General features: G+C 69.2%; 105 protein-coding genes and 3 tRNA genes (2 of these 108 only partly in view). 53 read left to right on the top strand and 55 right to left on the bottom strand.

Annotation, left to right across the window (positions count from 1 at the left end; translation table 11 throughout):
* The 3 genes in view from ACWFRJ_RS35580 to ACWFRJ_RS35570 are tightly spaced (at most 11 nt apart) and all read right to left on the bottom strand, a layout consistent with a single transcriptional unit that may run on beyond the window.
* Window positions 1–494 carry the 5' portion of a DUF7224 domain-containing protein gene (locus ACWFRJ_RS35580; RefSeq protein WP_453540618.1) on the bottom strand. Its footprint begins 817 nt before the window's first position, so only the first 494 of its 1,311 coding nucleotides appear in the window; its start codon is at window positions 492–494; its stop codon lies off the left edge, out of view.
* Window positions 494–1,330, bottom strand: a complete 837-nt coding sequence (locus ACWFRJ_RS35575; RefSeq protein ID WP_453540615.1) for an ATP-binding cassette domain-containing protein — start codon at window positions 1,328–1,330, stop codon at window positions 494–496. The genes ACWFRJ_RS35580 and ACWFRJ_RS35575 overlap by 1 nt, the downstream gene beginning before the upstream one ends.
* A gap of 11 nt (window positions 1,331–1,341) precedes the next feature.
* Window positions 1,342–1,764 (bottom strand): hypothetical protein, encoded by a 423-nt coding sequence (locus ACWFRJ_RS35570; RefSeq protein WP_453540612.1) that lies wholly within the window; start codon window positions 1,762–1,764, stop codon window positions 1,342–1,344.
* Window positions 1,765–1,972: 208 nt separating this feature from the next.
* Between ACWFRJ_RS35570 and sigJ the strand changes: the two genes are divergently transcribed.
* From sigJ to ACWFRJ_RS35555, 3 genes are all read left to right on the top strand, one after another.
* Window positions 1,973–2,920, top strand: coding sequence for an RNA polymerase sigma factor SigJ (gene sigJ, locus ACWFRJ_RS35565; RefSeq protein WP_453540610.1), 948 nt, complete (start codon window positions 1,973–1,975; stop codon window positions 2,918–2,920).
* A 123-nt stretch (window positions 2,921–3,043) separates the two neighbouring features.
* A complete protein-coding gene (locus ACWFRJ_RS35560; RefSeq protein ID WP_453540607.1) occupies window positions 3,044–4,273 on the top strand; it encodes an NAD(P)/FAD-dependent oxidoreductase in 1,230 nt (409 codons plus the stop codon).
* A gap of 136 nt (window positions 4,274–4,409) precedes the next feature.
* The gene (locus tag ACWFRJ_RS35555; protein ID WP_453540604.1) at window positions 4,410–4,820 is read left to right on the top strand and encodes a hypothetical protein; all 411 of its coding nucleotides are present in this window, start codon (window positions 4,410–4,412) and stop codon (window positions 4,818–4,820) included.
* On the opposite strand, the gene ACWFRJ_RS35550 is transcribed toward ACWFRJ_RS35555, so the two are convergent.
* The 3 genes from ACWFRJ_RS35550 to ACWFRJ_RS35540 form a co-directional block, all read right to left on the bottom strand.
* Window positions 4,817–5,401: a hypothetical protein gene (locus ACWFRJ_RS35550; protein WP_453540601.1), complete on the bottom strand. Its 585-nt coding sequence runs from the start codon at window positions 5,399–5,401 to the stop codon at window positions 4,817–4,819. The genes ACWFRJ_RS35555 and ACWFRJ_RS35550 overlap by 4 nt on opposite strands.
* Window positions 5,402–5,594: 193 nt before the next feature.
* Entirely contained in the window at window positions 5,595–5,915 is a 321-nt protein-coding gene (locus ACWFRJ_RS35545) for a hypothetical protein (RefSeq protein WP_453540598.1), read from the bottom strand.
* 374 nt (window positions 5,916–6,289) lie between these two features.
* Window positions 6,290–6,880, bottom strand: coding sequence for a TetR/AcrR family transcriptional regulator (locus tag ACWFRJ_RS35540; RefSeq protein WP_453540595.1), 591 nt, complete (start codon window positions 6,878–6,880; stop codon window positions 6,290–6,292).
* A gap of 88 nt (window positions 6,881–6,968) precedes the next feature.
* On the opposite strand from ACWFRJ_RS35540, the gene ACWFRJ_RS35535 reads away from it, so the two are divergent.
* Both ACWFRJ_RS35535 and ACWFRJ_RS35530 read left to right on the top strand, forming a co-directional pair.
* A complete protein-coding gene (locus ACWFRJ_RS35535) occupies window positions 6,969–7,388 on the top strand; it encodes a nuclear transport factor 2 family protein (protein ID WP_453540592.1) in 420 nt (139 codons plus the stop codon).
* Window positions 7,385–7,603, top strand: coding sequence for a heavy-metal-associated domain-containing protein (locus ACWFRJ_RS35530; RefSeq protein WP_453540589.1), 219 nt, complete (start codon window positions 7,385–7,387; stop codon window positions 7,601–7,603). The genes ACWFRJ_RS35535 and ACWFRJ_RS35530 overlap by 4 nt, the downstream gene beginning before the upstream one ends.
* A 111-nt stretch (window positions 7,604–7,714) precedes the next feature.
* On the opposite strand, the gene ACWFRJ_RS35525 is transcribed toward ACWFRJ_RS35530, so the two are convergent.
* Together ACWFRJ_RS35525 and ACWFRJ_RS35520 are read right to left on the bottom strand one after the other, a co-directional pair.
* Window positions 7,715–7,787, bottom strand: a tRNA-Arg gene (locus ACWFRJ_RS35525).
* A gap of 232 nt (window positions 7,788–8,019) precedes the next feature.
* Window positions 8,020–8,110: transfer RNA gene (locus ACWFRJ_RS35520), tRNA-Ser, on the bottom strand.
* Window positions 8,111–8,324: 214 nt separating this feature from the next.
* Here ACWFRJ_RS35520 and ACWFRJ_RS35515 point away from each other — a divergent pair.
* The gene (locus ACWFRJ_RS35515) at window positions 8,325–8,768 is read left to right on the top strand and encodes an SSI family serine proteinase inhibitor (RefSeq protein WP_453540586.1); all 444 of its coding nucleotides are present in this window, start codon (window positions 8,325–8,327) and stop codon (window positions 8,766–8,768) included.
* A 325-nt stretch (window positions 8,769–9,093) separates the two neighbouring features.
* Window positions 9,094–13,425, top strand: coding sequence for a PAS domain-containing protein (locus tag ACWFRJ_RS35510; protein ID WP_453540583.1), 4,332 nt, complete (start codon window positions 9,094–9,096; stop codon window positions 13,423–13,425).
* A gap of 54 nt (window positions 13,426–13,479) precedes the next feature.
* On the opposite strand, the gene ACWFRJ_RS35505 is transcribed toward ACWFRJ_RS35510, so the two are convergent.
* On the bottom strand, window positions 13,480–14,055 hold the full coding sequence (locus tag ACWFRJ_RS35505) for a TetR family transcriptional regulator (RefSeq protein ID WP_453540580.1): 576 nt from the start codon (window positions 14,053–14,055) through the stop codon (window positions 13,480–13,482).
* Between the two features lie 183 nt (window positions 14,056–14,238).
* On the opposite strand from ACWFRJ_RS35505, the gene ACWFRJ_RS35500 reads away from it, so the two are divergent.
* Window positions 14,239–15,507, top strand: a complete 1,269-nt coding sequence (locus ACWFRJ_RS35500) for an MFS transporter (protein WP_453540577.1) — start codon at window positions 14,239–14,241, stop codon at window positions 15,505–15,507.
* Window positions 15,508–15,570: 63 nt separating this feature from the next.
* On the opposite strand, the gene ACWFRJ_RS35495 is transcribed toward ACWFRJ_RS35500, so the two are convergent.
* The 9 genes from ACWFRJ_RS35495 to ACWFRJ_RS35455 form a co-directional block, all read right to left on the bottom strand.
* On the bottom strand, window positions 15,571–17,220 hold the full coding sequence (locus ACWFRJ_RS35495; RefSeq protein ID WP_453540575.1) for a long-chain fatty acid--CoA ligase: 1,650 nt from the start codon (window positions 17,218–17,220) through the stop codon (window positions 15,571–15,573).
* Window positions 17,221–17,455: 235 nt separating this feature from the next.
* A complete protein-coding gene (locus tag ACWFRJ_RS35490) occupies window positions 17,456–18,019 on the bottom strand; it encodes a SigE family RNA polymerase sigma factor (RefSeq protein ID WP_453540572.1) in 564 nt (187 codons plus the stop codon).
* Window positions 18,020–18,245: 226 nt separating this feature from the next.
* On the bottom strand, window positions 18,246–19,145 hold the full coding sequence (locus tag ACWFRJ_RS35485) for a glycoside hydrolase domain-containing protein (RefSeq protein WP_453540569.1): 900 nt from the start codon (window positions 19,143–19,145) through the stop codon (window positions 18,246–18,248).
* A 52-nt stretch (window positions 19,146–19,197) separates the two neighbouring features.
* On the bottom strand, window positions 19,198–20,364 hold the full coding sequence (locus ACWFRJ_RS35480) for a lipid-transfer protein (RefSeq protein ID WP_453540566.1): 1,167 nt from the start codon (window positions 20,362–20,364) through the stop codon (window positions 19,198–19,200).
* Entirely contained in the window at window positions 20,361–20,771 is a 411-nt protein-coding gene (locus tag ACWFRJ_RS35475; protein WP_453540563.1) for a MaoC family dehydratase, read from the bottom strand. Before ACWFRJ_RS35475 ends, ACWFRJ_RS35480 begins: the two co-directional genes overlap by 4 nt.
* A complete protein-coding gene (locus ACWFRJ_RS35470; RefSeq protein ID WP_453540560.1) occupies window positions 20,768–21,889 on the bottom strand; it encodes an acyl-CoA dehydrogenase family protein in 1,122 nt (373 codons plus the stop codon). The genes ACWFRJ_RS35475 and ACWFRJ_RS35470 overlap by 4 nt, the downstream gene beginning before the upstream one ends.
* Before the next feature lies 1 nt (window position 21,890).
* Window positions 21,891–22,778, bottom strand: coding sequence for a bifunctional MaoC family dehydratase N-terminal/OB-fold nucleic acid binding domain-containing protein (locus tag ACWFRJ_RS35465; protein WP_453540910.1), 888 nt, complete (start codon window positions 22,776–22,778; stop codon window positions 21,891–21,893).
* Between the two features lie 83 nt (window positions 22,779–22,861).
* The gene (locus tag ACWFRJ_RS35460; RefSeq protein ID WP_453540557.1) at window positions 22,862–24,061 is read right to left on the bottom strand and encodes an acyl-CoA dehydrogenase family protein; all 1,200 of its coding nucleotides are present in this window, start codon (window positions 24,059–24,061) and stop codon (window positions 22,862–22,864) included.
* Window positions 24,062–24,335: 274 nt separating this feature from the next.
* Window positions 24,336–24,647: a hypothetical protein gene (locus ACWFRJ_RS35455; protein ID WP_453540554.1), complete on the bottom strand. Its 312-nt coding sequence runs from the start codon at window positions 24,645–24,647 to the stop codon at window positions 24,336–24,338.
* 373 nt (window positions 24,648–25,020) lie between these two features.
* Between ACWFRJ_RS35455 and ACWFRJ_RS35450 the strand changes: the two genes are divergently transcribed.
* Window positions 25,021–25,893 carry a bifunctional DNA primase/polymerase gene (locus ACWFRJ_RS35450; protein ID WP_453540551.1) on the top strand — a complete coding sequence of 291 codons (873 nt, stop codon included), beginning with the start codon at window positions 25,021–25,023 and terminating at the stop codon, window positions 25,891–25,893.
* 14 nt (window positions 25,894–25,907) lie between these two features.
* Here ACWFRJ_RS35450 and ACWFRJ_RS35445 read toward each other — a convergent pair whose 3' ends face one another.
* The 3 genes from ACWFRJ_RS35445 to ACWFRJ_RS35435 form a co-directional block, all read right to left on the bottom strand.
* Entirely contained in the window at window positions 25,908–26,606 is a 699-nt protein-coding gene (locus ACWFRJ_RS35445) for a sensor domain-containing protein (protein WP_453540549.1), read from the bottom strand.
* A 212-nt stretch (window positions 26,607–26,818) separates the two neighbouring features.
* Window positions 26,819–27,064, bottom strand: a complete 246-nt coding sequence (locus tag ACWFRJ_RS35440; protein ID WP_453540546.1) for a hypothetical protein — start codon at window positions 27,062–27,064, stop codon at window positions 26,819–26,821.
* 234 nt (window positions 27,065–27,298) lie between these two features.
* Window positions 27,299–27,383 (bottom strand) — tRNA-Ser (locus ACWFRJ_RS35435).
* 228 nt (window positions 27,384–27,611) lie between these two features.
* Between ACWFRJ_RS35435 and ACWFRJ_RS35430 the strand changes: the two genes are divergently transcribed.
* Both ACWFRJ_RS35430 and ACWFRJ_RS35425 read left to right on the top strand, forming a co-directional pair.
* Complete coding sequence (locus tag ACWFRJ_RS35430) at window positions 27,612–28,364, top strand: ANTAR domain-containing protein (RefSeq protein WP_453540543.1); 753 nt, start codon at window positions 27,612–27,614, stop codon at window positions 28,362–28,364.
* A gap of 23 nt (window positions 28,365–28,387) precedes the next feature.
* A complete protein-coding gene (locus ACWFRJ_RS35425) occupies window positions 28,388–28,975 on the top strand; it encodes a hypothetical protein (RefSeq protein ID WP_453540540.1) in 588 nt (195 codons plus the stop codon).
* Between the two features lie 46 nt (window positions 28,976–29,021).
* Here ACWFRJ_RS35425 and ACWFRJ_RS35420 read toward each other — a convergent pair whose 3' ends face one another.
* The gene (locus ACWFRJ_RS35420; protein WP_453540537.1) at window positions 29,022–29,363 is read right to left on the bottom strand and encodes an STAS domain-containing protein; all 342 of its coding nucleotides are present in this window, start codon (window positions 29,361–29,363) and stop codon (window positions 29,022–29,024) included.
* A 132-nt stretch (window positions 29,364–29,495) separates the two neighbouring features.
* Window positions 29,496–30,959 carry a S1C family serine protease gene (locus tag ACWFRJ_RS35415; protein ID WP_453540534.1) on the bottom strand — a complete coding sequence of 488 codons (1,464 nt, stop codon included), beginning with the start codon at window positions 30,957–30,959 and terminating at the stop codon, window positions 29,496–29,498.
* Window positions 30,960–31,143: 184 nt separating this feature from the next.
* On the opposite strand from ACWFRJ_RS35415, the gene ACWFRJ_RS35410 reads away from it, so the two are divergent.
* The 3 genes from ACWFRJ_RS35410 (at window position 31,144) to ACWFRJ_RS35400 (ending at window position 33,802) form a co-directional block, all read left to right on the top strand.
* A complete protein-coding gene (locus tag ACWFRJ_RS35410; protein ID WP_453540531.1) occupies window positions 31,144–31,956 on the top strand; it encodes a glycerophosphodiester phosphodiesterase in 813 nt (270 codons plus the stop codon).
* Window positions 31,957–32,018: 62 nt separating this feature from the next.
* Window positions 32,019–32,654: an ATP-binding protein gene (locus ACWFRJ_RS35405; RefSeq protein WP_453540528.1), complete on the top strand. Its 636-nt coding sequence runs from the start codon at window positions 32,019–32,021 to the stop codon at window positions 32,652–32,654.
* A 182-nt stretch (window positions 32,655–32,836) separates the two neighbouring features.
* Window positions 32,837–33,802, top strand: a complete 966-nt coding sequence (locus tag ACWFRJ_RS35400; RefSeq protein ID WP_453540525.1) for a DUF5926 family protein — start codon at window positions 32,837–32,839, stop codon at window positions 33,800–33,802.
* Window positions 33,803–34,006: 204 nt separating this feature from the next.
* On the opposite strand, the gene ACWFRJ_RS35395 is transcribed toward ACWFRJ_RS35400, so the two are convergent.
* Window positions 34,007–34,636, bottom strand: coding sequence for a hypothetical protein (locus ACWFRJ_RS35395; RefSeq protein ID WP_453540522.1), 630 nt, complete (start codon window positions 34,634–34,636; stop codon window positions 34,007–34,009).
* A gap of 57 nt (window positions 34,637–34,693) precedes the next feature.
* Window positions 34,694–35,371 carry a bifunctional DNA primase/polymerase gene (locus tag ACWFRJ_RS35390; RefSeq protein ID WP_453540519.1) on the bottom strand — a complete coding sequence of 226 codons (678 nt, stop codon included), beginning with the start codon at window positions 35,369–35,371 and terminating at the stop codon, window positions 34,694–34,696.
* Window positions 35,372–35,911: 540 nt separating this feature from the next.
* On the opposite strand from ACWFRJ_RS35390, the gene ACWFRJ_RS35385 reads away from it, so the two are divergent.
* Both ACWFRJ_RS35385 and ACWFRJ_RS35380 read left to right on the top strand, forming a co-directional pair.
* Window positions 35,912–37,351, top strand: coding sequence for a PP2C family protein-serine/threonine phosphatase (locus tag ACWFRJ_RS35385; protein WP_453540516.1), 1,440 nt, complete (start codon window positions 35,912–35,914; stop codon window positions 37,349–37,351).
* A gap of 99 nt (window positions 37,352–37,450) precedes the next feature.
* Window positions 37,451–38,947, top strand: a complete 1,497-nt coding sequence (locus ACWFRJ_RS35380) for an aminopeptidase P family protein (protein ID WP_453540513.1) — start codon at window positions 37,451–37,453, stop codon at window positions 38,945–38,947.
* An 83-nt stretch (window positions 38,948–39,030) separates the two neighbouring features.
* On the opposite strand, the gene ACWFRJ_RS35375 is transcribed toward ACWFRJ_RS35380, so the two are convergent.
* Window positions 39,031–39,558 carry a carboxymuconolactone decarboxylase family protein gene (locus ACWFRJ_RS35375; RefSeq protein ID WP_453540510.1) on the bottom strand — a complete coding sequence of 176 codons (528 nt, stop codon included), beginning with the start codon at window positions 39,556–39,558 and terminating at the stop codon, window positions 39,031–39,033.
* Between the two features lie 41 nt (window positions 39,559–39,599).
* Between ACWFRJ_RS35375 and pdxR the strand changes: the two genes are divergently transcribed.
* Window positions 39,600–41,036, top strand: coding sequence for a MocR-like pyridoxine biosynthesis transcription factor PdxR (pdxR, locus tag ACWFRJ_RS35370; protein ID WP_453540507.1), 1,437 nt, complete (start codon window positions 39,600–39,602; stop codon window positions 41,034–41,036).
* A gap of 20 nt (window positions 41,037–41,056) precedes the next feature.
* On the opposite strand, the gene ACWFRJ_RS35365 is transcribed toward pdxR, so the two are convergent.
* On the bottom strand, window positions 41,057–41,500 hold the full coding sequence (locus tag ACWFRJ_RS35365) for an ATP-binding protein (protein WP_389902870.1): 444 nt from the start codon (window positions 41,498–41,500) through the stop codon (window positions 41,057–41,059).
* 308 nt (window positions 41,501–41,808) lie between these two features.
* Between ACWFRJ_RS35365 and ACWFRJ_RS35360 the strand changes: the two genes are divergently transcribed.
* From ACWFRJ_RS35360 to ACWFRJ_RS35320, 9 genes are all read left to right on the top strand, one after another.
* Window positions 41,809–42,639, top strand: coding sequence for a hypothetical protein (locus ACWFRJ_RS35360; RefSeq protein WP_453540504.1), 831 nt, complete (start codon window positions 41,809–41,811; stop codon window positions 42,637–42,639).
* A 199-nt stretch (window positions 42,640–42,838) separates the two neighbouring features.
* Window positions 42,839–43,570 carry a YcnI family copper-binding membrane protein gene (locus tag ACWFRJ_RS35355; RefSeq protein ID WP_453540907.1) on the top strand — a complete coding sequence of 244 codons (732 nt, stop codon included), beginning with the start codon at window positions 42,839–42,841 and terminating at the stop codon, window positions 43,568–43,570.
* 80 nt (window positions 43,571–43,650) lie between these two features.
* A complete protein-coding gene (locus ACWFRJ_RS35350; protein WP_453540502.1) occupies window positions 43,651–44,301 on the top strand; it encodes an SCO family protein in 651 nt (216 codons plus the stop codon).
* Entirely contained in the window at window positions 44,298–44,789 is a 492-nt protein-coding gene (locus ACWFRJ_RS35345) for a copper chaperone PCu(A)C (RefSeq protein WP_453540499.1), read from the top strand. Before ACWFRJ_RS35350 ends, ACWFRJ_RS35345 begins: the two co-directional genes overlap by 4 nt.
* A 14-nt stretch (window positions 44,790–44,803) precedes the next feature.
* On the top strand, window positions 44,804–46,861 hold the full coding sequence (locus tag ACWFRJ_RS35340) for a copper resistance CopC/CopD family protein (RefSeq protein WP_453540496.1): 2,058 nt from the start codon (window positions 44,804–44,806) through the stop codon (window positions 46,859–46,861).
* 11 nt (window positions 46,862–46,872) lie between these two features.
* On the top strand, window positions 46,873–48,132 hold the full coding sequence (gene efeB / locus ACWFRJ_RS35335) for an iron uptake transporter deferrochelatase/peroxidase subunit (protein ID WP_453540493.1): 1,260 nt from the start codon (window positions 46,873–46,875) through the stop codon (window positions 48,130–48,132).
* Window positions 48,133–48,277: 145 nt separating this feature from the next.
* Entirely contained in the window at window positions 48,278–49,213 is a 936-nt protein-coding gene (pheA, locus tag ACWFRJ_RS35330; RefSeq protein WP_453540490.1) for a prephenate dehydratase, read from the top strand.
* A gap of 628 nt (window positions 49,214–49,841) precedes the next feature.
* Window positions 49,842–51,125: a serine--tRNA ligase gene (serS, locus tag ACWFRJ_RS35325; RefSeq protein ID WP_453540487.1), complete on the top strand. Its 1,284-nt coding sequence runs from the start codon at window positions 49,842–49,844 to the stop codon at window positions 51,123–51,125.
* A 24-nt stretch (window positions 51,126–51,149) separates the two neighbouring features.
* Window positions 51,150–51,989: an HAD family hydrolase gene (locus ACWFRJ_RS35320; protein ID WP_453540484.1), complete on the top strand. Its 840-nt coding sequence runs from the start codon at window positions 51,150–51,152 to the stop codon at window positions 51,987–51,989.
* A 336-nt stretch (window positions 51,990–52,325) separates the two neighbouring features.
* Here ACWFRJ_RS35320 and ACWFRJ_RS35315 read toward each other — a convergent pair whose 3' ends face one another.
* From ACWFRJ_RS35315 to ACWFRJ_RS35300, 4 genes are read right to left on the bottom strand one after another with little or no spacing between them, the layout of a single operon-like run.
* On the bottom strand, window positions 52,326–53,045 hold the full coding sequence (locus tag ACWFRJ_RS35315) for an ABC transporter permease (RefSeq protein ID WP_453540481.1): 720 nt from the start codon (window positions 53,043–53,045) through the stop codon (window positions 52,326–52,328).
* A gap of 11 nt (window positions 53,046–53,056) precedes the next feature.
* The gene (locus tag ACWFRJ_RS35310) at window positions 53,057–53,968 is read right to left on the bottom strand and encodes an ABC transporter ATP-binding protein (protein ID WP_453540478.1); all 912 of its coding nucleotides are present in this window, start codon (window positions 53,966–53,968) and stop codon (window positions 53,057–53,059) included.
* Window positions 53,965–54,870: an ABC transporter permease gene (locus ACWFRJ_RS35305; RefSeq protein WP_453540475.1), complete on the bottom strand. Its 906-nt coding sequence runs from the start codon at window positions 54,868–54,870 to the stop codon at window positions 53,965–53,967. The genes ACWFRJ_RS35310 and ACWFRJ_RS35305 overlap by 4 nt, the downstream gene beginning before the upstream one ends.
* Entirely contained in the window at window positions 54,860–55,870 is a 1,011-nt protein-coding gene (locus tag ACWFRJ_RS35300; RefSeq protein ID WP_453540904.1) for an ABC transporter ATP-binding protein, read from the bottom strand. The genes ACWFRJ_RS35305 and ACWFRJ_RS35300 overlap by 11 nt, the downstream gene beginning before the upstream one ends.
* A 253-nt stretch (window positions 55,871–56,123) precedes the next feature.
* Between ACWFRJ_RS35300 and ACWFRJ_RS35295 the strand changes: the two genes are divergently transcribed.
* From ACWFRJ_RS35295 to ACWFRJ_RS35265, 7 genes are all read left to right on the top strand, one after another.
* Entirely contained in the window at window positions 56,124–56,975 is an 852-nt protein-coding gene (locus tag ACWFRJ_RS35295; RefSeq protein WP_453540472.1) for a M24 family metallopeptidase, read from the top strand.
* Window positions 56,972–58,753, top strand: a complete 1,782-nt coding sequence (locus tag ACWFRJ_RS35290; protein WP_453540469.1) for an SDR family oxidoreductase — start codon at window positions 56,972–56,974, stop codon at window positions 58,751–58,753. Before ACWFRJ_RS35295 ends, ACWFRJ_RS35290 begins: the two co-directional genes overlap by 4 nt.
* Window positions 58,750–59,682, top strand: a complete 933-nt coding sequence (locus ACWFRJ_RS35285) for a metal-dependent hydrolase (RefSeq protein WP_453540466.1) — start codon at window positions 58,750–58,752, stop codon at window positions 59,680–59,682. Before ACWFRJ_RS35290 ends, ACWFRJ_RS35285 begins: the two co-directional genes overlap by 4 nt.
* A gap of 58 nt (window positions 59,683–59,740) precedes the next feature.
* The gene (locus ACWFRJ_RS35280) at window positions 59,741–60,694 is read left to right on the top strand and encodes a MerR family transcriptional regulator (RefSeq protein WP_453540901.1); all 954 of its coding nucleotides are present in this window, start codon (window positions 59,741–59,743) and stop codon (window positions 60,692–60,694) included.
* Window positions 60,695–60,844: 150 nt separating this feature from the next.
* Window positions 60,845–61,435, top strand: coding sequence for an RNA 2'-phosphotransferase (locus ACWFRJ_RS35275; protein ID WP_453540463.1), 591 nt, complete (start codon window positions 60,845–60,847; stop codon window positions 61,433–61,435).
* Between the two features lie 77 nt (window positions 61,436–61,512).
* The gene (locus ACWFRJ_RS35270) at window positions 61,513–62,436 is read left to right on the top strand and encodes an LLM class flavin-dependent oxidoreductase (protein WP_453540460.1); all 924 of its coding nucleotides are present in this window, start codon (window positions 61,513–61,515) and stop codon (window positions 62,434–62,436) included.
* 61 nt (window positions 62,437–62,497) lie between these two features.
* Window positions 62,498–63,403 (top strand): Cof-type HAD-IIB family hydrolase, encoded by a 906-nt coding sequence (locus ACWFRJ_RS35265; protein ID WP_453540457.1) that lies wholly within the window; start codon window positions 62,498–62,500, stop codon window positions 63,401–63,403.
* Here the strand turns inward: ACWFRJ_RS35265 and ACWFRJ_RS35260 are convergent.
* The 6 genes from ACWFRJ_RS35260 to hisC all read right to left on the bottom strand — a co-directional run bounded on the left by ACWFRJ_RS35260 (window position 63,400) and on the right by hisC (window position 74,052).
* Window positions 63,400–64,440, bottom strand: a complete 1,041-nt coding sequence (locus ACWFRJ_RS35260; protein WP_453540454.1) for a peptidoglycan DD-metalloendopeptidase family protein — start codon at window positions 64,438–64,440, stop codon at window positions 63,400–63,402. The genes ACWFRJ_RS35265 and ACWFRJ_RS35260 overlap by 4 nt on opposite strands.
* Before the next feature lie 182 nt (window positions 64,441–64,622).
* Window positions 64,623–66,377 (bottom strand): GAF domain-containing sensor histidine kinase, encoded by a 1,755-nt coding sequence (locus tag ACWFRJ_RS35255; protein WP_453540451.1) that lies wholly within the window; start codon window positions 66,375–66,377, stop codon window positions 64,623–64,625.
* An 83-nt stretch (window positions 66,378–66,460) separates the two neighbouring features.
* Window positions 66,461–70,009, bottom strand: coding sequence for a thiol reductant ABC exporter subunit CydD (gene cydD, locus ACWFRJ_RS35250; RefSeq protein WP_453540448.1), 3,549 nt, complete (start codon window positions 70,007–70,009; stop codon window positions 66,461–66,463).
* Window positions 70,010–70,128: 119 nt separating this feature from the next.
* Window positions 70,129–71,133, bottom strand: a complete 1,005-nt coding sequence (cydB, locus tag ACWFRJ_RS35245; protein ID WP_453540445.1) for a cytochrome d ubiquinol oxidase subunit II — start codon at window positions 71,131–71,133, stop codon at window positions 70,129–70,131.
* Between the two features lie 14 nt (window positions 71,134–71,147).
* The gene (locus ACWFRJ_RS35240; protein WP_453540442.1) at window positions 71,148–72,686 is read right to left on the bottom strand and encodes a cytochrome ubiquinol oxidase subunit I; all 1,539 of its coding nucleotides are present in this window, start codon (window positions 72,684–72,686) and stop codon (window positions 71,148–71,150) included.
* Window positions 72,687–72,972: 286 nt separating this feature from the next.
* Window positions 72,973–74,052 carry a histidinol-phosphate transaminase gene (gene hisC / locus ACWFRJ_RS35235; protein ID WP_453540439.1) on the bottom strand — a complete coding sequence of 360 codons (1,080 nt, stop codon included), beginning with the start codon at window positions 74,050–74,052 and terminating at the stop codon, window positions 72,973–72,975.
* A 418-nt stretch (window positions 74,053–74,470) separates the two neighbouring features.
* Between hisC and ACWFRJ_RS35230 the strand changes: the two genes are divergently transcribed.
* The 3 genes from ACWFRJ_RS35230 (at window position 74,471) to ACWFRJ_RS35220 (ending at window position 78,065) form a co-directional block, all read left to right on the top strand.
* Window positions 74,471–75,592 carry a LacI family DNA-binding transcriptional regulator gene (locus tag ACWFRJ_RS35230; RefSeq protein ID WP_453540436.1) on the top strand — a complete coding sequence of 374 codons (1,122 nt, stop codon included), beginning with the start codon at window positions 74,471–74,473 and terminating at the stop codon, window positions 75,590–75,592.
* Between the two features lie 237 nt (window positions 75,593–75,829).
* Window positions 75,830–77,008 (top strand): metallophosphoesterase, encoded by a 1,179-nt coding sequence (locus ACWFRJ_RS35225; protein ID WP_453540898.1) that lies wholly within the window; start codon window positions 75,830–75,832, stop codon window positions 77,006–77,008.
* Window positions 77,009–77,189: 181 nt separating this feature from the next.
* A complete protein-coding gene (locus ACWFRJ_RS35220) occupies window positions 77,190–78,065 on the top strand; it encodes a hypothetical protein (protein WP_453540434.1) in 876 nt (291 codons plus the stop codon).
* 100 nt (window positions 78,066–78,165) lie between these two features.
* Here ACWFRJ_RS35220 and thiC read toward each other — a convergent pair whose 3' ends face one another.
* Window positions 78,166–79,947: a phosphomethylpyrimidine synthase ThiC gene (gene thiC / locus ACWFRJ_RS35215; protein ID WP_453540431.1), complete on the bottom strand. Its 1,782-nt coding sequence runs from the start codon at window positions 79,945–79,947 to the stop codon at window positions 78,166–78,168.
* Between the two features lie 219 nt (window positions 79,948–80,166).
* Here thiC and ACWFRJ_RS35210 point away from each other — a divergent pair, with 219 nt between their 5' ends.
* Window positions 80,167–81,570, top strand: coding sequence for a YibE/F family protein (locus ACWFRJ_RS35210; RefSeq protein ID WP_453540428.1), 1,404 nt, complete (start codon window positions 80,167–80,169; stop codon window positions 81,568–81,570).
* Between the two features lie 125 nt (window positions 81,571–81,695).
* Here ACWFRJ_RS35210 and ACWFRJ_RS35205 read toward each other — a convergent pair whose 3' ends face one another.
* From ACWFRJ_RS35205 to ACWFRJ_RS35190, 4 genes are all read right to left on the bottom strand, one after another.
* Entirely contained in the window at window positions 81,696–82,133 is a 438-nt protein-coding gene (locus ACWFRJ_RS35205; protein WP_453540425.1) for an SsgA family sporulation/cell division regulator, read from the bottom strand.
* Between the two features lie 103 nt (window positions 82,134–82,236).
* Window positions 82,237–82,962: an IclR family transcriptional regulator gene (locus ACWFRJ_RS35200; protein WP_453540895.1), complete on the bottom strand. Its 726-nt coding sequence runs from the start codon at window positions 82,960–82,962 to the stop codon at window positions 82,237–82,239.
* Window positions 82,963–83,249: 287 nt separating this feature from the next.
* Window positions 83,250–83,465, bottom strand: a complete 216-nt coding sequence (locus ACWFRJ_RS35195) for a DUF5326 family protein (RefSeq protein WP_453540422.1) — start codon at window positions 83,463–83,465, stop codon at window positions 83,250–83,252.
* Window positions 83,466–83,631: 166 nt separating this feature from the next.
* Window positions 83,632–83,949 (bottom strand): cupin domain-containing protein, encoded by a 318-nt coding sequence (locus ACWFRJ_RS35190; RefSeq protein ID WP_160506069.1) that lies wholly within the window; start codon window positions 83,947–83,949, stop codon window positions 83,632–83,634.
* 70 nt (window positions 83,950–84,019) lie between these two features.
* On the opposite strand from ACWFRJ_RS35190, the gene ACWFRJ_RS35185 reads away from it, so the two are divergent.
* The 5 genes from ACWFRJ_RS35185 to ACWFRJ_RS35165 all read left to right on the top strand — a co-directional run bounded on the left by ACWFRJ_RS35185 (window position 84,020) and on the right by ACWFRJ_RS35165 (window position 87,833).
* Window positions 84,020–84,400 carry a phage holin family protein gene (locus ACWFRJ_RS35185; RefSeq protein ID WP_383272488.1) on the top strand — a complete coding sequence of 127 codons (381 nt, stop codon included), beginning with the start codon at window positions 84,020–84,022 and terminating at the stop codon, window positions 84,398–84,400.
* Between the two features lie 9 nt (window positions 84,401–84,409).
* Window positions 84,410–84,907 (top strand): low molecular weight protein-tyrosine-phosphatase, encoded by a 498-nt coding sequence (locus tag ACWFRJ_RS35180; protein WP_453540418.1) that lies wholly within the window; start codon window positions 84,410–84,412, stop codon window positions 84,905–84,907.
* On the top strand, window positions 84,904–86,142 hold the full coding sequence (locus tag ACWFRJ_RS35175) for a cystathionine gamma-lyase (protein WP_453540415.1): 1,239 nt from the start codon (window positions 84,904–84,906) through the stop codon (window positions 86,140–86,142). Before ACWFRJ_RS35180 ends, ACWFRJ_RS35175 begins: the two co-directional genes overlap by 4 nt.
* A 243-nt stretch (window positions 86,143–86,385) precedes the next feature.
* Complete coding sequence (locus tag ACWFRJ_RS35170) at window positions 86,386–87,291, top strand: LysR family transcriptional regulator (protein WP_453540412.1); 906 nt, start codon at window positions 86,386–86,388, stop codon at window positions 87,289–87,291.
* A 59-nt stretch (window positions 87,292–87,350) separates the two neighbouring features.
* Window positions 87,351–87,833: an NUDIX domain-containing protein gene (locus tag ACWFRJ_RS35165; protein ID WP_453540409.1), complete on the top strand. Its 483-nt coding sequence runs from the start codon at window positions 87,351–87,353 to the stop codon at window positions 87,831–87,833.
* Window positions 87,834–87,890: 57 nt separating this feature from the next.
* Here the strand turns inward: ACWFRJ_RS35165 and ACWFRJ_RS35160 are convergent, their stop codons facing one another.
* Both ACWFRJ_RS35160 and ACWFRJ_RS35155 read right to left on the bottom strand, forming a co-directional pair.
* The gene (locus ACWFRJ_RS35160) at window positions 87,891–89,558 is read right to left on the bottom strand and encodes a globin domain-containing protein (protein WP_453540406.1); all 1,668 of its coding nucleotides are present in this window, start codon (window positions 89,556–89,558) and stop codon (window positions 87,891–87,893) included.
* A gap of 393 nt (window positions 89,559–89,951) precedes the next feature.
* Window positions 89,952–90,584, bottom strand: coding sequence for an HAD family hydrolase (locus ACWFRJ_RS35155; protein ID WP_453540403.1), 633 nt, complete (start codon window positions 90,582–90,584; stop codon window positions 89,952–89,954).
* 76 nt (window positions 90,585–90,660) lie between these two features.
* Here ACWFRJ_RS35155 and ACWFRJ_RS35150 point away from each other — a divergent pair, with 76 nt between their 5' ends.
* Both ACWFRJ_RS35150 and ACWFRJ_RS35145 read left to right on the top strand, forming a co-directional pair.
* Window positions 90,661–91,212, top strand: a complete 552-nt coding sequence (locus ACWFRJ_RS35150) for a DUF2269 domain-containing protein (RefSeq protein WP_453540400.1) — start codon at window positions 90,661–90,663, stop codon at window positions 91,210–91,212.
* A 5-nt stretch (window positions 91,213–91,217) separates the two neighbouring features.
* Window positions 91,218–92,087: a GNAT family N-acetyltransferase gene (locus ACWFRJ_RS35145; RefSeq protein WP_453540397.1), complete on the top strand. Its 870-nt coding sequence runs from the start codon at window positions 91,218–91,220 to the stop codon at window positions 92,085–92,087.
* 107 nt (window positions 92,088–92,194) lie between these two features.
* Here ACWFRJ_RS35145 and ACWFRJ_RS35140 read toward each other — a convergent pair whose 3' ends face one another.
* A complete protein-coding gene (locus ACWFRJ_RS35140) occupies window positions 92,195–92,620 on the bottom strand; it encodes a GlcG/HbpS family heme-binding protein (protein ID WP_453540394.1) in 426 nt (141 codons plus the stop codon).
* A 53-nt stretch (window positions 92,621–92,673) separates the two neighbouring features.
* On the bottom strand, window positions 92,674–93,882 hold the full coding sequence (locus ACWFRJ_RS35135; RefSeq protein ID WP_453540391.1) for an MFS transporter: 1,209 nt from the start codon (window positions 93,880–93,882) through the stop codon (window positions 92,674–92,676).
* Window positions 93,883–94,022: 140 nt separating this feature from the next.
* Here ACWFRJ_RS35135 and ACWFRJ_RS35130 point away from each other — a divergent pair, with 140 nt between their 5' ends.
* Both ACWFRJ_RS35130 and ACWFRJ_RS35125 read left to right on the top strand, forming a co-directional pair.
* Entirely contained in the window at window positions 94,023–94,481 is a 459-nt protein-coding gene (locus ACWFRJ_RS35130) for a MarR family winged helix-turn-helix transcriptional regulator (protein ID WP_453540388.1), read from the top strand.
* Window positions 94,482–94,538: 57 nt separating this feature from the next.
* Window positions 94,539–94,991: an N-acetyltransferase family protein gene (locus tag ACWFRJ_RS35125; RefSeq protein ID WP_453540385.1), complete on the top strand. Its 453-nt coding sequence runs from the start codon at window positions 94,539–94,541 to the stop codon at window positions 94,989–94,991.
* Window positions 94,992–95,113: 122 nt separating this feature from the next.
* On the opposite strand, the gene ACWFRJ_RS35120 is transcribed toward ACWFRJ_RS35125, so the two are convergent.
* Both ACWFRJ_RS35120 and ACWFRJ_RS35115 read right to left on the bottom strand, forming a co-directional pair.
* Window positions 95,114–96,496 carry a serine hydrolase domain-containing protein gene (locus ACWFRJ_RS35120; protein ID WP_453540382.1) on the bottom strand — a complete coding sequence of 461 codons (1,383 nt, stop codon included), beginning with the start codon at window positions 96,494–96,496 and terminating at the stop codon, window positions 95,114–95,116.
* An 80-nt stretch (window positions 96,497–96,576) separates the two neighbouring features.
* Window positions 96,577–97,293, bottom strand: coding sequence for a haloacid dehalogenase type II (locus tag ACWFRJ_RS35115; RefSeq protein WP_453540379.1), 717 nt, complete (start codon window positions 97,291–97,293; stop codon window positions 96,577–96,579).
* Window positions 97,294–97,418: 125 nt separating this feature from the next.
* Here ACWFRJ_RS35115 and ACWFRJ_RS35110 point away from each other — a divergent pair, with 125 nt between their 5' ends.
* Window positions 97,419–98,018 (top strand): CGNR zinc finger domain-containing protein, encoded by a 600-nt coding sequence (locus ACWFRJ_RS35110; protein ID WP_453540376.1) that lies wholly within the window; start codon window positions 97,419–97,421, stop codon window positions 98,016–98,018.
* Between the two features lie 50 nt (window positions 98,019–98,068).
* Here the strand turns inward: ACWFRJ_RS35110 and dnaB are convergent, their stop codons facing one another.
* The gene (gene dnaB / locus ACWFRJ_RS35105) at window positions 98,069–99,547 is read right to left on the bottom strand and encodes a replicative DNA helicase (RefSeq protein ID WP_344525039.1); all 1,479 of its coding nucleotides are present in this window, start codon (window positions 99,545–99,547) and stop codon (window positions 98,069–98,071) included.
* Window positions 99,548–100,007: 460 nt separating this feature from the next.
* On the opposite strand from dnaB, the gene ACWFRJ_RS35100 reads away from it, so the two are divergent.
* Window positions 100,008–101,345, top strand: coding sequence for an MATE family efflux transporter (locus tag ACWFRJ_RS35100; RefSeq protein WP_453540373.1), 1,338 nt, complete (start codon window positions 100,008–100,010; stop codon window positions 101,343–101,345).
* A gap of 138 nt (window positions 101,346–101,483) precedes the next feature.
* Here the strand turns inward: ACWFRJ_RS35100 and rplI are convergent, their stop codons facing one another.
* The 4 genes from rplI to rpsF form a co-directional block, all read right to left on the bottom strand.
* The gene (gene rplI, locus ACWFRJ_RS35095; RefSeq protein WP_453540370.1) at window positions 101,484–101,930 is read right to left on the bottom strand and encodes a 50S ribosomal protein L9; all 447 of its coding nucleotides are present in this window, start codon (window positions 101,928–101,930) and stop codon (window positions 101,484–101,486) included.
* An 18-nt stretch (window positions 101,931–101,948) separates the two neighbouring features.
* Window positions 101,949–102,185, bottom strand: coding sequence for a 30S ribosomal protein S18 (gene rpsR / locus ACWFRJ_RS35090; protein WP_003949403.1), 237 nt, complete (start codon window positions 102,183–102,185; stop codon window positions 101,949–101,951).
* A gap of 57 nt (window positions 102,186–102,242) precedes the next feature.
* Entirely contained in the window at window positions 102,243–102,866 is a 624-nt protein-coding gene (locus ACWFRJ_RS35085; RefSeq protein ID WP_453540367.1) for a single-stranded DNA-binding protein, read from the bottom strand.
* Window positions 102,867–102,947: 81 nt separating this feature from the next.
* A complete protein-coding gene (gene rpsF, locus ACWFRJ_RS35080; RefSeq protein ID WP_006604399.1) occupies window positions 102,948–103,238 on the bottom strand; it encodes a 30S ribosomal protein S6 in 291 nt (96 codons plus the stop codon).
* 276 nt (window positions 103,239–103,514) lie between these two features.
* Here rpsF and ACWFRJ_RS35075 point away from each other — a divergent pair, with 276 nt between their 5' ends.
* From ACWFRJ_RS35075 to ACWFRJ_RS35065, 3 genes are all read left to right on the top strand, one after another.
* Window positions 103,515–103,826: a hypothetical protein gene (locus ACWFRJ_RS35075; RefSeq protein ID WP_389902772.1), complete on the top strand. Its 312-nt coding sequence runs from the start codon at window positions 103,515–103,517 to the stop codon at window positions 103,824–103,826.
* Between the two features lie 146 nt (window positions 103,827–103,972).
* Window positions 103,973–105,094: a lipid II:glycine glycyltransferase FemX gene (locus tag ACWFRJ_RS35070; protein WP_361828908.1), complete on the top strand. Its 1,122-nt coding sequence runs from the start codon at window positions 103,973–103,975 to the stop codon at window positions 105,092–105,094.
* 90 nt (window positions 105,095–105,184) lie between these two features.
* A complete protein-coding gene (locus tag ACWFRJ_RS35065; RefSeq protein WP_351169220.1) occupies window positions 105,185–106,216 on the top strand; it encodes an alanine racemase in 1,032 nt (343 codons plus the stop codon).
* A gap of 95 nt (window positions 106,217–106,311) precedes the next feature.
* On the opposite strand, the gene ACWFRJ_RS35060 is transcribed toward ACWFRJ_RS35065, so the two are convergent.
* Window positions 106,312–107,868, bottom strand: coding sequence for a glycosyltransferase family 87 protein (locus tag ACWFRJ_RS35060; protein WP_453540893.1), 1,557 nt, complete (start codon window positions 107,866–107,868; stop codon window positions 106,312–106,314).
* 134 nt (window positions 107,869–108,002) lie between these two features.
* The gene (locus tag ACWFRJ_RS35055; RefSeq protein WP_453540362.1) at window positions 108,003–110,732 is read right to left on the bottom strand and encodes a transglycosylase domain-containing protein; all 2,730 of its coding nucleotides are present in this window, start codon (window positions 110,730–110,732) and stop codon (window positions 108,003–108,005) included.
* A 373-nt stretch (window positions 110,733–111,105) separates the two neighbouring features.
* On the opposite strand from ACWFRJ_RS35055, the gene ACWFRJ_RS35050 reads away from it, so the two are divergent.
* Entirely contained in the window at window positions 111,106–111,792 is a 687-nt protein-coding gene (locus ACWFRJ_RS35050) for a PadR family transcriptional regulator (RefSeq protein WP_453540359.1), read from the top strand.
* Window positions 111,793–111,850: 58 nt separating this feature from the next.
* Window positions 111,851–112,534 carry the 5' portion of an inositol-3-phosphate synthase gene (locus ACWFRJ_RS35045; RefSeq protein ID WP_453540356.1) on the top strand. Its footprint extends 399 nt past the window's final position, so the window shows 684 of its 1,083 coding nt (coding positions 1–684); it begins with the start codon at window positions 111,851–111,853; its stop codon lies beyond the right edge, outside the window.

Here is a 112,534-nt window from a genome sequence, read left to right as displayed (position 1 = left end):
AAGATCCCGGCGAAGGGAGCGACCACGCGGGACGGCAGCGCCGAACCGATCGCCACCCCCACGGCGATCTCCAGGCCCATCATCCCGGCCCCGAGCAGCAGCGGCGTCCAGGCGGGCTCGCTGACGTCGCTGACGCCCGCGGTCCGCGAGAACGCGACGGCCACGAGTACGGCGTAGGCGAGCAGGGACCACAGCCACACCGCGAGCCACAGCAGCAGCGCCTGCGCCCAGCCGCCACGGGCCGCGGTGTCGGCCCAGACCCTGGTCCGGTGCCGGAAGGCGCGGCCCGCTCCCCAGGCGGCCGCGGCGCTCATCACCGAGCCCATCACGATCACCGAGTAGAGCTGGACCTGGAGGCTGGTCTGGGTCCACCAGCCGATCCAGTCGCTCTCGGCCGGGCTGTCGGCGGTGAAGTAGTACACGCCGATCGCGCCCATGAGCGCGGCGGCCCACTTGGCCTCGCCGCGCCGCATCTCGGTCAGCAGCACACGCATCAGGTCGCCACCGCTTCCGTACCGGCCAGATGCAGATACCCGGCTTCCACGGCGCTTCCGTCGACTTCCTTGCCTGCCGTGGCTGCCGTGTCTCCTGTGTCTCCCGTGCCTGCCGCGCCCCCGCCCGGGAGCGCGCAGAGTTCGGCGACCGTTCCCGTGAAGCGGACCGACCCGTCGAGGAGGACGGCGACCCGGTCGCACACATGGGCGACGTCCTCGGCGAGGTGGGTGCTCATCACCACGGCGGACCGTTCGCCCAACTCCTGGATGAGACCGCGGAATCCGACCCGCTGGGCCGGGTCGAGGCCGACGGTCGGTTCGTCGAGGAGCACCAGGGACGGTTCGTTGACCATGGCCTGGGCGATCCCGACCCGGCGCAGCATTCCGCCGGACAGGGCGCCCATCCTGCGGTCGGCGTGCTTCTCCATCTGCACGAGGCGCAGCGCGTCACGGGCCCGTTCGCGCCGCCGGGCGGCGGGCACCTTGCGCAGCCAGGCCGCGTACTCGGTGAACTCCAGGACGGTGAAACGGGGATAGAAGCCGAAGGACTGCGGAAGAACCCCGATCCGCTGCCGGATCCGCTGTACCCGAGCCCGCCCCGGCGCCTCGTCGCCGAGGAGGGTGACCGCCCCGGACTTGGGTCTGCGCGCCGTGCTCAGGAGGGACAACAGGGTGCTCTTCCCCGCCCCGTTGGGGCCGAGCAGCCCGGTGACCCCGGAGGGGAATTCGAGGGATACGTCGTCGAGGGCGATCGTGGAGCCGTACTGGACGGTCACCGCCGCGACCGCCGCGACCGGCTGGGAGCCGGACGCGGCGGCGCTCTTGCTAGTGGTCACGTGATTCCTGATCAGTTCTGGGCGTTCACGTAACCGTAGGCCCGGCTGCCGGAGATCCCGGCCCAAGTGGCCTTGGTGTAGTACTTGCCACCCGTGCTGGTGCCCTTGTACGAACCGCAGCCGTACGCCTGCTTGTAGCTGCGGGACGTGCTGGTGATCTTCGGGTCGGGGCGGAAGCTCTTGTCCTGGTATATGTACGCGCTGAACGTCCTGGTGTCGTTCACCGGCACATCGCCACAGACCTTGGCGTGACCGCTGCTCTTGCCCTTCCAGCGGTCACCGTCCTCCTTGCTGCCCGCGGTGGCTATGGAAAACGGAAGCCTGCTCCCGCTGATCTCCGCCGCGACCGCCCCTACCGCCGGCACGCCGATGGCAATCGCCGTCAGCGTCCCCACGACCGCGAGCTTGCGCTTCCCCGTATACAACTTGCGCATTGATCCTCCGTTAAGCAGGACTTACTTGGTCGTTGATCACGCTATGTGCGGAATAAGTGACTCCGCTGGCCAATGCTTCAGCTGTGCCGACGATCACAACGGGGGCGCGTCCGGGAGCGCGTCCGGGGTCGCATCCGGGGTCACGTCCGGGTCGCATCCGGGTCGCATCCGGGGGGGGATCCCAAGACCCGGAGTTAGGATCCGGACCATGGCTCTGACCGTGAACGACGTGGACCGGTTCGAGGCGGCCAGGCCCCGCCTGGAGGCCATCGCCTACCGCCTCCTCGGCTCCGCGAGCGACGCCGAGGACGCCGTACAGGACACGTTCCTGCGCTGGCAGGCCGCCGACGTCGACCGCGTCAAGGTCCCCGAGGCCTGGCTGACGAAGGTCCTCACCAACCTCTGCCTCAACCAGCTCACCTCGGCGCGCGCCCGGCGCGAGACCTATGTGGGCCAGTGGCTGCCCGAGCCGCTGCTCGCCGGGGACCCGATGCTCGGCCCCGCCGACACCGCCGAGCAGCGCGAATCCCTCTCGTACGCGGTCCTCACCCTCATGGAGCGCCTCTCACCGGACGAACGGGTGGTGTACGTGCTGCGGGAGGCCTTCGGCTACCCGCACCGGGAGATCGCGGAGATCCTCGACATCACCGAGTCCGCGGGCCAGCAGCTCTTCCACCGGGCCAAGAAGCACGTCGCGGACGGCAAGACGCGCACCGAGATCGACGGAGCTGCCGCCCGGCGGATCGTCGAGGAGTTCCTCGCGGCCGCCACCAGCGGCCGGACCGAGCCGCTCGTACGGCTGCTCACCGAGGACGCCGTCGCGATCGGTGACGGCGGCGGGAAGATCCCGGCCCGCGCCAAGGCGTTCGAGGGCGCAGTCGCGGTCGCGAAGTTCATGCGGGGCCTGTTCAAGCCGAGCGGGGCCAAGCGCGCCCACGTCGGCGGCTCGCCCGAGGTCCACCTCACGGCCGCCAACGGCGCCCCCGCCCTCGTGGCGGTCTTCGACGGCCGGGTCGTCGGCGTGATGTGCCTGGAGATCACCGCCGAGGGCATCACCGCGTTCCGCAACCAGGTGAACCCCGACAAGCTGGCCCGCGCGAGCCGGCAGTGGGCGGCGACGGACCACGGGGAGCCCCTGCTGGACGCCGCGTTCTGACCCCGATGTCTCCGATCTCTCTGATGTGAGGTGCTTCACATCAGGTTCCTGTCAGGAAACGGCGGGCTGCCCGGTTCAAGGGGCGAACCCGCTGAAGAGCTGATGTACGACAGGAGCCAGAAAATGCAGCACGGCACGCACCGCACGCATCGCATCGTCGTCATCGGAGCCGGATACACCGGAGCCATCGCCGCAGGGCGCCTTGCCAAGCGGCTGCACCGCGAAGACGTGGCCATCACCCTCGTCAACGCCGAGCCCGACTTCGTCGAGCGGGTTCGGATGCACCAGCTGACCGTCGGCCAGAACCTCAAGCCCCGGCCCTTCGACGAGATGTTCGCGGGCACCGGCGTCGAGCTGAGGCTCGCGAAGGTCACCGGCGTGGACGTGGACAGCAAGACGGTCACCGTCGTCGGCCTGGGCGACACGGACGACGGCACCGAGAAGCTGGAGTACGACACCCTCTTCTACGCCCTCGGCAGCGGCTGGAACGCCCAGGGCGTGCCCGGCACCACCGAGCACGCCCACGAGATCGCGAGCCGCCCCGGAGCGCTCCGTCTGCGCGAGCGCCTGGCCGGCCTGGGCGCCGGAGAGACCGTGACCGTCGTCGGCGGCGGCCTCACCGGCCTGGAGGCCGCGACCGAGATCGCCGAAGCCCGCCCTGACCTCGACGTCGCCCTCGCCGCCCGCGGCGGATTCGGCGACTGGCTCTCGCCCAAGGGCCGCGGACACGCGCGGAAGGTCTTCGCCAAGCTCGGCATCACCGTGCACGAGCAGGCATCCGTCGCCGCGGTGCGGGCCGACCACGTGACCACCACGGACGGCAGGTCCATCCCGGCCGCGGTCACCGTGTGGACCACCGGCTTCGCGGTCCACCCGATCGCACGGGCCACCGCCCTGGACGTCACCGACACCGGTCAGATCGTGGTCGACCGGACCATGCGCTCGGTGTCGCACCCTGACGTGTACGCCATCGGCGACGCGGCCATGGCCATGGGCCCCGGCGACAAGCCGCTGCGCATGTCGTGCGCCACGGGCACCCCCATGGCATGGCAGGCCGCCGAAGCCATCACGGCGCGCCTGACCGGCGGAAAGACCCCGAACACGCCGATGCGCTACTTCAACCAGTGCATCTCGCTCGGCCGCAAGGAGGGCCTGATCCAGTACGTCACCGCCGACGACCGTGCCGTACGGGCAGCCCTGACGGGACGACTCGCCGCCGTCTACAAGGAGTTGATCTGCAAGGGCGCGGCCTGGGCCGTCGCCAACCCGACGTTCGGGATGCCGACCCGGCCGCGCCGCGTCGTACGGGAGCAGTCCCGGGCGGCGGCATCGCCGGTCAAGACGTCGGCCTGACGGGGCGACAGGGCCCGGCCCGAACTGGCAGGGCCGGGCCCTGCCGACGTGCCGACGTGCCGACGTGCCGCGGAGAAGAACAGCCCTGAATCGACTGCGCCCGAATGAACTGTGTCCGACACGCTACCCTCTGTGCATGGTCGAGGCTTTCGTCTCCGGTGACGGCCACCGCGCGTGCGGCATCTGTCCTTCACGCCGCTTCCCGCTCGGCGAGTTCGATGTGGCCGAACGCCCCTCGCACGACTTCCCGTTCGATCCGCAGGACGGCCACCGGTACACACAGCGAGGCGTGCCCGTCTGCGTGCACCCGGAGAAGGTGGGGATACCGCCCGCGCCGTACAAGACGGACGGTGTGGCCCTGCTGACAGACGTCGCGCTGCCCGACGACGTAGCCGAACTCGACGTGTACCTGCGTGAATTGGTGCACGGCGCAGCTCCTGGTGCGCTGGAGCGGTTGATCGACCTGGCGGACCGCGAGATCCGGCGGACCTTTCCGGAGGTCGACGCGACCTTGGCACTGCGCCGTGCCTTCAACTGGCGCTCCTAGCTCGCTGTGGCGAACCCGGGAGCGAAACGGCGGCCACCGTCGAAGATGCCGATCGGGCTGTACTTCGCGGTGACGACCGCCTTGCGCCTGGCGGTCTCGTCCTTGCCGAACCAGTAGCGCTCGTTCAACCGTCCCCACGCCGCCCGGTAGACCTGGTGGGTGTAGTCGCCGTGATCCCACGCCCCGATGGCCTCACGGTCGGTGGCGTGCACGAACGTGACACCCGTGCGGCGCTGGATGCGGCTGAGCACGGTGAACTGAGCGGCGAGCGCGTGGATCATCTCGTCCACGGGGACCGCCACGGGGATCTCGGCGGCTTCTTCGTTCTGGTCGGTCATCTCGTAGATGGCCGACTTGATCGCCATGGCGCGTATGGCCTCGGGGAACAGGGGCTCGGTGTCCTTCGCGACGTCGAACCCGTCCACCAGGGCGTACCCCATGAAGCACTGCCAGTCCTCGTCGTACTTCGCGCACGCCGTGCGCAGGCGATCGAACTCGCGATCAGCCTCGACGACCGCGAGGATCTCGCGGGCTCGCCGCGCCACGACCTCCGGGACGGGCCGTACCAGCGTTGCGGACACTGCCGCACACTCCTTCATTGTCGGTCGGTGCATCGGTGGTGCCATCCATCCGCCGACCGCCGTCACACAAGGGCAGTCGGGCAGGGGCTACCGGCGTGCGCTCGACGTGCGCCATCGATCCAGAGCCGCGATGATCGGGCACGGCTCGGCTCGGGCAGCACGGCGCAGCTCGCCACGCGGGCAGCTGACCGGGTTACGGCCGCTCGCCCGTACCGCGTTCACCGACCTCACGGCCCCGGGCGCTGAGCACGCCGTCGATGTCCTCCCGGACCTGGGCCGCTCTGTGCTGTGGGCACTGGCACGGCGGGTAGGTCATGGACCCGGGCGGCAACTCGTACCCGTCCAGAGCGCCGACCCTGAGCACGCCTTCGCCCAGTACGTCATCCGTCAGTACGTCATCGTTCAGTACGTCATCGGTCAGTACGTCATCCGTGAGTACGCCGTCGGTCAGTACGCCATCTGTGCTCTGTTCCTCGGTCGTCCGGACAAGAACTGCCCGTGCTTCGCTAGTCATCTCAGTCCCTCGGGGATGCGTGTGGCGAGCGGTTCGCCAACCCTTCGTGTGCTCTACGCAACCGCGCGACCACGCAGAGCGGTACCGTTGCGGCACTTTCGGGACGCGAAAGGCCTAAAAGCGCGCAAGAGCGCGAAGGCACCAAGAGCCACCACCAACCACAAACCGGACGCGGCCCTCGTTCGCCTTCTCCCCGAGATCCGTGGGACATACGACCAGTTCGCACGGCCCGTACCCCCGTTCGCCCGCCCCGCCCCACACACGGGAGCGGATCCACCCGCCGCCCTCGCCCACTCCCCTGAACTCACGGGTACCGCGAAAAGTCTGATCGCTCCGGGACGGCAAAATATGACCCTGCCCCGGCGCCGAGTGCATCAGGGCGCAGCCGCACCCAGTACGCGCAGCAGGCTGATGCGGAGTGTCTCCGCTGCCTCCACCTCGGACATCCGGCCGGCATCGACCTCGCTCCCCGCGGCGTGACCGAGCTTGATGGTGACCGCGACCAGCCAGTCCGGTGAAAGGCGACTGTCGAACTCACCCTCCTCCTGGCCGCGTTGGATCACTCGCTTGAGCCGCTCGGCGACCGGCGCGTGGCGTTCGTGATCGTCCGCTGGGCTCACGGGCAGCGGGTCGATCCTCTGGAGCAGTCCGGGGTAGCGCCCGACGGTGCGGGCGGTGGCGTCGAGCAGGCGCAGCAGCGCGCCCGCGGCAGACCCGGCATCAAGGTCGACGGCGTCCATCGCGGCGACGGCTTCCTCCGTCACTCGATCCAGAACTGCCGTGAGCAGCCGCCCCCGTGAGGGGAAGTGGGCGTAGACGGTCTGGCGCGTCACACCAGCGGCCCTGGCGATGCCTTCCATGCTGGCGTCGGGCTCGGCGTTCAGCAGCCGGATCGCGGCATCCAGGACGGAGGCCCTGCTGCGGCGGGCGTCGACGCGACGGGGAGGGATCTGAGGTGACGTCATCTTTTACACCTTGTCAAAATTTACGGACTCTGCAAATCTTACGCGTTGTAAGAGTTCGCCTGTGAGGCCACAGCATGACGGGAGCGCCATGAGCCCCTTCGGCACCGACCCCAAGCAGTTCATCTCCGACTTCATCACGTCGTTCCACAATGAACTCGTGCGCGACGACGAGGACCCGGCGTCGATCTTCGATCGCTATCACACGCCGGACGTCGTCCAGTTCGCAGACGGGCACCGGATGGACCGGGACAAGCTCATCGCGCACACACGCCCGGTGCGCAAGAACAAACCCGGCAACCGCACAGAGGTGCACGAAGCCCAAGCGAGCGGAGACCGGATCGCCGCCCGCTACACCCTCCACGTCCAGAACCGCGGGAAGAGCCTCGCCATCGAGGTCTACTACTTCGGGCAGTTCGCGCAGGACGGGCGATTGCGCCAGGCGCACATGCTCACCCGCACCCTCCCCGCGGGCGACGTGCCGCCATCGCGGCTGGAGGCACCGGCATGACCGAGAGCACCTTCACAGTGAACGGAATGGCCTGCGGGCACTGCGCGGGCTTCATCACCGAGGAACTTCGACGCGTCGCCGGCGTCACCGCCGTGGCGGTGGACGTCGACAACGGAACCATCGCCGTGACCAGCGACAGGGCTCTCCACGTCGCTGACGTGCGCGCCGCGGTCGAGGAAGCCGGCTACGAACTGGCCCCCGCAGAACATGAGTAGAAAGAACTGACCGCCAAAGTCGCCGACGGAAGCGCCTGAGCCTGAGCCGCTGAGTGTGCCCACTGACGCCAAAGGCCCCGCCGGGCGAACCGGCGGGGCCTTTGATCTGTGTGCACTCGGCAGGATTCGAACCTGCAACCTTCTGATCCGTAGTCAGATGCTCTATCCGTTAAGCTACGAGTGCTTGTTTCTTCTGTTGTGTTGCTCTTCCTCCCGGGGTTTTTCTCCCCGGTCGGCGTTGCGAGAACAACATTACATGACCTGCGCCGTGAGGCGAAATCCGTTTCCCCCGCCCCGTCTGAGCTGGGGAAACAGCCGCAAACAGGCCTCAAGCGAGCCACTGACGACCTGTACTCACGACCCGCACTCACGACCGAAGCCCCGGTCCAGTGGACCGGGGCTTCGGGATCTTGCAGCGGAGGCGGAGGGATTTGAACCCTCGATGGGATTTGAGTCCCAAACCGCATTAGCAGTGCGGCGCCATAGACCGGACTAGGCGACGCCTCCAGCTTGCACACCTGCGCGAACGCGAGGGGTGCGTGCAGATGATGACACAGCCAGGCGGCGTGTCACCAATCGCGGATTCCAAGGTACTAGTCGGGCGGCCCGCAGAGCAAAGCGTCTTCCGCGGCCCGCAACGTCGCGGCGTCAACGGCGTTAGACGCGGTAGACCCCGTACGTGTTCGCGTACCCGGTATCCCGCACCCCGTGGAGCCCCGTCATGCTGCGCCGTCTCGTCCTCACCGCCGCCGCGGCCGCCGCCGCGCTGTCCGCCGCGCCCGCCGTCGCCCACGCCGACATGGGCCCCCTCCACCTGTCGACGCCGTTCACCAAGTCGACCCCTGACCGCCTCACGGTGGAGGTCACCAAGGCCGGGGACGGGCGGGACGGAACGTACGAGCTGGAATGTCACCCGACGGGCGGCACGCACCCGCAGGCGGAGGACGCGTGCGGAAAGCTGGACCAGGGCCGGTGGGGCAGCGACACCTTCGCGCCCACGCCCGCCGACGCGATCTGCACCATGCAGTACGGCGGCCCCGCCACCGCGCACATCACCGGGACCTGGCACGGCCGACCCGTCGACGCGACGTACAACCGCAGTAATGGGTGCGAGATCTCCCGGTGGGACAGGCTCGTCCCGGTGCTGCCCGAGGCCACTGCCTAGCTCCGAACCAAGTCCGGGGCTGGTACGAGAATGCTCCGAGGCCGGTCCGAGACTGGTTCAAGGGTGGTCCGGACCAGCCTTGGACCATCCGTTTTTGGCCACCGCCGGGGCCTCTTCCCGGCCCCGTCCGAATCAGCCCTCTCACCACCTCGTCGTGACCAGGGGGTACGGAAGCCTCACATCTTCTGCGTGCGACCTCCCTCTCATCCGGCGTCGCTCGCACAACCGCTCCCCGTAGACTCCCTCCCGTGACACGCCGCGGGCCGCGGGGCAAGATGGCCTGGACGAGTCGGCAAGCAGCAGTAACCAGGGAGGAAGCGTCGTCGTGAGCAGCAGGCCATCCCGAGGCGCTGCTCGCCTCGCAGCCATACTCGACGCGCTCCCGGACGCGCTGGTCCTCGTGAACGCCAACGGGACCGTCGTGAACGCGAACGCGATCGCGCTCGAGGCGTTCGAGACGCCGGGCACCGCCCTCGTGGGACGTGGGCTCCTCGATCTGTTGCCGGAGTTCGACTCCCGGCTCATTCCCGGATCGATGCGCAGGCCCGAATCCATCGACGAGCGCGGGCGGACCAAGCCGACGCGGATGATGGCGCGGCGCACGGACGGCAGCGAGTTCCCCGTCGAGGTCACCAGCTCGAACCTCGAGGACATCCGGGACGCGTACGACAATTACGGCTACACCGGCGACGAGTTGCTCATGCTCGTCGTACGCGACCTTTCGGGCGCCGTGGACACCGAGGCCGAACTCGCGCGCTCCCAGCGGCAGACCGAGATGATCCTGCGCGCCGCGGCCGAAGGCGTCGTCGGAACGGACACCGAAGGACGGGTCGTCCTCGTCAACCCGGCCGCCGCGCAGATACTGGGCTTCCGGGCCAGCGACCTGGGCGGGCAGGAACTCCACCACCTGGTGCTCCACTCGCGCGCCGACGGCGAGCCCTTCCCCTACGAGGAGTCCCCTCTCGCGGACACGCTCCGCTCCGGACGCAAGCACCGGGTACGCGGTCAGGTCCTGTGGTCCAAGAGCGGTGACCGGGTCGCTGTCGACCTGACGACGGCGCCGGTGCGGGACGGGGATCAGCTCGTCGGCGCGGTCATGACGTTCACCGACCGGCGTCCCTACGACGCGCTGGCCGAGGAGCACGAGGCCGCGATCGCGCAGCACGCCGAGGAGATGCAGGCCGCGACCGACCGGCGCGCGGAGGAACTGCGGGCCGCCACCGAGCGGCACACCGCGGAACTGGCCGCCGCCGCCGAGGAGCGTGCGGAGGAGATCGCCGCCGAACAGGAGCGGTACGCGGCGCTCGCCGAGCGCGAGAAGGACCGGTTCGAGGAGCTGGCCGAGAGCGAGAAGGCGCGGTACGACGCTCTGGCCGCGCGGCACGAGCAGCTGCTCGCCGTGCTCGGTTCCTCCCTGCGGGGTCCGCTCGACGAGCTGCGGCGCGAGCTGTCGGCTCTGGCCGCCGATGACGCCGGGCAGTTGTGGCCCGAGGCGAATCAGGTACTTCATCATCTTTCGGCCGGGTACGCGCGCATCACGACCCTGGTCGACAACGTCCTGGGCTTCCAGTTGCTCGACTCGGGCACGGAACAGCTCTCCCGCGTGAAGGTCATGCTCGACGCCGTCGTCGCCAGTGGTGTGGAGGGCGCGGTCGAGCTGATCGGGCCCGGACGCGCACAGTTCGCGGTGCACGCGCCGCCGATAGAGGTCGAGGTCGACCCGGGGCGCCTTGCCACGGCTCTCGCCCACCTGGTCGCCGACGTGGCCGGCATCGACGCCACGGGCAACGCCCGCGCCGGTGTGAACCCCTCGGCCGTGCAGGCCGGTGGCTACGTGGACTCGACCGTGGTCGTCGCCGCCGCTCAGCGCGGTGAGGTCGTCCGTATCGAGGTGCGGGGGCCGTACGCCGGGGGAGACCCGGTGCACGAGCCGATCGTCCGGGGCATCGTGCGGGCGCACGGCGGCGTGCTGCAGACGCATGAGGTGCCGGGGATGAGCGGCAACGCGTACGTTCTTGAAGTACCGATCGGTACAGGGAGCGGGGCGGTTGTCGGTGCCCCTGAGGGTGCCCCAGAAGTAGGTTCTTCTGTCGTCGTGCCTGAGCAGGCTTCGCCTGCCACGGGTGGCGGGCGGCGGCGGGCCCGGCGGGCTGCTGGGCCTTCGGTGGACTCCTTCCTTGAGAGTTCGGGTCCGGAATCGGGTTCGGGTTCGGGTTCGGGTTCGGATTCCGGGGGCGGGTCTTCAGGGGGTGCTGCTGCCGGGAGCGAGAACGGTGTTTCCGGTGGGGTTTCCGGTGGGGTTTCGCCCAGTGGGACCGGGCGGCGTCGTGGGCGCCGTGCGGCGGAGGCCACCGCTGAGGCGCAGGCTGCCGCTGAGGCCACGGGATCGATCGATGTGCCTGTTGTTCCGGAGGCGCCCACGCAGGGCGCACAGGCCGCACGGGGCGAGGGTTCGCAGGCTTCCAGTGGTACGGGGCGGCGTCGTGGGCGGCCCAGCGCCGCGGAGGGCTCTACGGGCGCTACGGGCTCCGTAGGTTCCTCTGTGGCGTCCGTGGGTTCCGTGGGCTCTGTGGGCTCCGTGGTGACCGCTGCCGAACACGCCGCTGCCGGGTCGGCGACTCTGGGGCAGACGGTGCCGCCGCAGGGCGTGCCGGTTCGCGCGGGGGCCGTGGCACCTGCCCCTTCCGGGCAGCGGGCCCGTCGGAACGATGAGCAGCTGGCGTTGCCGCCCGCGCTGCCTTCTGCCGCCGGTGGTTCCGGGGCCGGTGGTTCCGGGGCAGGGACTGCTGTGGCTGTCGCCGGTGACGCGGGCGAGGCCTCGGCCCGGCCGACCGGACGGCGCCGCCGTGCGCTGGCCGCCGCCAAGGAGCGGGCCGCCGCCGAGGAGGCTCCCAGTGGGCGCGTCTTCGCTCTGCCGCCCGCATCCGCGGACCAGGACGCATCCGCGGACCAGGACGACGCGGGTCAGCAGCAGCACGAAGCCGCTCTGCGCCACCCCGACGACGACCACACCCCGCCGCAGCCTCACCCGGCCCAGGCGCCGACGGGCCACCGGCGGTCTCACTCAGCGCCGGGAGCGCCAGGGGCTCCTGAGGCGCCTGCTGCTCCTGGTACTCCTGGAACTCCCGCAGCTTCCGACGCGGCGGAGGACGCACAAGGGACGCCCCCCGCCGGTGTTCCCTCGCAGGCCACCACGTACGCCGAAGGCACTCCTGCGCGAGGCGTCCACACGCCCAGCAGGGGCGTCGCACTCCCGCCGGAGCGCGGGGCCGAGGCCCGGGCCTCGCAGCCGCTGCCCGCCGAGGCCGCGCCAGGCGACCCGAACTCGACGCAGGGGCGCGCGATCAGCGTGCGCACGCTCGGGCAGGGTGTGCCGTTCGGCCAGCAGATCGCCGAGCAGCAGCAGCGTCGGCTCGGGCTGCCGCAGGGCGGCCAGGCCTCGACGGGGGCGACACAGTCGCCGCAGATCCCGCAGGCACCGCAGCCCCCGCAGGCATCTCCGGCCCAGCAGGCCCCTCAGACGCAGCAGCCCCAGCCCCAGCAGCCCGCCGCAGGCCCGCTGCCTGAGCAGGCACCGGAGCAGGCATCGACGCAGCCCGCGGCCGCAGCCACGGGGCAGTCGCAGTCCCACACCCTCGGCGGCTCCGTCAGCGGCTCCGGGCGCCGGCGCAGGCTGTCGACTCCCCCGGATCCCGCGGGCGATGACCGCCCCGAGGCCGCGGCCCGCCCGCACCCTCAGACCCAAGCCCAGGCCCAGGCTCCGGCTCAGGCCCAGCCGCAGTCCCGGATCGGGTCCTCCACCGAGGGCACGGGCCGCGCGTACGCGATCGGCGCACCGGACGAGGACGCCGACGAGGGTCCGGAGCCGCTGGACGGTCCCGGCGGCGCGGTCGAGGTCTCCAACCGGCCCCAGCCGCAGCCCATGGACGACGAACTGCCGCCCGAGCCGCTGGACAACCCGCGCCGCCTCCTCGTCTGGCCCGCACCCGACGTCACTACGCAGCAGGCGCTCAGCGACCGCGGCTACCGTCCCGTGATCGTGCACTCCCGCGAGGAGGTCGACGCCCAGATCGCGGCGTTCCCGGCGGCGCTCTTCGTTGACCCGCTGACCGGCCCGATCACGCGTACGGCTCTGCAGTCGCTGCGCACGGCCGCCGTCGCCGCCGAGGTCCCCGTGCTCGTCACGGCGGGACTCGGGCAGGCGACGCGCGAAGCGGCGTACGGCGCCGACCCCGCCGTACTCCTGAAGGCCCTCGCGCCCCGCGACAGCGAGCAGCACCCGCCCCGCGTCCTGCTCATCGAGGAGCACGAGGAGATCGCCCTCGCCCTGACCGCGACGCTCGAACGGCGTGGCATGCAGGTCGCGCGGGCCGAGAGCGACGCGGACGCGGTGACGCTCGCGGCACAGATGCGGCCGAACCTGGTGGTGATGGACCTGATGCAGGTACGTCGCCGCAGGGCCGGAATCATCGACTGGCTGCGCGCGAACGGCCAGTTGAACCGCACCCCGCTCGTCGTCTACACCGCCGCCTTCGACCAGACGGAACTGCCGCGGCTCGCGGCGGGGGAGACGGTGCTGTTCCTCGCGGAGCGCTCGACGAGCGACGAGGTGCAGGGCCGCATCGTGGATCTGCTGGCGAAGATCGGCACGAACTGACCGACACGGGCCAGGTCCGGTCCGTGCAGACCTCCACGAAGCGGGCCCGATTCCTCAGGCGGTGATGCGGCGCACCGCGGCCTTGATCGAGGTGCGCAACCGCTCCCGGTCGTCGTCCCCCTCGCCGACGAGGATCCGCCGCATCTGCGGAACCGCCGTCGACCAGCCGGCCAGCGCGACCAGCATGAACATCAGGTGGGGCGCGGGGATCTCGTCGCTGATGACGCCTCGGGCCTGGGCGTCGGTGAGCACGGCGACCTTGTGGTCGTAGTGGCTCTGCCGCTCCGGCTCGTCGGGGAGCTCGTCCGTGCCGTACTCGATGCCCTCCCAGAAGAGCAGGCGCAGGAGCTCGGGGTGAGCGGCGTGGTAGTCCATCAGCCGGTCCATCCAGCCGTCCATGTCGTCGGCGTCGACGGGATGGCTCTTCGCCATCTCGAGCATCCGTTCCCCGAGGACCTGGGTGAACAGCTCCGCCTTGTTGCCGAAATAGGCGTAGATGAGCTGCTTGTTCGCCTTCGCCTCGCTCGCGATGCGGTCGATACGGGCGCCCGCGATGCCGTACCGCGCGAACTCGGCCACCGCCGCCTCATAGATCCGGGCCTTGGTGGCTTCGGGGTCTCTCACTGCCATGGGGACAGGGTAGCCAATCCCTTCGGGTAACCAACTGGTTGGTTGCTTGACATCGCGCCGATCGGGGGCGCAGACTTCTTCCAACCAACTGGTTAGTTGCCCCGGTTGCCTCGTCGGACCGGGCGTTGTCTTACGTCTCCACGCACGTTGCCTTACGTATCCACGCAAGGAGTCCTGCCTCTCATGCCGCCCACACCCTCAGCCATCAGAAGCCGGACCGCCGCGCCCCCGAAGGGCACCGGGGCCGCGCCGCCCGGGCGCGCCGTCCGGCCCGGCGTGCTCCTCGCCGTCGTGGCGATCTGCACGGCGGTGACCGCCGCCAACATCTATCTGGCAGCTCCCCTGCTCCCCCTCATGGCGCACGACTTCGGCACCCAGCCCTCCGACCTGGCCTGGCTCGCCTCGGTGTCTCTTCTCGGGTACGCCGCCGGGCTGCTGTTCTTCGCCCCGCTGGGTGACACGGCGAACCGCCGCCGCCTCGTCGGCATACTCTCGGTCGCCGCGACCCTGGCCCTGGCGGCGGCCTCGGTCTGTTCGGGCTCCGTCGCGCTCGCCTGCGCCCTGTTCGTCGCCGCGGCGGCGAGCGTCATACCTCAGCTTCTGGTGCCGCTGGTCGCCGAGCGCGCGCCCGCCGACCGTCGTGCCCGGCATGTGGCGGCCGTGATCGCGGGACTCTTCGCGGGAGTTGTCGCCGCGCGGGTGCTCGGCGGGCTCGTGGGCCAGGCCCACGGCTGGCGCGTCGTTTTCGTGGGCGCTGCCGTGCTGACCCTGATACTCGGCCTCACCACCGCCGCTCTGCTGCCCGCCGACGACCGGCCGCGCCACACGGGTCCGGCCCTTGCCGGTCTCGCCCGGCTGCCCCGGGTCCTGAAGGACTCGCCGGAGCTGCGCCGCGCCTGCCTGCGCCAGGGCGGGATGTACGGAGCGTGGAGCGCGGTGTGGACCTCGCTCGCCGTGCTCCTCACGAGCGGTACGTACAGCATGTCGACCGGAGCCGCCGGACTCTTCGGCCTCCTCGGGCTCTCCGCGACCGCGGTCGCCCCGCTGGCCGGCGGGTTCGTCGACCGGTTCGGGGCGGCACGGGTCACGGCGACCGCGTACGTCGGGGCGGCGGTCTGCCTGCCGCTGTTCTGGCTTGGCGGGCGGCAGTTGTGGGCGCTGTGCGCGGCCGGGATCCTGATCCACGCCGCCCTGGTGGCGAGCCATGTCGCCAACCAGACCCTGGCCCTGACCACCACCAGCCTGCCCGCCACCGCCAACACCGCCTATGTGGTGGCCGGTTTCGCGAGCGGCGCCGGAGCCTCGGCCCTGGCCGGGAGCGCCTTCACCCACTGGGGCTGGGGCGGGGTGTGCGCCATCGCGACGGCGTGGCTGGCCCTCGGCTGGACCACGGCGATACGCCGCTCCGGCGGGGCCTCGGCTGCACGCCGCTCCGGCGAGGGAGCGGCGTAACACCCGGGCTTTATGGGAAGTCGGACCGAAGGCGGACCGAACTCGGACCGAAGGCAGACCCCCTCAGAGCTTCGTGACGTCCAGCTCCCCGTCCGCGTACTGCCTGCGCAGCACCTTCTTGTCGAACTTGCCGACGCTCGTCTTGGGCACGGCAGACACGATCGCCCAGCGCTCGGGCAGTTGCCACTTGGCGATGGTGCCCGCGAGGAAGTCGCGCAGGACGGCGTAGTCGATGCTCGCGTCCTCCTTCAGCACGACCGTGGCGAGCGGGCGTTCGCCCCACTTCTCGTCGGGGACGGCGACGACCGCCGCCTCCGCGACATCCGGGTGGGACATGATCGCGTTCTCCAGCTCGACGCTGGAGATCCACTCGCCGCCCGACTTGATGACGTCCTTCGCACGGTCGGTGAGCGTCAGGAATCCATCGGAGGTGATCACGCCGACGTCGCCGGTCTTCAGCCAGCCGTCCGCACTGAACTTGTCCTCGGGCTTGAGTGCCTCGCCGTCCGCGCCGCCGTAGTAGGCGCCCGCGATCCACGGCCCGCGCACCTCGAGCTCGCCCGCCGACTCGCCGTCCCACGGCAAGTGTTCGCCACCGGGTCCGACCAGGCGGGCCTCGACCCCGGTCGGGAAGCGGCCCTGGGTGAGGCGGTAGGCGAACTCGTCGTCGGTGCCGATGGACTTGGCCGGCGGACGGGCGACCGTGCCGAGCGGGGAGGTCTCCGTCATGCCCCAGGCGTGGCAGACCCGCATGCCCAGCTTGTCGAACGCCTCCATCAGCGAGGGCGGGCAGGCCGAGCCGCCGATGGTGACCTGGCCGAGCGTGCTGACGTCACGCGGCTTCGCGGTGAGTTCGGCGAGCAGGCCCTGCCAGATGGTGGGGACGGCGGCCGCGTGCGTGGGCCGCTCCGACTCGATCATCTCGGCGAGCGGGGCGGGCTGCAGGAAGCGGTCCGGCATCAGCATGTTCACACCGGCCATCAGGGTCGCGTGCGGCAGACCCCAGGCATTGACGTGGAACTGCGGGACGACGACGAGCGTGGTGTCCGCGTCCGTCAGGCCCATGGACTCGCTCATGTTGACCTGCATGGAGTGCAGGTAGATGGAGCGGTGGGAGTAGACGACGCCCTTGGGGTCGCCGGTGGTGCCGGAGGTGTAGCACATGGCGGCGGCCGTGCGCTCGTCGAGCTCGGGCCAGTCGTAGGCCGTGGGCTTGCCGGCGATCAGGTCCTCGTACTCGTGCACCTGGGCCTGCACTCCGGCCAGCGGCGAGCGGTCGCCGGGGCCCGAGATCACCAGGTGCTCGACGGTCGGCAGCTGCGGAAGGAGCGGCGCGAGGAGCGGGATGAGGGAGCCGTTGACGATGATGACGCGGTCGGCCGCGTGGTTCACGATCCAGGTCAACTGGTCGGCGGGCAGCCGGAGATTGAGGGTGTGCAGGACAGCGCCCATACAGGGGACCGCGAAGTAGGCCTCGACATGCTCAGCGTTATTCCACATAAATGTGGCAATTCGCTCGTCGCCGTCGACCCCGAGGTCTTCGCGCAGCGCGTGCGCGAGCTGGGCCGAGCGTTCGCCGATCTCACGGAAGCTGCGGCGGTGCGGAGCGGCCTCGCCGGTCCATGTGGTGACCTGCGACGACCCGTGCACGGTCGTCCCGTGCCGAAGGATGCGGGTGACGGTCAGTGGTACGTCCTGCATCGTGCTCAGCACGGCGTCCTCCCGGTGGGCGCGCGGCATTCATCCGGGGCGGCTCCCGAATGACCTACCTGGCAGTAGGGCTTGCCAGATTGTTGCCGCATACCGCACGGTATGTCACTAGGGCGGGAGAAGAAAGGTCCGCGGAGCTGCGGTGCTCACGGGACGGGAGGCGCGACGATCTTCGGACTGGATGCGCCGCGATCACCGGACAGGTAGCGCGGCGATCACAGGCTCGGATGTGCCGCGATCACCGGACCGGCGTGAGCTCCGGGTCCTCGCGCAGCTTGCCGAGAGCACGCGACACCGCGCTCTTGACGGTGCCGATGGACACCCCGAGCACCTCGGCCGTCTGCGCCTCGCTGAGATCCTCGTAGTACCGCAGGACGACCATCGCCCGCTGCCGCGCCGGCAGCTTCATGATCGCGCGCCACATCGCGTCCCTGAGCACCTGCTGCTCGGCCGGATCCCCGACCGGCGTCACCTCGGGCTCGGGCAGCTCGTCGCACGCGAACTCGTCGACCTTGCGCTTGCGCCACTGCGAGGTCCGGGTGTTCAGGAGGGCCCTGCGCACATAGCCGTCGAGCGCCCGGTGGTCCTCGATCCGGTCCCACGCGACATAGGTTTTGGTGAGGGCGGTCTGCAGCAGATCCTCGGCATCGCTCGGATTCGCTGTCAGTGAGCGCGCGGTGCGCAGCAACACGGGCTGCCGTGCCCGTACGTACGACGCGAACGACGGATACGCCGAATGACTCGCTGTCCGCGTCGCGGCCTTCGATGCGCTGGTGCACATGGACACCATGGATACGGTCATGGCTCCACGCTAGAAGCGACCCCTACTTCAGCGGATCGGCCGCAGGTCCCGAAGCGGTGTCCGCCTCAGGTTGTACGCGGGGTGGTAGCCCCACCTCCTGAAGGTGGAGGAGGCGGAGCACGCCTCTGAGGGTTCGCCCCTGAGAATCCGCGCCGCAGCAGCGCCTCCGCCCCGCTTCTGCCCCGCTTCTGCCCTGCTCCCGCCGCGCTTTCGCCGCGCTTTCGCCCTAGCCGATCCGGGCCACCGGGGCGTGCACGAGGTTGCGGTCGATCATCAGTTTGCGCCCGCCGTGCTTCTCCTTCACGTTCCCCGCGTACTGGTGAATGCGCCGCTCAGGGCGCCACGCGTTCTTCGCGAGCACGGGCTCGCGGTACAGGTGCGGCCGCGTGTGCCAGCGCGCGAACCACATCGCCGCCGGCAGATCCCGCACTCCTGCCCGCCGCGCCGTCTCCATGTGCCGTACGCCCGAGTCCGCACTGCTGTAGAACCCCGGTACGTATCCGAGCCTGCGCACCTCACGGTCCCAGGCTCGCACGAAGGCCAGGGTGGTGTTGCCGCACTTGGCCTTCCAGTACGTGTACGCCTCCATGTCCAGATAGAGCGCGCTCTGCCGCTGCATCCCGAGCGCCTTCGCCTTCTGTACCGCGTCGTGCCCCTCCCGCGTCCCCTCACGCCAGGGATGCCGCCCGATGCGTACGTCCTTCTTGTGCTTCGCGGTGACACAGGGCGACTGCGAACCGACGTACACCGGAAGGACCTTCCACCCAAGAGCCCGCACCGAACGCATCCAGCTGGGGGAAAGCTGCGGCTGGCGCTGGCACGCCCGGCCCCGGCCCGCGTAATAGACGCCCACCGCTTGGTAGTCGGAGGACTCCCAGCGGCGCATCGTGTCGACGGACGGGGCGAGGCAGGTGTCGAAGGCCCAGCCATGGAAGGTCGTGACCCCCGCCGCACGCCCCTCGCCGACGGCCGCACGCCCCTCGGCCACGGACGCACGCCCCTCGGCGACAGCCGCACGCCCCTCGGACCCGGGTCTGCTCACGGCACCGACCGCTGGCGCACCCACCGCCGGAGCGGTCAGGGCGACGGCGAGGACAAGGCCCATCATCAGCTTCTTGCAGCGCATGAGCCGAGTGAAGGCCCCCGGGCCCGCGCCCCGGCCGGGACACGCTCCGCGTTCAGCCGTCCGCCGCCAGAATCAACCCCGACGTGGGCACACCGGTGCCCGCGGTGACGAGCGTGCGCGCGGCCCCCGGTATCTGGTTCACGGACGTGCCGCGCACCTGTCGGACCGCTTCCGCTATGCCGTTCATCCCGTGCAGGTACGCCTCCCCGAGCTGTCCCCCGTGCGTGTTCAGCGGCAGCGTCTGACCGGCCACGAAGTCCGCGGCCTCACCCGGCCCGCAGAAGCCGAACTCCTCCAGCTGCATCAGCACGAACGGAGTGAAATGGTCGTAGAGAATGCCCACGTCGATGTCGGTGGGCGTGAGACCGGAGTTGCGCCACAACTGCCGCGCCACCACGCTCATTTCAGGCAACCCGCTCAGGTCGTCGCGGTAGAAGCTGGTCATCTGCTCCTGCGCCCGGCCCGCGCCCTGGGCCGCCGCCGTGATGACGGCGGGCGGGTTCGGCAGATCCCGGGCCCGCTCCACGCTCGTCACGACGATCGCCTGCCCGCCGTCGGTCTCCTGGCAGCAGTCGAGGAGCCGCAGCGGCTCGACGATCCAGCGCGACGCGGCGTGATCGGCGAGCGTGATCGGCTTCCCGTGGAAGTAGGCAGCGGGGTTGGTCGCCGCGTACTTCCGGTCGGTGACCGCCACATGGCCGAAGGCATCGGGGGTGAGGCCATAGGTGTGCAGATAGCGCTGGGCCGCCATCGCCACCCAGGAGGCCGGGGTCAGCAACCCGAACGGCAGGGCCCAGCCGAGCGCCGCGCCCTCCGCCGAGGGCTCCCGGTGCTGCACGCCCGAACCGAAGCGCCGGCCCGACCGCTCGTTGAACGCGCGGTAGCAGACGACGACTTCGGCCACTCCGGTCGCCACCGCGAGCGCCGCCTGCTGGACGGTCGCGCAGGCCGCTCCTCCGCCGTAGTGGACGCGCGAGAAGAACGAGAGCTCCCCGATACCGGCCGCCTGCGCGACGGTGATCTCCGGGTTCGTGTCCATCGTGAACGTGACCATGCCGTCTACGTCGTCGGGGCCGAGCCCGGCGTCGTCGAGCGCGAGGCCCACCGCCTCCACGGCGAGTCTGAGCTCACTGCGCCCCGAGTCCTTGGAGAACTCGGTGGCCCCGATCCCGACGACGGCGGCCTTCCCGCCGAGGTGGTCGCCCCTGCGTACGCTCATGCCGCGCTCCCAGCCGACGAGGCCCCGCCCGGAACGGTGACCGTGACGGTGCCGGTGACGTGCTTGCCTATGCCGTTGGCCCCGACCACCTTGACCGTGGCCGTGTCGCCGTCGACCTGCTCCACGGAACCGGTGAGGACCATCGTGTCCCCCGGATAGTTGGGCGCCCCGAGGCGGATCGCCACCTTGCGGAGGGTCGCCCCGGAACCGAAGTGGTCGGTGATGTACCGGCCGACAAGCCCGTTCGTGGTCAGGATGTTCATGAAGATGTCGGGGGAGCCCTTCTCCTTGGCCGCCAGCGCGTCGTGGTGCACGTCCTGGTAGTCCCGCGACGCGATCGCACCGGAGACGATCAGCGTCCGGGTGACCGGAATGGTGAGCTCCGGCAGCTCGTCACCGACTCTCATGCCGTCTCCTCCCGCGCGAACTGAGTGCCCGGGTTGCCGGGGCTGCTCGAGCCGCTCTGCGCTATCAAGTCACCCATTTCTTGCAGGACTTCGCTCCCGCTACCCAGGTACGCGTCCAACTGCCGCCCCCACAGGAAATGCCGGTGTACGGGATGGTCGAGGTCGGCCCCCATGCCGCCGTGCAGATGCTGGCCCGCGTGTACGACGCGCACGCCCGCCTCCGACGCCCACCACGCGGCGGTCAGCGCATGAGTGCCGTACGGCAGCCCGGCGTCGCGCCGCCAGGCCGCCTCGTACGCCGTGACCCGTATCGCCTCGGTGTCCATGTGCGCGTCCGCCGCCCGGAGCTGGACCCCCTGCTTGGCGGCGAGGGGCCGCCCGAACTGCTCCCGCTCGTTCGTATGGGCGACAGCGCGGGCCAACGACCCCGCGCACACCCCGGCCTGGAGTCCGGCGAAGGCCGTACGCGCGGTCGCGAGGACGTCCTCGTACGCCCCTCGCCCTCCGATCCGCTCCCCAGGGGTGCCGTCGAGGACCAGCCGCCCCGCGGCCCAGGGCGCGGTCAACTCCACGGGTCCGGTGTCCGCGTCGGCCACCCGCACCCTCCACAGGCTGTGGCCGCCCCGCGGCGCCGGATCGCGCACCGCCACCAGGACCTCCGTGGCGTCCCGCAGCCACGGCACCCAGGGCACCACCCCGGTCAACGCCCCGGGTGATCCGCCGGCCGCGGACGCCGCCCCCTCCACGGAGGCCACCACGCCGCCCCGCGCCAAAAACGCCCCCGTCGCGACCGCCGTACCGTCCCGCAGCCCCGGAAGCAGCCGCTCCCGCTGCTCCTGCGTGCCGTGCGCCGCCACCGCGAGCAGTCCGTAGACGCAGCTCGCCGCGAACGGCACCTGCGCGGTCACCCGCCCCTGCTCCTCGAGCAGCAGCACGAGCCCGAGCAGCCCGACATCCTCCACCGCACCCGGCAGGCCCGCCCCGCACAGCGCCTTCCACAGCTCGGCGTCCGATCCTGTCCCCGCCGCCGCGAGCCGCTCGGGCGTGGACAGGTCCCCGAAGATCTCTCCGGCGAGGTCCCGCGCGGCGGCCTGCTCCTCCGTAGGCGTGAAGTCCATGTCAGACCCCGCCCCCCGCCATGCCTTCGGCGACTCTGAACACCGGGAGTTCCAACTCCGCGTCCACCCGCTGGAATTCGAGCCGTACCGGCTGCCCGATCCGCACCTTGTCGCTCGGCACGCCGACCACGTTGCTGACCATGCGCACGCCCTCCGCCAGGTCGATCAGCCCGACGGCGTACGGCGGTTCGAAGGCGGGGAAGGGCGGATGGTGCATGACGACGTACGAGTAGACCGTGCCCTCGCCGCTCGCTTCGACCGTGTCCCATACGAGGGACCCACAGGCGTTGCAGCCCGGCAGCCAGGGGAAGCGCAGTGCCCGGCAGCCGCCGCAGCGCTGGATCAGGAGCTGGTGGCGGGCCACACCCTCCCAGAATCCGGCGTTGTCGCGGTTGATCACGGGTCGGGGCCGCTCGCCCTTGCTTCTCCGTCGCTGTGCGGGCGCGTACTTGAGGATGCGGAAGCGGTGCGTCCCCGCCGGTTCGCCGCCCGCTCTGACGTCCATCCGGGTCGTGACGAAGTGGCCCGTACCGAGCTTCGTCGTCTTCTGCTCCGACACCGACTCGATGACCGCGTCGAAGGTGATCTCGTCCCCCGGCCGAAGCACCCGCAGATACTCCTGCTCGCAGTCCGTGGCGACGACCGAGGTGTACCCCGCGCCGTCCAGGAGCGCGAACAGCTCGTCGTACGCGACCGAGCGCCCCTGATGCCCCGAGAGACCGCCCATCGTCCAGGCCTGGAGCATGGTCGGCGGCGCGATCGGATCCGCCCCCGCGTAGAGCGGATTGGCGTCCCCCATGGCCTCGCACCAGTGCCGGATCATCGGTTCGTTGACCGGGTCCTTGCCCGCGCCCGACGTGGCGGCCGCCCGCCCCTCGAACGCCTTCAGCGTCTCGTACGTAAGACCCGAAGGACCCGAAGGACCTGAAGGACCCGATGGCCCCGAAGGACCCGAAAGCTCCGAAAGATCGGTCACCGCCGCCCCCTCCGCATCCCGAGCCGCATCGTCGCCACGATCTCCCGCTGCACCTCGCTCACCCCGCCCCCGAACGTATTGATCTGGGCCGCCCTGTTCATCCGCTCCAACTCCCCCTCACCGGTCTCACCGCCGCTTCCCAGCGCCAGGGACCCGGGTGAACCGGCCCGCACCAGACCCGCGTCGCCCGTCACTTCCTGGCATATTCGGTACACCTCCACGGCCGATTCGGTTCCCGCGAACTTCACGCCGCTCGCGTCTCCCGGCGCCAGGACGCCCGCGCCGACATCCCCCACCAGACGCCAGTTGAGCAGGCGCGTCGCCGCGAGGCGGGCCTGCGCTTCGGCCAGCCTCGACCGGACCCACGGGGCGTCGATCCGGCGTTCGCCCGTCACGGGATCGGGCGTACGGGCGAAGGCGAGGGCCGCGTCGTAGAAGTCCTCGGCCTGCATGCCGATCGCGGCGAGCGCCACCCGCTCGTGGTTGAGCTGGTTGGTGATGAGCCCCCAGCCGCCGTTCTCCTCGCCGACGAGGTTCGTGGCGGGCACGCGGATACCGTCGTAGTACGTCGCTGTCGTCGTCAGGCCGCCCACGGTCTCGATCGGAGTCCACGAGAACCCGGGCGCGCCGGTCGGCACGAGGATGATCGAGATGCCCTGGTGCTTGGGAGCTTCGGGGTCGGTACGGCAGGCCAGCCAGATCCAGTCGGCGTTGTGGGCGTTCGACGTGAAGATCTTCTGCCCGTCGATGACCCACGCGCCGCCGGGTGTCTCGCTGTCGCGCACCGCCCGCGTCCGCAGCGAGGCCAGATCCGTCCCCGCCGAAGGCTCGCTGTACCCGATAGCGAAAACGAGGTCGCCGCTGAGGATGCGCGGCAGGAAAGCGGCCTTCTGCTCCTCGGTGCCGTACTTCATGAGGGTCGGCCCGACGGTGTTCAGGGTGACCATCGATACGGGCGCGCCCGCACGGTAGGCCTCGTCGAAGAAGACGAACTGCTCATCGGGGCCGCGCCCCTGCCCGCCGTACTCGACCGGCCAGCCGAGGCCGAGCATGCCGTCGGCCCCGATGCGCCGCAGCAGTCGGCGCTGTCCCTCCAGGTCGCCCCCTGCGGGCGGACCTGCCGGCATCAGATCGCGGAAGTAGGCGCGCAGCTCGGCGCGCAGCCGCTGTTGGCGTTCGGTGGGGGCGAGGTGCACGGCGGCGGCCTCTCCTTCGCGTACGGGCGTCGCACCGACAATGGTTTCTGACTGTCCGTCAGAAACTGTTCCGGTGTCAAGAGATCACCCGTACGCAAGGCCGGATCACCTCATGCGCGAGTGCACCCCGAAATGCACGAGAGCACCCCGAAATGCGCGAGAGCGCCCCGAACGCGCCTGCGCGGCGGTGCAGATGCACCGCCGCGCAGACCGCCACACAACACCCCGTCGAGCGGGCTCCGGGAGCTGATCCCCCTCCCGGAGCGCCGTCACTTCACCAGAGGTTGGTGAAGTTGACGGCGAGGTTCTCGTTCGACTGGTCGATCGCCGTGAAGGCCGAGCCGTTCACCTGCGCGGTGTTGTTCTGGTTCGAGGCCCCGGAGCCCACCGCCTGCTGCTGCGTCGTCGCCGAGTTGCCGCTGTTGTTGCCCCCGACACCACTGCCGTTGACCGACGCCACGCCCGCATTCGATCCGTCGTTCGCGAAGGAGCCGTTGTCGGCTGTCGCGATACCCGTGAACAGTGCGGCGGCCAGGGGCAGGGCCGCGGCGGCAGCGATGACGCGGGCGGTACGGATGCTTGCCATGTCAATTCCTCCAGAACGGGGACACGCACCGGCGATGTTGCCGGGCGTACCTCAAGTGCATTGATTTTCAGGGCAGTTGGCCGACCGCCCCGAGGTGGTTCTGCACGACGTCGCGACTCCAGAGTTGCCCACCGAATCCCCGGCGAACCACCCCGGAAGCCCCGATTCCCCCGCAAGCGTGAGTACAAGGCGATAAACACGCCCCGCGCCCCCAAAGCCCCAGCTCAACCGCTAAAGCCCCACCCAAACCCAAGCGCCGCACGGGATGAAGCGTTCCGCCACCCAGGGAAGATCAGCGGTCACGCCCGCGTGTCGGCCGTGCACGGCGCACGCCCCTCTTCCTTTCTTCGAACACTCGTACGAAAATGAAGTCATGGCCACCATCGACCGCCATGCCACGGCGCTCGCTCTCGCCCACGCCCTGTCCGCCGCCGAGCGCGGTCTCTCCGTCATCCCGCTCTCCCGCACCAAGCTGCCGGCGCTCCGTTCCCCCCACCACGACAAGGCCGAACCGGCCCCCTGCCACGGCGAATGCGGCCGCACAGGACATGGCGTGTACGACGCGTCGACCGATCCGCGCCGCATCCGCGCACTCTTCGCCGCCGCCCCCTGGGCCACCGGCTACGGCATCGCGTGCGGACTGCCCCCGCACCATCTGATCGGCATCGACCTGGACACCAAGTCCGGTACGGACGCTCCGGCATCCCTGCGGGAGCTCGCGCTGCGCCACCTGTTCACGATCCCGGCCACGGTCGTCGTGGCCACCCCGAGCGGCGGCCGCCACATCTGGCTCACGGGCCCGCCCGACACCGTCGTCCCCAACTCCGCGGGCCGCCTCGCCCCCGGTATCGACATCCGGGGCGCGGGCGGCTACCTCGTCGGCCCCGGCTCGCGCACCGAGCACGGCGTCTACAGCACCGTGACCGGCACCGCCCATCTCCCGCCCGCGAGCTGCCCGCCCGCACTGCTGCGCCTGCTCACGCCCCCGCCCCCTCTCCGTACCCAGCGCTCCTCCCTTCCGCAGGCATCGGCCCCACAGGGCCACGGCCTGGTCCAGTTCGTGCTCGCCGCGCACGAGGGCCAGCGCAACACCCGCCTCTTCTGGGCCGCTTGCCGCGCCTACGAGAACGGCATCGGCGAGTCCCTTGCCGAGGAACTCGTCGACGCCGCTCTCCAGGTCGGCCTCACGGAACGCGAGGCCCGCTCGACGATCGCGTCGGCGGAGCGGCTCACGGGGCACGTGTGAGACCGCCCGCCGCCCTAGCCGAGCATCGAACGCACAGCCGCACGGTCGATGTTCGTCAGAGCGCGGACCAGCTTCGGGGTCAGGAAGACGATGACGAGGCCGACCAGGGACGCACCGGCGATCTGCACCGGCGACTCCAGATAGAACGCGTGGCGCTCGCCGCCTGAGGTGTAGTCGAACACCCGGTAGCCGGGCCAGTCGACGTAGCGCGGGAAGACCCAGGTGTACGCCGGGAGGAGCGCGACCACCCAGCCGGTGACCAGGAAGGTCACGCTGAGGACGAAGGAAACGATCCGGGTCGGGAACGTCACGACCTGAAAGAGCAGCGCCCGCCAGCCCGCCCCGTCCACGAGCCGTGCCCGCATCCCCGCCCACGCACCCGCGTCCTGCGGCTTCTTCACGGCACCGGGACCGGCGACCTCGATCCCCAACTGCGTACGCGCCCGCCCCCGCTCGGCGGCCCCGAGCCCCCGCGCCCCGGCCAACGCGGCAGCCAGGACCGGCAGTCCGAGCACGGTGACGAACAGGCCCGTGCCGAGCGCGAACATCGTCACGGCGAAGGTGAAGCCCACGATGGCGATGGGCAGCGACGCGACGGTGTAGCCGATCTCCCGGTACGTGGCGGCGGCGAACGGCGCCCGCCAGAAGCCCGGGGAACTCGCGGGGCGCACGGGGGAGGGAGCGGCTGCGTACCGCAGTGCACTGGTGCTCATGACGGGCCTCGAATCTTCGCGGTGGGGACGTACCGGGGACGCGCCCTGCTGATGTCCTCCAGGTTCGCGAATTCCAGCGGCCCGCGACATCCGGTGCCCCGGTCTCTCCGGGGTGTTGCTGGCACCACCCCCTGCACCACCCGCCCCCGTCCACGCCAAAGGGTGCCTCTCAGTGAGAGGCACCCTTTGGCGTGGACGGACGGAAGAAACCGTCAGCCGTTGTAGCCGTCGAAGCCGTCGAAGGCCCCGTCGAGGGCGGTGCCGTTGCGGTACCCGCCGTCCGCCTGACCGGCGGTGGTGATCCCGTAGGGGCCGCCCATGTTGGTGAAGCTCTGACCGGCAAGGCGGCCCTCGCTGAACGTGGTGCTGTGGTCGTCGTCGTTGGCGACGGCCGGGCCTGCGGCCAGGAATCCGGCGACGGTGGCCACGGCGAGGGCAGATGCGATGCGCTTCAACACGAGTTTCTCCTCTGAGACGAATCCAGTGATCCCCCGCAGAGAACGAGACCGTACTCGGCCTGCACCTCCTCCTAGGCACGCCGGGCAACGGCCACGTGGAGTACTACGTTCATCCTTTCATCCAACGCGACTTGACCGGCTCACGAGCCGTACGCCACCGGACAGTGGCCGTAAGCCATCTGAAAAAGCGAGAGCCTCCGACCAATTCAGCTGGTCAGAGGCTCTTCACAGGTGCGGTGGGTGTGGGATTTGAACCCACGGTGGCTCTCACCACGACGGTTTTCAAGACCGTTCCCTTAGGCCGCTCGGGCAACCCACCCCGCACCGCCCACCAGGGGCGAAGCGGATACAGCGTACCCGCACGGGGCCATTCGCGGAGACCTGGTCCACAGCTGTACCGCCCTTGTCGTCATCCGCAGCGAGAACGGCGAAAACAGCACCTGTCGCATCGCTGGAGAGTAATCTCCCGGGCACGGAAAGTGGCCGCCCTTGCGAGTCGGCCCGCCGCGCGCGGCACTCAGCCGCTTCGGCACACCGGAGGTTGGGGATGAGCAGGGAAGAAAAGATCGCCCGGACTTTCGTGGAGCTCGCCGACACCCTGGCGGACGATTTCGAAGTCATCGACTTCATGGAGCATTTCACCTACCGCTGCTGCGACATCCTCGACATCGCGGCTGCCGCTGTCCTGCTGGCCGCCTCGGAAACAGACCTGTACAGCCCGGGATCCTGCGGAACCGATCCCGCCAGGGCCGCGGTACTCGATGTGACCGTACGCGCAGGCCCCGCCGTCGAGGCTTACCGCACCGCCACAGCCGTCGCCCCCGGCGACCTCGCCAGTGCGCCCGCTGCCTGGCGCGACTTCACCTTGCAGGCCCGCACCGCCGGCTACACCTATGCCAGTGCCGTGCCCCTGCGGTTACGCCAAGAGACCCTCGGCAGCCTGCTGCTCCTGCGCACCGGCCCCGGCCCTCTGCCGGTCGCCGACCTCGCTCTGGCGCAGGCGTTCGCCGATGCGGCTGCCGTGGGCCTGCTCCACGCCCGCGCCCTGCGGGAGGCGGACACCCTCAACGAACAGCTCCGTACGGCCCTGCACAGCCGCATCCTGATCGAACAGGCCAAAGGATTCCTCGCCGCTCGCCGAGGCATCTCGCCCGTCGAGGCCTTCGAAACCTTGCGCCGCCGCGCGCGCCACCACCGCGTGCGGCTGGCCGCAGTCGCCCAAGAGGTCATCGCCATACGAGACCTCCCCCACGCACCACCTGCCGTCGGCGATCCGAGCCAGGACACGTCGGTCAAGTGAGCACTGAGGCATAAGGAGGCAAGATGCCCAACTCGGCCGACGCCCTTGGCGTCATCGACTCCTTCGAGCGTTGTGAGCGGCTCTGTCGCACGGCTCGGGAGGTGATCGAGAAGGCCCGCCGGACGCGGTCCGAGGCGGTGGAGATCCGGCTGAAGTCGAAGCAGATCCGCGCCGACCGACAGCGGAGGCTCGCTTCGCGCCGCCGCGAGGACGGTGCGAGTGGGCCCGCTCTGCCCATCGCGCTCCCGCTCGGCGGCCCAGCGCCTGTCCCTGCCCCCCTCCAGCTCACCGCCCTGGCCGCCTTCGTGCACGCCCGCCTGGACGAGGAAGCGGCTTCAGCGGACCTGTTCCACGACGTCGGCTGCCCGGCGGCCGAAGCCCCCGGCAACCGCGGCAGCCCGGCCGGATGCCGCTGCCGTACCCCGCGCCGCATCCACCAGAAGACGGCTGACCGCCGGAGCATCGCCCACATCAGTGAGGCCACCGTCCGCGAGGCCGACCACGCCGCCCCTGACTGGCCCCGCAACGAGATGGACGCCCTGCTGGATCTGCGGACACTCGCCGTGGAGTACGAGCTGCACTGGCTGTGGCAGGAGGAGTGGCGGCCATGACTTCCACCGGCCGCAAGCCACCGGCCGCAAGCCACGGGACGCAAGGTCATGAAGCCCGCAGTGGCAACCGGTGCTGCAGGCCCGCCCGGTCGATGGCCGTGCGGGCGACGGTTCCGGTCTCGATTATGTCGACCGTGATGCCGACCGCTTCCAACGCCTGACAGGTGCCCAGCAGGCTGAACAGGCCGGTGTTGTCGCAGTAGGTGAGGGCGGACAGGTCGAGGAGCAGCCGGCAGCAATCACCCGGGCGCGATGCCACCCGCACCATCGCATCGCGAAACAGAGCGGTGGTGTCGAGATCCAGTTCGCCGGACAGCCAGATGAGCAACACTGACCGGTCCACCGGAACGTGGTGAAGCACCAGACGAGGTTCGGCGTACTGCGCCATCCGGACTTGCTTTCTCCTCAGCCCCCGGTGGGACAGTGCCCACTTCGCGAGGAGTTGACGCGCCGGCCTCAAGGGCCGCTCTCCCCGCGCCGCCGCTCGAAGCGGTGCGGGGAGGGGGACAGGAGCAGCGGGTCAGCTCTCGCCCTTGCGCTGGCCCAGGACCAAGTCGACCTTGTGCTCCTTGCCGTCGCGCTTGTACGTGATCTCGACGGTGTCGCCCGGCTTGTGGGTCCAGATCTGACCGATCAGGGTCGGTCCGCTGTCGATCACCGTGTTGTCCAGCTTCGTGATGACGTCGCCGGGCTTGAGTCCCGCCTTGGCCGCGGGGCCGTTCGGAGTGACCGCCTGCGAGTCGCTCGCGCCCTTCTGGGAGATCGTGGCGCCGCCCGAGCCCTCCTCCAGGGAGACCGACGCACCGATGACGGGGTAGACGGCCTGGCCGTTCTTGATGAGCTGCTCGGCGACGTACTTGGTCTGGTTGACCGGGATCGCGAAGCCGAGGCCGATGGAGCCGGACTGACCGCCTCCGCCGCCGAGGCCGCCGCCGCTCTCCGCGGGCTTGATCGCGGAGTTGATGCCGATGACCGCGCCGCCCGCGTCGAGCAGCGGGCCGCCGGAGTTGCCGGGGTTGATGGAGGCGTCGGTCTGCAGGGCGCTCATGTACGAGCTCTTGTTGCTCGCGCCGTCGCTGGAGGTCACCGGGCGGTCCTTGGCGCTGACGATGCCGGTGGTGACGGTGTTCGAGAGGCCGAAGGGGGCGCCGATGGCGATCGTCGAATCGCCGACGGCCACCTTGTCGGAGTTGCCGAGGGGGAGCGGCTTCAGGTTCGACGGCGGGTTCTTGAGCTTGATGACCGCCACGTCATAGCCCTCGGCGCGGCCGACCACCTCGGCCTCGTACTTCTTGCCGTCCGAGAACGTCGCCGCGAGCTTGCCGCCCTCGGCCGCGGAGGCCACGACGTGGTTGTTCGTGAGGATGTGGCCCTGCTTGTCGTAGACGAAGCCGGTGCCCGTTCCGCCCTCGCCGTTGCCGCCCTGGGCCTCGATGGTGACGACGCTGGGCAGTGCCTTGCCCGCGATGTCGGCGACCGTGCCGGGGTCGCGCTTGAGGTCGGCCGGGGTGTTCGACGCGGAGACCGTCGTCGAGCCCGTGCTGTTGTCGTTGCGCTCGGCCGCCCAGAAGCCGATGCCGCCGCCGACACCGCCGGCGACCAGTGCGGCCACGAGCACAGCGGCGATCAGACCACCGCGCCGGCCCGCGGGCTTGGGCTCATCCGGGTGCTGCGCCGCGTACGACGCGCCCCATCCGGATCCCGAGCCGCCGTCCTGGGCGTACGAAGGAACCGCGGGCGGCGGCGGAGGCGGCCAGGCTCCGGCACCGGAGGCGTGCGGGGGCGCGCCGGCGGTGGCACCGGCGTGCGCGGGAGCCTGGTGCGCCGCCGGGTCCTGGGGGTGCCCCGCCAAAGACGGCGCCGCGGGGTCGGGCGCGGCGGAAGCGGGTGTCGCGGGCTCGGCGGAAGCTGCGGGAGTTTCCACCGGCACAGGAGGCGCTGACGGGGCCGGGGGTACCTCGTTGCCCTCGTTCTCGGTGCTCACAGCTCTTCTCCTCGGTCCACGCTGTCGTTCTCGGTCACGGCCTGGCTGTGCCAACTGTGCATGTGTCTGCAGTCAGCTTTTCCCATGGGCTGTCAGGGCACCATAAGCCGATCCTGTGGATCCGGCTCTGTGTGCGCCACCCCTTGGGCATGCTGCGGGTACCCCGTGATGGCACCATGACGCGGTGACCCTCGCACGACAGCACCAGATCCAGGTCGTCGCCCACCGCGGAGCCTCCGAAGACGAACCCGAGCACACGCTGGCCGCGTACAAGAGGGCGGTCGAGGACGGTGCCGACGCTCTCGAATGCGATGTACGCCTCACCGCGGACGGGCACCTCGTCTGCGTCCACGACCGTCGCGTGAACCGTACGTCGAACGGCCGCGGAGCCGTGTCGGCCCTGGAGCTCTCCGATCTCGCCACGCTCGACTTCGGCTCCTGGAAGAACGACCACGGCGAGTCCGACGAAGGCCCCGACTGGGAGGACACCTCTGTCCTCACCCTGGAGCGGCTGCTCGATCTTGTGGCCGAAAGCAATGCGTCGGGGCGCAGCGTCCAGCTGGCCATCGAGACCAAGCACCCCACTCGCTGGGCGGGCCAGGTCGAGGAAAGGCTGCTTCTTCTACTGAAGCGCTTCGGTCTGGATTCCCCACCCGCCGGCGGACCCTCTCCCGTACGCGTCATGAGCTTCTCCGCGCGCTCCCTGCACCGGGTGCGGGCCGCGTCCCCCACCCTGCCGACCGTCTACCTGATGCAGTTCGTCTCGCCGCGCCACCGCGACGGCCGCCTCCCCGAGGGCGTGGGGATCGCCGGCCTGGGCATGCGGATCGTCCGCAGCCACCCCGCCTACGTGGCCAAACTCAAACGCGCGGGACACCAGGTGCACGTGTGGACCGTGAACGAGCCCGAGGACGTCGAGCTCTGCGCCGAACTCGGCGTCGACGCCATCATCACCAATCGTCCCAAGCAGGTGCTGTCCCAGTTGGGCCGCCGCTAACCGCGAGCTCGTCGATTACGGGGTGTGCACCGGCGCGTTCGTTCCGTATTCGATCGTTACGAGTGCGTCACCGCACAAGGATTGGCCGGTTTCCGGTCCAGTCCATTGGGGCATTCACACCGTGGCGTGGGGCGAAGGAGGTCTCGGGGGTGGCGTTGGTGGTGGCACGGGAGGTGCCCGCGTCGTCGAGTATGGCCGTACCTCATGGCCCGTCGGGCGTGGGGGAAGCAAGGCATCGGATGCGCGATCAACTGCGCATGAACGGGATGCCGGAATCGGTCGTCGACGATGCCGTACTTGTCCTTTCGGAACTGCTCAGCAATGCCTGTCGGCACGGCAGGCCGCTGGGCGAAGGAATGGTCGGCGACGGTGACGTCCGGGCCGCCTGGCACATGGACACGACGGGACGGCTGACGGTCGAGGTGACGGACGGCGGTGGCCCGACCCGCCCCGTTCCCGCCACGCCCTCGGTCACCGCGCACGGCGGTCGTGGGCTCAACATCATCACGGCCCTCGCCGACACGTGGGGCGTGCGCGACGACACCCATGGCGAGGTCACGGTGTGGGTAGTCGTTCATGCGGGGCACCGCCACGAGGATTTTGCTACGCGCGTCGCGCCCCCGTCGCGCGCCGCGCCCCCCTCACGCGCCGCGATACCGGACCTCGCGTACGCGGACCCCTTCGACGACCGCGACTGATCGACGTCCGCGACTGAAGGCCGCTGCACAGACCCCGGCCCACGGCCTCGACTTGGCTCGCGCCGACTCAGGCCGATTCAGGCGATTCCCGGCCCCCTGTGGGTGAGCGACTAGGCTCGCGCCCGTACGCCCAAGACGTACGAAGAGCCACGCTGGAAAGCCGCATCCGGGAGACACCCAAGATGGCCAAGAAGCGCCCTCAGACCAAGGGCAAGCAGCCGCAACTGACGGACGGGCAGGTCCCTGTCGTCGGTGCCCGCGAACCCTGCCCCTGCGGTTCGGGCCGCCGTTACAAGGCCTGTCACGGCCGGGCCGCCGCGCACGCGGTGACCGAGCTGGTGCAGCGCCCCTTCGAAGGCCTGCCCGGCGAGGGCGACTGGGTGGCTCTGCGCGAGCTCGTCCCGGCGGCGACCGTCGAACTGCCCCTCAAGGACGGGCTGCCGGACGGCGTGCCCTCCGTGTCCCTGGCCACCGTCCTTCCGATGGCCTGGCCCGCGCTGCGCCGCGACGACGGCTCGGTCCTGCTCGGCCTGCAGAACGACACCGCGTCCGGCGACATCAGCCGCGACCTCGCCGACACCCTCCAGCGCGCCCTGACCGCCGAGCCCGGCTCTCCGGTCCAGGCCCGCCGCGCCCCCGCCGACGGACCGCGCCTGCAGGACGTCCTCGACCCCGACGGCGTATTCCAGCCGATCGTGCACGCGGGCTTCGAGTTCTGGGTGCCGGATTCGGAGAACGCGTCCACGGAGGTCTCCGCGTCCCTGGAGCGGGCGAACGCCGCCGCGATCCCGACCGTGAAGCTCTCCGGCGTGGACTCCGCGTACTGGTGCGAGACGCCGGAGAAGAACCACCTGCGCTGGGTCATGCCGCACCCCGAGGAGCAGCTCCTCGACGCGCTCGCCCGGCTGCACGCGGCGGGTAAGTCGAGTCTCGGCGAAGGCACCCGTCTGGTCGGCTCCTTCCGTGCGCACGGCCTGACGGTGCCGGTGTGGGACCTGCCGACCGGAATGGGCGCCGAGGACATCGAGAAGCCCGCCGCCGAGTTCGCCGAGCGGCTCGCGACGGCGCTGGACATCGATGCCCCGCTCACACCGGAGGAGCGCCGGGCGCGCGGCGGTCTCACCAACCGCCAGGTGACGCTGAGCTGACCCACCAGTCAGTCGGTCGGGGGGCGTGACTCCTGTCACAACTCCCCGTCGTCGCAGGTAAATCCCTGTCTGGATATCCGAGATCGAATTTGCCCAGAGCAGATCTCTTGTTACCGTTCAGATAGCCCGGTTGCTGGTGCATCCCCCGTCGCCAGCAACCGGGCGCTTCCATGCCCGGCCCTCCGCACGGCCTGACCTGCGGTATCAACTGGCCTTCGGCCGCCCGGAGTTGCTTCCGGAGCGCAGGAGCAACGGTCCGCCGCTCCCGTCGGCGAACTCCACCACCGCCGAATACGCCTCCGCATTCCCCGTCGTACGCTCCCGCGGTGTCTCGCACGCCCCCGGCTCGTCCGCCGCACCCACCGCGCAGTGCATCTGCACGGTGCGTCCGCCAGGACTCATGAGGGTCAGCACGGCGTCCAGCTCGTCGCCGGTGGTGTTGCGGTAGTACGTGCGCCCCCAGGTGTCGTGCCCCTGGGTCAGGACACAGGTCTGGGCTTCGATGCCCTTGGGCGAGGTGAGTTCGGGGCCGCACTGGGCGGCGTCGTCGAGGCCGAGTCCCGCAAGGAGTGACGAGCTCTCCGTAGAGGAGCCCTCCGTAGACGAGCGTTCCGTGGACGAGCCTTCCGTAGAGGACCGTTTCGAAGTCGGCTTCTCCGTAGAGGGCTGTTTCGCGTCGGGGTCCGGCGCCGCCCCCGGTGCCGCGTCCGCCTGCCGCTCCAGCGGCTTGGCTTCGGCGTCACCGTCGCCCACGGGACCCGCGAACGCGCCGGCGAGCGGCAGGAGAACCGTAATGGCCACGACGCCCGTGAGCGCGATCAGGCGGGGGTTCATGGTCCCTGACATTAACGACGTTTGATGGACGTCCGGCTCGCCGCACGCCCATTTCCCCTACAACTCGGGCGCGCTCACACCCGTACGAGTGAGGGCGTCCACCACCGCGTCCACCACGGCCTCCACGTCGGGCACCCACGGCGCCGCCGAGCCGGGCAGCGGAGCCCGCTCCCAGGTCACAGGACCCTGGCCCGTCTCGGACGGGGGCAGAGCGAGATATCCGCCCTCTCCGTGGAAGCGCAGAGAACCGGGTACGTAGTCCTTGGCGTACAGCAGTTCGCCCAACTGCTCCATGGAGTACGGCGCGACGAGCAGGAAGAGGCGGGCCGGGGTCGCCACGACCGGGCCGAGCCTGATGCCCGTCTGGTCGAGCGCGGCCAGGGCGCGCGCGCCCGCGATCGCGGGCAGGCTGACGGCGCACGGAGCGCTGCCGCCGGTCGCGAGCACGATGGGCGCGTCCGGGCGGTTCGTCCACCACCAGCGCACCATGCGCTCGTCGGTCGTCGCGGCAAGGAGGCCGGGGTCGAGAGGGTGCGCTCCTGGCACTGTGCAGTCGAGGTCGGGGCAGGTGCAGCGGGTGCTGTCTCGCCGGTCGAGCCCGACACCCGGCACCACGGACCACTTCCATGCCGTCGTGAAGGTCAAGGCCGCGCCGAGCAGACCGGGACTCTGGTCAGACTTCCTGCCGGTGAGCCTGGACAGGAGCCTGCGTCGCCTTCCGAGGATCTCGCGCATGAGCGCTCGTTCCTTTCCGTTTACACGCCGAGGAACACGGCGGGCCACATCACACCATGTGTGGATCACTTCGCTGTGCGTAGAACTGGCGCATCACACCCCAGCCTGCGGCATGGGGAACCCCTAGGGGCCGAGCGTTAGCGTGGCGTGGGGTGGCGGTGCCTGGCGTTTGCTGTCCCGCGTACTTTTCGCCGCCTCCCCCACGGGAGGATGGGGCACGGTCGTCGTGAGTTAAGACGCCCGGTTCCTTCACCAGGTTCCGGGCTGATCTCAACTGCCCCTGGTCATCACCGAGTACGTACCCATCACGGCCGCTGTGACGCGCCTCCCGAGCCTGAGGGCTTGAGAGGTAGCCCCTTGTTGAACAATCTCAGTCGATCGCAATAGACCGCCGCCTCAGGCGCTTTTGAGCCAAGTTAACAAGATCGCCGATATGTCCCAGAACCCCCACGGACACCACGAATCCCAGTCGGACAATGCTGGACATCCCCTAACCAGTGCGTGTAGATGTGGAGAACATTGCTAGCGGCGCAGAATGACATGGGGGTTTGCGATGCTATTGAGCAATACGCACCGGCCGGAAAGCCGTCAGCCATGAACCCTCCGCATCTTCCGAAAGTGGCCGGAATCGATTCAACAGTTCCGCCACAAGACCACACTGTCCCGCCCGCACCACAGGCCCAGGGCGCGCCGACCCTCATGATCCAGGACCGGCTCGCGGGCTGGGTCTCCGATCTGACCACCCTCCAGGAGCTCACCGAGCGCCTGGCCCGAACCGTCACCCTCGACGAGGCCCTGCACGAGCTCCTGCAAGCCGGAGCCGCCCTGGTGGGCGCCCGCCGCGGCCTGCTCGTCCTGGAGCCCGCCGACCGGCTCGGCCCCGACACCACCATCGGCCTCGGCCTCGCCCGCGCCGACCTGGGCCACATCGAGACGGTGCCCCGCGCCGCCACCGCCTTCGGACGGCTCCTCGACGCACCGCCCGCGCCGCCCGGCACCGCGACCGAGACCGAGATCGTCAACGCCGACCTGCTCGCCGACAGCGGCCTCGACCCCCGCCACCGCGAGGTCGCCACCCGCCTCGGCTACGCGGCGAGCTACGCACTGCCCCTGTCCGCCGAGGCCGCGGGCCGGATCGGCGCCGCCGTCTGGCTGTACGACGAGCCCGCGGAGCCCGGCGAGCGCCAACGGCACCTCGTCGGGCTCTACGCGCGCCAGGCCGCGGAGCACCTGGCGCGGCTGATCGAACTCGACCGCGCCCGCACGACCGAGGCCACCCTGCGCGAAGAGCTGCTGCCCTCGCGCCTGCCGCGGGTCGCCGGGGTGCAGCTCGCCGCCCGGCACCGCACCTGCGCGCGCGGAGGCGGCGACTGGTTCGACGCGCTGCCGCTGCCCGACGCCGCGCTCGGCCTCGCGGTCGGCTCCGTCACCGGGTCGGGACCGAGCGCCGTCGCCGCGATGGGGCGCCTGCGGGCCTCCTTGCGGGCGTACGCCGTGATGGAGGGCGAGGACCCCGTCGCCGTACTGTCCGATCTGGAGCTGCTCCTTCGGCTCACCGAGCCCGCGCGGTCGGCGACCGCCCTCTTCGCCTACTGCGAACCGGCGCAGCGCAGAATCGTCCTGGCGGGAGCGGGGCACAGCCCGCCCCTGGTGATCGGCGAACGGCGCACGGAGTTCGTGGAGACCTCGCTCTCGGCGCCGCTCGGGATGCTCGCCTGCTGGGAGGCGCCGAGCGTGGAGTTCAAGACCGAGCCTGGAGAAACGGTGCTTCTCTACACGGACGGCCTGCTGCACCGCACCGGCGACCCGATGGACCGGGCCTTCGCGCGGCTGCACGCGGCAGCGGCGAGCGTGCCGAAAACGGTGCGCGACGACCCGGCCGCGCTCGCCGACCACGTCCTGCGGACGATGCTGCCTGACGGGCTCGACACGGCCGACAGCGACGAGGACGTGGTCCTCCTCGCGGCCCGCTTCGAGTGACGTCCGCGATACGGCATGTAATGGGCCTTCCGGCTCTGGGCCCCCTTCCGTACGCCCGTACGATGGAGGGGGTCCAGTGTCGTACATAGGAGGCAGATCGTGTCGGAGGAGCTCATTCGGGAGAACCCGGAGAACCCGGAAGACCTGGAGATCGAGTCCGAGGAAGAGCCGATCAAGCAGCGCAAGAACGGGCTGTACCCGGGCGTCTCCGACGAGCTCGCCGAGAACATGAAGTCCGGATGGGCCGACACCGAGCTGCACGACCTGCGGCCGATCGCCCAGGCCGCGCACACCGCCGACCGCCGCGCCGCGCTCTCCGCGCGCTTCCCGGGCGAGCGTCTGGTGATCCCCGCGGGCAATCTCAAGACCCGCTCGAACGACACGGAGTACGCCTTCCGCTCCTCCGTCGAGTACGCGTACCTGACCGGCAACCAGACCGGGGACGGCGTCCTGGTCCTGGAGCCCACGGACTTCGCCGACGGCACGAGCGGCCACGAGGCCACCATCTACCTGCTGCCGCGCTCCGACCGCGAGAACGGCGAGTTCTGGCTGGACGGCCAGGGCGAGCTGTGGGTCGGCCGCAGGCACTCCCTCACCGAGGCCGAGACGCTGTACGGCATCCCGGCGTCCGACGTGCGCGAGCTCGCCGACCAGCTGCGCGAGGCGACCGGCTCCGTCCGCGTCGTCCGCGGCTACGACGCCGGTATCGAGGCCGCTCTGACCGACAAGGTCACCGCCGAGCGCGACGAGGAGCTGCGCGTCTTCCTCTCCGAGGCCCGTCTGGTCAAGGACGAGTTCGAGGTCGGCGAGCTGCAGAAGGCGTGCGACTCGACGGCCCGCGGCTTCGAGGACGTCGTACGCGTCCTTGACAAGGCCGAGGCGACCAGCGAGCGCTACATCGAGGGCACGTTCTTCCTGCGCGCCCGCGTCGACGGCAACGACATCGGCTACGGCTCGATCTGCGCCGCGGGCCCGCACGCCACGACGCTGCACTGGGTGCGCAACGACGGCGCCGTGCGCTCCGGGGAGCTGCTGCTGCTCGACGCCGGTGTGGAGACGCACACGTACTACACCGCCGACGTGACGCGGACGCTGCCGATCAACGGCCGCTTCGACGCGCTGCAGCGGAAGATCTACGACGCCGTGTACGAGGCCCAGGAGGCCGGCATCGCGGCAGTGCAGCCGGGCGCCAAGTACCGCGACTTCCACGACGCCGCACAGCGCGTGCTCGCCGAGAGGCTCGTGGAGTGGGGGCTCGTCGAGGGCCCGGTCGAGCGCGTCCTCGAGCTGGGTCTCCAGCGCCGCTGGACCCTGCACGGCACCGGTCACATGCTCGGCATGGACGTCCACGACTGCGCGGCCGCGCGCCGCGAGACGTACGCCGACGGCGTCCTGGAGCCCGGCATGTGCCTGACGGTCGAGCCCGGTCTTTACTTCCAGGCGGACGACCTGACGGTGCCGCAGGAGTACCGCGGCATCGGCGTGCGGATCGAGGACGACATCCTCGTGACGGCCGACGGCAACAAGAACCTGTCGGCGGCGCTGCCGCGGCGTGCCGATGACGTCGAGGCGTGGATGGCTGAACTCAAGGGCTGAACTCAAGGGCTCAGCTCAAGGGCTCAGCATCCTGCGAAGGCGGGCCTCTTCTTTAAGAAGGGGCCCGTTGTGCGATTCCGGGCCTAGCGCTCGTCCTCGCCCGCCACCTTGGCCGTGCTCAGGGCGATGCGGTTCCAGGTGTTGATGGCGAAGATCAGGGCCAGGACGTGGCCAAGCTCCGTCTCGTCGAAGTGCGCGACCGCGCGGGCGTAGACGTCGTCCGGTACGCCGCCCTGGTGGACGAGGGTGACGGCCTCGGTCAGGTCGAGCGCCGCCTGCTCCTTCTCCGTGAAGAAGTTCCTGGCCTCGCGCCAGACGCCGACCATGTGCAGCCGCGCCTCGTCCTCGCCCGCCTTGCGCGCGTCGGAGGTGTGCATGTGCAGGCAGTAGGCGCAGCCGTTGATCAGCGACGCGCGGATCTGGATCAGCTCGACCAGGGCCGGGTCGAGGCCGTCGCGGGCGGCTGCGTCGAGTCCGATCACGGCCTTGAAGGCCTTGGGGGCGACCTTGGCGAAGTTGAGGCGGGGGGCGTGGGTGTGGGTCTGCGCGGGGGCGTGCGCGGGGGTCGGTACGGCGGTCTGCGTGGTGTTCTCGTTGTTCGTCATGACCATGAATCTACGGGCTGAAAAGACCTCGGCTAGGGTGCACTTTCATGGTGGAATCATGGGTCAATTTGGCCGAGCGCATTGGGAGTGACCTGCACCTTGAGCTCTCCGGGGCGGGGGGCCGCCGCGCCGTGCTCATCCGCGCGCTGCGCGACGCCGTGCGCGAGGGGCGGCTCGCTCCGGGGACGCGGCTTCCGCCCTACCGCTCCCTCGCCGCCGATCTGGGCATCGCCCGCAACACCGTCGCCGACGCCTACGCCGAGCTGGTCGCCGAGGGCTGGCTGACCGCGCGGCAGGGGTCAGGCACGCGGGTGGCCGAACGGGCGGCGCCTCCCGCGCGCACCCGCGTCGCCAAGCGGGCGCCCACCCGGCCGACGACGCCCGCGCCGCCCGCGTACGACCTGCGCCAGGGCCAGCCGGACGCCGCCTCCTTCCCGCGCACCGCCTGGCTCGCCTCGGCCCGGCGCGCCCTCAACTCCGCGCCGAACGAGGCCTTCGGGCCGGGTGATCCGCAGGGGCGCGTCGAGCTGCGCCGGGCGCTCGCGGGCTACCTGGGGCGCGTTCGCGGGGTGCGTACCGACCCGGAGCGGATCGTGGTGTGCTCCGGGTTCGCGCACGGTCTGCGGCTGCTGTTCGGGAGCGGGGGAGGCGGGATGTTGCGAGGCCCTCTGGCGGTGGAGTCGTACGGGCTCGGCTTTCATCGGTCGATCCTCGGCACCGCGGGCGTACGGACGGTCCCGCTCGGCCTCGACGAAAAGGGCGCCCGGATCGAGGAGTTGGCGGAAAGTCAGCGAGTCCGGGGCGTCCTGCTCACGCCCGCACACCAGTTCCCTACCGGCGGCCCCCTGCACCCGTCCCGGCGCGCTGCGGTGATCGACTGGGCGCGTACCCGCGACGGTCTCGTCCTGGAGGACGACTACGACGGCGAGTTCCGCTACGACCGGGAGCCCGTGGGCGCCGTACAGGGCCTTGATCCCGAACGCGTCGTCTACATGGGCTCGGTGAGCAAGAGCCTCTCTCCGGGGGTGCGCCTGGGATGGCTCGTACTGCCCGAACACCTCATCGAAGGGGTGCTCGCGGCGAAGGGCGAACGGGAGGCGTGGGCCAGTGTCATCGACCAGCTCACGCTCGCCGACCTCATCGAGTCGGGCCACTACGACCGGCACATCCGCCGCATGCGTCAGCGCTACCGCCACCGCCGCGATCAGCTCGTGGCCGCCCTCGCCACGCACGCCCCGCACATCAGCCCGACCGGTGTCGCCGCGGGCCTGCACGCCGTCCTGCGGCTGCCGCCCGGCACCGAGCAGTCCACGGCGAAGGCGGCCACCTGGCAGGGCCTCGCGCTGGAGGGCCTCGCCGAGTTCCGCCACCCGGAGGCCACGATGCCCGCACCCGACGGTCTGGTCGTCGGCTATTCCACACCGCCGGAGCACGCCTACGGAGCAGCGCTCGAAGCCCTGTGCAGGGCGCTGCCACCCGCATGAGCGGAAGGCAGCAGGGTCCCTCAGGCCGTGACGAGCGGCGTGTCCTCACGCCACTTCAGGATCTTGTCGAAGCTGATCACCGCACCGCCCCTGCCCCCCGGCCTGTTGCCGAAGTGCACATGGTCGGCGAGCTCCTGGATGAGATAGAGACCCCGGCCGTGTTCGGCGGTGTCGGACGCACGCTGCGCGACGGGAACGAATCCTGGACCGGAATCAGCCACTTCGATGCGGCACTTCTCGCCGTCGAGGTACGCCGTCACCCGATAGGCACCGGCCGCGCCCTCGGAGACCGTCGCCCCGCCGTGCTCCACCGCGTTGGCACAGGCCTCGCTGAGAGCCACCGACAGGTCGTACGAGACGTCAGGATCCACCCCCGCGGTCTCCATCGTGCCGATCAGCAGCCGACGGGCCAGCGGGACGCTCGCAGCTTCGCGCCGCAAATGGAGAGACCACCACATGCTCATGCTCCAGCCTCCTGGCCGCGGCTCGACATACCGATACGTATTGCCGCAAGCGCCTGTGTATAAGCGCGCAGTTGACGTGATGCCGCCCATACGGCGGACGCGCGGGTGGCTCGGGACGGTGTAGACACGTCCCCCACAAGGCACTTCGGACCCCCGAAGAGAAACCCGCAAAGACACCCGTTCGGTTCCGATGCGTATCGATCTGCACTATCGGCATTATCGGCATGCATCGGCGCGTATCTGCACGCATGGGAGCTTGCGGACCTGCCGTATGCGACGGGTAAGCCCAGTGCAATGATGTTCCGGCCATGACTGCCCCCCACCAGCGCGAGGTGCGCGCCGGATTCGATCTCCGGCTGCTGAGAGCCGCGGTGTTCGCCGTGCTCTGCGTCGTGCTGTCCGCCGGGGGCCATGTGCTCGCTTCCTGCGCCGCAGTCCCACTGTGGACGCTCGGCGTCGGCTTCATCGCCGTCCTCGCCGTCGCGGCACCGCTCGCCGGGCGCGAGCGCTCGCTGCCGGGCATCGCCGCCCTGCTCGCCGCCGGTCAGGTGGGCCTGCACGCGCTCTTCGGGGCCGGCCAGCACGGCGGCTCCACGGTGGCGACCACCGACACCTCCCTGATGGAGCGTGCCGCGCGTCTGGTGTGCGGGGCGGGCGCGGCCAACCTCAGCCCCGCCCAGGCACACCGGATCCTGACGACGTCGGGCATGGAGCCGGGCGGCGGGGCCACGGGCCACGCCATGCACCAGCACAGCGCCCCGGCCGCGGCCACGGCGGCGGACACCGCGATGGACTCGATGTCGCTGCTCCCGTCGCTCCCGATGCTCCTGGGGCACGTTCTCGCCGCCGTCGCCGCGGGGTGGCTGTTGCGCCGCGGCGACATCGCGCTCCTTCGCATAGTGCGGCTCTCGGCCCACGGGGCGTACGGAGTCGCCGAAGGGGCGCTCGTACGTTCCCTGCGCGGGGCGCTCGCACTTGTACGCGCCCTGCGAGCCGGCCTCCCCGGAGCGCCCGGCGTGGATGCCCGGACTCCGCGCGCCACCTTCCTCGTACCACCGAAGCCGCACACCACCGCGCTCCAGCACACGGTGACCAGGCGAGGCCCGCCGGCCGGCGCCGCACTCGCACTCGCCGCCTGACGCGACGCACTCCTACCGCAGCACTACGGAGAGGCGCGTCACGCCTTGCGGCGTCCACGCGCGCGTGCCGCTCGGTTCGTCGCCGCGCGCACTCTCCCCTGATCACCACCGCTGACCTCGTCAGCAGTGCTGGTCACCACCGCTGAAAGTGGAGTGTTCCGCCATGTCTGCTCTGTCTGCTCTGTCCGGCCTGTCCTCCGTGAAGGCCTCCCGCGTCTCCGTCGTCGGTGGCGTCGCCGCCACCGCCGTCCTGCTGCTCTCCGTCCCCGCCTTCGCGCACGTCAGCGTCACGGCCGAGGGCGAGGCCGCCAAGGGCGGCTACGCCACGGTCAACTTCAAGGTGCCGAACGAGATGGACGACGCCGCGACCAACAAGCTCGAGGTGTCCTTCCCCGAGGACCACCCGCTCGCCTCCGTCCAGACGGAGGCCATCCCCGGATGGACCGTGAAGGTCACCAAGGCGAAGCTCGACAAGCCCCTCGAGATGCACGGCGAGAAGATCGACGAGGCCGTCTCCAAGGTCACCTGGACCGCCGACGGCAAGGGCGTCCAGCCGGGCTCCTTCCAGAAGTTCCCGCTGTCCATCGGCGCGCTCCCCGAGGACGCCGACGAGCTCGTCTTCAAGGCCGTCCAGACGTACGACAACAAGGACGTCGTCCGCTGGATCGAGCCGCAGAAGAAGGGCCAGGAGGAGCCGGAGCACCCGGCTCCGGCCCTCGCGCTCACCGCCGCCTCCGAGGACGGCCACGGCGCCGCCGCCTCGCACGACGACGCCAAGGAAGACGCGAAGTCGGGCGACAAGAGCGAGTCCGCCGCCTCCTCCGACAGCAGCGACTCCACCGCCCGCGTCCTCGGCGTCGTCGGCATCGTCGTCGGCGCCGCCGGCGTGGCGTTCGGCGTGCTCGCCGGACGTCGGCGCACCAACAGCTGAGCCACCCCTTCGGGCCGCACCGGGGGCGTTTCGCCTGCCCCCGGTGCGCCCGGGCCCCCTCACATCTGGGACATTTTCGTATGCGCAAGAAGAAGCTGCTCGCCGCCGCCATGCTGGCCGCGGCCACCCTCACCCTGTCCGCCTGCGGCAGCGGTGACGACAGCAAGAAGCCCGTCGCGGACGTCTCCGTCGAGTCCAACGGCGACAAGGCCGCGACCATCCTCGACAAGCCCTTCGAGAAGCCGGACCTCGTCCTCAAGGACACGCACGGCAAGAAGTACGACCTGCGCGAGCAGACCAAGGGCAAGCCGACGCTCATCTACTTCGGCTACACCAACTGCCCGGACGTCTGCCCCTTGACGATGAGCAACATCGCCGTCGCCAAGAAGCAGCTGCCCAAGGCCGAACAGGACAAGCTCCAGGTCGTCTTCGTCACCACCGACCCCGAGCGCGACACCCCTGCCGCCCTCGGCAAGTGGCTCAAGGCCCAGGACACCGACTTCATCGGTCTCACCGGTGACTTCGAGACCATCCAGGGCAGCGCCCGCACCCTCGGCATCAGCATCGAGCCCTCCAAGAAGGAGAAGGGCAAGGTCGTCTCGATGCACGGCACGCAGGTCATCGCGTTCTCGCCGAAGACCGACGCCGGGTACGTCCTGTACGGCGAGGACACCACCGTGGACGACTACACCAAGGACCTCCCCAAGATCGTCAAGGGAGCGACTCCGTGAACCGCCGCACACTCATCAGCGGGGCCGTGGCGCTGACGGCGGGGCTCGCCCTCGCGGGCTGCTCGGACTCGTCCGGTGACAAGGACGGCGCCAAGGCGTCGGACAAGCCCGAGCTCAAGGTCGCCGGTGCCTTCATGCCCGAGCCCGCCATGGACGACATGGCCTCCGGGTTCTTCACCGTCACGAACAAGGGCGGCGCGGACAAGCTCACCTCGGTCACCAGCTCCATCGCCGAGAAGGTCACGCTGCACAGCACCAAGAACAACGCGATGAAGGAGCAGAAGTCGTTCGACGTACCCGCGAACGGCGAGCTCGACTTCGCGCGGGGCGGCAACCACCTCATGTTCGAGGAGCTCAAGCACAAGCCGAAGCAGGGCGACAAGGTCACGGTGACGCTGCGCTTCGAGAAGTCGGACCCGATCGAGATCGAGGTTCCGGTGAAGGCCGCCACGTACAACCCCAAGCCCGGCAAGCACGCGTCGCACTGAGGGACTGATCGCTGATGCAGACCATCGCTCCCCGCTGTGGAGCCCGCGCAGGGGCCACCAGAGCCCGCTCAGGGGCTGCCAGAGCGCGCTCCGGGGCCGCAGCGCGCTTCGGGATACCCCCCGGCGTCGCACGGCTCCTGCTCGTCGTCGCCGTCTTCCTCGGCGCGCTGTTCGCCGCTGCGGCCCCCGTCTCCGCCCATGCGGCGCTGACGGGAAGCGACCCCAAGCAGGGAGCGGTGGTCGACAAGGCGCCCGCCAGTGTGTCGCTGACCTTCTCCGAGAAGGTCGCCATGTCCGACGGTTCCGTACGGGTGCTCGACCCGGCCGGCAAGCGCGTCGACACCGGCAAGACCAGTGACCTCGGGTCCAACACCTACGGCGTGAAGCTGCACAAGGGGCTGCCCGACGGCACCTTCACCGTCGCCTACCAAGTCGTCTCCGCCGACAGCCACCCCATCTCCGGGGCCTTCACCTTCTCCGTGGGCGCGCCGTCCGACACCAAGGTCGCGCTGCCGGAACAGGAAGTGGGCGGCGGGTTCGTCGGCGGTCTCTACGGCTTCGCGCGCTACCTCTCGTACGCCGGGTTCATCCTCGTCGTCGGCGGGGCGGCCTTCGTGCTCGGCTGCTGGCCGCGCGGCGCGGGTGTGCGGCCCGTGCAGCGCCTCGTGGTGTCCGGCTGGATCACGCTCACCGCGTCCACCCTCGTACTGCTCCTGCTGCGCGCGCCCTACACCGGCTCGGGGAAGCTCGCCGACGCCTTCGACATGGCCAAGCTCGGCGACGTACTTCAAACGAAGACGGGAGCCGCGCTGGTCTCACGGCTGCTGCTGCTCGCCGCCGCCGCGCTCTTCATCGCGGTGCTCTTCGGCGCGTACGAGAAGCGGACCGACCCCAAGGAACGCAAGGACCTCACCTTCGGGCTCGCGATCGGCGGAGGCGTCGTCGCCATAGGGCTCGGTGCGACCTGGGCCATGGCCGAGCACGCGTCGACCGGTATCCAGGCCGGACTCGCGATGCCCGTGGACATCGTGCACCTGCTCGCCGTCGCCACCTGGCTCGGCGGGCTCGCGGCGCTCGTCGTCGCCCTCTACTTCGCGCCGTCGGTGGACGGCGACGCGGTGCGGCGCTTCTCACGGGTGGCGTTCTGCAGCGTCATCGCCCTTGCCGCGACCGGGCTCTACCAGTCGTGGCGGCAGGTCGGCTCGTGGTCGGCGCTGACCGGCACGCGGTACGGACAGTTGCTCCTCCTCAAGGTCGGCCTGGTGGCCGTCCTCGTCGGCATAGCCTGGATCTCGCGGCGCTGGACGGCACGGATCGCGGAGCAGGCGGGCGATGTGGCCCCGGAGGCCGCGGCGGCGACCGTCGTCGAGAAGCGCGCGGAAAAGCATGCGGAGAAGAAGCCGGTCACGGTGCCCGCCAGGGCCACCGGCGCGGACTCCAAGGAATCCAAAGACTCCAAGGAAACCAAGGAAAGCAAGGAACCCAAGGGCGCCGAGGATTCGACGCGCTCCGCCCAACTCGCCCGCCAGCAGGCCGCCATGAGCACCGCCCGCGAGAAGCGCATCCGCGACGCCGACCCCAATCGCTCCGGCCTGCGCCGCTCCGTGCTCGCCGAGGCGTGCGTCGCCGTCGTTCTGCTCGCCGTCACCACGGTCCTCACCTCCACCGAGCCGGGGCGCACGGAGGAGGAAGCGGCGGCGTCGAAGACGACGGCAGCGGCACAGCGGTCAGGACCGCTCACCCTCAAGATCCCCTTCGACACCGGCTCCTCCGACGGCAAGGGCACCTTGCAACTCGACCTGGACCCGGGCCGCACCGGCAGCAACGAGATGCACATCTTCGTGAAGCGGCCGAACGGCAGCGCCTTCGACATCCCCGAGGTGAAGGTCTCCTTCACCCTCAAGTCGAAGGACCTCGGCCCGCTGCCCGTCGCTCCCGACCACATCGCCACCGGACACTGGAGCTCGAGCGGGGTACAGATTCCGATGGCGGGCGACTGGAAGATCGCGGTGACCGTGCGCACCTCCGACATCGACCAAGTGACCGTGAACAAGAACGTGCAGATCGGCTGAACGGAACCACCATGGCGGACAACGGGATTTCGAGGCGGCGGCTGATCGGCACCGCCGGCGCCACCGGTCTCGCGCTCGGCGCGGCGGGCGGTGCGGCCGGGTACGCCGCGGCGCCCTCGGACACCTCGGCCTCGTCCTCGTCCTCGTCGGGTGCGGCGTCGTTGACGTCCCTCGGCGCGGACGAGGTCATGTTTCACGGGAAACATCAGCCGGGCATCACCACGCCCGTCCAGTCCCGCGGCCACCTGGTCGCCTTCGACCTGGTGGCGGGCACGGGCCGCAAGGAGGCGGCTGCCCTGCTGCGCCGCTGGTCGGCGACTGCCGAGCGGCTGATGGCGGGCAAGGCCACGACGGGCGAGGACACGGATGTCGCCCGGGACGCGGGGCCGTCGTCGTTGAGCGTCACCTTCGGCTTCGGGCACAGCTTCTTCGGGCGCACCGGCCTGGAGAAGCAGCGCCCGTCCGCGCTCGACCCGCTGCCCGACTTCTCCTCCGACCACCTCGACAAGGCGCGCAGCGACGGCGACCTGTGGGTGCAGATCGGCGCGAACGACCCGCTCGTCGCCTTCCACGCGCTGCGCGCGATCCAGCAGGAGGCAGGGGACGCGGCGCGGGTGCGCTGGCAGATGAACGGGTTCAACCGCTCGCCCGGCGCGACCGCGCAGCCGATGACGACGCGCAACCTCATGGGCCAGATCGACGGCTCGAACAACCCGAAGCCGTCGGAGGACGACTTCGACCGACGGATCTACGTGCCTGCCGCGGGCGCCTCCCGGGACCCGTCGTGGATGGCGGGGGGCTCGTACGTCGTCGTACGTCGCATCCGGATGCTCCTCGACGACTGGGAGAAGCTCGGCACCAAGGACCAGGAGGCGGTCATCGGGCGCCACAAGTCGGACGGCTCACCGCTGACCGGCGGTACGGAGACCACCGAGCCGAAGCTGGAGAAGGCGGGCGCGGACGGCAAGTACGTCATCGCCCTCAACGCCCACGCCCGCATCACCCGGCCCGACCAGAACGGCGGCTCCGCGATGCTGCGCCGCCCGTTCTCGTACCACGACGGCTTCGACAAGGGCGGGGAGCCGGACGCCGGGCTGCTCTTCGTGTGCTGGCAGGCCGACCCGCTCCGCGGCTTCGTACCGGTGCAGCGCAAGCTCGACCGGGGGGACGCCCTTTCGGAGTTCATCCGGCACGAGGCGAGCGGCCTCTTCGCGGTGCCGGGCGGGGCGGCGAAGGGCGAGTACGTGGGGCAGCGGTTGCTGGAGGGGTGAGCCGTGGAGGGGTGGGCTGTGGAGGGGTGAGCCTCACTCCTTGCCCGTGTGCCCGTGTGCACGTGTGCCCGTGTGCACGTGAGGGGCGGGTGCCGCTTCGTGAGACGCGTGAGCCATGCCACGTACAGGCCATTAGGGTGACGGTATGTCGGCGATGCGCTACACCTATCTCGGCCCCGAGGGCACCTTCACCGAAGCCGCCCTCCGTACGCTCCCGGAAGCGGCCACCAGGGAGCTCGTCCCGATGGTGTCCGTGCCGGCCGCCCTCGACGCGGTCCGGAGCGGCGACGCGGCGGCGGCGCTCGTACCGATCGAGAACTCGGTCGAGGGCGGTGTCACGACCACCGTCGACGAACTCGCCAAGGGCGAGCCCCTGATGATCTACCGCGAGGTCGTCCTGCCGATCGCCTTCGCGCTGCTCGTGCGGCCCGGCACGCAGCTCAAGGACATCAAGACGGTGACCGGCCACCCCGTGGCCCAGCCCCAGGTCCGCAACTGGCTCGCCGCGAACCTCCCGGACGCCCTGTGGGAGTCGGCGGCATCGAACGCGGACGGCGCGCGCCTGGTCCAGGAGGGACGCTTCGACGCGGCCTTCGCGGGCGAGTTCGCAGCGGCGACGTACGGTCTTCAGCCGCTGGTCAGCGACATTCACGACGCGGCAACCGCCGAGACCCGCTTCGTCCTGGTCGGCCGCCCGGCCCGCCCCGCGGCGCCGACCGGCGCGGACAAGACGTCGGTGGTCATCTGGCTCGGCGACGACCACCCGGGCGCCCTGCTCGAACTGCTCCAGGAGTTCGCCGTACGCGGGGTCAACCTGATGCGGATCGAATCGCGGCCCACCGGCCAGCGCATCGGTAATTACTGCTTCTCCGTGGACGCCGAAGGACACATCACGGACCGCCGCGTGGGCGAGGCGCTGATGGGCCTCAAGCGGATCTGCCCGCAGGTGCGCTTCCTCGGGTCGTACCCGCGTGCGGGAGTGGCGCCCGGCGACCTGCCGCCGCTGCGGCCCGGGACGACCGACGGCGAGTTCCTTGCGGCGTCGGACTGGCTGACGCAGTGCCAGGACGGCCGGTTCTGAGCGGTCCTCAGCGGTCCTCAGCGCTCCCTGAGCGGTTTCTGAGCGGTCTTACCTGCTGATTTACGTTGTCCACAAAGTTATCCACAGGCCCCCTTCTCGACCTGGGGACAAGTCGACAACGAAGCATGACATGGTCGACAAATCGGCCTACAACCCACAAGTCCGTCCACAGTCGCGCACGTCACCCCTCGTCCACTCTTTTCCATTGATCAACTCTTTGGAGCGAACCATTTCCACTCGAAAGTGGGTGTGAGGGTGGTTTGGGACGGGAATCCTTCGTCGCGCATGCGGCTTTCGGAACGATCCCTTCCGGCATCCACAGATCTTTCGCACAGCCTGTGGATAACTTTTCGGCAGGGGATATTCCTGTGGACAACCGGCGCGCCAAGTCCCGTTCCGCGCAAGGGGATCGGGTCAAGGGGACAAGGCCACTCTGCCCCATATCGGGGAATGACACCTTTTCCGTTGACCTGGAACCGACCCTCGACCCGGCCCCTGAACAGACCCCTGAATCGACCGGAACACATCGAGCCGCTTTCCGGAATTCCCATTCCGGCAAATAGGGCATAACGCCACAGTGTGGAATATCGAGTCGAGAGCCGGAACTGCTCGACGGTAGCCTGGTGGGGTGATTGACCTTCGCCTGCTCCGTGAGGACCCCGACCGTGTTCGCGCCTCCCAGCGCGCCCGTGGAGAGGACGTCGCGCTCGTCGACGCCCTGCTCTCCGCCGACGAGCGGCGCAGGTCCTCCGGGCTCCGCTTCGACGAGCTCCGTTCCGAGCAGAAGGCGCTCGGCAAGCTCATCCCCAAGGCCTCGGGTGACGAGAAGGCCGAGCTCCTGAAGAAGGCCGGCGAGCTCTCCACCGCCGTCAAGGCGGCCAACGCCGCACAGGACGAGGCGGACGAGGAGACCAAGCGCCTCCTGGGGCAGCTGGGCAACCTCGTCCACCCGGACGTCCCGGTCGGCGGCGAAGAGGACTTCGTCGTCCTCGACACGATCGGTACCCCGCGCGACTTCGCGGCCGAGGGCTTCGAGCCCAAGGACCACCTGGAGCTCGGCGAAATGCTCGGCGCCATCGACGTCGAGCGCGGCGCGAAGGTCTCAGGCTCGCGCTTCTACTACCTGACCGGTGTGGGCGCGCTGCTCGAGCTGGCCCTGGTCAACGCGGCCATCGCGCAGGCGACGGAGGCCGGGTTCATCCCGATGCTGACGCCCGCCCTGGTCCGCCCGCGCGCCATGGAGGGCACGGGCTTCCTCGGCCAGGCCGCCGAGAACGTCTACCACCTGGAGAAGGACGACTACTACCTGGTCGGCACCTCCGAGGTAGCGCTCGCCGGTTACCACATGGACGAGATCATCGACGCCGACAAGCTGCCCCTGCGGTACGCGGGCTTCTCGCCCTGCTTCCGCCGTGAGGCCGGCACGTACGGCAAGGACACCCGCGGCATCTTCCGCGTGCACCAGTTCGACAAGGTCGAGATGTTCTCGTACGTCGACCCGGCGGACGCCGAGAACGAGCACCAGCGCCTCCTGGAGTGGGAGAAGCAGTGGCTGACCGGCCTCGGCCTGCCGTTCCAGGTGATCGACGTGGCCACGGGTGACCTGGGCTCGTCGGCGTCGCGGAAGTTCGACTGCGAGGCGTGGATCCCGACGCAGGGCAAGTACCGCGAGCTGACCTCCGCGTCGAACTGCGACAGCTTCCAGTCCCGCCGTCTGTCGATCCGGATGCGCGACGAGAGCGACGGCAAGAAGGTGACGCAGCCGCTCGCGACGCTGAACGGCACGCTCTGCGCCGTCCCGCGCACGATCGTCGCCCTTCTGGAGAATCACCAGCAGGCCGACGGCTCCGTATGGGTGCCCGAGGTACTGCGTCCGTACCTGGGGGGACGAGCCACTCTTGAACCAAAATAGATGCAGTCTGGAGCCCATCAACAAGTGAGTCACCCTGCTCCTGCCACGCAGTCCTCTTCCACGCCGCCCTTCCCGTACAAGCTCGTCGCGACCGACCTCGACGGAACGCTCCTGCGCTCCGACGACACGGTCTCGGCGCGCACGCGCGACGCGCTCACCGCGGCCACCGCGGCGGGCGCCGCGCACATCGTCGTCACCGGCCGTGCCGTTCCCTGGACCCGGCACATCCTCGACGACCTGGGCTATGACGGCCTTGCGGTGTGCGGGCAGGGTGCGCAGGTCTACCACGCGGGCGAGCACCGGCTCCTCACGTCGGTCACGCTCGACCGGCAGCTGGCCGGTATCGCCCTCGCCAAGATAGAGGCGGAGATCGGCCCGCTGGCGCTCGCCGCGAGCCGTGACGGCCTCGACGGCGAGGTGATCGTCGGTCCCGGGTACCTGGTGCAGGAGGGCCCGCTGCCCGTCGTCCCGTTCACGGATGTCGCCGAGCTGTGGTCCGCTCCGCTGAACAAGGTGTACGTCCAGCACCCGGGCCTGAGCGACGACGCCCTTGCGGCGGTGGCCCGTGAGGTGGCGGGTGGTCTGGTCGGCGTGACGATGGCCGGCGAGGGCGTCGTCGAACTGCTCCCCCTCGGCCTCTCCAAGGCGACGGGCCTGTCCCTCGCGGCCCGCCGCCTGGGCGCGAAGGCCGCGGACACGATCGCCTTCGGGGACATGCCAAACGACATCCCGATGTTCGGCTGGGCGGCATACGGCGTGGCGATGGCCAACGCCCACGAGGAACTCAAGACGGTGGCTGACGAGGTGACGGCGTCGAACGAGGACGACGGCATCGCGACGGTGCTCGAGCGGTTCCTGGCCTGAGGGCCCAGGGCGGTACTGAGGGTGTAGCCAACGCACTGAGCCGGGCACCGAGAGATTCGGTGCCCGGCTCAGTGCGACGTTGGGTGGGCGACCCGCGCAGTGAAGTGCGCGCTCGAAGCGGCCGCCCCGGGCAACTCCCCCGTGGGCGGGGCTCTACGGAGTGAGTAACTACTCCGAGGCCTGCCGCGGGCTGCCCTGCTGGGAACTCGACGGACTACTGATGGACACGTCGGCTCCTCTCCCAGTAAGCGGGCGCCAGGGTGATGGCGCGGTGACAACGACTACTGTGCCCGCGCCCCCACATCGCCCGCCACTGAATTAACGGCTCCTCAGTGGCTACTCCTCCCCGGCCAGCTTCAGCGACCGGAGCTTCTGCCCGGCGTACCACGTGGCGAGGACCGTGACGCCGACAAGGAGCACCGTGGCGACCGGCAGTCCGACGTCCGAGGTGACCAGGTCGCCGCCCGCGGTCTTCTGGGCGACGGCGAGCGACCACTGCTGGACGCTGAGCGTGCGCGCCCCGGAGACGAGGGACCCGAAGAGGGCCTCCCACACGAGTGCGTAGACGAGTCCGAAGACCACCGCGTGCCGGGTGATGGTGCCGAAGAGCAGGAAGATCGCGGCGTACGCGATGGAGGCGACCAGGGCGGCGATGGTGTACGCCACGGCGATCTGCTGGCCGTTCCCGTTCAGGATCATGCCCGCGATGAAGGTCGGGATCGCGGAGAAGGCCATGGTCACGGCGATGGCCACGGTGAGCTTGGTGACGATGATCGTGGGCCGCTTGACCGGCTTGGAGAGGAGGTAGACGACGGAGCCGTCGTCGATCTCCGGGCCGATGGCTCCGGTGCCCGCGATGACGCCGATGATCGGCACCATCGTGGCGAGCGCGAAGCCGCCGAGGAGGTCGGAGGCGACCTGGTCGTCGGCGCCGCTGAATCCGCGGACCGCGGCGGAGATGGCGATCAGCAGGACGGGCAGGGCGAAGAGGATCAGAGCCCGGCGGCGGCCGAGCAGGGCCCGGTAGGTGAGCCGGGCGACAGTGGGGTCGTACACGATGGCTCCCTTCAGGCCGCGACGAGATAGGAGAAGACCGACTCGAGGGACTCGTCCGATGGCGAGACCGTGAGGAGCCGGATGTCGTGATCGCGGGCGATGCGTGGCAACAGGGCGGTGAAGCGCCCGAAGTCGATGGCTTGGATGCGCAGGGCGCCTTCCTTGAGGTCGACTTCGATTCCTGCCGTCGACGGGTCTGCGATCAGGGCGGCGGCCAGGGCGCGGTCGTCGCTGGACCGCACCAGGTAGCGGTGGGGGCGGTCGGTCATCAGGCGGCGGATCTTGCGGAAGTCACCGCTCGCCGCGTGCCGTCCTGCCACGATCACCTCGATGTGCGAGGCCAGTTGCTCGACCTCTTCGAGGATGTGCGAGGAGAAAAGGACCGTGCGGCCCTCGTCCCCCATGCGCCGAAGCAGGTCCATCAGCTGCATGCGCTGGCGTGGGTCCATGCCGTTGAACGGCTCGTCGAGCAGGAGCACGGACGGTTCGTGGACGAGGGCGGAGGCCATCTTCACGCGCTGGCGCATGCCCTTGCTGTACGTCGAGATCTTGCGGTCCTGCGCGTACTCCATCTCGACCGTGGCGAGTGCCTTGTGGGCGGCCCGCTCGTCCAGGCCGTGCAACTCGGCGTTGGCGACGACGAATTCGCGTCCGGTGAGGAAGTCGTACATCGCCTCGCGCTCGGGGACGATGCCGATGTCCTTGTAGATCTTCTCGTTGCGCCAGATCGGCTTGGCGTCGAGGGTGACGCTCCCGGTGGAGGGGGCGAGGAAGCCGCCCATCATGTTGATGAGGGTGGACTTGCCCGCGCCGTTCGGGCCGAGGAGGCCGGTGACACCGGGGCCGACGTTCATCGTGATGTCGTTGACCGCCACCACGTTGCCGAACCAGCGCGATGTGTGGTCGATGTTGATGGTGGTCACAGCCCGACCTTTCGGTAGCGGCGCATCAGCGCGCCGTAGCAGCCCGCGATGAGGGCGAGGACGACGATCACGTAGACCACGCCCGTGCCGGACGAGGGGCCTTCCCCTCCGGGGAAGGCGGACGTCGCGCCGAGGAAGGCGGTCTGTACGCCGTCGATGAGCGTGATCGGCGAGAAGAGGCCGAGCCAGGCGATGACCTCGGTGCTGCCCTGGTCGTAGGCGATGGCCTGGACCGTGGACACCGCTCCGTAGCTGATGGTCAGAACGGCGATGACGGCGGCGATCCCGAAGCCGCGGCGGGGTGTGATCGCCGAGACGATGAGGGCGATGCCGGAGAAGAGGAGCGAGAGCAGCGCCACGGATACGAGCCCCTGGCCGAAGCCCTTCGTCTGGTCCGCGAAGTCGAGCTTGGCGAGCAGCGCCCCTACGTAGAGGACGAGCAGCGGTGCGGCCGTGAGGACGAAGAGGGCCGAGGCCATCGCCGCGAACTTGGCACGTACGTAGTCGCTGTGCTCGATGGGGCGCGAGAAGTAGAGGGGGACGGTCTTGAAGCGCAGGTCGCGGGAGACCGTCTGGGGGGCCTGGGCGGCGAGATAGAGACTGATGACGGCCTGCAGCACGATCGCGTATCGGGTGTAGTCGAGGGGGAGGTCGTTCGCCTTGGTGGTCACGGCGACCGCCACCATGATCGCGGCGGGAACACACATCACCGCGAAGAGGATCATGGGCAGGACCTTGGACTTGGCCGAGCGGCCGAGTCCGTACGCCCCGCGCAGGCTCTGGGAGAAGAGCGAGCGGCGGGCGTAGGCGCGGCCCAGGCGCGGGCCGTCGTAGTTGCGATAGCCGATGTTGTGGATCTGGGTCTGTTCGCCGGCGTGTGCCGGGGGCTGCTCAACCGCCATGACGGACCGCCTCCTTCCGCGCTTCCGTCTTCCCGGTCTGTTCGGTCTGTTCTGTCCGCTCGGACTGGTCTGACTGCTCGGACTGGAAGACCTCTGCGATGTGGTGCCTTCGCTGTTCCATCCGGACCAGGCCGAGGCCGAGGTCCGCGACGAGGTCGCGGACGAGGTCGTACGTCTCTTCGCCGTCCGCTTCGAGCAGCACGGTGTGCCCGGCACCCGGCAGGCCGCTGCCCTCGTGGGTGGAGACCCCTCGCTCCTGCAGCGCCTCACGGAACGCCTTGGTGCCGTCGGGGTGTTCGTCGCTGTCCGTCACCTCGATGGCCAGCGTCGTGGTGATCTGGGTGAAGTCGGTGGTGGAGCTTGACCGCAGGAGCTTGCCGCCGTCGATGACGACGACGTGGTCGCAGGTGCGCTCCAGCTCGCCGAGCAGGTGCGAGGTGACCAGGACGGAGATGCCGAAGTCCGTGTGGACGCGGCGGATGAGGCCCAGCATCTCGTCGCGGCCCACGGGGTCGAGGCCGTTGGTCGGTTCGTCCAGGAAGACCAGGTCGGGGTCGTGGACGAGGGCCTGCGCGAGCTTGACGCGCTGCTTCATACCGGTCGAGTAGCCCCCGATGGGGCGGTAGCGCTCTTCGTAGAGACCGACGTGCCGCAGCGTGTCCGCGGTGCGTTCACGGGCCGCCGTGGGCGGCAGGCCCGACATGCGCGCCATGTGGACGACGAACTCGGTGGCCGACACATCGGGCGGCAGACAGTCGTGCTCGGGCATGTAGCCGACGCGCTCACGGATCTGGCCGCCACTGGTGGCGACGTCGAGGCCGAGCACAGCGGCGGTGCCCTCCGTGGCGGGGGACAGACCCAGCAGGATCTTGATCAGTGTGGACTTGCCGGCTCCATTGGCTCCGACGAGTCCGGTCACACCGGGCCCGATATCCATGGAGAGCCGGTCAAGCGCGGTCACCCTCGGGAACCGCTTGCTCAGGCTTTCGGTCGCGATCACAGTCACATTTCGAAGGTAGTGGCGCAGGCCACATCAGGCGTCAGACCAGGGTGCTGTCCTCGCATCACTCTCGGGTATTACGGGCCCGTAAGGGTCGTCCTGAGGTCGCCCCCTGGGGGACAACCCTCGGCTTCCCCCGGAGTCGGGTCCGGCCCGTGCACAGCTATTGACGTAGCCGCTGAGCATTGTCACATTCATCAGTGTCAAGTTACGAGCGCGTACTGCGATGGACCGGACACGGACGGACGGTGGCATGACCTCAGCAGTGGCAGGCGAACTCTCCGCGGACCTGCGGGGGTTCAGGGAAGTGCAGACCCTCGCGTATGAGTGCGCGGAGGCGGTCGCAGCGCAGCTCAAGCCGGGTGTGACCGAGCGCGAGGCGGCGCGGATGCAGCGTGAGTGGCTGCGTGAGCGGGGTGTGCGGGACTGGTTCCACCTGCCTTTCGCCTGGTTCGGGGACCGCACGGCGTTCGCGAATTTCCGGATACCGCTGCAGTTCTTCCCCACCAACCGCCGCCTCGAGCCGGGGATGCCGTTCATCCTCGACATGGCCCCGGTCCACAAGGGATACACGGCGGACATCGGCTACTCAGGCTGTCTCGGCCTCAATCCCCTGCACGACAAGCTCCTCTCCGACCTGGAGGCACACCGCGAGCTGCTCCTGCGCGAGGTGCGTGAGCGCCGCACGCTGCGCGAGATCTATGAGGACGTGGACCGGCTCATGGTCCGCCAGGGATACGCCAACCGCCATCGCGCGTATCCCTTCGGAGTCATCGCGCACAAGATCGACCGGGTCAAGGAACGCCGCAGGTCACCGCATGTATTCGGCTTCGGCACCCAGTCCCTGAAGGGCCTGGCGAGCGACGCGATCCATGGCCACCGGGACGGCTGGTCCCCGCTGTGGTCACCGTACAAATTCTCCGACCACCCGCCCCAGCCGGGGCTGTGGGCGGTCGAACCGCACCTCGGATTCAGAGGTACGGGCGCGAAGTTCGAGGAGATCCTGGTCGTCACCGACTCCAAGGACCCCGAGCAGAGCGCGTTCTGGCTGGATGACGATCTGCCGCATGTGCGGCGCTGGGCTGAGGAGAGGGCCGCCGCATGACCGCGGAAGGAATCACCAAGGGAATCAAGGACGCCCGCGAGCGCTGGGTGCGCACGGGCGGAGTGGAGCTGTGCGTCGCCGAGCTCGGCGACCCGGCGCAGCCCACGGTGCTGCTCGTACACGGCTATCCGGACTCCAAAGAGGTCTGGTCGGACGTCGCCGAGCGCCTCGCCGACCGCTTCCATGTCGTGCTCTACGACGTGCGCGGCCACGGCAGGTCGACGGCTCCGCAGCCGCTGCGCGGCGGCTTCACGCTGGAGAAGCTGACGGATGACTTCGTGGCCGTCGCCGACGCGGTGAGCCCGGACAAGCCGGTGCATCTGGTCGGCCACGACTGGGGCTCGGTGCAGGCCTGGGAGTTCGTCACGGTCAAACGCACCGAGGGGCGCATCGCGTCCTTCACCTCGATGTCGGGGCCCTCGCTCGACCACTTCGGGCACTGGATCAAGAAGCGGATGACCCGGCCCACCCCGCGCAAGGTCGGCCAGCTCCTGGGCCAGGGCGTCAAGTCCTGGTACGTGTACATGCTGCACACGCCGGTGCTCCCCGAGCTCGCCTGGCGCGGACCGCTCGGCAAGCAGTGGCCGAAGATCCTCCAGCGCATGGAGAAGGTGCCGGCGGGCGACTACCCGACATCGTCGCTGCCGTCGGACGCCGCGCACGGAGCCTGGCTCTACCGCGACAACGTCCGCGCGCGCATGCGCAGGCCCCGCGCCGACGCCTTCGCGCACGCGCCCGTGCAGCTCATCACGCCGTCCGGCGACATCTTCCTGTCGGAACGCCTCTATGACGAGCTGGAACTGTGGGCTCCGGAACTGGTACGCCGCAGCATCCCCGCCAAGCACTGGGTGCCCCGCACCCGGCCGGACCAACTGGCCGCATGGATCACCGACTTCGTCACCTCGAACGAGGACGGTGTGCCCGCGAAGAACAGTGTGGCCACGGGCAAGCACGCGGATCGCTTCGGCGGCCAGCTGGTCCTGGTCACGGGGGCGGGCAGCGGCATCGGCCGGGCCACCGCCTTCGCGTTCGCCGAGGCGGGCGCACGCGTCGTGGCCGTCGACCGGGACGCGGAGAGCGCGGCGCGCACGGCGGAGATGTCCCGCCTGGTCGGCGCCCCCGAGGCCTGGGGCGAGACGGTCGACGTCACCGACGAGCAGGCCATGGAGAAGCTCGCCGAGAAGGTCGCCAGGGAGTACGGCATCGTGGACGTCCTGGTGAACAACGCGGGGATAGGCCTCTCCGGCTCCTTCCTCGACACGAGCACCGAGGACTGGAAGAAGGTCCTCGACGTCAATCTGTGGGGCGTGATCCACGGCTGCCGGCTCTTCGGCAAACAGATGGCCGAGCGCGGCCAGGGCGGTCACATCGTCAACACCGCGTCGGCGGCGGCGTATCAGCCGTCGAAGGCTCTGCCCGCCTACAGCACCTCCAAGGCGGCGGTCCTGATGCTCAGCGAGTGCCTGCGCGCGGAGCTCGCGGGCCAGGGCATCGGGGTCTCCGCGATATGCCCGGGCTTCGTGAACACGAACATCACGGCGACCACGCACTTCGCCGGCGTCGACGCCGAGGAGGAGAAGCGCCGGCAGAAGAAGACCTCGCGCCTGTACGGCCTGCGGAACTACCCGCCGGAGAAGGTCGCCGACGCGATCCTGCGCGCGGTCGTCAAGAACCAGGCCGTCGTCCCGGTGACGCCGGAGGCCCGTGGCGCCCACCTCATGTCCCGCTTCACGCCCAAGGCCCTGCGTGCGATCGCCCGATTGGAGCCGCCGCTGTGAGCGCGGAGAGAAGCACCGAGACGAACGCCGAGGAGCACTACACGATCGTTCCGCGCCGGGTCTCGTTCGACTGGGAACGGACCCCGCTGCACTGGATCCCGGACGAGCCCACCGCAACCCACGTCATCAACGTGCTGCATCTGCTTCTCCCGGCGGGGGAGCGGTGGTTCGTGAAGGTCTTCAAGGAAGGCCTGCCCCTGGTCACCGACCCGGTGCTGCTCAAGGACGTCAAAGGGTTCATGGGCCAGGAAGCCACGCACAGCGTGCAGCACGCGCATGTGCTCGACCACTTGGCGGCGCAGCGGCTCGACACCGCCGCGTTCACGAAGTACGTCGACTTCCTCTTCGAGAAACTCCTCGGTGAGGAGCCGCCGTTGGGGGCGCCGATACCGACGCAGGAGTGGCTGCGCTTCCGTCTCGCGGTCGTCGCGGCGATCGAGCAGTTCACGGCGGTCCTGGGGAACTGGGTGCTGCACGCCGAGGGCCTGGACCACGCGGACGCCGACGCGGTCATGCTCGACCTGCTGCGCTGGCACGGCGCGGAAGAGGTCGAACACCGCTCCGTCGCCTTCGACATGTACCAGCACTGCGGCGGCGACGGCCTGCCCCGCCATGCCCGTCGCATCGCGGGCATGACGGTCACGGCCCCCGTGATGCTGTACCTGTGGATCTGGGGCACCGCCTATCTGATGCGCCGGGATCCGCAGCTCGCTGGGCGCCTTCGCTACTCCCTGGCCGAGCACAACAAGGCGGTCAGGAAGGGTTTGCTGCCCACGTGGCGGGAGCTCGGTACGGCCATACCCCGTTATCTGCGGCGGTCGTACCATCCCTCGCAGGAAGGCTCGCTGCGCAAGGCCGTCGAATATCTGGCGGAGTCACCCGCGGCACGGGCCGCGGCCGCTGCGGTCGGCCGAGCGGCCATCGCCTAGCACGAGGTTCTACGGAGGCGGGAGCGTGGACGAGCAGTCGGGCGCGGGGCTGGGGCCGGTGGGTCACCACGGCCCCGAGCACAGGCCGGTGGAGTACCGCATCGAGGATCTTGCGCACCACAGCGGCGCCACGGTCCGTACGATCCGCGCCTACCAGGACCGCGGCCTGCTCCCCCGGCCCGAGCGGCGCGGCCGGGCGAATGTGTACGGCGACGCGCATCTGGCCCGGTTGAGGCAGATCGCCGATCTGCTCGACCGGGGCTACACCCTGGCCTCCATAAAGGAGCTGCTCGAGGCCTGGGACACGGGCCGGGGGCTCGGCGGCGTCCTGGGTCTCGCCGCCGAGGTCGACGGGCCGTGGACGGATGAGAAGGCCGACCGGATGACCCGGGCGGAGCTGGACGCGGCGTTCGGCGGCGATCCGGACGACGCGGCGGTGGCCGACGCAATCGCGCTCGGCATCCTTGAGCCCATGCCGGGCCGGGACGACGAGTTCCTGGTGCCGAGCCCTCAGGAGCTGGCGGTGGCGGCGGAGTTGCATGCCGCCGGTGTTCCGCTCTCCGCGATCTCGGGCCATCTAAGGGAGTTGAGGGGACAGGTGGAGCACATAGCCTCTCGCTTCCTGGAGTTCACGACGGAGCATGTGTTCGCCCGCTATCTCGGGCATCACCCGCCGAGCGAGTCGGACGCGGCGGAGGCGGCCGCTCTCGTACGGCGCCTGAGGCCGCTCGCCCAGCAGTCTGTCGACGCCGAACTTGCCCGGGCCATGCGTCTGTTCGCCACCCGGCACCTCCAGCACCACCTCGCGTCGGGACAACCGGCCCGACGGACCGATGAGCCGTTCCCAGTGGCACTGCCCGCCGCGACAATGCAGGCCGTGGAGAGCCTCGTTGGGCGGCAGAACGCGGATGCGTTCATCGCTGCGGCCACCGAACGGGAAGTACAGGCCAGGACATTGGACGCACTTGCTGCAAGTCATGCCAATAATGGATCTATTGACCAAAAGACCTAAATAGGCCGGGCGTTGTCCACAGAATCGCCAAATCCCCTGTGGATAACTGGACTTGGCTGTGGATCAAACCTGTGGACGAAAAGTGACGGATGAAAAGTCGGTGGACGAAAATCAAGTGCGGGGAGAACGGTTCGCAGCGAGGCTGAATGGATGAATGGAGAACCCCCCTCCGATGAGGTCACCGATGAGGTGGCCGACGAGCGGCGCACCGTGAAGGTGTCGAAATACCTCTCCAGGCACCTGCGCCACCAGCCCGAGAGAATCGGGCTCGCTCTCGACGAGAGCGGGTGGGTGGAGATCGATGCCCTCATCGCCGCCGCGACGGCACACGGTTTCCGCTTCACCCGTGCCGAGCTCGAGCATGTGGTGGCCGTGAACGACAAACAGCGTTTCGCCGTGGAAGAGAGTCGGATCCGCGCCAGTCAGGGCCACTCCGTCGACATCGACCTCAATCTGCCTCCGGCGACCCCGCCCGCGTATCTCTTCCACGGCACGGTGGCCCGTAATACGGCCGCGATCCGCGCCGAAGGCCTGCGGCCCATGAACCGTCATGCCGTGCATCTCTCGCCCGACCGCGAGACTGCCACCCGCGTCGGCGCCCGCCGCGGGCGGCCCGTCGTGCTCTCCGTCGACGCGGGCGCGATGCACCGCGACGGGCATGAGTTCCAGGTCAGCGCCAATGGCGTCTGGCTCACCGCCGCCGTGCCCCCTGGCTATCTCCGCTTCCCGGACAAGCACTGACCGTCGCCCTCACGCCCCGGCTGAGCAGCAGATTTCAGTGAAAGCCGAGCAGGGCCGCGGGGCATACGCTCTGATACATGAGTTTGCGTCTGAGCACCGTGATCCTGCCCGTTCGCCGCTGGCACGAGGGCGGCAAGGAGCGTTGGCAGCGAGCTGAGGAGCTCGGCTTCCACACCGCGTACACCTATGACCACCTCTCCTGGCGGACCTTCCGCGACGGGCCCTGGTTCGGCGCTGTGCCCACCCTGACCGCCGCCGCGGCAGCCACCGACCGGCTGCGCCTGGGCACCCTGGTCACCTCCCCGAACTTCCGGCACCCGGTCACCCTCGCCAAGGACCTGATCACCCTTGACGACGTGTCCGACGGCCGGATCACCCTCGGCATCGGCGCGGGCGGCAACGGCTTCGACGCCACCGCGCTGCTCAAGTCCGGCGAGGAGCCCTGGACACCGCGCCAGCGGGCCGACCACTTCGGCGAGTTCCTCCCCCTTCTCGACCGTCTTCTTACCGAAGATGTCGTTTCACACGAGGGCGAGTACTACTCGGCATCCGAGGTGCGGAACATCCCGGGCTGTGTACAGCGCCCCCGGTTGCCCTTCGCGGTGGCCGCCATCGGACCGCGCGGCCTCAAGCTCGCGGCGCGTCACGGGCAGGCGTGGGTGACCACGGGCGACCCGAAGCTCTTCGAGAACGGCACCCCGGAGCAGTCACTTCAAGCCATCCGCGGACAGGCGGACAGGCTCGCCGCAGCCTGTGACGCGATCGGCCGCGACGCCGCCGAACTCGACAAGATCCTGCTCACCGGATTCACCCCGGGCCGCCCCATGGACTCCTTCGACGCCTTCGTGGACTTCGCCGGCAACCACGCTGAGCTGGGCTTCAACGAGATCGTTCTGCACTGGCCGCTTCCGGGAACGGATTTCGCGGCCGACGAGAAGATCTTCGAGCGGATCGCCACGGAGGCTCTGGTCCAGCTGGGCAGCGGCACAGCAGGGGCGTAAAGGCACTCAGATGTGCGCCCCAGCGCACGCCCGTGCACGTATGTGCGGGACAATCGGTGGCGTGACCTCAGCTACCCCACGGCCCAGGACCCCGGCCGCCTCCGTCCCCCACCGGCCCAAGGCCCGGCTGATCGCCACGGACCTGGACGGCACCCTGCTGCGTGACGACAAGTCCGTGTCCGACCGCACCGTCGCCGCACTCGACGCCGCCGAGCGGGCCGGGATCGAAGTCTTCTTCGTGACCGGCCGCCCGGCCCGCTGGATGGACGTCGTCAGCGCCCACGTACACGGCCACGGCCTCGCCATCTGCGGCAACGGCGCCGCCGTGGTCGACCTGCACGACGGTTCGGGCGGCCACCGCTTCGTGAAGGTGCGTGAGCTGCGGCGCCAGGACGCCCTCGACGTCGTCGGCCTGCTGCGCGCGGCGGCCCCCGGCACGTCCTTCGCGGTCGAGCGGACCGGCGGACTGCACCACGAACCGACGTACCCTCCGCTGCACCTGGAGCCCGGCGAGAGCGTAGCCCCCGCGGAGAAGCTCCTCGCCGAGGACTCCGACAACGCGACCCAGCCCATCCTGAAGGTCCTCGCCTTCCACCCCGAGCTCGCGCCCGACGACTTCCTGGTGGTGGCCCGCGAGGCCGTACGCGGACAGGTGGAGATCACCCGCTCGAGCCCGAGCGCCCTGCTCGAGATCAGCGGTCCCGGCGTCTCCAAGGCCAGCACCCTGGAGCTGTGCTGCGCCGAGCGCGGCATCATGCCCGAGGAGGTCGTCGCCTTCGGGGACATGCCGAACGACATCGAGATGCTCACCTGGGCGGGCACCTCGTACGCGATGGGCAACGCACACCCGGACGTGCTCGCCGCCGCGTCGGGGCGCACGGTCGCCAACAACGAGGACGGCGTCGCGGTCGTCATCGAACGGATCCTGAGCGACCAGCAGGACAGCCGGAGCGACGTAGACCGCTAGACCCGCACTCCCCGCTCGTCCAGCCACTTGACGGGATCCACCCCGGACCCCAGATACGGCGTGAGCCGCACCTCGAAATGCAGGTGCGGCCCCGTCGAGTTGCCGGTCGTGCCCGCCTGCCCGAGCCACTCACCGGGGCGCACTCGATCCCCCTGGTCGACGGTGACGGCGGCCAGATGCGCGTACTGCGTGTAGTAGCCGCCCTTGTGCGACACCACGACCTCGATGCCGAAGCCGCCTCCGCACGACACGGACACCACCCGGCCCGCGCCGACCGCCCGCACCGGCGCCCCGATGCCGACCGCGAAGTCCTGCCCGGTGTGCCGGTGCGACCAGTGCGAACCGGCGCTGTCGAAGCCCGCCGACAGTTCGTACGTCTTCACGGGCGTCATCCACGCGCGCGTGGAGGCCGTTTTCGGCTGATCCAGGCGTACGGCGCCCCTGCACCGCCCGGCCGCGACCGACCGGTCGGCCTCGCCCTGCAAGGTCCACTGCGCCGACTCCAGCTTGCTCTCGATCCCGCGCTTGAGCTTCGTGAGGCCCGCGTTGCGCCGTTCCAGGGTGCGTTCGGCGCGGTCCGCCGTGCGTTTGGCGTCCGCGAGCCTGGCGGCGGCCCGCTGGGTCTTGGTGACGGCGTTGGTGACGGCGAGGTCCGCCTGCCACATCAGCCGCTGACCGCGCATGAGCTCTTCCGGGCTGTCGGCGAGCAGGAGTTGGGCGGTCTGGGGAAGGCCGCCCCCACTGCGGTACTGGGCACTGGCCATCCGGCCGAGATCTCCGTGCAGCACATTGACGGCGTGCCGCTCCTTCTTAAGAAGCCGGCCCACTTTCCGGACCTTCGCGCGTTGCACCTTGGCGGCGCGCCGCCCCTCTTCGTAGCGCACGGTCGCCGCGGAAGCCTCCTCGTAGAGGCGGGCCACTTCAGCGCTCGTGTCCGGTCCTTCGGAGGCGTCGGCGTACATGGGGCACAGGAGCGCGCACAGCAGTAACGACACGACGACGAGCGGGAGGTGGGTTCCGCGGTGGCTCAAGCGCATTCACGGATCGTTGCCCGGAGGCCGTCTCCGGGTCCCGCCCGACTCGTACACCCGGGGCAACGGGTGCCCCGAACAGCCCACTCCCGTAGGGCCGAACAGGGGCCCTGCCGATCCCCACGAATGCCGAGCCGCGCTAACTCCGAGCGCCCGCTAGTGCCTAGCCCCGCTAGTGCCGAGCCCCGCTAACAGGGCGCCTGCCACACCACCGTCGTACCGCTGCCGTCCTCCCCGATGCCGGCCCCGTACCAACTGTCCCCGCCGAGCGACTCCGCCCGCCTCTTGAGGTTCCGCAGGCCGCTGCGCCTGCCGCCCTCCGCGATGCCGACCCCGTCGTCCGACACCGTCAGGCGTACGCCCTGCTGCTCGTCGGGAAGGCTCACCGTCGAGTCGACGACGACATCGATATGGTCGGCCCGCGCGTGCCGGAACGCGTTGGACAGCGCCTCGCGCAGCGCCGCGATGAGGTTCTTGCCGGTGAGTTCGCCGACCACCGTGTCGACGGGTCCCACGAAGTGGTGCGAGGGCTTGAAGCCGAGCGGCACAGCGGCCATGTTGATCTCGCGCATGACACGCGTACGCAGCCCGGAGGGAGCCTCGGCCGGGCCCTGCTGCAGGGCGAAGATCGCCGTCCGGATCTCCTGGATCGTCACGTCCAGCTCGTCGACGGCCTTGCCCACACCCGTCTGCACCTCGGGCACGACGGACCTGCGCTGGGCGCTCTCCAGCATCATCCCGGTGGCGAACAGGCGCTGGATGACGAGGTCGTGCAGGTCCCGGGCGATCCGGTCGCGGTCCTCGTACACCGCGAGCCGTTCACGGTCGCGCTGCGCCTCGGCCATCATCAGCGCGAGCGCGGCCTGCGAGGCGAACTGGGTGGCGAGGGTCCGCTCGGTCTCGCTGAACGGCCGTGCGCCACGCGCGCGTGGCGTGACGAGCGTCCCCATGACGCGGCCGTCGCTCTGCAGCGGCAGCATCATGACGGGGCCGTAGTCGCGGGCGAGGTGGGTCATGACGCGCGGATCAGTGGCCGCGTCGTCGAGGAACACGGAGTCCCCTGCGAGCAGGTCGGCGATGATCCGGCTCTCCGGGGGGACGATCACGCCGAGCACCCCGGAGGGTTCGTCCGAGGAGACGGCGACGATCTCCATGCCGCCCTCCGCGTCGGGCAGGAGCACGATCCCGGCGGCCGAGTCGGCCAGATGGCGGGCCTGTTCGGCGACGACGGCGAGCGCCTCCTCCGCGTCACTGCCCGAGAGCAGTGCCGTGGTGACCGCCACGGAGCCGTCGATCCAGCGTTCTCGCTGCATGGCGGCCTCGTAGAGGCGGGCGTTGCCGATGGCGATGCCCGCCTCCGTGGCGAGCACGCGGACCATGTGCGCGTCGTACTCGTTGAAGTCGGCGCCGCCCCGCTTCTCGGTCAGATAGAGGTTGCCGAAGATCTCGCCCTGGACGCGGATGGGGACGCCGAGGAAGGTCCGCATCGGCGGGTGATGGGCCGGGAAGCCGCACGAGCGCGGGTCGGCCGACAGGTCCGCGAGGCGCAGGGTCTCCGGCTGGTGGATCAGGGCCCCGAGCAGTCCCTTGTGTCCGTCGGGCAGGCGTCCGATCCGGTCGGCGGTCTCCTCGCCGATGCCGAAGTAGACGAAGTCGGAGAGCCCCTTGCCGTCTTCGGAGACGACGCCGATCGCCGCGTAGTGGGCGTCCGCGAGCTCGGCCGCCGTCTCGCAGATGCGGTCGAGCGTGGTGTGCAGTTCGAGCCCGGCGCCTACGGAGCGCATCGCCTCGAGGAGTTGCGGCACGCGCGCGGTCAGCTCGGGGGAGAGCCCCTGAAGGCCGCGGGTCGCCTTCTTGGCCGCCTCGATCGCGTCCGGGGTGCCCGGTGTACCCGGTGTGCCGTCGGGTTGCGGAGAGGCGGCGGAGGCCGAGGGGGCTGACATGCCTTTGAGAGTAGTTAGTCCTATTTGGCGAGGAAAGTCGGGGCCGGTGCTCGCCCCGGCACCAGGCCCCCGCCGCGCCAGGTCTATCCGGCGGCCGTCACCAGCAGATCCGCCGCCCGCTCCCGCTCCCACATGCGCCGCAGCGGCCCGTCCACCGCCACGAGGTCCGCGTACGCACCGCGCTGCACCACCTGCCCCGCGTCCAGGACGATCACCTCGTCCACCGCGTCGAGCCCGGCGAGCCGGTGCGTGATGAGGAGCGTCGTACGGCCCTCGGTGGCGGCGAGGAGATCGTCGGTGAGGGCGTCGGCGGTCGGCAGGTCCAGGTGTTCGGCCGGCTCGTCCAGGACGAGGACGGGGAAGTCGGCGAGCAGCGCGCGGGCCAGGGCGATGCGCTGACGCTGGCCCCCGGAGAGACGGGCCCCGTGCTCGCCGACCAGGGTGTCGAGCCCTTCGGGGAGCGAGTCGGTCCACTCCCCGAGCCGGGCCCGCTCCAGGGCGCCGCGCAGTTCGTCGTCACCGGCGCCCTTCTGCGCGATGAGCAGGTTCTCTCGTACGGAGCTGTCGAAGATGTACGCGTCCTGCGCGCAGAGCCCGACGAGTTCGCGCACGGTGTCGCCGTCCAGCGTGGCCGCGTCCGTACCGCCCAAGCTGTACGTTCCCTCGCTCGCCCCCAGGAAGCGCAGCAGCACCTGGGCGAGCGTCGTCTTGCCGGAACCCGAGGCCCCGACCACCGCGATGCGCCGTCCGCGCTCCAGTGTCAGGCCGACGCCCGCGAGCGCGTCCCGGTCCTGTCCCTCGTACCGGGCGTGCAGCCCTTCGAGACGGAGCGGGAAAGGCGTCTGGGGGCGCTGTGCGGGGACAGCGGGCTCGGGGACGGGTTCGGGTGCGTCGAGGACCTCGTAGACGCGCTCGGCGCTCTTCCTGACCCGCTGGCGGTACTGCACGGCGAGCGGCAGGCCGAGGACCGCCTCGAAGGCTGCGAGCGGGGTCAGGACGACGACGGCGAGCGCGACGCCGCTGAGCCGGCCGTCGTGCAGGGCCTGTACGCCCACAAGAGCGGCGGCGGCCACGGTGAGACCGGAGAGGAGCGCGCCGAACCCGTCGCCGAGCGCGGTGGCCGCGGCGGTCCTGGACGCGATCCGGGTCAGCTCGGCATCGGCTTCCTTCGCCTTGGCCGTACGCCGGTTCAGCGCACCGGCGACCGTCAACTCCGCGGTGCCGGTGAGCAGATCGGCCACGCGGGTGGCGAGCACTCCGCGCGCGGGGGCGAGCTTCCGCTCCGCCCGGCGGGCGACCGCTCCGGAGAGCAGCGGTACGCCCGCTCCGGCGAGGAGCAGGCCCACGGCGAGTACCGCGCCCGCCTCGGGCAGCAGCCAGGCGGTGAAGCCGACGGCTCCGGCGCTCACCGCCACTGCGGCCGACGCGGGGAGCAGCCAGCGAAGCCAGTAGTCCTGCAAGGCGTCCACGTCGGCGACCAGGCGGGAGAGGAGGTCGCCGCGGCGGGTCTTCCTGAGCCCGGCGGGGGCGAGGCGCTCCAGGCGCCGGTAGACCGCCACGCGCGTGTCGGCCAGCATGCGCAGGACGGCGTCGTGCGAGACGAGGCGCTCCGCGTAGCGGAAGACGGCGCGGCCCATGCCGAAGGCGCGGGTCGCCGTCACGGCGATCATCAGGTACATCACCGGGGGCTGCTCGGACGCCCGGCTGATCAGCCACCCCGAGGTGGCCATAAGACCTACGGAGCTGCCGATCGCGAGTGCGCCGAGCAGGAGGGCGAGCGCGAGCTTGCCCTTCCGGGCCTGAGCCTCACCCCGCACCCGGGCCAGCACCCCGGAACCCTCCCGGGCGGGCACCTCCGCATCGCCCGGCACCTCCGGGTGCCCCAGGAGCGCGTCACCCGCCGTCCGGCTGCCCGGTACCGCCGAGTCATCGGCCGCTTGGGAGAGGACCGCCCCGGAGAGGGCTGCCCCGCTCAGCAGCGGCTGCCGAGCGCCGCCCTCGACCGAGGCATCAAGACGCACCACCCGATCCGCAACCCCCAACAACGCGGGCCGGTGCACGACAAGGAGCACGGTCCGCCCCACAGCAAGCCGCCGGACCGCCTCGACGACCCCCGCCTCGGTCTCCCCGTCCAGAGCCGCGGTCGGCTCGTCAAGGAGGACCACGGGCCGGTCGGCAAGAAACGCCCGCGCCAGAGCGAGCCGCTGCCGCTGCCCCGCGGACAGGCCGGCCCCGTCCTCGCCCAGTACGGTCTCCGCCCCCGAGGGCAGCACGGAGACGAACTCCCAGGCGCCCGCCGCCTCCAGCGCGTCCCGCACGGAAGCATCGTCCGCATCCGGCCGGGCCAGCCTTACGTTCTCCGCGATGGAACCGGCGTACAAGTGCGGCCGCTGCGGCACCCACGCGATCCGTTCCCGCCACCGCTCCGGCGCGACCTCCGCCAGATCGACTCCCCCGACGCACACCCGTCCCTCGGCAGGCTCGACGAACCCGAGGATCACGTCAAGGAGGGTCGACTTGCCCACACCGCTTGGACCGACAAGCGCCACGGTCTCGCCGGGCTCCACCGCGAACGACACCCCGGAGACCGCGTCCGAGGACCGCCCCGGATACCGCACCGTCACGCCCTCCACGCTCAGCGCACCGTCCGGCACCGCCTTCGTCCCGGCGGCCCGCACCGGAGCCTCCAGGACCTCGAAGATCTCCTCGGCGGCGGAGAGCCCCTCCGCCGCCGCGTGGTACTGCGCCCCCACCTGCCGCAGCGGCAGGTACGCCTCGGGGGCCAGGATCAGGATGACAAGACCCACGTAGAGGTCCATGTCCCCGTGGACGAGCCGCATCCCGATCGTCACCGCGACCAGCGCCACCGACAGCGTCGCGAGCAGCTCAAGGGCGAACGACGACAGGAAGGCGATGCGCAGCGTGCGCATCGTCGCCTGGCGGTACTCGCCGGTGATCTGCCGGATCGACTCGGCCTGTGCCTTCGCGCGCCCGAACACCTTCAGGGTGGGCAGGCCGGCCACCACGTCCAGGAAGTGCCCCGAAAGGCGGGACAGGAGCCGCCACTGACGGTCCATCCGGTTCTGGGTCGCCATACCGATAAGGATCATGAAGACCGGGATCAGCGGCAGCGTCACGACGATGATCGCCGCGGACACCCAGTCCTCGGTGACGATCCTCGCGAGCACCGCCACCGGAACCACCACCGCGAGCCCCAACTGCGGCAGATAGCGCGAGAAGTAGTCGTCCAGGGCGTCCACACCCCGCGTCGCCAGCGAGACCAACGAACCGGTCCGCTGCCCTCCGAGCCAACCGGGCCCCAGCGCACCCGCCCGCTCGAGCAGCCGCCCCCGCAGCTCCGACTTCACCGCCGCGCTCGCCCGGTGTGCGGCGAGCTCCGTCAGCCAGGCGATCAGCGCCCGCCCCGCCGCGACCACCGCGAGCAGCACGAGCGGCGTCCCCAAGTCACCGAGGGCCAGCCCCTTCTGGAAGGCCCCGACCACGATCTCGGCGATGAGCATCGCCTGGGCGACGACCAATCCCGCCCCGGCGACACCGAGGACCACCACCGCGACCAGGAAGAACCGGGTGGCGCGGGCGTACCGGAGCAGACGCGGATCGATCGGTTTCACGTGAAACACACCCTCCGAAGAATCCGAGGAACGGGGAAAGCCGAGGAACGGGGTAAAGAGGAACGAGGAAATCAGTGGCCGGGGTCAGCGCGCGGACGCCTCAGAGCACAGCCGGGAACTCAGTGCGCCGCATCCGCGATGTGCTGCGTCCCGATCCGCTTGCGGAACACCCAGTAGGTCCACGACTGATAGAGCAGCACGATAGGCGTCGCGATGCCCGCGCACCAGGTCATGATCTTCAGGGTGTAGGGACTCGACGAGGCGTTGGTGACCGTGAGGTTCCACTCCTCGTTCAGCGACGACGGCATGACGTTCGGGAAGAGCGTCAGGAAGAGCATCGCGACGGCAGCCGCGATCGTGATGCCCGAGAGCGCGAACGACCAGCCCTCGCGCCCCGCCTTGATCGCCCCGATCGCACCGACAAGGGCGACCACGGCCACGACCATCGCGACCAGGCTCTTGCCGTCGCCGTTGTCCGCCTGCGTCCAGATCAGGAACCCGAGCGCCAGGACGGCGGTCACCAGACCGAGCCTCAGCGCCAGCTTCCGAGCCCGCATCCGGATGTCGCCCACCGTCTTGAGCGAGGCGAACACCGCGCCGTGGAAGGTGAACAGCGTCAGGGTGACCAGGCCACCCAGGATCGAGTACGGGTTGAGCAGGTCCCAGAAGTTGCCCACGTACTCCTTGTGCGCGTCGATCTTCACGCCGCGCGTGATGTTGGCGAAGGCCACGCCCCACATCACCGCCGGGATCAGCGAGGTCCAGAAGATGGCCTGCTCCCAGTTGCGCTGCCACTTCTCCTCCGGCCGCTTGGCCCGGTACTCGAAGGCGACACCGCGCACGATCAGGCAGAGCAAGATGATCAGGAGCGGCAGATAGAAGCCGGAGAAGAGCGTCGCGTACCACTCGGGGAAGGCGGCGAAGGTCGCACCGCCCGCCGTGAGCAGCCACACCTCGTTGCCGTCCCACACCGGACCAATGGTGTTGATGAGGACCCGCTTCTCGGTCCGGTCACGGGCGAGCAGCTTGGTGAGGACACCGATCCCGAAGTCGAAGCCCTCCAGGAAGAAGTAGCCGATCCACAAAACGGCGATCAGCACGAACCAGACGTCGTGAAGTTCCATGTCGATCAACTCCCTCAGTACGAGAAGGCCATGGGCCGGTCGGCGTCTTCGTCACTGTCCGAGCCCGAGCCTGCTCCCGGACCGCCGATCTTGGTGGGCGGGTTGAGGTCGGCCTCGGTGAGCTCGGGCGGGCCCTGCTTGATGTACTTGAGCAGCAGCTTCACCTCGATCACGGCGAGGATGGCGTAGATCGCGGTGAACACGATCAGCGAGGTGATGACCTCACCCTGCGAAACTCCCGGCGAGACCCCGTCTCTGGTCTTCAGGACGCCGTAGACCACCCAGGGCTGACGCCCGGTCTCGGTGAAGATCCAGCCCCAGGCGGTGCCGATGAGGGGGAAGATCAGCGTCCACTGGGAGAGCCGCCACCACCAGTTGCCGAGCTTCGGCGTCAGCTCCTTGTTCTTGGTGAGCATGAGCTTCGGCACGTCGTCCTCGCCCGTGCGGTGCTCCGGCGCCAGCCAGAACTTCTTCCGCGTGAGGTAGAGCCCGGCGGTGCACAGGATCATGGAGACCCCGCCGAAGCCGATCATCCAGCGGTAGGACCAGTAGGCGGTGGGGATGTTGGGCCGGTAGTCGCCGGGCCCGTACTTCTCCTGCGCTTCCTTGTTCAGGTCGTTGATGCCGGGGATCTCGGCGCTGAAGTTGTTCTTGGCGAGGAAGGACAGTATCCCGGGGATCTCGATGGCCACGTCGTTGTGCCCCTTGGACACATCGCCGTACGCGAAGAGCGAGAACGGCGCCGGCTTCTCCGAATCCCACAGGGCCTCGGCGGCAGACATCTTCATCGGCTGCTGCTCGTACATGACCTTGCCGAGGGTGTCGGCGCTGACCACGGTGAGCAGGGTGCCGACGAACGCGGTGACCAGGCCGAGCCGCAGCGACATCCGCATGGTGCGGATGTGCTGCTTCTTACGAAGGTGGAAGATCGCGATGCCGGTCATGAAGGCGCCGCCGACCAGGACGGCCGCCGAGATGACGTGGGCGAAGTTGACGATCGTCGTCTCTTGGAAGAGCACCTTCGAGAAGTCGGTGAGCTCCGCGCGCTTGGTGCCGTCCCGCTCCACGATCTTGTAGCCGACCGGGTGCTGCATAAAGGCGTTGGCGGCGATGATGAAGTACGCCGAGGCGATGGTCCCGACGGAGACGATCCAGATCGTGGCGCAGTGCAGCTTCTTCGGGAGCTTGTCCCAGCCGAAGATCCACAGGCCGATGAAGGTCGACTCGAAGAAGAACGCGATGAGCGCCTCGAAGGCGAGCGGCGCCCCGAAGATGTCACCGACGAAGCGCGAGTAGTCGGACCAGTTCATGCCGAACTGGAACTCCTGGACGATGCCGGTGACGACGCCCATCGCGATGTTGATCAAGAACAGCTTTCCCCAGAACTTGGTCGCCCTGAGGTAGTGCTCCTTGCCCGTGCGCACCCAGGCGGTCTCCAGGATCGCCGTGAGGGCGGCCAGCGAGATCGTCAGTGGAACGAACAGGAAGTGGTAGACGGTGGTGATGCCGAACTGCCATCGCGCCAGTGTCTCGGGCGCTAGAGCCAGGTCCACGTCGAATTCTCCTTACGGCCGTGGTCACAGCGGCAGTTTGCCCCTTTAATCCCACTGATCTTCGGAGGAACCGGGACACGCTTGTGAACGCGTTCACATTCACAAGCATTATGTCGTACCGGTTCCGAGCATGGACAGGGGGTCCCCCTTACTGCCGGGAACCTCACACGGGCACAGCGAAGGGGGCCAAGGACAGCGTCCCCGGCCCCCTTCTCCACAGCGCAACAGCACTACGGCGCTACGGCGCTACGGCGCTACGGCGCTACGGCGCTACGGCACAACAGCGCTACAGCTCCTTGCGGAACGCCTCCGCCGCCTGCAGGAAGATGTCGTTGGCCTCGGTCTCCCCGATCGTGGCCCGCATCCCCTCGCCCGCGAACGGCCGCACGACCACGCCGGCCTTCTCGCACGCCGCCGCGAAGTCGGCCGTACGCTCCCCGAGCCGCAGCCACACGAAGTTCGCCTGCGTCTCGGGCACCGTCCAGCCCTGCCCGCGCAGCGTCTCGACCACCCGCGTGCGCTCGGCGACCAGCGAGCCGACGCGGCCCATCAGCTCGTCCTCTGCCCGCAGCGAGGCCACCGCCGCGTCCTGCGCGAGCTGGCTCACGCCGAACGGCACCGCCGTCTTGCGCAGCGCGGCGGCCACCGGCTCATGGGCGATCGCGAAGCCGACGCGCAGACCCGCGAGGCCGTACGCCTTGGAGAACGTACGCAGCACGGCGACATTCGGGCGGTCGCGGTAGAGCTCGACACCGTCGGGCACCTCGGTGTCGCGGATGAACTCGCGGTAGGCCTCGTCGAGGACCACAAGGACATCGCTCGGCACGCGGTCGAGGAATCGTTCCAGCTCCGCCCTGCGCACCACCGTGCCGGTCGGGTTGTTCGGGTTGCAGACGAAGATCAGCCGCGTCCGCTCGGTGATGGCGTCGGCCATCGCGTCCAGGTCGTGGACGTCCTCCGACGTCAGCGGCACCTTCACCGATGTGGCACCGCTCACCTGCGTGATGATCGGGTACGCCTCGAAGGACCGCCAGGCGTAGATGACCTCGTCACCCGGGCCCGACGTGGCCTGAAGGAGCTGCTGCGCGACGCCGACGGAACCGGTGCCGGTCGCCACATGCGAGACCGGCACCCCGAAACGGTCGGCGATCTCGCTCATCAGGCCGGTGCACGCCATGTCCGGGTAGCGGTTGAACGTACCCGCGGCGGCGAGCGCGCTCTCCATGACGCCCGGCAGAGGCGGGTAGGGGTTCTCGTTCGAGGACAGTTTGTAGGCCACCGGGCCATCGGACGCGGCAGGCTTCCCCGGCTTGTAGGTGGGGACACCCTCCAGCTCGGCACGCAGCCTCGGGCTTGTCTCGCTCACCGCAGTCCTCCTCTTGACACACCTGAACGCTCAGACGTCTGGACGCTTGGACACTTGAACGTCTGAACTACCTGACTTCAATACTCCACACCTTATGAGGATTCAGCTCTGCTGCGAATGGGTCGGAGATATTCGCTCCGACAGGCGCGCAAAGAGGGGGGAGCGCTCCCCGTTGCCGTACGCGCCGGTGGCTCACTCCGTGGCGCGCATCACCCGTGAAGGTGAGTTGAGACCTCTTCGAGACCTCACCCATTCGGCCGACCTGTGCACGACAGCATGGGACCGCCCACTTCAGGCCCCCCCAACTCCCTTGCAATCCAAGGTCGTTGTCCCGTTTTCGCCATGCAGAAACGTGCCTGTCAACGAGTGAATATGCGTCCGCACTACCCACCCCCATGAGCCCTACTATCGGCTCGCCATGACAGCAGCAGGGAACCATCAGGTCAGCCGAGCGGAGACCGCCCGCCGGGGCAACCGGCAGAGCCGAGCGGGCATCAGAGACGTCGCCGCCGCCGCCGGTGTCTCCATCACGACTGTCTCCGACGCGCTTAACGGCAAGGGGCGGCTCCCGGACGCCACCCGACGCCACGTCCGCGAGGTCGCCGAACGGCTGGGCTATCGCCCTTCCGCGGCGGCCCGAACGCTCCGTACCGGCAAGTCGGGCCTCATCGGCCTGACCGTGACGACGTACGGGGATGAACCTTTCACCTTCACCGAATTCGCGTACTTCGCGGAGATGGCCAGAGCCGCGACCTCGGCCGCGCTGGCCCGCGGCTACGCCCTTGTCATCCTGCCCGCCACCTCCCGGCGCAGCCCGGTCGACGTGTGGTCGAACGTCGCGCTCGACGGCACCGTCGTCGTCGATCCGTCCGACCACGATCCCGTCGTCAGCGAACTCGTGCGCCAAGGCCTTCCCGTGGTGTCCGACGGCCGTCCCGCCAGGTCGCTGCCGGTCACCGCCTGGGTCGACAACGATCACGAAGCGGCGGTCCTCGAGATCCTCGAACACCTCGCGGCGGCCGGAGCCCGCCGCATCGGGCTTCTCACAGGGACCACCACAGACACGTACACCCACCTGTCCACGACCGCCTATCTACGCTGGTGCGAGCGCGTCGGCCAAGACCCGGTCTACGAGTCCTACCCGGCCCACGACCCGTGTGCCGGCGCGGTAGCGGCCGACCGGCTGCTCGCCAGACCCGACCGGCCCGACGCCGTCTACGGCCTCTTCGACCCGAACGGCACCGATCTCCTCGCGGCCGCCCGCCGGTACGGCCTGCGCGTCCCTGACGACCTGCTGCTCGTCTGCTGCAGCGAGTCCACCGTCTACGCCACCACCGAACCGCCCATCACCACGCTCTCCCTCAAACCGCGGCGCATCGGCACGGCCGTCGTCCAGTTGCTCATCGACGCCATCGAAGGTCTGGATTCGGGCCGGCCCGTCGAGCAGGTGATACCGACGGAGCTGATCGTGCGCACCTCGTCCGAGCGACGTCCACCGCGTACGACGGTCAGCCCACCCCGCTCACCCGAACCGGGTTGAGCGGGCCGCTCCGCGGGGAGAACCCCCGTCAACCGGGCACTGCCCGGCACTGCCCGGTCGTGGACTGGGGGGAAACCCCTACCCAATTCGGGAGAAAACCTCGGTGAACTGGGGTTCAGCACTGATTCACCACCCCTGGTGCACCACACAGCGCGAGCCGCATTCCTATGATGGGCGGACGACACCGCGGGCCGCTGCGACCAGGCAGTCCGATCTCGGTGCAGATGCGGCGCAATGGTGGTGGAGGGGTCGATGACTCAGGGGGCCGGTCAGGGACCCGATGTGCGGACGGCGACGTTGCGCGACTTCCGCGTTCCGGCGTACGTCCATGAGACCGGGCCGGTCCAGGGCGGGACCGCCCACGGTGGTCCTGTCCCGGGCAGTCCCGGCCAGGGCGGTCCTGTCCAGGGCGGTCCTGTCCAGGGCGGTCCGGCGGGTGCGGTGGTTCCGGGCGCCCCGGTGGAGGTCACCGGAGCGCCGGACGAGGGCTACACCCCCACCCAGCGCGACCTGCCGATCATCAATCGCGGCGACACCGTGCAAGTGAAAGTGGAGGTGCAGGCCATGCCCGAGCCTCCGCAGGCGCCGACCGACGAACACGGTCCGCTGTTCGTCGTGGGCGATGTGCACGGCTATCTGGACGAGCTGCTCGCGGCGCTCCACGCGCAGGGCCTCATCGACGCCGACGGCGAATGGGCCGCGGGCAACGCGCGCCTGTGGTTCCTCGGCGACTTCACCGACCGCGGCCCGGACGGCATCGGCGTCATCGACCTCGTGATGCGCCTGTCCGCGCAGGCGGCGGCCGCGGGCGGCTACTGCAAGGCCCTGATGGGCAACCACGAGCTGCTCCTGCTCGGCGCGAAGCGCTTCGGCGACACCCCGGTCAACTCGGGCGCGGGCACGGCCACCTTCCAGGCCGCCTGGCTCCTCAACGGCGGCCAGAAGACCGACATGGAGCGCCTCGAGGACCACCATCTGCAGTGGATGGCCCGCCTCGACGCGATCGAGGCGGAGGACGGGCATCTCCTGATGCACTCCGACACGACCGCCTATCTGGATTACGGCGACTCGATCGAAGCCGTGAACGACACGGTCCGCGAGACCCTCACACGCAACGACGCCGACGAGTGCTGGGACCTCTTCCGGAAGTTCACCAAGCGCTTCGCCTTCCGCGACGAGTCGGGCCCCTCAGCCGTACGTGAGCTCCTCGACATGTACGGCGGCCACCGCGTCGTCCATGGCCACAGCCCCATCCCGTATCTGCTCGGCGATGTCGGCTCCGAAGATGACTCGGACGGCGGCGGACCCGTCATCGAGGGACCGCACATCTACGCAGGCGGACTGGCCATCGCCATGGACGGCGGCGTGACCATGGCCGGAAAACTGCTGGTCTGCCAACTTCCCTTGGATAACTGAGCGTTCACAGGGCAGGTGCACCCCTACACGATCACGTGGGCCGACGGGTCAATTTCTGGAAACCCCCTGTCACCGCGTGCCGTCACGGCTCTACCATCGGCTTATCCGTAGCAGGCTCCCCTCCGTTTCTGCCCGACGGCTCGTAGCCATGCGAGCCCCAAGCCCTACGGAGCATCGGGGGATGCACATGAACAGCGCTCCACAACTGCTCAATGAGGACCGCCCCGAGTACGAGCGAATCCTCGATGAGGCGCTGCGCACCGCACCGAACCGTCCTGATCTCGCCGCAGTGGGCCAGCGGCTCAATCCCGAACAACTGCGCACGATGGCGCTGAACGCCACCGCGCTGATCACTGCCGCCGCCACGACCGAGTACACGCACTATGTGAAGGTCCGCGAAGAACTGCGCGAAAGCGGATCTGCCGCACCATCGATCCGTGAGCGGAGCCCCGAGGGTCCGGCGGAAGCCGGATCCGGCGGCCTCGGCCTCGCCACCACGATGGGGGAGGTCACCGCCCAGGCTTCAGGGGCGGGGGCCATCGCCGTCGTCGCGGTGCTCGCACCGGTCCTCGCCGGGGCGGCCGCCGCGATCTTCCTGCTCGTCGGCTACATCCTGAAGATGCTCAACCCCGAGCCCGCCTTCGCGGACACCCTGCTCACCGCGGGATGGCTGTTCGGCGCGCTCACCGCAGGGGGCATCCTGGTCGCCGCGGTCGGCCTGCTCCTGACGGCCCTGCGCAACGGCTCCACCTCGCTCCAGGCCGGTTCGTACGGCGAACAGAACGAGGCGGTGGCCCGCGCCAGGGAAGCCTGGGGCGAGGCACTCCTGGAGCACGGCCTCCTGCCGTTCCTGCGGGAGGCCCTGGCGGATCCGGGGACGGCGCACGTGGCTCGTACACCGGCGACGGAGCCGGGCGGCCGCATGCCCCACCTCGGCTACCACAGGCCGGGGTTCAGCAGCCCGAGCGGCGGCTCGGCGACGGGATCCCGCCCGAGCTTCTCGAGCCCGGACTTCTCGAGCCCGGACTTCGGCGGGCCCGAACACAAGCCGGAGTAGTGCACGCCTCTGCTTCGGGCGGACGTGACGTCCGCCCGAAGCACGGCGTGTACTGCTGTACCGCTGTACCGCTGTACCGCTGTACCGCTGCTCAGCCTGCTCAGTCGGCGATCGGCAGATACACGCGGTTTCCGGCTGCCGCGAACTCCTTGGACTTCTGCTCCATGCCCTGCTCGATCTCGTCCCGCGTGCCGCCGTGCTCACGCCGGATGTCGTGCGAGATCTTCATGCTGCAGAACTTCGGCCCGCACATCGAGCAGAAGTGGGCCGTCTTCGCGGGCTCCGCGGGCAGCGTCTCGTCGTGGAACTCCCGTGCCGTGACCGGGTCGAGGGCCAGGTTGAACTGGTCCTCCCAGCGGAACTCGAAACGCGCGTCCGAGAGCGCGTCGTCCCAGTCCTGCGCGCCCGGGTGCCCCTTGGCGAGGTCCGCCGCGTGGGCCGCGATCTTGTACGTGATCACGCCGGTCTTCACGTCGTCGCGGTTGGGCAGGCCCAGGTGCTCCTTGGGCGTGACGTAGCAGAGCATCGCCGTGCCCCACCAGCCGATCATCGCGGCACCGATGCCGGAGGTGATGTGGTCGTACGCGGGTGCGATGTCGGTGGTCAGCGGGCCGAGCGTGTAGAACGGCGCCTCCTCGCAGATCTCCTGCTGAAGGTCGATGTTCTCCTTGATCTTGTGCATCGGGACGTGCCCCGGGCCCTCGATCATGGTCTGTACGTTGTGGCGCTTGGCGATCGTGTTGAGTTCCCCTAGCGTGCGCAACTCGGCGAACTGCGCCTCGTCGTTGGCGTCCGCGATCGAGCCGGGGCGCAGACCGTCGCCGAGCGAGTACGTCACGTCGTACGAGGCGAGGATCTCGCAGAGCTCCTCGAAGTTCTCGTAGAGGAAGCTCTCCTTGTGGTGCGCGAGGCACCAGGCCGCCATGATCGAGCCGCCGCGCGAGACGATGCCGGTCTTGCGGTTGGCGGTCAGCGGGACGTACGGAAGGCGCACGCCCGCGTGCACCGTCATGTAGTCCACGCCCTGCTCGGCCTGCTCGATGACCGTGTCCTTGTAGATCTCCCAGGTCAGCGCCTCGGCCTGGCCGTCTACCTTCTCCAGGGCCTGGTAGAGCGGCACGGTGCCGATGGGGACGGGGGAGTTGCGCAGGACCCACTCGCGGGTGGTGTGGATGTTGCGCCCGGTGGACAGGTCCATGACCGTGTCGGCGCCCCACTTGGTCGCCCAGGTCATCTTGTCCACCTCCTCCTCGATGGAGGAGGTGACCGCGGAGTTGCCGATGTTGGCGTTGACCTTCACCAGGAACCTCTTGCCGATGATCATCGGCTCGATCTCCGGGTGGTTGACGTTGGCGGGGATGACCGCGCGGCCCGCGGCGACCTCCGCCCGCACGACCTCGGGGTCGAGGTTCTCGCGGATCCCGATGAACTCCATCTCGGGCGTGATCTCGCCCCGGCGGGCGTACGCGAGCTGCGTCACCGCCTGTCCTTCGCGGCCCCGGCGCGGCTGGCGGGGGCGGCCGGGGAAGACCGCGTCGAGGTTCTTCAGGCCTCCGCGCGGCGAGGTGTGCTTGATGCCGTCGTCCTCGGGACGTGGCGGGCGGCCCGTGTACTCCTCGGTGTCGCCGCGGGCGATGATCCAGTTCTCGCGCAGCGGCGCGAGACCCCTGCGGACGTCGGTGTCGATGGACTCGTCGGTGTACGGCCCCGAAGTGTCGTACAGGGTCACGGCCTTGCCGTTGGTGAGGTGCACCTGGCGGACCGGCACCCGCAGGTCGGGGCGCGAGCCCTCGACATACGCCTTGTGCCAGCCGATGGACTTCCCGGCCTCGTCGCTCTGGTTCTGCGTCGAGGCAGGCGTGCGTGCGTCCGATGTGGTCATGAGACCTACTCCCTACGCCGGCATTACCCGGTAACAGGTTCGGCGGTCGACGCAGCGAATTCCGTACGGCTCGTGCACTTTTTGTGCCGCTTCGTACGGAGGTCAGCGCCCTCTCAGCCCGGTGCTCCGAGCTCCCGCGATTGCAAAGGTGCCTCCACGCTAGCGCCCTGTCGGGCGCGCTGAACAGAGGGCCCTCTCCGTTCTTGCGATGATCGGGCAGTGACCACCACTGAGCCGCCGTCCCAGCCGCCCGCCCCGAACGTGCCGCCGGACCCGCACGGCCACTCCCACAGCCACGGTCCGGCCGCGCCCGTCTCCAAGCATCTGCGCAAGGTCATCGCCGCCGTGCTGATTCCTTTCGCCACGGCGGTCGTCGTGGGGCTCGCGGTGTTCTGGCCCGGTGGTGCGCCGGCCCATGAGCGCACCGGAGTCGGCTTCGACCGGCAGACCCAGTCGGGCGAGGTGTCGAAGCTCCAGGAGCTCCCCTGCAAGGACGTGAACGCCTCGCAGACCCCGCCCAACGGCGACACCTCCACGGCCGAGGGGCAGTCTGCGGAGTCCCGCGCGAAGGGCGTCTGCAAGAAGGCGACGATCGAGGTGACCAGCGGCAAGGACAAGGGCCGCACCTTCACCGAGATCGTCCAGCCCGATTCACCGCGGCAGTTGCGCCAGGACCAGAAGGTGGTGGTCGCCTATGAGCCCACGGCCCCCGAGGCGTTGCAGTACTCGGTCACCGATGTGAACCGGAAGTTCCCCATGGCGCTGCTCGCCGGGATCTTCGCGCTCGCCGTCGTCGTGGTGGGACGGCTGCGCGGCCTCATGGCCCTCATCGCCCTGGCGTTGAGCTTCCTGGTCCTGACGTTCTTCATCCTGCCCGCGATCCTGCAGGGCTCGAATCCGCTGGTCGTGGCGGTGATCGGGGCCAGCGCCATCATGCTGATCGCGCTCTACCTGTGCCACGGCCTCACGGCACGTACGTCGGTGGCGGTCCTCGGCACGCTGATCTCTCTGCTCCTCATCGGGCTCCTCGGCTCGCTCTTCATCGGCTGGGCGTCGCTGAGCGGCAACACGGACGACAACACCGGCCTGATCCACGGCCTGTACCCGTCCATCGACATGAGCGGTCTGCTCCTCGCCGGCGTCATCATCGGCTCGCTCGGCGTGCTCGACGACGTGACGGTGACGCAGACGTCCGCGGTCTGGGAACTGCACCAGGCCAACCCCACGATGGGCTGGCGCGGTCTGTACGGCGCGGCCATCCGCATCGGCCGCGATCACATCGCCTCGGTCGTCAACACCCTGGTCCTGGCCTACGCGGGCGCCGCGCTGCCCCTGCTGCTGCTCTTCTCGATCGCGCAGAGCAGCGTGGGCACGGTGGCCAACAGCGAACTGGTGGCCGAGGAGATCGTGCGCACCCTGGTCGGCTCGATCGGCCTGGTCGCCTCGGTACCGGTGACGACCGCACTCGCGGCCCTGGTGGTCTCGGCCGACCGTTCGACCTCTGCGGGCGGGGCGGGGGCCGGGAGCACGGCGCACCCGGGCGACGCGGGCCGACCGGGAAGCGGTGCCACCCCGGCCGCCAAGCAGACCCGCGGCGGAAAGGGCCGACGCCGCAAGGCCTGAGCCGCCGATGCCTCGAGCCGCCGATATCCCGCGCCGCCGTTACGCTGCGCCGCCGTTACGCCGCACCGCCGATGCCGCGAAATGCACCAAAATGCCGCGTGGATTCGCTCATCGGTTCCGCGAGGTCAACCCGCGCTCTGCTCCTCGGCGAGGATCCGGTCAAGAGCTTCGTCCAGGTGCGTCTCGAAGTCGGCGAGTGCCCGCTCCTGCCCCAGCGGCACCAGCTTGTCCGTACGGTCCAGGAAGGCGAGCAGCGGCGGGATGCCCACCCGGAACAGCGCCTGGTCCGCACCGACCTGAAGCCTGATGAGCACCTCGTCGAGCAGCTCGGGATCGGTGGGCTCGATGTGCACATCACCTTCGCCGCACGCCTCACCCACCCCGTCGACCAGCAACTCCCGCCCGAAGGCCCAGGTCACGGGGGCGTCGCCGGGGAGGTGGAAGGTCAGCCGGACGGCGTAGGGATCGCCGGTCTCGTAACGCAGCTCCACCGGGATGCGAAACGACAGCTCCTCCGAAACGAGGAAGCTCATCATGACCTCTGCCTGGACCGACTCTCGCATCGCCCGCCTACCCCGTCGCTAAAGCTCGACTGGCCAGGAACCAACTCCCTGACACTCATGGCATCTTGCTTAACGTGCACATCAGATCACAAGGAGTGAGTTTTCAGATGCTGATAGAGAAAGCAAGTGTCCCTAGTAGCCTCCCGATCTCTTGCTGCAAACGCTGGGCTGCGGGCAGCAGCCGATCCGCTTGATAGGCCGGAACGGAAATCGCCATCGTCGCCGCAGTGTTACCCGCTGTGATCGGAATCGCGGCGCAGACCGTTCCCAGCGCGTACTCCTGGCGCTCGATCACCGGCTTCATCCGGGCCATTCCGTCCAGTCGGCGCAGGAGACTCCGGTCGTCACGGACCGAGTACCGAGTGAGCGACTGCACCGGATATCGGGAGATGTGGTCCTGGCGTTGTTCGTCGTCGAGTTGGGCGAGCAGACACTGCCCGATCGCATGGGCGTGTCCCGTCTCGCGAAAGTCGGCCCACTCCTCGACAGCCGGATTCCCGGGCGTGTCCGCGACGGCCAGGACCTCGATCTCACCCTCGCGGTACACGGCGAAATACACCGGTACGCCGATGGCGTCGCGCCAGTGCTCCAGGGCCTCACCGATCATGCCGCGACGATTCTGCTGCGCCCCGCTCGCACTCAGCCGCTCGGCCGCCTCGCCGAGCACGAACACGCCCTTGTCCCGGGACAGATATCCCTCGTGCGTCAGCGTGCGCAGCAGGTGATACGCCGTGGGCAGCGCGAGCCCGGCCTCCCGGGCCAACTGCTTGGCCGGCGCCCCCTCCTGATGCGCGGAGGCCGCTTCCAGCAACCGCATCGCCCGCTGCACCGAGCCAATGAGAGTGGGCGCGGGAGCAGTTGACGCCGTGATGGTCGGCGACGCTTCGTACGGAGGGTCGTTGGACGAGATGTCGGCGGGTGTGGTGTCAACCGTGGCCAAGGTTCACTCCCGAAGCGCTTGGGGGTTCCGCCCGTGCCGGGGATACACGAGTGGGAGCGCAGAGCGCCCGCGCGCGGGGCTCGCCCCGCGTCGGTTTTCGGACTCTAACCGGTGGCCACCGGCCTAAGGCGCCGCACCAGGAAACTTCCCCCACCCGAGCGAACTGTTGCGAGAAGTCACCAACGCGAAGAGGCCGAGCCGGATATGAACTTCCGTACGACGTAGATGAGTCCACCCACCAGGGCCACGAAAAGCAGTGCCTTGAACAACAGACCGACCACGAATCCCACAACGGTCGCTATCAGACCGCCGAACACGACCAGGGCGATGACCGGCACCGCGATCCACTTCACCCACCACGGCAATCCCGAGAAGATCTCCTGCGCTGCCATCGTCCTTACCTCTCTCTGCATCTGTTCTCTGCGTCTGTCCTGCTTCTTGCATTCGATGCTAGGGCGGCGAAGGGCCCAACGGGGGCCTCGCATCCCTTGCCCTCCCCTGATCCTCCCCCTAGGGAACCCCGAGGTCGCAGCCCCGAGAAGTCAGCCCTCCGGCGTATCAGCCCTCTGGCGGCGAGAAGACGACAAGCACCCGCAGGTCCTCGCTGATGTGGTGGAACTTGTGGGCGACCCCGGCCGGCACGTACACCACACTGCCGCGCGCGACCTGGGTGGTCTCCATGCCGACCGTGATCGACGCCCGGCCGCTGACGATCATGTACACCTCGTCCTGCTGGTGAGGCTGCTGCGGATCGGACTCCCCGGCATCGAGCGCGTACAGCCCGACCGACATGTTCCGCTCGCGCAGAAACTGCAGATACGCACCGTCGTTCGCGGCGCGCTCCGTCTCCAGTTCATCAAGCCGGAATGCCTTCATCGTCCTCGTACGCCCCTTGCCCCGACTAGCGAACCGACCGCTCTGGCCGTCCGTCTGCAACGATCAGACCATGAAGAATTTCGTAGTCAAGACGATCGCCAACGCGGCGGCCCTGGCCGTCGCCGTGTGGCTCCTCGACAAGATCACCCTGACCGGCGACAGCACGGGCAAGAAGACGATCACGCTGATCGTCGTCGCGCTGCTCTTCGGCCTGGTGAACTTCCTGGTCAAGCCGATCGTGAAGGTGCTCACCTTCCCGTTGTTCATCCTGACCCTGGGCCTGATCACGCTCGTGGTCAATGCCCTGATGCTGCTGCTCACCTCGTGGCTCGCCGACAAGTTCGACGTGAGTTTCCACGTCGATGGGTTCTGGACCGCCGTACTGGGCGGCCTGATCATCTCGATCGTGTCCTGGGCGATGAACGTCGTCCTGCCCGACGACAAGGACTGAGCCCGCCCCATGGCCTTCTCCGTGTGCTTCGTCTGCACCGGCAACATCTGCCGGTCCCCCATGGCCGAGTCCGTCTTCCGCGCGCGGGTCGACGAGGACGGGCTCGGCGGGCTCGTCCGGGTGGACAGCGCGGGCACCGACGGCTGGCACGAGGGGGACGGAGCCGATCCGCGCACCGTCTCCGTCCTGACGGCGGCCGGCTATGAGAGCGATCACATCGCCCGCCGTTTCCAGGTCTCCTGGTTCCCGCGGCTCGACCTGGTGATCGCCCTGGACTCCGGCCATCTGCGGACCCTGCGACGCCTCGCGCCCACGCCCGCCGACGCGGACAAGGTGCGGCTGCTGCGCTCGTACGACCCCGTGGCCGTGGGCCTGGGCGACCTGGACGTCCCCGACCCGTACTACGGGGACGACGACGGGTTCGAGATGTGCCTGAGAATGGTGGAGGCGGCGAGCGACGGTCTGCTCGACGCAGTACGAGAAGCAAGGGAAGGGCGGGCGGCATGACGGACTCCGCAGCGATAGCCGCAGGTACCGGAGCGGGAGCAGGCACCGGAGCGACAACAGGCACCGGGCTCGGCGACGGCACGAGAGCGGTGCGGGCCGGCCTCCCCGAACCGGTGAAACACGAGCCGACCCTTCCCGGCCCGGTGTTCGCCGCGCACTTCCACCTGCCGGGCGATCCCACCGGGCCGTACACCTACGGACGGGACGACAACCCGACCTGGACGCTTCTCGAGCAGGCCATCGGCGAGCTCGAGGCGCCGGGCGGGGAGGCGCCGGGCGGGGACGCGCCGGGGGAGGGCTCAGGCGAGGGCAGTGCCGATGTCGAGACCCTGGTCTTCGCCTCCGGGATGGCCGCCATCTCGGCGGTGCTCTTCTCGCAGCTGCGCGCCGGTGACGCGGTGGTCCTGCCGGACGACGGCTATCAGGCGCTGCCCCTGGTCAGGGAGCAGCTCACCGCGTACGGCATCGAGGTGCGCACCGCCCCGACCGGCGGCGACGCCCAGCTCGACGTCCTGGACGGCGCCAAGCTGCTGTGGATCGAGACGCCGTCGAACCCGGGTCTCGACGTGTGCGACGTACGGCGCCTCGCCGACGCGGCACACGCGCGTGGAGCCCTGGTGGCGGTCGACAACACCCTGGCCACGCCGCTCGGCCAGCGCCCCCTCGAACTCGGCGCGGACTTCTCCGTGGCCAGCGGCACCAAGATGCTCACCGGCCACGGCGACATCCTCCTCGGGTACGTCGCCTGCCGCGACGCGGAGCTGACCGCGTCCGTGCGGCGCTGGCGCAAGATCGTCGGAGCCATCCCGGGGCCGATGGAGGCCTGGCTCGCGCACCGCTCGCTCGCCACGCTCCAGCTGCGCGCCGAGCGCCAGAACGCCAACGCCCTGGCCGTGGCCCAGGCGCTGGGCGACCGCGCCGAGGTGACCGGCCTCCGCTATCCCGGCCTTCCGGACGACCCCTCGTACAAGATCGCCTCGCAGCAGATGCGGCGCTTCGGGTGCGTGGTCTCCTTCACGCTGCCCTCACGCGCGCGCGCCGACAGCTTCCTCGACGCGCTGCGCCTGGTGGACGACGCGACGAGTTTCGGCGGCGTGCGTTCCACCGCTGAGCGGCGTGGCCGCTGGGGCGGTGACGCCGTCGCGGAGGGTTTCATCCGCCTCTCCGCCGGGTCCGAGGACACCGAAGACCTGGTCGCCGACGTGCTGCGCGCGCTGGATGAGTCAGCGCACTGACGGCCCTGGGGCGTGCGGGCGTGCGGACGCTTCCGGCTAGTACCCGCTAGTAGCGGACCTACGTACAACGAACGGTCCGAGCCTCCCCCCTCGTGGCTCGGACCGTTCCGGTTCTGCGCGCGAAGAACCGCGCGCACAAGGCTAGTTGACTCTGTGTCAGTGTCCAATCACAGTAGCGACAGAGACCTATCGACATATTTATAGTTGGGCGCGGCCCGAGGGCCGAGAGGGGAGGGCATCGCCGTGGACCTGGCCCTGCTCCGCACGTTCGTGACCGTGCACCGGGCCGGCTCCTTCACCCGCGCGGCCGCCCTGCTCGGCCTGTCGCAGCCCGCCGTGACCTCGCAGATACGCACCCTCGAGCGGCAGTTGGGACGCCCCCTGTTCCTGCGCCAGGCGCGCGGCGTGACCCCCACGACCATCGGGGACGAGCTCGCCCACAAGGCCGCGCCTCATCTCGACGCCCTCGTGGAGATCGCCGAGACAGGGCTGGAAGAGGACTCGTCGGTACGCACTCTCCACCTCGCGGGGCCTCCGGAGTTCACCGCGGCCCGCGCATTACCCGCTCTCACCACGCTGACCGGGCAGGACGGACAGGGTTTCGCGCTGCGTGCCTCGTTCGGCAACGCGGAGGAGGTCCTCGAAGGGCTCTCCGCCGGGCACCACGACCTGGCCATCACCACGGCCCGACCGCGCGGCACCCTGCTCACCGCGACACCTCTCTGCGACGAGGAGCACGTCCTGGTCGCGGGCCCGCGCTGGGCCGACAGCGTCGGCCTCAGCAGGCTTCGCCGCAAAGGCGCTGCCGCGCTGGAGAACCTGCCGGTGGTGGAGGTGCACGAGTCGCTGCCGCTGGTCGCCCGCTACTGGGCCGCCGTCTTCGACACCCGTCCGGCCGCATCGGGCGCCGTCATTGTGCCGGACCTGCGTGCGGTGCTCGCCTGCGTCTCCGCCGGGGCGGGGCTCGCCGTGCTGCCGCGCTATCTGTGTGCGCCCGCGCTGAAGAGTGGCGAGGTCGTGGCCCTGCTCGACCCGGCGGTGCCCCCGCTGCGCACATATTTCCTGGCCGTACGCACCGGCACACTCGCGATGCCGCACATAGCGCGGGCGCACGAGTGGCTGCTGCGCGCTGCCGTCGACTGGGCTTGAGCAGGACTCCGGCTGGTTCACGATGTTTCACGTGGAACAGTCCGGGCCACATTCCTCCCATGACCGTTCGACCCGTGGTCAAGCGCACCGCACGCGCCGTTTTGCTCGACGGCGACGACCTGGTCCTGATCAAGCGAACCAAACCCGGCGTCGATCCCTACTGGCTCACCCCTGGCGGCGGCGTGGAGCCGGAGGACGCGACCGTCGTCGAAGCGCTCCATAGAGAGGTGCACGAGGAGCTCGGCGCCAAGATCTCCGATGTGGTGCCGTGCTTCGTGGACACCATCGAGCACATCGGCGAGGACGCCAGTGCGACCGGCGTCAAAGTGCAGCACTTCTTCGTCTGCCGCCTGGAGTCCATGGACCTCTCACTGCGACACGGCCCCGAGATGGAGGAGCCCTGCGGCGAGTACGAGATCGTCCACGTTCCCTTCACCCGGGTCGGGATCGCCTCGGTCCATCTCGTACCGCTGTCGCTGCGGCACTATCTGGACGGCAACATCGAGGGCGTTCGCGCGATGCACGCCCCTGATCTGGGCTGACCTGCCCTCCTGGGCTGACCCGCTCTCCTGGGCTGTCCTGCTCTCCTGGTCGGCGTCTCAGTCGGACGCCGTCACCAGTTCTTCCACGGAGTCGTGGCGGATCCGGCCGGCCGGGATGCCGACGTCCCGCAGTGCGTCCACGCCGCTGCGGATCATGCCGGGCGGGCCCGAGAGGTAGGCGTCGTACTCGTTCCAGGGGCCGTACTCACGCACGGCGTGCGGGAATTGGGCGTGATCGTCGACGACCGGGCGGACCGAGAGCCACGGGTGGGTCTGCTGGAGGCGCAGCATGGTGTCGATGTCGTACAGGTCGTGGTCGGTGCGGGCACCGTAGAAGACCTCGACCGGGCGCCGTTCGCCGTGCTCGGCGACGTCCTCGACGAGCGCCTTGATGGGGGCGATGCCGGTGCCGCCGCCCAGGCAGAGCAAGCCGCTGTCGGTGGTGTGGTCGACGGTCATCGAACCGGCGGGCGCGCCAAGGCGCAGGACGTCTCCCGGCCGTGCGTGGTGCACCAGGGCGTTGGAGACCCAGCCCGCCGGGACGGCCTTCACGTGGAATGACAGCAGCCCGTCGGAGCGCGGTGCCGACGCGAAGGAGTAGTGCCGCCAGATCCGCGGCCACCACGGCGTCTCCAGGCTCGTGTACTGGCCTGCCAGGAAGGGATACGGCTGGTCGGGGCGGACCGTGACGACAGCGATGTCAGGCGTCCTGAGATCGTGCGAGACGACCTCGGCCAACCACCAGGCGGGCGCGCGCAGTTCATCCGCGGCAGCCGCGTCGATCATGATCTGGGAGATCGTCGTGTACGTCCGGACCCAGGCGGCCTCGGTCTCCTCGTCCCAGACCGCGCTCGCGTACCGGCTGAGCGAGCCGATCAGGCACTCGCCGACGGCCGGATAGTGCTCGGGCCGGGTGCCGTACTTGCGGTGTCCGCGACCGAGGTTCTTCAGATACGCGGTGAGGACGTCGGCGTGGTCGATGTGTTCGGCCGCGGTCAGCAGCGCCTTGAGCAGCCGGTCACGCTGGGTGTCCATCGAAGCGGGGAACAGGGGGCGCAGATCGGGGTGCCGGGTGAAGAGCAGCGCGTAGAAGTACGAGGTCACCTTGTCGGCGACGGGGGCTATTTCAGCCATCGTGCGCTGGACGCGGACCGCGTCGGGGGAGCCGTTGGGGGAGAACTTCGGCTCGGGCCGCGTCTGCTCCTGCGGCTGCGGCTGCGGCTGCGGCTGCGGCTGCGGCTGCGGCTGCGGGACAGGCTGCCTCTGGAGGCCGGACTGCTGTTGCGGTTCGGGCTGACTCTGCGGGACCGGATGCCCCTGAGTGAACTGCTGCCGTGGTTCCGGTACGCGCTCGGAGCGCGGCTCGGGATGTGTTGTGAGGGCCTGAGTGGCGCTCTGCGCAGCGTTCGGAGCGGGCGCGGGTTCTGCTGCCGCCCGGGCGTCTGCTGCCCCCCGGGCGGCCGGTATTCGCTCCTCGGCCGCGTCATCGGGTTCCGGCTCGGGGTGTTCCTGAGCGGACGTGGGTGCGGCCGCGCCGGACCTGCCCAGTGGACGTATGGCGGACACCCGGCGCCCCTCGGCCGTCTCGGGCTCACCGCCTTCGGGCCGTGCCGCCTCGCCGCCCTCCGACGGCTTCGGCGCCTTGCGTGGAGTGAACCAGCCGCCTCCACCGCCGCTGTCGCCGGAAGTGCCGTTGCCCGTCGACGTGGTGGTCGGAGCGTCCATGCTGTGCCTCGCCTCGAACATCTCTCAGTCGGTCCGTGCACTTCCCTGAAGGAAGCCGCTTACTTTCCTCGCTCCGCCTCGGTAGCCAATGTGGCCACATTGAACCTCGAATTACCGGACCCTACGGACAAGTAGGTGGCAAATGTGACATTGCCCGCAGTCATCTCCCCGCAGCGTCCCATCCCCCACCGTCACGCCGGTCGCATAACGGAAAGTTCAGGTCTTCGATCTCTTCGCCCCGTTAGGCTCCGTCAACCTCCGCCCGTGCCCCCAGGGGTGCGCTGAGATGCACCCGGCCCAAACCGGACTCGACCATACCGGCAGCCGTCCGGCACACAAGTCCTGCCGTGCTTCACCAGGAATTCAGCGCCCGACGCCTGTCAATTGACCCAATTACCCGGCGCCGCGCACCAATTCATACGCCTTCCGCAGATCCCGCCCGACATAAGAGTGGGTGGCGAGCCCAACCAGCCGCTGATCCGCATTGACGGCGACCGAAACAGGAACGGCCCCGAACAGATCCAGGTCCGAGAGCGAGTCGCCATAAGCGACGCAATCGGACCGCGCGACCCCGAACTCTTCACAGATCCGTTGCGCGATCTTCACCTTGTCCGCCGCGTTGAGGATGCCCGTCGGGTTCACGGGCTCCGTGAACGGCACGGAGGGGAAACGCGACCCGTGCGCGGCATGCGCGCCCCAGCCGAGCAGCCGCTCCACGAAGAACGACGGCGACAGCGAGATCACCGCGCAGTAGTCCCCGACCTGCCGGATCTCGGCCCAGGTCTCCCTGATCCCCCTCAGCCACGGAGCCCCCTCGAAAGCTGCTGTGACCTGTACGTCCGTGAGGTCCTTCCACAGAGCGTGCACACGCACCGCGTACTGGGGCGAGTCGATCCGCCCCGCCACGAAGTCCCGTTCCAGCTCGGCGATCTCTGCTTCGAGGCCGAGCTGTCGCGAGATCTCCACGGGGGCTGCCGTGCCGTGCAGCAGCGTTCCGTCCAGATCGAAGAGGTGAAGGCGTGCCATGTACGCCGAGGCTAGTACCCACGGCTACTCCCGCTGTCAGACGCCTTCGGCCGCCGCTCCCGGCACCGTGTTTCACGTGAAACTAAGCCGCCCCGCTCGCCGGGCCACCCTCGTCGTCCATGTCACCGCCGCCGCGGGCTGGCTCGGGCTCACGCTCGGCCTGCTCGCGCTCGCCCTCGCGGCCATCACCACGGACTCCGCTTCGACCATCGAAGCCGCCGCCCGGTCCATGAAGCTCTTCGCGGACTGGCTGGTGCTCCCGCTCGCCCTGCTCACGCTGCTGAGCGGTCTACTGCTGTCCCTCGGAACTCCTTGGGGGCTCGCCAAGCACCGCTGGGTCTATACGAAATTCTGGCTGACCCTGGCCACCACCGCCGCGTCGGCCTTCGCGCTGCGTCCGGGCATCAACGACACCGTGGCCACCGTGTCCGCGGGCCATCCGATGGCGGACCCGACCGGCCTGATCGCCGGCCCCATCGTCTCCCTGAGCGCGTACCTCTTCATGACAGTCATCTCGGTACTCAAGCCCTGGGGCCTGACCCGCCGTGGCCGGAAGCGACGTGGCCAAAATCCACGTGCTTCTGCCCACAAACCGGTGGACGCCGAGGACATGCGTCAGACAGCCTGACCCGAGTGTCGACACCTTCCCTCTCCGCACTGCCCATCCGCCGGCTGACCCTCCGTGACCTCACCGCCTGCGCCGACCTGTCTCAGGATCGTGGCTGGCCACGCGAGGACCACAAATGGGGGCTACTGCTCTCGGCCGGAACGGGCTACGGCATCGACGACCCGGACGGCGACGGCCTCATCGCCGCCTGCGTAGTGACCCAATACGGACCTCAGGAGCGCCCCGGCCTCGGAGCGATCGGCATGGTTCTCGTCGCCGAGCGCCACGCCCGCAAGGGCCTCGGGCGCCGACTGATGCGGTACGTCGTCGAGGGTGCGGGCACCACCCCGCTCACCCTCCACGCGACGCCCAACGGCCGCCCTCTGTACGAGCAGCTCGGATTCAAGACCACCGGTCGCGCCGAGATGGTCCGCGGCACGTTCATCCCCGGAGGCCCACTGCCGGATGTCGCCACCCGGCCTGCGACCGCGGAGGACCTGCCCGCCCTCGTCCGTCTCGACACCGAGGTCTTCGGCCTCGACCGCACGCACGTACTCACCCGGCTTCCTGCCTTCGTCGACCAGCTGAGGGTCGCGGAGGCTGACGGCACGATCACCGGCTACGCGGGTGCCTGGCCGAACATGGAGACCCATGTCATCGGCCCTCTGATCGCCCGGGACACGGAGACGGCACAAGCCCTGATCGCCTCGCTCGCCGCGGGCTCGGACCGGCCGCTGCGCACCGACATCGACGTACGCCATGAAGAGCTGCTCGCCTGGGTGAAGGAACGCGGCCTCGCGCCCGTCGCCTTCAACGCCGTGATGACGTACGGCGTCCCCGAGCTACCCGGCGACTGGACCCGTCGTTTCGCACCGCTGACGGTCGCGGCCGGCTGACCGCGCACAGAGGCCCGCCCTCAAGCTCCGGATGATTCCGGGCGCTTGAGGGCGGGCCTTCGTCATGTCCTCGCGTGGTGGCGTACTGCCCCTCGCGCGGAGGCGTACTACGCGAGGGCCTCCACGGCCGCCGTGGCGAAGCCGTGGTCCTGCTCGGGTGCCCCGCCGCCGACACCGATGGCACCGATCAGACGCCCGTCGCGGTGGACCGGGACACCGCCCGCGATGAAGAGCAGCGGACGGTCGAGGGCGGTGGGCAGGGTGTGGAAGGGACCGTCGGGCTTGACCAGGTCGACGAGGTCGGCGGTCGGGGCGTTGAGCTGAAGCGCCGTGTACGCCTTGCGGGTGCTGGTCTCGCCGGAGATCAGTACGGCCCGGTCGTCGCGCCGGAAGGCCAGCAGGTGGCCGCCCGCGTCCAGGACGGTGACGCTGACCGTGACATCGGCGGCTTCGGCCGCACGGCGGGCCGCGGTGACGAGTGCCTCTGCGTCCTGCGTGGTGAGCGGGGCGACGGCGGGGGTGGTGGTGCTCATGGGGGTCTCCTTGTGCGGTAGTGCTTGTGCCGGTGGTTCGTACGGGGGCGGGGTCAGTGGTGGACGGGCGTCGCCTGCTCGACGGGGACCGTGCCCGCGACGACCAGGCGGGGAGCGGCCGAGCGGCGCTCCAAGGTGGCCGATACGACGGCCAGGACGAGCGCGGAGCCCGCAAGTACCGCGCCCACCCAGTTCGGGGCGGTGTAGCCGAGGCCCGCGGAGATCACGAGGCCGCCGAGCCAGGCCGAGAGCGCGTTGCCGAGGTTGAAGGCGCCGATGTTCATGGCCGAGGCGAGCGTGGGCGCGCCGGAGGCCTGGTCGAGCACCCGCTTCTGCAGCGGAGGCACGGTGGCGAAGCCCAGGGCGCCGATCAGTGCGATGGTCACGGCTGCCGCGATCTTGTTGTGCGCGGTGAGGGTGAAGAGGGCGAGCACGACGGCCAGCGCGCTCAGCGAGATGTAGAGCAGCGGCATCAGGGCGCGGTCGGCGAACTTTCCGCCGATCAGGTTGCCCGCGACCATGCCGAGGCCGAAGAGGACGAGAAGCCAGGTCACGGAGGAGTCCGCGTAGCCGGCGACGTCCGTCATCATCGGCGCGAGGTAGGTGACGGCCGCGAAGACACCGCCGAAGCCGAGGATCGTCATCGCCATGGCCAGCAGCACCTGCACGTTGCGGAACGCGGCCAGCTCATGGCGCAGCCGTACGCCCTCGGGCTTGGGCAGGTCCGGCACGAGTTTGGCGATACCGGCCAGGCCGATGACGCCGAGCCCCGCGACGATGGCGAAGGTGATGCGCCAGCCGAGTGTCTGCCCGACGAGCGTGCCGAGCGGCACGCCGACCACGTTGGCCACGGTCAGGCCCGTGAACATCATGGCGATGGCCCCGGCCTTCTTCTCCGGTGCGACCAGTTCGGCCGCGACGACCGATCCGATGCCGAAGAAGGCACCGTGGGCGAGTGAGGCGACGACTCGGCCCGCCAGCATGACGCCGAAGACCGGCGCCACGGCGGAGAGCAGGTTGCCCGCGATGAACAGGCCCATGAGCAGCATCAGCATTCGCTTGCGCGAGATGCGGGTGCCGAGCACCGTCATCAGGGGAGCGCCGAGTACGACGCCGAGTGCGTAGCCGGTCACGAGGAGACCGGCTGTGGGGATGGAGACGCCGAAGTCACCCGCGACCTCAGGGAGCAGTCCCATGATCACGAACTCTGTGGTCCCGATTCCGAAGGCCCCGATCGCGAGGGCCAGTAGCGCGAGAGGCATGGTTCTACCTTCCAGACGGTTGCAGGTGCGCTTAGCTTGCGTCCACAATAGTTGCAGACGCGGGTTACTTGCAAACGCTGGATATTGCATCGGTGGACTATCCTGGTTCTCAGCCGCTCCGGGACGGAGGAACAAGAGCCATGACAGCGACGGACCCCGCACTGACCGCCCTTGCGCAGGGCTGGTGCGCGCTCTCCCTGCTCCACGGGAAGATCGAGACCCACATCGAGCGCGCTCTACAGGCCCAGCACGACCTGAGCGTGCGCGAGTACTCCCTGCTCGATGTCCTCAGCCGCCAGCACGACGGGGAGGGCGGCCATCTGCAGATGAAGCAGGTCGCCGACGCCGTCGTCCTCAGCCAGAGCGCCACCACGCGCCTGGTCACCCGGCTCGAGGACCGTGGGCTGCTCTCCCGCTACCTGTGCCCCACCGATCGCCGCGGCATCTACACGGACGTCAGCGAGTCGGGCGCCGCTCTCCTCGCCGAGGCCCGCCCCACCAATGACGCCGCACTGCGCGAGGCGCTCGACGAAGCGGCGCTGAACCCGGAGCTGACACCGCTGGTCAGGGCCGTGGAAGCAGTGCGCGTACCGGCTTAGGACTGCTGTGGGCGCAGTGGCCTGCCCCGGAAGCGGGCGGCTGCATAGGCTGCCCTCATGGGAGATCTTGAGATACGCCCGGCGATCGCCGATGACATCCCCGCCATCGTGGAGATGCTCGCCGACGACCCCCTGGGCAGCACGCGCGAGTCGCCGGACGACCTCACCCCGTACCTCACCGCGTACGAGCGGCTGGCCGACGACCCGAACCAGCACGTGGTCGTCGCCGTACGCGAGGGACGCGTCGTAGGCACGCTCCAGCTCACGATCGTTCCGGGCCTGTCCCGGAAGGGGGCGACCCGGTCGATCATCGAGGGCGTACGCATTCACGCCGAGGAGCGCGGCAGCGGCCTCGGTACCCGATTCATCGAGTGGGCCGTCGATGAATCCCGGCGCCAGAACTGCCAGTTGGTGCAGCTGACGTCCGACGCCTCCCGCACCGATGCCCACCGCTTCTATGAGCGGCTCGGGTTCACGGCATCACATGTGGGCTTCAAGCTGCAGCTCTGAACCTGCAGTCGACGTGCCGTACCTCGCACCGGTTATCTCGTACTGGTGAGGCGTCTATCTCGTACTGGTGGGGCGTCGTGTTTCACGTGAAACACGACGCCCCACCAGATCCTCAAGGACGTTCAGAGGGAAAGCCCGCGCCAACCCTCCGGGTCCACCCCACCCGGCACGGGAGTGCCCGCGTCGTACGGTTCCCGTGTGAAGAAGAACGACCCCAGGTCGAGATGGCTCACCGCCCCATCGGGCCGCCGCACCGCCCGCAGGACCTCCCCGGCGAAGTAGCCGTCGAGCCCGGTCCACGTACCGTCACCGTTCGGCCGGAACCGCGACCCGCGGCCACCCCCCGTGAGGGGCGACAACTCGACCGCCTCGCCGGCCTGCGGCCGCAGCACGAAGGTGTTCGTCCCCCAGTACCAGGGCCCCGCAAGCTCCAGCAGAGCCTCGTCAAGCTCGGGCAGGGGCCGCCACGCCTCGGGGATGCGCGGCTCGGCCTCGGCCACGATCTTCAGCAGGTCGAAGGCCAACGCCGTCACGGCAGGTCCGGAGGTGCAGTTGGTCAGTGTGACGGCGACCAGGCCGTCCTCCTCGCTCGCCCACAGCCCGGCCATGAAGCCCGGCAACGAGCCCCCGTGCCCGACGAGGGTTCCCCCGTCGCCACGGATCAGCTGCACCCCCAGGCCATACGTCACATTCCAGTCCCCCGGTTGCAGCGGCGACGCCGGCGCCCGCATCTCCCGTACCGAATCCGCGGACAGAACCCGATCGTCGCCCTCCAGGAGGAAGGCGGCGAAGCGCGCCAGATCCGACGTCGTGGACCACAGCTGCCCGGCCGGAGCCATCAGGCCCAGGTCCTCTGCCGGTTCGGGCATCATCACGTCCGCCCACGGATGGACTGCCCAGCCACCCGCGTGCGGCGCCTGCGGCTGCGCACTCGTGCGGTCCAGGCCCAGCGGCTCCAGGATCTCGCGGCGCAGCACGGCTTCCCACGAGTCGCCCCGCAGCACCTCGATCAGCGAACCGAGCAACGTATAGCCGGGGTTGGAGTAGTGGAAGCGACGACCGGTGGGGTGCTTGAAGGGCTGCTCACCGAGTACGTCACCGAGCTCGGGGCGCTGCGACGCGGGCGTACGCTCCCACCACTCCCCGGGAGTCTCCGCTGCCAGTCCACTGGTGTGCGCGAGGAGTTCCGCGATGGTGACGTCCCCCGCGGCCGTGCCCGGAAGGTGCTTCTCCAGAGGATCGGCGAGGTCGAGGACGCCCTCGTCGCGCAGTCGCATCACCAGTACGGCGGTGAAGGTCTTGGTGATCGAGCCGATGCGGTACTGAACGTTCTCGTCCGGTGCGTGCCCCTCGACACAGGTGCGCCCCTCTGTCCACACCAACTCCCCGTCCCTGAGCACCGAGGCGACGAGCGAGGGGGCCCGCCCCTCCGCCTGAGCGGTGGCGACTCGGTGCAGCAGGGCTCGGCGGGTAGTGGGCAACAGCTCTTCACGGGGTGATGTCATGACCCCAGTCCACCCGCGAAGAAGCCACGCGTCGAGCGAATTCCGCCGACCGCGCTACGCGGAACGCGTACCCGTGGCTCTTACGCCGCTGTCAGCACGGTCGCCAACTCGTCCAAGCTGTCGGACCGCCAATCGAAGGTGTCAGAGGACCTCGGAGGATCTCCCCCCGGTCGCTGGACATAGGCAGTGCGCATTCCCACCGCCTGAGCTCCGCGAAGGTCCCAGGCGTGGGCGGCGACCATCAGCACACGCTCTGCCCGGCATCCTGCCGCGTCCAGCGCGAGGCGGTAGACCTCCGGCGCGGGCTTGTAGGCCCGGGCATCCTCGGCGGACAGGACCTGATGCCAGCGCAGCCCGGCGTCTGCGTTGAGACGGAGCAGAGCCGCGCGGCTCGCGTGGGAGAGCGCAAGGACCGGGAATCGCCGGGCGATGCGCCTGAGTCCCGCGAGGGAGTCGCCCCAGGGCTCGAGGCGCTGACCCGCCGTAGCCAGACGCTCGACGACCGCCGGGTCGGTGAGCCCGATACGGTCCGCCACGCGGTGGGCCGCCTCGCGGTCGATGACCTCGGTGTTGGCGTACGCCCGGCTTCCCTCCTCGATACGTTGCTGCTCGAACGCAACATGCTCCTGCCAGACGGTGAGCAGGTGGTCGACCGAAGCGTCGTCGAACGCATCGGCGGCCCGGTCGTCGGACGCGGGTGCCGCGTCGCGAATCGCCGCCCGCAGTCCAGTTGGTTCGTCGACCATCGTTCCGAGGACGTCGAAAACGACGGCCTCGATGTGGCGTACCTCGGGCATCCAGTCTCCTGATCATGGTCGTCGGACGCGCTACCGGTCCTTCACGTCACCGCCGACCCGTCGCGTCACCGGTTAAACCGGTGACGATCATTGCGCCACCTTCCGTCACCGGTCAAGATGGTGACGTGAAGTTCGCATTCGTGAGTGGCAACCCGGCTCTGGACCTCGTCGGCACCGTGGAGTCCCGTCGGGACGAGCCTGTCGATCTGCTGATGACCCCCGCCGATCTGGAGGAGTGGGTCCACGCATGCGACGAGTTGCCCGACCAGGTGACCGTCGACGCCGCGGCCTTCACAGCAGTGGTGGAGCTCCGTGAGGCGATCTATCAACTGGCGCTCGACCGCATGCGGAAACGTCGATTCACGTCGGCCGCCCTGGATACCGTCAACGAGGCCGCTGCCGGGCCGGTGCCCACGGTCGAACTCAGCGACGACGGCCTGCTTCTGTCAGGGGATGTCCGCGCGGCGCAGGCCCACGTCGCGCGCAGCGGGATCGGCATGCTGGCCGACCTGCACACGTGCTTGAAGGAGTGCGGACGTGCGGGCTGCACGCGCCTCTACCTGGACCGCTCCCGAGGCGCACGTCGCACCTGGTGCGGCATGGAGAGTTGCGGCAATCGCGTAAAAGCCTCGGCCTATCGAGCCCGCAGGCAGACCGGGCAAGCCGCCGCACGGGGGCTCGATCCCAAGAAGGGCCGGGTACCGACGCCCCGGGGCCGTCCATGACGTACCCCCGATCTACCCCCGCTGTACCCCCGACCCGGGCGATGCCCCTGCTATGTCTGCGCCATGTCCACGAAGCGCGAGTAGTGACCCTGGAAGGCGACCGTGATCGTCGCCGTCGGGCCGTTACGGTGCTTGCCCACGATGATGTCCGCCTCGCCCGCGCGCGGTGACTCCTTCTCGTACGCGTCCTCGCGGTGCAGCAGGATCACCATGTCCGCGTCCTGCTCGATCGAGCCGGATTCACGCAGGTCGGATACCTGGGGCTTCTTGTCCGTGCGCTGCTCGGGGCCACGGTTCAGCTGCGAGAGCGCGATGACCGGGACCTCCAGCTCCTTGGCGAGCAGCTTCAGGTTTCGCGACATGTCCGAGACTTCCTGCTGGCGGCTCTCGGCACGCTTGGAACCACCGGACTGCATCAGCTGCAGATAGTCGATGATCACCATCTTGATGTCCGCGCGCTGCTTGAGGCGGCGGCACTTGGCGCGGATCTCCATCATCGACAGGTTCGGGGAGTCGTCGATGTAAAGCGGAGCCGCGGAGACCTCGGGCATCCGACGCGCGAGCCGCGTCCAGTCCTCGTCCGTCATCGTGCCGGAGCGCATGTGGTGCAGCGCCACCCGCGCCTCCGCGGACAGCAGACGCATCGCGATCTCGTTGCGCCCCATTTCCAGGGAGAAGATGACGCTGGGCAGGTTGTGCTTGATGGACGCGGCGCGCGCGAAGTCGAGCGCCAGCGTCGACTTACCCATGGCGGGACGCGCGGCGATGACGATCATCTGGCCGGGGTGCAGGCCGTTCGTCAGCGAGTCGAAGTCGGTGAAGCCCGTCGGCACACCGGTCATCTCGCCGCTGCGCGAACCGATCGCCTCGATCTCGTCGAGCGCGCCCTCCATGATGTCGCCGAGCGGCAGATAGTCCTCGCTGGTGCGCTGCTCGGTGACCGCGTAGATCTCGGCCTGGGCGCTGTTGACGATCTCGTCGACGTCGCCGTCGGCCGCGTATCCCATCTGTGTGATGCGCGTACCCGCCTCGACGAGGCGACGCAGGACCGCCCGCTCGTGGACGATCTCCGCGTAGTACTCGGCGTTCGCCGCCGTCGGCACCGTCTGCACCAGCGTGTGCAGATAAGAGGCCCCGCCGACCTTGGTGATCTCGCCGCGCTTGGTGAGCTCGGCCGCCGCGGTGATCGGGTCGGCCGGCTCGCCCTTGGCGTACAGGTCGAGGATCGCCGTGTAGATCGTCTCGTGCGCGGGCCGGTAGAAGTCGTGGCCCTTGAGCACCTCGACGACATCGGCGATGGCGTCCTTGGAGAGCAGCATGCCGCCGAGCACGGACTGCTCGGCGTCTAGATCCTGCGGCGGTACGCGCTCGAAGGCGGTGCCACCGCCGTCCCAGCCGCCGCCTTCACGGCCGCGATCGTGCTGCTCGTCACGGCCTCGGCCGCCGTCGCGGCGCTGCCGGGAGGCTGGCAGACGGTCACTGGGACCGCTGTCGGCCCAGGGGTCGTCCAAGGGCTCGGAAATACTCACCGGGCCACCTCCCTCACGTCCGCCGAGCGGACCTCGCCGTGCCCTTCTTTCTTACGGCACGACACTGACAAATGAGCGGCCCAACTCCGGTTCTGACGCGTCGGTTTTACAGGCTTTCCGAGGTCAGATCACGAGGGGGGCGCCGCACCACGGTAGGCCCGCGGCCACCGTCAGCCAATCTGGTTATCCACAGGCGGTGTGGATGACGGGCGCGTTGCTGTGGAGAACCCCGCCAAACCTGTGTACGGCTCGGTGGACAGGCCTGTGAACAAGCACTCAGCCTTCTTCGCAAATAGCCTCTGACCTGGCACTTTCCCATCCACCGGCTGTGCAGAAGAAAAACTTCCCCAGTCGGACCAAGATCGTGCCAAACGGCGTTTCGAAGAGTGTCCCACTCGAGACCTAGTAAGGGTCTTTCGAGCGTTGCATCTCTTACCTGTGGAAGATTAGATTGGTGTCCATGACACAGGCTCCCGCGGCGACCAAGGCCGCTCGGCGACAGCATGACCGAGAGATCATCGCACTCGCCGTTCCCGCCTTCGGCGCACTCGTCGCCGAGCCTCTTTTCGTGATGGCCGACAGTGCCATCGTGGGCCACCTCGGCACCGCACAACTGGCCGGTCTCGGCGTCGCCTCGGCACTCCTCATGACCGCCGTGAGCGTCTTCGTCTTCCTCGCCTACGCGACCACGGCCGCCGTCGCCCGCCGGGTGGGCGCCGGAGATCTCCAGTCCGCCATCCGCCAAGGCATGGACGGCATCTGGCTCGCCACCCTGCTCGGGGCCGCCGTCATCGCCGTGGTCCTGCCCACCGCACCCGCGCTCGTGGAGCTCTTCGGCGCATCGGACACCGCGGCCCCGTACGCGATCACGTACCTCCGCATCTCCTCGCTCGGCATCCCCGCCATGCTCATCGTGCTCGCCTCCACCGGTGTCCTGCGCGGGCTGCAGGACACAAAGACCCCGCTGTACGTGGCGATCGGCGGCTTCGTCGCCAACGGCGTTCTCAACGTCGGCCTCGTCTACGGCGCCGGTCTGGGTATCGCAGGATCCGCCTGGGGCACCGTCATCGCCCAGTGGGCCATGGCCGCCGTGTACCTCTTCGTCGTCGTACGCGGAGCCAGACGCCACGGCGCCTCACTGCGCCCCGACGCGGCCGGCATCAGAGCCTGCGCGCAAGCAGGCGCACCGCTTCTCGTCCGTACGCTCTCGCTGCGGGCGATCCTGATGATCGCGACCGCGGTGGCCGCACGCCTCGGTGACGCCGATGTGGCCGCCCACCAGATCATTCTGTCCCTGTGGAGCCTGCTGGCCTTCGCTCTCGACGCCATCGCCATCGCCGGTCAGGCGATCATCGGCCGCTATCTGGGCGCGAACGATTCCCAGGGTGCGCGCGACGTCTGCCGCCGCATGGTGCAGTGGGGCATCGGCTCAGGGATCCTGCTCGGCGTGCTGGTCGTCCTGGCCCGGCCGCTGTTCATCCCGCTCTTCACCAGCGACTCAGCCGTCCAGGACGCCGCTCTGCCCGCACTCGTGGTGGTGGCCATCTCTCAGCCGGTCTGCGGCATCGTCTACGTCCTCGACGGCGTGCTGATGGGCGCGGGCGACGGCCCGTATCTGGCCTGGGCGATGCTGGCCACGCTGGCGGTCTTCGCTCCGGTGGCACTGCTCGTCCCCACCTTCGGCGGCGGGCTGACCGCCGTCTGGGGAGCGATGACGCTGATGATGACGGTCCGCATGGTGACCCTGGGGGTGCGTACGCGCTCCGGACACTGGATCGTCACCGGCGCCACTCGCTGATCCGGGAGGCGCTGTTTCACGTGAAACAGCGCCTCCCGTGAAACACGGCATTCGTAGGGCCGCACGTCCGAGAAACGCGTTGGGCCGCACCCAGAGGGTGCGGCCCAATGTTTGCTTCAGCTCTGCCAAGCGCAGTGCTTAGGCGGAGACGACCTCGATGTTGACCTGAGCGGCAACCTCGGGGTGCAGACGCACGGACGTCGCGTGGGCGCCCAGCGTCTTGATCGGCGCGCCGAGCTCGACACGACGCTTGTCGATCTTCGGACCACCGGCGGCCGAGATCGCCGAAGCGACGTCAGCCGGGGTGACGGAACCGAAGAGACGACCGGCGTCGCCGGAGCGGACGGCCAGACGGACCTTGACGCCCTCGAGCTGGGCCTTGACCTCGTTGGCCTGCTCGATGGTCGCGATCTCGTGGATCTTGCGAGCACGACGGATCTGCTCGACGTCCTTCTCGCCACCCTTGGTCCAGCGGATCGCAAAGTTCCGCGGGATCAGGTAGTTGCGGGCGTAGCCGTCCTTGACGTCTACGACCTCGCCGGCGGCGCCGAGGCCGGAGACCTCGTGGGTGAGGATGATCTTCATTAGTCGGTCACCCTTCCCTTATCGCGCGGTGGACGTGTAGGGCAGCAGCGCCATCTCACGGCTGTTCTTCACGGCCGTGGCGACGTCACGCTGGTGCTGCGTGCAGTTGCCGGTCACGCGGCGGGCACGGATCTTGCCGCGGTCGGAAATGAACTTCCGCAGCATGTTCGTGTCCTTGTAGTCCACGTACGTGACCTTGTCCTTGCAGAATGCGCAGACCTTCTTCTTAGGCTTGCGCACAGGCGGCTTCGCCATGTGTTCTCTCCTGTTTGATCAAGAAGTGTGGGAACGGCCCACCCTTGGCCCTGAGGCCTAGAAGGGGGGCTCGTCCGAGTAGCCGCCGCCAGAGCCACCAGAGCCGCCGGAGGAACCGCCGGAGCTTCCGCCCCAGCCACCGCCGCCGCCCTGCTGGCCGCCGCCGGCCGGCGCACTGGTCGCCCAGGGGTCGTCGGCGGGAGCACCGCCGCCACCCTGCTGCTGACCGCCGCCACCGGAGCCGCCGCCCCAGTTGCCGCCGCCCTGCTGCTGGCCGCCACCGCCGCCGCCGAATCCGCCGCCCTGGCCGCCTCGACCGGTGGTCTTGGTGACCTTGGCCGTGGCGTTCTTCAAGCTGGCGCCCACTTCCTCGACGTCCAGCTCGTAGACCGTGCGCTTGATGCCCTCACGGTCCTCGTAGGACCGCTGCTTCAACCGGCCCTGCACGACGACGCGCATGCCTCGCTGAAGCGACTCCGCGACGTTCTCCGCCGCCTGACGCCAGACCGAGCAGGTGAGGAAGAGGCTTTCGCCGTCCTTCCACTCATTGGTCTGACGGTCGAAGGTGCGGGGAGTGGACGCGACACGGAACTTCGCGACCGCCGCACCGGACGGGGTGAAGCGCAGCTCGGGGTCGTCGACAAGATTGCCGACGACCGTGATGACGGTCTCGCCTGCCATGGGGGAACCTCTCGGCGGGTTTGCTGCTGGCTGCTTTTGCTGCTGCTACTCGGATCCCGAGTACCGCTGAGCTGGGAAAGCTCAGTGGGTCTCGGGACGGAGGACCTTGGTCCGGAGGACCGACTCGTTCAGGTTCATCTGGCGGTCGAGCTCCTTGACGACCGCAGGCTCGGCCTGCAGGTCGATGACCGAGTAGATGCCCTCGGGCTTCTTCTTGATCTCGTACGAGAGACGACGACGGCCCCAGGTGTCGACCTTCTCGACCTTTCCGTTGCCCTCACGGACGACGGAGAGGAAGTTCTCGATCAACGGGGAGACAGCGCGCTCCTCGAGATCGGGGTCGAGGATGACCATCACTTCGTAGTGACGCATGTGGAACCCACCTCCTTTGGACTCAGCGGCCACGGTCGTTCCGTGGCAGGAGGGTCGTGATGCGTACGCAACGGTATCGGCAGCCACTGACAATCGGGCTTCCCGATCAGTAGACCGATCGGGAGTCCCTGCCATGGCCTGGGCAGACACCGGTGCAGACGGTACACAGTACCCGCACCTGGGCTTCCGGTTGAAATCCGGCGGCAGAGGGGCAGAATCTGTACACATCGGGTGTGTATGGCGCTACGCTGCGCCGCCTTACGCAGGAGGTGCCTCATGGCACAGACATTGCGACCGAACACCGCTGGTTCCCTCTTCGCCACGGACGGCAAGGGACATCCCATGCAGGACACGCTGCTCGGCGTGACCCTGGTCCTGGGAGCGATCGCCTTCGTCACGGCGATGTTCCACAACCTCCACCTGCTCAGCTCCTGGGCCGGCCTGGTGGGGATCGCCACGGGCGCGTGGGGACAGTTCATCTCCGAGACGACCCGCGAGCGCTTCGGCCTGATCCTCGGGCTCGGCGCATCGGCGGTCGGATTCTTCCTGGGCATGGCCCACGGCGGCCTCTTCGGCGGGCTCTGGTAGCCGCCCTCCGACGCCCCCGCCGCACACAGGCCCGGGGCTAAGGTTCCGTACGCCCAGACGGGGCGCTCTCGGGGCACAGTAGGCTTCGGCGCGAGAGCCGGAGCCCCTGTACCCATGGGGACACACCAGCCCGAGGAGCGCCCCGAATGAGTCTGACCCTGAGGACCATCAGTCGCGAGCAGCATCTGGCGTATATCCAGAGCCTGCCGTCGGCAAGTCATTGCCAGGTCCCGGCATGGGCGGATGTGAAGAGTGAATGGCGTTCGGAGAACCTGGGCTGGTTCGACGACCGGACCGGCGAACTCGTCGGTGCGGGCCTGGTGCTCTACCGACAACTGCCCAAGGTGAAGCGTTACCTCGCGTACCTTCCCGAGGGACCGGTCATCAACTGGTACGCACCGAACCTGGACGACTGGCTGCAGCCGATGCTCGCGCATCTGAAGCGGCAGGGCGCCTTCTCCGTGAAGATGGGCCCGCCGGTCGTCATCAGGCGCTGGGACGCTCCCGCGATCAAGTCGGGCATCCAGAACCCGGACGTGAAGCGCCTGCGGGACGTCGAGGCCTCGCACATCGAGCCGCGTGCCTTCGAAGTGTCCGACCGGCTGCGGAAAATGGGCTGGCAGCAGGGCGAGGACGGCGGCGCCGGATTCGGTGACGTACAACCGCGTTACGTCTTTCAAGTGCCGCTGGCCAATCGCTCCTTGGACGAGGTTCTCAAGGGCTTCAACCAGCTGTGGCGACGCAATATCAAGAAGGCCGAGAAGGCCGGCGTCGAGGTCGTCCAAGGCGGTTACGAAGACCTCGCCGAATGGCAGCGCCTTTACGAGATCACCGCGATCCGCGACAAGTTCCGTCCGCGGCCGCTGGGTTACTTCCAGCAGATGTGGCGGGCCCTCAACTCCGAGGACCCCAACCGCATGCGGCTGTACTTCGCTCGGCACAACGGCGTGAACCTTTCCGCGGCGACGATGCTCGTCGTCGGCGGGCACGTCTGGTACTCCTACGGCGCCTCGGACAACATCGGCCGCGAGGTCAGGCCCTCGAACGCGATGCAGTGGCGGATGCTCCGGGACGCCTACGCGCTCGGCGCCACCGTCTATGACTTGCGCGGCATCTCCGACTCTCTGGACGAGACGGACCACCTGTTCGGACTGATTCAGTTCAAGGTGGGCACGGGTGGAGAGGCTGTCGAGTACATCGGCGAGTGGGACTTCCCGCTCAACAAGCTGCTCCACAAAGCACTCGACATCTACATGTCGCGCCGCTGACCGCACTCACCCGGCACAATTCCCTTAGCCACAAACAGTCTTCTTACCTCTGATACACCGCAGCCACGAGAAAGGTTCCGGGATCCGGCCATGGCGCTCACGCTCTATGTCGACACCGCGCGCTGGCGGGCACACCACAAGCACGTGCTGGAGCAGTTCCCGGGAATAGTCCCGGTCTGCAAAGGCAACGGCTACGGCTTCGGTCATGAGCGCCTCGCTGAAGAAGCGACCCGCTTCGGCTCCGACATCCTCGCCGTCGGCACCACGTACGAAGCCGCCCGGATCAAGGACTGGTTCAGCGGTGACCTGCTGGTCCTGACCCCGTTCCGGCGGGGCGAGGAGCCCGTGCCGCTGCCCGACCGCGTCATCCGCTCCGTGTCGTCCCTGGACGGCGTACACGGCCTCGTGGGCGCCCGCGTCGTCATCGAGGTCATGTCCTCGATGAAGCGGCACGGCGTCAGCGAGCAGGAGCTCTCACAGCTGCACGCGGCCATCGAGGACGTACGGCTCGAGGGCTTCGCGATCCACCTGCCGCTGGACCGCACCGACGGCTCGGACGCCGTCGAGGAGGTCATCGGCTGGATGGACCGGCTGCGTGCCGCCCGTCTTCCGCTGCACACGATGTTCGTCAGCCACCTCAAGGCCAACGAACTCGCCCGCCTGCAGCAGCAGTTCCCCCAGACGCGCTTCCGGGCGCGCATCGGTACGCATCTGTGGCTGGGCGACCACGAGGCCACCCAGTACCGCGGCGCCGTCCTGGACGTCACTCAGGTGACCAAGGGCGACCGCTTCGGCTACCGCCAGCAGAAGGTCGCATCCGACGGCTGGCTGGTCGTCGTCGCGGGCGGCACGTCGCACGGCGTCGGCCTGGAGGCCCCGAAGGCGCTGCACGGCATGGTGCCGCGCGCGAAGGGCGTGGCCCGTGCCGGCCTCGCGACCGTCAACCGCAACCTGTCGCCGTTCGTCTGGGGCGGCAAGCAGCGCTGGTTCGCGGAGCCGCCGCACATGCAGGTCTCCATCCTCTTCGTGCCCTCGGACGCGCCCGAGCCGAAGGTGGGCGAGGAGCTGGTGGCCCATCTGCGGCACACCACCACGCAGTTCGACCGCATCGTCGACCGCTGATCACAGCCGGACCGACCACAGGCCGAAGGGCCGGGAGCGACAGTCGTCGCGCCCGGCCCTTCGGTCGTTCCCGGCCTCATCGGCCACCTGTTCGCTCAGGGTGAAACGTCGGTCGACGTGGCCCCCGTGGCGCCCCACCGCACGTTGGCACCCTCGGTGGAGTGCACCGCGTGCCGCGGCGGATGGGCGGCCGGCCCGAGGACGAAGACATCCGGTGCGCCGTCCAGGACGCCCCCTGAGGGGTCGTCGTCGCCGGACTTGCGTACCGGGTCCCTCTCGGGCATCAGAATGTCGCGTACGACCACGGCGCACAGGTACAGCGTCCCGAGCAGGTGCACCATGACGGCGAGTTGGTAGCCCTCGGTCGGCAGGCCCTTGTGGGCGTCTCCGCTGGTCGTGTACGCGAGGTACAGCCAGATCCCCAGGAAGTACGCGACCTCGCACGCCTGCCAGATCAGGAAGTCACGCCAGCGCGGCCGGGCCAGCGCGGCGAGGGGAATCAGCCACAGCACGTACTGCGGCGAGTAGACCTTGTTGGTGAGGATGAACGCGGCGACCACCAGGAAGGCGAGCTGCGCGAAGCGCGGGCGGCGAGGCGCGGTCAGACCCAGCGCACCGACCCCGAGGCAGGCCAGGAACATCAGCGCCGTCGCCAGGGTGTTGACCGTGTCCGTGGACAGCGGGTCGTCCATGCGCTGCGAGAGGATCAGCCAGACCGAGCCGAAGTCGACACCCCGCTCCTGGCTGAAGGTGTAGAACTTCGCCCAGCCCTCGCGGATGTGGAAGCCCGTCGCGTCATGCGTGATCATCACGGGCAGGTTCACCACGAGCCAGGCACCCACCGCGGCCCCGGCCGTCGACCAGAAGGCCCGCCAGCGCCCCGCCCGCCAGCACAGGATGAGCAGTGGGCCAAGGAGCAGCGCCGGATAGAGCTTCGCGGCGGTCGCAAGGCCGAGCAGGACGCCCGCGGAGAGCGTCCCCCCGCGTGCCCACATCAGCATCGCAGCGGCCGTGAGAGCTACGGCGAACAGGTCCCAGTTGATGGTGGCGGTCAGCGCGAAGGCGGGCGCCAGGGCGACCATCAGGCCGTCCCAGGGGCGGCGCCGGTGGGTGCGGGCGACGCAGACGGCGATGACCGCCGTACAGGCCATCAGCATCCCGGCGTTGACCATCCAGTAGAACTTCTCCTGGTGCTGGATGCTGCCGCTGCCCGGTGTCAGCCAGGAGGCCACTTCCATGAACACACCGGTCAGCACCGGGTACTCGAGGTACTCCATGTCGCCGGGCAGCTTGTCGAAGTAGGGCACGAGCCCATCGGCGAAGCCACGCCCCTGGTAGAGGTGCGGGATGTCGGAGTAGCAGGCGTGCGTGTACTGCGAGCTCGCGCCCTGGAACCAGGCGCCTTCGTAGCACGGCATCTTCTGCACCATGCCGAGCGCGAACATTCCGATGGCAACGAGCGCGATGACACGTACGGGAGTCCACCACGTCGCCGGGTACAGCACTCTGCGGCCGATGGGTCCACCGATCAGCTCGCTGCCGGCCGCGGCGACCTCATCCTCCTTGGTCGGCCGTACGGGCTCCGGCTGTTGTGCACTAGTGGTCTTGTGCACGCTCGTGCGCGTCGTCTCTGCACTGGGCATGCCGCACATCCTGCCGTACGCACCTGAGAACACGGAGAGGGCCGCCACACCGGTGCGGTGTAGCGGCCCTCGTCGATGCTCGGCGGTGGGTGTTTCACGTGAAACGGTGCGTTTCACGTGAAACGAACACTTCGGAGCCTCGATCAGCCGAAGATGCCTCCGTCGCTGTTTCCGCCATCTTCGCCCGGCGGATCCGGTGTGGCCGGGGGCGACTCTCCGCCGGTACTGCCGTCGGTGTCCCCGCCTTCCGACGCACCACCGTCGTTGTTGCACTGCCAGTCCCAGTCCTTACAGGACTCAGTGGGCGTGGGGCTTGTTGTGGGACTCGGGGACGTCCCTGTGTCCGAAGGGCTCGGCGTGGGGGACTTATCCGGCTCCTCGGTCTTGGACGGGGTCGGGGTCGGAGTCGGCGGCGGCGTCTCACCGACGACTGAACCGATCGGCTCCGGGACCGGGAATTTCCTCACGGGCTCACCCTTCAGGGCCTGCTCCATGTAGTCCTTCCAGATCTGCGCGGGGAACGAGGCACCGTGGATCTTCTTCTCGCCACCCGTGCCGAACATCTCCAGGAACTCCCGCTTCTTGTTCCCTTCGTTGTCGTCGAGCCGGTACATGCTGATCGCGGTCGAAAGCTGCGGGGTGTAGCCGACGAACCAGGCGGACTTGTTGCCGTCGGTCGTACCGGTCTTGCCCGCCACTTGCCGGCCGGTCAACTGAGCTGACGTTCCCGTGCCCTTTTCGACCACGGTCCTGAGCACGTCGGTGACGTTGTCGGCGACCGACTTGTCGAAAGCCCGCTTCGTCTGGGAATCGTGCTGGTAGACGGTGTTGCCCTTGTGCTCGACCCTCTTGACCGAGAACGGATCGTTCTGCTGGCCGCTGGACGCGAAGGTGGCGTAGGAACCGGCCATCCGGATCGCACTCGGTGATGACGTACCGAGGGAGAAGGACGGGTAATTGGAGCTGGCGAGGCTGTTCTCCTTGATACCCGAGGCGATGGCCGCGTCCTTCACCTTGTTCAGGCCGACGTCCATGCCGAGCTGCACATAAGCCGAGTTGACGGACTCCCGCATCGCCTCGCGGAGATCAATCTGATAGGTCGGCGCGTTATAGCTCTGACCGCCGTCGTTGGTCTGCAGCCACTCCTTGTCTTCCTTGTCCTTCCAGATACTGCCGTCGTAGTTCTGGATCTTGAGCTTGTTCTTGCCGCTGTAAAGGCTCTTCGGGTTGACGATGGTGCGCTGGTCCTCGGTCTGGTCCGGCAACCCGTCCTTGTCGCGCGTTCCGTCCTTGAAGGCCGCTGCGAGTACGAAGGGCTTGAACGTCGAGCCGACCTGCGCACCGGTCTGGTCCGCGTTGTTGGTGAAGTGCTTGGTCGCGTCCTCACCGCCGTAGATGGCCTCGATCGCCCCGTCCTCGGGATTCACGGACGCACCACCGAACTGGACGTGGGTGTCCTTTTTCGGGCGTTGCTTGGGTTTGATCTTCGCCTCGCGGACCTTCTCCACGGCCTTCTCGAGCTTCTGGACCTTGCTCTTGTCGAAGGTCGTGTGGATCTCGTAGCCACCCTGCTGGAGGTCGTTGGCCGTGATCTGGCCCTTGCTGTTGTTGATCACGTACGCCTTGGCCAGGTCGACCAGATAACCGACCTGTCCGCCCAGCTGAGCGTTGGAGCGAGGGTTCTCCAGCTTCGGGAACTTGTTGTACTTGTCCCGGGTCGCAGCGGTCAGGTGGCCGTCCTTGACCTCTTCATTGAGGATCCACTTCCAGCGCTTGGTGGCCCGCGCGGTGTTGGCGTCACGCGAGGCCGCGGGGTCAACCTCAGGGGATCCCGCGGGGTCGTAGTACGTGGCGCCCTTCAGCACCGTCGCCAGAAGCGCGCACTGGCTGGGGTCCAGGTCACTCGCGTCCTTGCCGAAGTACGCGCGGGCGGCAGCCTGGATTCCATAGGCGCCACGGCCGTAGTAGGCGGTGTTGAGATACCCCGCCATGATCTTTTCTTTGGATTCCTGCCGGCCGACCTTTATGGAGATGAAGAGCTCTTTGAACTTACGCGTGAACGTCTGCGACTGGTCGCCCAGGCGCGCGTTCTTCACGTACTGCTGAGTGATGGTTGAGCCACCCTGGGTCTCTCCGCCCTTGGCCATGTTGACCACGGCACGCGTGATGCCCATGGGGTCGACGCCCTTGTCGTCCTCGAACGACTTGTTCTCGGCCGAGATGACGGCGGTCCGCATCTCCTTGGGGATCTTGTCGTAGTCGATGATCTGGCGGTTCGTCTCGCCACCGGTCGCGACCATCTGCTTGCCGTTGGCCCAGTAGTAGACGTTGTTCTGCGCCGTGGCCGCATCGTCGACCTTCGGCACCTCCACCAAGGCGTACGCGATTCCCGTGACCGCCATCATGCTGCCGAGGAACCCGACGAACAGGCCGGTGACAAGGCGCCAGGACGGTACCCAGCGCCGCAGACCGTCCTTCTCCGCGCGCGGGTAGTCGATGAACCGCTTCTTGCGGGGCTCATGGCCGCCACGGCCTCGGCCGCGGCCCGGCCCGTTCGGGCCACCACCACCGCGTCGGCCGCCGCCACTGGCGCCTCCGCGCCCGGCACCGGCTCCGTCGGCCGCTCTACGGCGGCCGCCGGAGCCTACGGAACCGCTGCGTTGCGCGGCACGACGGGCCTCGGCACGGCCGCCGTAGGAACGGTCCCCGTCATCAGGGGCCTCTGCTCCGTGCGAGCCGGTTGAGGAAGTGGGCGATCCAGTGCCGCCACGCGGTGCGGCGCGGCGGCCGGAAGACGAACCTGGGACGCCGCGTCTGGCCGCGGCGCGTCCACCGCCCTGCGGCTGCGGCGGTTTGCGACGGTGCTCGCTCATCGAACGATTACTCCTCGGGCAGGCGCAGATGTCCGCGCCTGGAAACGGCGGCTGGTTTCCGGTCCCCCCGAAGTACGGATGCGCCCATCCCAGCGCTCACCCGCACTACACCAGGGAGAACGACGCCCTCAGGCGTCACTTGGTTCCCGGCGGTCTGCATGGCGCACAGACTACGCACCGTCAAAACCCTCTTAGGACCGAAGTTCACCCAAAATCAGGCAAGTTACTTCCTACGAATCGGTGATGTGACGCCGTTCACCGTTTCCCCTCTTGTCCCAGCAGGCAGGTCGTTCTATCGTCTCGATGTATCGAGTCGATACATCAGCTCGGCATAAAGACCGTGTCGACAGGCGCTGGCAGACGGGAGGCGAAGATGAGCAGACGCTCCGGCATCCTCGAGTTCGCCGTGCTCGGCCTGCTGCGCGAGTCCCCGATGCACGGCTATGAGCTGCGTAAACGGCTCAATACATCGCTGGGAGTGTTCCGCGCCTTCAGCTACGGGACGCTCTACCCCTGCCTCAAGACGCTGGTCGCCAACGGCTGGTTGATCGAGGAACCGAGCGGCACCCCCGAGGAGGCCCTCGCGGCTCCCCTCACCGGGCGCCGCGCCAAGATCGTCTACCGGCTGACGGCGGAAGGTAAGGAGCACTTCGAGGAGCTGCTCTCCCAGACCGGCCCCGACGCGTACGAGGACGAACACTTCGCCGCCCGCTTCGCCTTCTTCGGGCAGACCTCGCGGGACGTACGCATGCGGGTACTCGAGGGGCGTCGCAGCCGCCTCGAGGAGCGTCTGGAGAAGATGCGCGCCTCCCTGGTCCGTACCCGGGAGCGCCTGGACGACTACACGCTTGAGCTGCAGCGGCACGGAATGGAGTCCGTGGAGCGCGAAGTGCGCTGGCTGAACGAGCTCATCGAGAGCGAGCGAGCGGGGCGGGACCAGCAACGGTCCGCCCCGGACAGCTCCGCTCAGCACGACAGCACATCTGGGGAGTCGGGCGGCCTGCCCCGGCGGCGGGACATCAACCCGCCGCCGGATCCGTCCGATGACACCGCCAAGTGAGGCTCCCGCGGTCCGCGGGGTCTCATCCGGAATACACAGATCACAGGGAGCAACCGGAATGGGTTCGGTTCGCGTAGCCATCGTCGGCGTGGGCAACTGCGCCGCCTCGCTGGTCCAGGGCGTCGAGTACTACAAGGACGCAGACCCGGACGCCAAGGTCCCGGGCCTGATGCACGTCCAGTTCGGCGAGTACCACGTCGGCGATGTCGAGTTCGTCGCCGCCTTTGACGTCGACGCCAAGAAGGTCGGCCTCGACCTCACGGACGCCATCGGCGCCAGCGAGAACAACACCATCAAGATCTGCGACGTCCCGAACAAGGGCGTCACCGTCCAGCGCGGCCACACCCTCGACGGCCTGGGCAAGTACTACCGCCAGACCATCGAGGAGTCCGACGAGACCCCGGTCGACATCGTCCAGATCCTCAAGGACAAGCAGGTCGACGTCCTCGTCTGCTACCTGCCCGTCGGTTCCGAGGACGCTGCGAAGTTCTACGCGCAGTGCGCCATCGACGCCAAGGTCGCCTTCGTCAACGCCCTTCCGGTCTTCATCGCCGGCACCAAGGAGTGGGCCGACAAGTTCACCGAGGCGGGCGTCCCGATCGTCGGCGACGACATCAAGTCGCAGGTCGGCGCCACCATCACGCACCGCGTGATGGCGAAGCTGTTCGAGGACCGCGGTGTCCGTCTTGAGCGCACGATGCAGCTCAACGTCGGCGGCAACATGGACTTCAAGAACATGCTC

The organism is Streptomyces sp. NPDC055239, from assembly GCF_053606205.1.
The sequence above is the reverse complement of the archived record's forward strand: the minus strand, read 5'-3'. Positions and strand labels throughout refer to the sequence as shown.

Coding starts and splice junctions, on each gene's coding strand:
- ACWFRJ_RS35570 (WP_453540612.1), bottom strand. CDS start 1,764: ATGCGCAAGTTGTATACGGGGAAGCGCAAGCTCGCGGTCGTGGGGACG.
- sigJ (WP_453540610.1), top strand. CDS start 1,973: ATGGCTCTGACCGTGAACGACGTGGACCGGTTCGAGGCGGCCAGGCCC.
- ACWFRJ_RS35560 (WP_453540607.1), top strand. CDS start 3,044: ATGCAGCACGGCACGCACCGCACGCATCGCATCGTCGTCATCGGAGCC.
- ACWFRJ_RS35555 (WP_453540604.1), top strand. CDS start 4,410: ATGGTCGAGGCTTTCGTCTCCGGTGACGGCCACCGCGCGTGCGGCATC.
- ACWFRJ_RS35545 (WP_453540598.1), bottom strand. CDS start 5,915: ATGACTAGCGAAGCACGGGCAGTTCTTGTCCGGACGACCGAGGAACAG.
- ACWFRJ_RS35540 (WP_453540595.1), bottom strand. CDS start 6,880: ATGACGTCACCTCAGATCCCTCCCCGTCGCGTCGACGCCCGCCGCAGC.
- ACWFRJ_RS35535 (WP_453540592.1), top strand. CDS start 6,969: ATGAGCCCCTTCGGCACCGACCCCAAGCAGTTCATCTCCGACTTCATC.
- ACWFRJ_RS35530 (WP_453540589.1), top strand. CDS start 7,385: ATGACCGAGAGCACCTTCACAGTGAACGGAATGGCCTGCGGGCACTGC.
- ACWFRJ_RS35515 (WP_453540586.1), top strand. CDS start 8,325: ATGCTGCGCCGTCTCGTCCTCACCGCCGCCGCGGCCGCCGCCGCGCTG.
- ACWFRJ_RS35505 (WP_453540580.1), bottom strand. CDS start 14,055: ATGGCAGTGAGAGACCCCGAAGCCACCAAGGCCCGGATCTATGAGGCG.
- ACWFRJ_RS35500 (WP_453540577.1), top strand. CDS start 14,239: ATGCCGCCCACACCCTCAGCCATCAGAAGCCGGACCGCCGCGCCCCCG.
- ACWFRJ_RS35490 (WP_453540572.1), bottom strand. CDS start 18,019: ATGACCGTATCCATGGTGTCCATGTGCACCAGCGCATCGAAGGCCGCG.
- ACWFRJ_RS35485 (WP_453540569.1), bottom strand. CDS start 19,145: ATGCGCTGCAAGAAGCTGATGATGGGCCTTGTCCTCGCCGTCGCCCTG.
- ACWFRJ_RS35480 (WP_453540566.1), bottom strand. CDS start 20,364: ATGAGCGTACGCAGGGGCGACCACCTCGGCGGGAAGGCCGCCGTCGTC.
- ACWFRJ_RS35475 (WP_453540563.1), bottom strand. CDS start 20,771: ATGAGAGTCGGTGACGAGCTGCCGGAGCTCACCATTCCGGTCACCCGG.
- ACWFRJ_RS35470 (WP_453540560.1), bottom strand. CDS start 21,889: ATGGACTTCACGCCTACGGAGGAGCAGGCCGCCGCGCGGGACCTCGCC.
- ACWFRJ_RS35455 (WP_453540554.1), bottom strand. CDS start 24,647: ATGGCAAGCATCCGTACCGCCCGCGTCATCGCTGCCGCCGCGGCCCTG.
- ACWFRJ_RS35450 (WP_453540551.1), top strand. CDS start 25,021: ATGGCCACCATCGACCGCCATGCCACGGCGCTCGCTCTCGCCCACGCC.
- ACWFRJ_RS35445 (WP_453540549.1), bottom strand. CDS start 26,606: ATGAGCACCAGTGCACTGCGGTACGCAGCCGCTCCCTCCCCCGTGCGC.
- ACWFRJ_RS35430 (WP_453540543.1), top strand. CDS start 27,612: ATGAGCAGGGAAGAAAAGATCGCCCGGACTTTCGTGGAGCTCGCCGAC.
- ACWFRJ_RS35425 (WP_453540540.1), top strand. CDS start 28,388: ATGCCCAACTCGGCCGACGCCCTTGGCGTCATCGACTCCTTCGAGCGT.
- ACWFRJ_RS35420 (WP_453540537.1), bottom strand. CDS start 29,363: ATGGCGCAGTACGCCGAACCTCGTCTGGTGCTTCACCACGTTCCGGTG.
- ACWFRJ_RS35400 (WP_453540525.1), top strand. CDS start 32,837: ATGGCCAAGAAGCGCCCTCAGACCAAGGGCAAGCAGCCGCAACTGACG.
- ACWFRJ_RS35395 (WP_453540522.1), bottom strand. CDS start 34,636: ATGAACCCCCGCCTGATCGCGCTCACGGGCGTCGTGGCCATTACGGTT.
- ACWFRJ_RS35390 (WP_453540519.1), bottom strand. CDS start 35,371: ATGCGCGAGATCCTCGGAAGGCGACGCAGGCTCCTGTCCAGGCTCACC.
- ACWFRJ_RS35385 (WP_453540516.1), top strand. CDS start 35,912: ATGGGGGTTTGCGATGCTATTGAGCAATACGCACCGGCCGGAAAGCCG.
- ACWFRJ_RS35375 (WP_453540510.1), bottom strand. CDS start 39,558: ATGGTCATGACGAACAACGAGAACACCACGCAGACCGCCGTACCGACC.
- pdxR (WP_453540507.1), top strand. CDS start 39,600: ATGGTGGAATCATGGGTCAATTTGGCCGAGCGCATTGGGAGTGACCTG.
- ACWFRJ_RS35365 (WP_389902870.1), bottom strand. CDS start 41,500: ATGAGCATGTGGTGGTCTCTCCATTTGCGGCGCGAAGCTGCGAGCGTC.
- ACWFRJ_RS35360 (WP_453540504.1), top strand. CDS start 41,809: ATGACTGCCCCCCACCAGCGCGAGGTGCGCGCCGGATTCGATCTCCGG.
- ACWFRJ_RS35350 (WP_453540502.1), top strand. CDS start 43,651: ATGCGCAAGAAGAAGCTGCTCGCCGCCGCCATGCTGGCCGCGGCCACC.
- ACWFRJ_RS35340 (WP_453540496.1), top strand. CDS start 44,804: ATGCAGACCATCGCTCCCCGCTGTGGAGCCCGCGCAGGGGCCACCAGA.
- efeB (WP_453540493.1), top strand. CDS start 46,873: ATGGCGGACAACGGGATTTCGAGGCGGCGGCTGATCGGCACCGCCGGC.
- pheA (WP_453540490.1), top strand. CDS start 48,278: ATGTCGGCGATGCGCTACACCTATCTCGGCCCCGAGGGCACCTTCACC.
- ACWFRJ_RS35305 (WP_453540475.1), bottom strand. CDS start 54,870: ATGGCGGTTGAGCAGCCCCCGGCACACGCCGGCGAACAGACCCAGATC.
- ACWFRJ_RS35295 (WP_453540472.1), top strand. CDS start 56,124: ATGACCTCAGCAGTGGCAGGCGAACTCTCCGCGGACCTGCGGGGGTTC.
- ACWFRJ_RS35290 (WP_453540469.1), top strand. CDS start 56,972: ATGACCGCGGAAGGAATCACCAAGGGAATCAAGGACGCCCGCGAGCGC.
- ACWFRJ_RS35275 (WP_453540463.1), top strand. CDS start 60,845: ATGAATGGAGAACCCCCCTCCGATGAGGTCACCGATGAGGTGGCCGAC.
- ACWFRJ_RS35270 (WP_453540460.1), top strand. CDS start 61,513: ATGAGTTTGCGTCTGAGCACCGTGATCCTGCCCGTTCGCCGCTGGCAC.
- ACWFRJ_RS35260 (WP_453540454.1), bottom strand. CDS start 64,440: ATGCGCTTGAGCCACCGCGGAACCCACCTCCCGCTCGTCGTCGTGTCG.
- ACWFRJ_RS35255 (WP_453540451.1), bottom strand. CDS start 66,377: ATGTCAGCCCCCTCGGCCTCCGCCGCCTCTCCGCAACCCGACGGCACA.
- cydB (WP_453540445.1), bottom strand. CDS start 71,133: ATGGAACTTCACGACGTCTGGTTCGTGCTGATCGCCGTTTTGTGGATC.
- ACWFRJ_RS35230 (WP_453540436.1), top strand. CDS start 74,471: ATGACAGCAGCAGGGAACCATCAGGTCAGCCGAGCGGAGACCGCCCGC.
- ACWFRJ_RS35220 (WP_453540434.1), top strand. CDS start 77,190: ATGCACATGAACAGCGCTCCACAACTGCTCAATGAGGACCGCCCCGAG.
- thiC (WP_453540431.1), bottom strand. CDS start 79,947: ATGACCACATCGGACGCACGCACGCCTGCCTCGACGCAGAACCAGAGC.
- ACWFRJ_RS35205 (WP_453540425.1), bottom strand. CDS start 82,133: ATGCGAGAGTCGGTCCAGGCAGAGGTCATGATGAGCTTCCTCGTTTCG.
- ACWFRJ_RS35195 (WP_453540422.1), bottom strand. CDS start 83,465: ATGGCAGCGCAGGAGATCTTCTCGGGATTGCCGTGGTGGGTGAAGTGG.
- ACWFRJ_RS35190 (WP_160506069.1), bottom strand. CDS start 83,949: ATGAAGGCATTCCGGCTTGATGAACTGGAGACGGAGCGCGCCGCGAAC.
- ACWFRJ_RS35185 (WP_383272488.1), top strand. CDS start 84,020: ATGAAGAATTTCGTAGTCAAGACGATCGCCAACGCGGCGGCCCTGGCC.
- ACWFRJ_RS35180 (WP_453540418.1), top strand. CDS start 84,410: ATGGCCTTCTCCGTGTGCTTCGTCTGCACCGGCAACATCTGCCGGTCC.
- ACWFRJ_RS35175 (WP_453540415.1), top strand. CDS start 84,904: ATGACGGACTCCGCAGCGATAGCCGCAGGTACCGGAGCGGGAGCAGGC.
- ACWFRJ_RS35165 (WP_453540409.1), top strand. CDS start 87,351: ATGACCGTTCGACCCGTGGTCAAGCGCACCGCACGCGCCGTTTTGCTC.
- ACWFRJ_RS35160 (WP_453540406.1), bottom strand. CDS start 89,558: ATGGACGCTCCGACCACCACGTCGACGGGCAACGGCACTTCCGGCGAC.
- ACWFRJ_RS35155 (WP_453540403.1), bottom strand. CDS start 90,584: ATGGCACGCCTTCACCTCTTCGATCTGGACGGAACGCTGCTGCACGGC.
- ACWFRJ_RS35140 (WP_453540394.1), bottom strand. CDS start 92,620: ATGAGCACCACCACCCCCGCCGTCGCCCCGCTCACCACGCAGGACGCA.
- ACWFRJ_RS35135 (WP_453540391.1), bottom strand. CDS start 93,882: ATGCCTCTCGCGCTACTGGCCCTCGCGATCGGGGCCTTCGGAATCGGG.
- ACWFRJ_RS35130 (WP_453540388.1), top strand. CDS start 94,023: ATGACAGCGACGGACCCCGCACTGACCGCCCTTGCGCAGGGCTGGTGC.
- ACWFRJ_RS35125 (WP_453540385.1), top strand. CDS start 94,539: ATGGGAGATCTTGAGATACGCCCGGCGATCGCCGATGACATCCCCGCC.
- ACWFRJ_RS35120 (WP_453540382.1), bottom strand. CDS start 96,496: ATGACATCACCCCGTGAAGAGCTGTTGCCCACTACCCGCCGAGCCCTG.
- ACWFRJ_RS35115 (WP_453540379.1), bottom strand. CDS start 97,293: ATGCCCGAGGTACGCCACATCGAGGCCGTCGTTTTCGACGTCCTCGGA.
- ACWFRJ_RS35100 (WP_453540373.1), top strand. CDS start 100,008: ATGACACAGGCTCCCGCGGCGACCAAGGCCGCTCGGCGACAGCATGAC.
- rplI (WP_453540370.1), bottom strand. CDS start 101,930: ATGAAGATCATCCTCACCCACGAGGTCTCCGGCCTCGGCGCCGCCGGC.
- rpsR (WP_003949403.1), bottom strand. CDS start 102,185: ATGGCGAAGCCGCCTGTGCGCAAGCCTAAGAAGAAGGTCTGCGCATTC.
- ACWFRJ_RS35085 (WP_453540367.1), bottom strand. CDS start 102,866: ATGGCAGGCGAGACCGTCATCACGGTCGTCGGCAATCTTGTCGACGAC.
- rpsF (WP_006604399.1), bottom strand. CDS start 103,238: ATGCGTCACTACGAAGTGATGGTCATCCTCGACCCCGATCTCGAGGAG.
- ACWFRJ_RS35075 (WP_389902772.1), top strand. CDS start 103,515: ATGGCACAGACATTGCGACCGAACACCGCTGGTTCCCTCTTCGCCACG.
- ACWFRJ_RS35070 (WP_361828908.1), top strand. CDS start 103,973: ATGAGTCTGACCCTGAGGACCATCAGTCGCGAGCAGCATCTGGCGTAT.
- ACWFRJ_RS35065 (WP_351169220.1), top strand. CDS start 105,185: ATGGCGCTCACGCTCTATGTCGACACCGCGCGCTGGCGGGCACACCAC.
- ACWFRJ_RS35060 (WP_453540893.1), bottom strand. CDS start 107,868: ATGTGCGGCATGCCCAGTGCAGAGACGACGCGCACGAGCGTGCACAAG.
- ACWFRJ_RS35055 (WP_453540362.1), bottom strand. CDS start 110,732: ATGAGCGAGCACCGTCGCAAACCGCCGCAGCCGCAGGGCGGTGGACGC.
- ACWFRJ_RS35050 (WP_453540359.1), top strand. CDS start 111,106: ATGAGCAGACGCTCCGGCATCCTCGAGTTCGCCGTGCTCGGCCTGCTG.